This is a genomic window from Achromobacter sp. SIMBA_011 (assembly GCF_046535435.1).
Lineage (GTDB): Bacteria > Pseudomonadota > Gammaproteobacteria > Burkholderiales > Burkholderiaceae_B > Achromobacter > Achromobacter dolens.
In genome coordinates, this window is record NZ_JAWRWN010000011.1 from 1 (window position 1) to 113,808 (window position 113,808).

The 113,808-nt window shown below is 68.1% G+C and carries 108 protein-coding genes, 1 tRNA gene and 1 riboswitch (1 of these 110 only partly in view); of the genes, 45 read left to right on the forward strand and 64 right to left on the reverse strand.

Annotated features, from left to right (window positions below):
- The 6 genes from SB816_RS26590 to serA all read left to right on the forward strand — a co-directional run.
- A partial coding sequence (locus SB816_RS26590; RefSeq protein ID WP_410547760.1) for an ATP-binding protein occupies positions 1-634 on the forward strand: 634 nt, incomplete at its 5' end.
- Between the two features lie 74 nt (positions 635-708).
- Entirely contained in the window at positions 709-1,203 is a 495-nt protein-coding gene (locus SB816_RS26595) for a plastocyanin/azurin family copper-binding protein (RefSeq protein ID WP_054503326.1), read from the forward strand.
- 18 nt (positions 1,204-1,221) lie between these two features.
- Complete coding sequence (locus SB816_RS26600) at positions 1,222-3,018, forward strand: copper resistance system multicopper oxidase (protein WP_410547761.1); 1,797 nt, start codon at positions 1,222-1,224, stop codon at positions 3,016-3,018.
- Positions 3,019-3,036: 18 nt separating this feature from the next.
- Positions 3,037-4,050 (forward strand): copper resistance protein B, encoded by a 1,014-nt coding sequence (locus SB816_RS26605; RefSeq protein ID WP_410547762.1) that lies wholly within the window; start codon positions 3,037-3,039, stop codon positions 4,048-4,050.
- Between the two features lie 18 nt (positions 4,051-4,068).
- Positions 4,069-4,539 (forward strand): DUF411 domain-containing protein, encoded by a 471-nt coding sequence (locus tag SB816_RS26610; protein ID WP_410547763.1) that lies wholly within the window; start codon positions 4,069-4,071, stop codon positions 4,537-4,539.
- 135 nt (positions 4,540-4,674) lie between these two features.
- Positions 4,675-5,874: a phosphoglycerate dehydrogenase gene (gene serA, locus SB816_RS26615; RefSeq protein WP_054503557.1), complete on the forward strand. Its 1,200-nt coding sequence runs from the start codon at positions 4,675-4,677 to the stop codon at positions 5,872-5,874.
- A gap of 123 nt (positions 5,875-5,997) precedes the next feature.
- Here serA and SB816_RS26620 read toward each other — a convergent pair whose 3' ends face one another.
- Both SB816_RS26620 and SB816_RS26625 read right to left on the reverse strand, forming a co-directional pair.
- Entirely contained in the window at positions 5,998-6,582 is a 585-nt protein-coding gene (locus tag SB816_RS26620; protein ID WP_175143730.1) for an HD domain-containing protein, read from the reverse strand.
- A gap of 72 nt (positions 6,583-6,654) precedes the next feature.
- Positions 6,655-7,530, reverse strand: a complete 876-nt coding sequence (locus tag SB816_RS26625; RefSeq protein WP_054503768.1) for a LysR substrate-binding domain-containing protein — start codon at positions 7,528-7,530, stop codon at positions 6,655-6,657.
- A gap of 140 nt (positions 7,531-7,670) precedes the next feature.
- On the opposite strand from SB816_RS26625, the gene SB816_RS26630 reads away from it, so the two are divergent.
- Genes SB816_RS26630 through SB816_RS26645 form a run of 4 tightly spaced genes read left to right on the forward strand, consistent with a single transcriptional unit; the run spans position 7,671 to position 10,683 of the window.
- Positions 7,671-8,102 carry a VOC family protein gene (locus SB816_RS26630; RefSeq protein WP_054503561.1) on the forward strand — a complete coding sequence of 144 codons (432 nt, stop codon included), beginning with the start codon at positions 7,671-7,673 and terminating at the stop codon, positions 8,100-8,102.
- Between the two features lie 24 nt (positions 8,103-8,126).
- Positions 8,127-8,861 (forward strand): 5-oxoprolinase subunit PxpB, encoded by a 735-nt coding sequence (pxpB, locus tag SB816_RS26635; RefSeq protein WP_064524906.1) that lies wholly within the window; start codon positions 8,127-8,129, stop codon positions 8,859-8,861.
- Positions 8,858-9,859 carry a biotin-dependent carboxyltransferase family protein gene (locus tag SB816_RS26640; protein WP_410547764.1) on the forward strand — a complete coding sequence of 334 codons (1,002 nt, stop codon included), beginning with the start codon at positions 8,858-8,860 and terminating at the stop codon, positions 9,857-9,859. The genes pxpB and SB816_RS26640 overlap by 4 nt, the downstream gene beginning before the upstream one ends.
- Before the next feature lie 56 nt (positions 9,860-9,915).
- Positions 9,916-10,683, forward strand: a complete 768-nt coding sequence (locus tag SB816_RS26645; protein WP_064524919.1) for a LamB/YcsF family protein — start codon at positions 9,916-9,918, stop codon at positions 10,681-10,683.
- A 6-nt stretch (positions 10,684-10,689) separates the two neighbouring features.
- Here the strand turns inward: SB816_RS26645 and SB816_RS26650 are convergent, their stop codons facing one another.
- Both SB816_RS26650 and SB816_RS26655 read right to left on the reverse strand, forming a co-directional pair.
- Positions 10,690-11,391: a GntR family transcriptional regulator gene (locus SB816_RS26650; RefSeq protein WP_081273474.1), complete on the reverse strand. Its 702-nt coding sequence runs from the start codon at positions 11,389-11,391 to the stop codon at positions 10,690-10,692.
- 109 nt (positions 11,392-11,500) lie between these two features.
- The gene (locus tag SB816_RS26655) at positions 11,501-12,139 is read right to left on the reverse strand and encodes a trimeric intracellular cation channel family protein (RefSeq protein ID WP_054503565.1); all 639 of its coding nucleotides are present in this window, start codon (positions 12,137-12,139) and stop codon (positions 11,501-11,503) included.
- Between the two features lie 232 nt (positions 12,140-12,371).
- Here SB816_RS26655 and SB816_RS26660 point away from each other — a divergent pair, with 232 nt between their 5' ends.
- The gene (locus SB816_RS26660) at positions 12,372-13,241 is read left to right on the forward strand and encodes a universal stress protein (RefSeq protein ID WP_054503566.1); all 870 of its coding nucleotides are present in this window, start codon (positions 12,372-12,374) and stop codon (positions 13,239-13,241) included.
- Positions 13,242-13,277: 36 nt separating this feature from the next.
- On the opposite strand, the gene SB816_RS26665 is transcribed toward SB816_RS26660, so the two are convergent.
- From SB816_RS26665 to SB816_RS26680, 4 genes are all read right to left on the reverse strand, one after another.
- Positions 13,278-14,558 carry a muropeptide transporter gene (locus SB816_RS26665; protein ID WP_410547765.1) on the reverse strand — a complete coding sequence of 427 codons (1,281 nt, stop codon included), beginning with the start codon at positions 14,556-14,558 and terminating at the stop codon, positions 13,278-13,280.
- Between the two features lie 69 nt (positions 14,559-14,627).
- Positions 14,628-15,242: a methionine biosynthesis protein MetW gene (gene metW, locus SB816_RS26670; protein WP_054503567.1), complete on the reverse strand. Its 615-nt coding sequence runs from the start codon at positions 15,240-15,242 to the stop codon at positions 14,628-14,630.
- Complete coding sequence (locus SB816_RS26675) at positions 15,239-16,510, reverse strand: homoserine O-succinyltransferase MetX (protein ID WP_054503568.1); 1,272 nt, start codon at positions 16,508-16,510, stop codon at positions 15,239-15,241. Before SB816_RS26675 ends, metW begins: the two co-directional genes overlap by 4 nt.
- Positions 16,500-16,581, reverse strand: a riboswitch (SAM riboswitch). It overlaps the preceding gene by 11 nt.
- A gap of 148 nt (positions 16,582-16,729) precedes the next feature.
- Entirely contained in the window at positions 16,730-17,485 is a 756-nt protein-coding gene (locus tag SB816_RS26680) for a GntR family transcriptional regulator (RefSeq protein WP_054503569.1), read from the reverse strand.
- A 182-nt stretch (positions 17,486-17,667) separates the two neighbouring features.
- Between SB816_RS26680 and SB816_RS26685 the strand changes: the two genes are divergently transcribed.
- The 6 genes from SB816_RS26685 to SB816_RS26710 all read left to right on the forward strand — a co-directional run bounded on the left by SB816_RS26685 (position 17,668) and on the right by SB816_RS26710 (position 23,071).
- Positions 17,668-17,949: a UxaA family hydrolase gene (locus SB816_RS26685; RefSeq protein ID WP_026385179.1), complete on the forward strand. Its 282-nt coding sequence runs from the start codon at positions 17,668-17,670 to the stop codon at positions 17,947-17,949.
- A gap of 30 nt (positions 17,950-17,979) precedes the next feature.
- Complete coding sequence (locus SB816_RS26690; protein WP_006386837.1) at positions 17,980-19,155, forward strand: UxaA family hydrolase; 1,176 nt, start codon at positions 17,980-17,982, stop codon at positions 19,153-19,155.
- A 217-nt stretch (positions 19,156-19,372) separates the two neighbouring features.
- Positions 19,373-20,386 carry a Bug family tripartite tricarboxylate transporter substrate binding protein gene (locus SB816_RS26695; protein ID WP_054503570.1) on the forward strand — a complete coding sequence of 338 codons (1,014 nt, stop codon included), beginning with the start codon at positions 19,373-19,375 and terminating at the stop codon, positions 20,384-20,386.
- Positions 20,387-20,399: 13 nt separating this feature from the next.
- Positions 20,400-21,335, forward strand: a complete 936-nt coding sequence (locus SB816_RS26700; protein WP_410547766.1) for a hydroxyacid dehydrogenase — start codon at positions 20,400-20,402, stop codon at positions 21,333-21,335.
- 30 nt (positions 21,336-21,365) lie between these two features.
- Positions 21,366-22,373, forward strand: coding sequence for an Ldh family oxidoreductase (locus SB816_RS26705; RefSeq protein ID WP_144656801.1), 1,008 nt, complete (start codon positions 21,366-21,368; stop codon positions 22,371-22,373).
- Positions 22,374-22,459: 86 nt separating this feature from the next.
- Positions 22,460-23,071, forward strand: a complete 612-nt coding sequence (locus SB816_RS26710; RefSeq protein ID WP_410547767.1) for a hypothetical protein — start codon at positions 22,460-22,462, stop codon at positions 23,069-23,071.
- Positions 23,072-23,137: 66 nt separating this feature from the next.
- Here SB816_RS26710 and SB816_RS26715 read toward each other — a convergent pair whose 3' ends face one another.
- From SB816_RS26715 to SB816_RS26725, 3 genes are all read right to left on the reverse strand, one after another.
- Entirely contained in the window at positions 23,138-26,077 is a 2,940-nt protein-coding gene (locus SB816_RS26715) for a putative Ig domain-containing protein (RefSeq protein WP_410547768.1), read from the reverse strand.
- Entirely contained in the window at positions 26,074-27,537 is a 1,464-nt protein-coding gene (locus SB816_RS26720; protein WP_156330788.1) for a hypothetical protein, read from the reverse strand. Before SB816_RS26720 ends, SB816_RS26715 begins: the two co-directional genes overlap by 4 nt.
- A gap of 416 nt (positions 27,538-27,953) precedes the next feature.
- Positions 27,954-28,856 carry an AEC family transporter gene (locus SB816_RS26725; RefSeq protein WP_410547769.1) on the reverse strand — a complete coding sequence of 301 codons (903 nt, stop codon included), beginning with the start codon at positions 28,854-28,856 and terminating at the stop codon, positions 27,954-27,956.
- A 117-nt stretch (positions 28,857-28,973) separates the two neighbouring features.
- On the opposite strand from SB816_RS26725, the gene SB816_RS26730 reads away from it, so the two are divergent.
- Entirely contained in the window at positions 28,974-29,210 is a 237-nt protein-coding gene (locus SB816_RS26730) for a helix-turn-helix domain-containing protein (RefSeq protein WP_054503577.1), read from the forward strand.
- Between the two features lie 4 nt (positions 29,211-29,214).
- On the opposite strand, the gene SB816_RS26735 is transcribed toward SB816_RS26730, so the two are convergent.
- Positions 29,215-29,754, reverse strand: coding sequence for a hypothetical protein (locus SB816_RS26735; protein ID WP_054503578.1), 540 nt, complete (start codon positions 29,752-29,754; stop codon positions 29,215-29,217).
- 61 nt (positions 29,755-29,815) lie between these two features.
- Between SB816_RS26735 and SB816_RS26740 the strand changes: the two genes are divergently transcribed.
- From SB816_RS26740 to SB816_RS26750, 3 genes are read left to right on the forward strand one after another with little or no spacing between them, the layout of a single operon-like run.
- The gene (locus SB816_RS26740; protein ID WP_410547770.1) at positions 29,816-30,709 is read left to right on the forward strand and encodes an alpha/beta hydrolase; all 894 of its coding nucleotides are present in this window, start codon (positions 29,816-29,818) and stop codon (positions 30,707-30,709) included.
- A 32-nt stretch (positions 30,710-30,741) separates the two neighbouring features.
- Complete coding sequence (gshA, locus tag SB816_RS26745; RefSeq protein WP_175167206.1) at positions 30,742-32,313, forward strand: glutamate--cysteine ligase; 1,572 nt, start codon at positions 30,742-30,744, stop codon at positions 32,311-32,313.
- 37 nt (positions 32,314-32,350) lie between these two features.
- Complete coding sequence (locus SB816_RS26750) at positions 32,351-32,872, forward strand: lipocalin family protein (protein ID WP_054503581.1); 522 nt, start codon at positions 32,351-32,353, stop codon at positions 32,870-32,872.
- 99 nt (positions 32,873-32,971) lie between these two features.
- Here the strand turns inward: SB816_RS26750 and SB816_RS26755 are convergent, their stop codons facing one another.
- From SB816_RS26755 to SB816_RS26815, 13 genes are all read right to left on the reverse strand, one after another.
- On the reverse strand, positions 32,972-33,913 hold the full coding sequence (locus tag SB816_RS26755; RefSeq protein WP_064524946.1) for a succinylglutamate desuccinylase/aspartoacylase family protein: 942 nt from the start codon (positions 33,911-33,913) through the stop codon (positions 32,972-32,974).
- Positions 33,914-33,915: 2 nt separating this feature from the next.
- Positions 33,916-34,905, reverse strand: coding sequence for a tripartite tricarboxylate transporter substrate binding protein (locus SB816_RS26760; RefSeq protein WP_336236059.1), 990 nt, complete (start codon positions 34,903-34,905; stop codon positions 33,916-33,918).
- 161 nt (positions 34,906-35,066) lie between these two features.
- On the reverse strand, positions 35,067-35,981 hold the full coding sequence (locus SB816_RS26765) for a LysR family transcriptional regulator (RefSeq protein ID WP_054503584.1): 915 nt from the start codon (positions 35,979-35,981) through the stop codon (positions 35,067-35,069).
- A gap of 25 nt (positions 35,982-36,006) precedes the next feature.
- Positions 36,007-36,891, reverse strand: a complete 885-nt coding sequence (locus tag SB816_RS26770; protein ID WP_175167208.1) for an alpha/beta hydrolase — start codon at positions 36,889-36,891, stop codon at positions 36,007-36,009.
- Positions 36,884-37,645, reverse strand: coding sequence for a GntR family transcriptional regulator (locus tag SB816_RS26775; protein ID WP_049070888.1), 762 nt, complete (start codon positions 37,643-37,645; stop codon positions 36,884-36,886). Before SB816_RS26775 ends, SB816_RS26770 begins: the two co-directional genes overlap by 8 nt.
- A gap of 82 nt (positions 37,646-37,727) precedes the next feature.
- Positions 37,728-38,753, reverse strand: a complete 1,026-nt coding sequence (locus SB816_RS26780; RefSeq protein WP_410547771.1) for a carbon-nitrogen hydrolase family protein — start codon at positions 38,751-38,753, stop codon at positions 37,728-37,730.
- Between the two features lie 19 nt (positions 38,754-38,772).
- Positions 38,773-39,465 carry an ABC transporter ATP-binding protein gene (locus SB816_RS26785; protein ID WP_054503587.1) on the reverse strand — a complete coding sequence of 231 codons (693 nt, stop codon included), beginning with the start codon at positions 39,463-39,465 and terminating at the stop codon, positions 38,773-38,775.
- Positions 39,452-40,207, reverse strand: coding sequence for an ABC transporter ATP-binding protein (locus SB816_RS26790; RefSeq protein ID WP_049070886.1), 756 nt, complete (start codon positions 40,205-40,207; stop codon positions 39,452-39,454). The genes SB816_RS26785 and SB816_RS26790 overlap by 14 nt, the downstream gene beginning before the upstream one ends.
- Before the next feature lie 124 nt (positions 40,208-40,331).
- Complete coding sequence (locus SB816_RS26795; protein WP_410547772.1) at positions 40,332-41,318, reverse strand: branched-chain amino acid ABC transporter permease; 987 nt, start codon at positions 41,316-41,318, stop codon at positions 40,332-40,334.
- Entirely contained in the window at positions 41,315-42,229 is a 915-nt protein-coding gene (locus tag SB816_RS26800) for a branched-chain amino acid ABC transporter permease (RefSeq protein WP_410547773.1), read from the reverse strand. Before SB816_RS26800 ends, SB816_RS26795 begins: the two co-directional genes overlap by 4 nt.
- Positions 42,226-43,395, reverse strand: coding sequence for an ABC transporter substrate-binding protein (locus SB816_RS26805; RefSeq protein ID WP_059269127.1), 1,170 nt, complete (start codon positions 43,393-43,395; stop codon positions 42,226-42,228). Before SB816_RS26805 ends, SB816_RS26800 begins: the two co-directional genes overlap by 4 nt.
- Before the next feature lie 58 nt (positions 43,396-43,453).
- Positions 43,454-44,365 carry a fumarylacetoacetate hydrolase family protein gene (locus tag SB816_RS26810; protein WP_020925409.1) on the reverse strand — a complete coding sequence of 304 codons (912 nt, stop codon included), beginning with the start codon at positions 44,363-44,365 and terminating at the stop codon, positions 43,454-43,456.
- Positions 44,366-44,455: 90 nt separating this feature from the next.
- Positions 44,456-45,580, reverse strand: coding sequence for a cupin domain-containing protein (locus tag SB816_RS26815; RefSeq protein WP_410547774.1), 1,125 nt, complete (start codon positions 45,578-45,580; stop codon positions 44,456-44,458).
- Between the two features lie 208 nt (positions 45,581-45,788).
- Here SB816_RS26815 and SB816_RS26820 point away from each other — a divergent pair, with 208 nt between their 5' ends.
- Positions 45,789-46,049 carry a hypothetical protein gene (locus SB816_RS26820; protein ID WP_049070880.1) on the forward strand — a complete coding sequence of 87 codons (261 nt, stop codon included), beginning with the start codon at positions 45,789-45,791 and terminating at the stop codon, positions 46,047-46,049.
- A gap of 142 nt (positions 46,050-46,191) precedes the next feature.
- On the opposite strand, the gene SB816_RS26825 is transcribed toward SB816_RS26820, so the two are convergent.
- The 5 genes from SB816_RS26825 to SB816_RS26845 form a co-directional block, all read right to left on the reverse strand.
- Positions 46,192-47,349: a porin gene (locus tag SB816_RS26825; protein ID WP_410547775.1), complete on the reverse strand. Its 1,158-nt coding sequence runs from the start codon at positions 47,347-47,349 to the stop codon at positions 46,192-46,194.
- A 501-nt stretch (positions 47,350-47,850) separates the two neighbouring features.
- Complete coding sequence (locus SB816_RS26830) at positions 47,851-48,966, reverse strand: porin (protein WP_410547776.1); 1,116 nt, start codon at positions 48,964-48,966, stop codon at positions 47,851-47,853.
- Positions 48,967-49,200: 234 nt separating this feature from the next.
- On the reverse strand, positions 49,201-50,364 hold the full coding sequence (locus tag SB816_RS26835) for a hypothetical protein (RefSeq protein WP_410547777.1): 1,164 nt from the start codon (positions 50,362-50,364) through the stop codon (positions 49,201-49,203).
- A gap of 95 nt (positions 50,365-50,459) precedes the next feature.
- A complete protein-coding gene (locus SB816_RS26840) occupies positions 50,460-51,566 on the reverse strand; it encodes a helix-turn-helix transcriptional regulator (RefSeq protein WP_410547778.1) in 1,107 nt (368 codons plus the stop codon).
- A 285-nt stretch (positions 51,567-51,851) separates the two neighbouring features.
- Positions 51,852-51,926 (reverse strand) — tRNA-Arg (locus SB816_RS26845).
- A gap of 230 nt (positions 51,927-52,156) precedes the next feature.
- Between SB816_RS26845 and SB816_RS26850 the strand changes: the two genes are divergently transcribed.
- Positions 52,157-53,059, forward strand: a complete 903-nt coding sequence (locus SB816_RS26850; protein WP_410547779.1) for a c-type cytochrome — start codon at positions 52,157-52,159, stop codon at positions 53,057-53,059.
- 87 nt (positions 53,060-53,146) lie between these two features.
- On the opposite strand, the gene SB816_RS26855 is transcribed toward SB816_RS26850, so the two are convergent.
- From SB816_RS26855 to SB816_RS26870, 4 genes are all read right to left on the reverse strand, one after another.
- Positions 53,147-54,733, reverse strand: a complete 1,587-nt coding sequence (locus SB816_RS26855) for a 3-hydroxyacyl-CoA dehydrogenase (RefSeq protein ID WP_338075956.1) — start codon at positions 54,731-54,733, stop codon at positions 53,147-53,149.
- Positions 54,734-54,745: 12 nt separating this feature from the next.
- A complete protein-coding gene (locus SB816_RS26860) occupies positions 54,746-55,975 on the reverse strand; it encodes a CaiB/BaiF CoA transferase family protein (protein WP_116792592.1) in 1,230 nt (409 codons plus the stop codon).
- Positions 55,976-56,352: 377 nt separating this feature from the next.
- On the reverse strand, positions 56,353-57,501 hold the full coding sequence (locus tag SB816_RS26865; protein ID WP_006386797.1) for an acyl-CoA dehydrogenase family protein: 1,149 nt from the start codon (positions 57,499-57,501) through the stop codon (positions 56,353-56,355).
- Positions 57,502-57,537: 36 nt separating this feature from the next.
- Positions 57,538-58,161: a TetR/AcrR family transcriptional regulator gene (locus SB816_RS26870; RefSeq protein WP_020925435.1), complete on the reverse strand. Its 624-nt coding sequence runs from the start codon at positions 58,159-58,161 to the stop codon at positions 57,538-57,540.
- Between the two features lie 199 nt (positions 58,162-58,360).
- On the opposite strand from SB816_RS26870, the gene SB816_RS26875 reads away from it, so the two are divergent.
- Together SB816_RS26875 and SB816_RS26880 are read left to right on the forward strand one after the other, a co-directional pair.
- Complete coding sequence (locus tag SB816_RS26875) at positions 58,361-59,332, forward strand: NAD(P)H-dependent flavin oxidoreductase (RefSeq protein WP_054503596.1); 972 nt, start codon at positions 58,361-58,363, stop codon at positions 59,330-59,332.
- Positions 59,329-60,069, forward strand: a complete 741-nt coding sequence (locus SB816_RS26880; RefSeq protein WP_410547780.1) for an enoyl-CoA hydratase-related protein — start codon at positions 59,329-59,331, stop codon at positions 60,067-60,069. The genes SB816_RS26875 and SB816_RS26880 overlap by 4 nt, the downstream gene beginning before the upstream one ends.
- Before the next feature lie 115 nt (positions 60,070-60,184).
- Here the strand turns inward: SB816_RS26880 and SB816_RS26885 are convergent, their stop codons facing one another.
- Complete coding sequence (locus SB816_RS26885) at positions 60,185-61,018, reverse strand: enoyl-CoA hydratase/isomerase family protein (protein ID WP_006392559.1); 834 nt, start codon at positions 61,016-61,018, stop codon at positions 60,185-60,187.
- A 90-nt stretch (positions 61,019-61,108) separates the two neighbouring features.
- Between SB816_RS26885 and SB816_RS26890 the strand changes: the two genes are divergently transcribed.
- From SB816_RS26890 to SB816_RS26900, 3 genes are all read left to right on the forward strand, one after another.
- Positions 61,109-61,978: an NAD(P)H-hydrate dehydratase gene (locus SB816_RS26890; protein WP_410547781.1), complete on the forward strand. Its 870-nt coding sequence runs from the start codon at positions 61,109-61,111 to the stop codon at positions 61,976-61,978.
- A gap of 121 nt (positions 61,979-62,099) precedes the next feature.
- Positions 62,100-62,333, forward strand: a complete 234-nt coding sequence (locus SB816_RS26895; protein WP_049070864.1) for a hypothetical protein — start codon at positions 62,100-62,102, stop codon at positions 62,331-62,333.
- 481 nt (positions 62,334-62,814) lie between these two features.
- A complete protein-coding gene (locus tag SB816_RS26900) occupies positions 62,815-64,428 on the forward strand; it encodes an ABC transporter substrate-binding protein (RefSeq protein ID WP_054433099.1) in 1,614 nt (537 codons plus the stop codon).
- Positions 64,429-64,518: 90 nt separating this feature from the next.
- Here the strand turns inward: SB816_RS26900 and SB816_RS26905 are convergent, their stop codons facing one another.
- A complete protein-coding gene (locus SB816_RS26905) occupies positions 64,519-65,433 on the reverse strand; it encodes a LysR family transcriptional regulator (protein WP_049070861.1) in 915 nt (304 codons plus the stop codon).
- A 165-nt stretch (positions 65,434-65,598) separates the two neighbouring features.
- Here SB816_RS26905 and SB816_RS26910 point away from each other — a divergent pair, with 165 nt between their 5' ends.
- The 10 genes from SB816_RS26910 (at position 65,599) to dapD (ending at position 77,569) form a co-directional block, all read left to right on the forward strand.
- Entirely contained in the window at positions 65,599-67,035 is a 1,437-nt protein-coding gene (locus SB816_RS26910; RefSeq protein ID WP_410547782.1) for a M20 family metallopeptidase, read from the forward strand.
- 53 nt (positions 67,036-67,088) lie between these two features.
- Positions 67,089-68,060: a succinylglutamate desuccinylase/aspartoacylase family protein gene (locus tag SB816_RS26915; RefSeq protein ID WP_410547783.1), complete on the forward strand. Its 972-nt coding sequence runs from the start codon at positions 67,089-67,091 to the stop codon at positions 68,058-68,060.
- A gap of 65 nt (positions 68,061-68,125) precedes the next feature.
- A complete protein-coding gene (locus tag SB816_RS26920) occupies positions 68,126-69,766 on the forward strand; it encodes an ABC transporter substrate-binding protein (protein WP_064527949.1) in 1,641 nt (546 codons plus the stop codon).
- 50 nt (positions 69,767-69,816) lie between these two features.
- Complete coding sequence (locus SB816_RS26925) at positions 69,817-70,794, forward strand: ABC transporter permease (RefSeq protein ID WP_006392551.1); 978 nt, start codon at positions 69,817-69,819, stop codon at positions 70,792-70,794.
- 5 nt (positions 70,795-70,799) lie between these two features.
- The gene (locus SB816_RS26930) at positions 70,800-71,717 is read left to right on the forward strand and encodes an ABC transporter permease (protein ID WP_026385154.1); all 918 of its coding nucleotides are present in this window, start codon (positions 70,800-70,802) and stop codon (positions 71,715-71,717) included.
- A gap of 129 nt (positions 71,718-71,846) precedes the next feature.
- On the forward strand, positions 71,847-72,830 hold the full coding sequence (locus SB816_RS26935; protein WP_395757308.1) for an ABC transporter ATP-binding protein: 984 nt from the start codon (positions 71,847-71,849) through the stop codon (positions 72,828-72,830).
- The gene (locus tag SB816_RS26940; RefSeq protein WP_020925445.1) at positions 72,827-73,837 is read left to right on the forward strand and encodes an ABC transporter ATP-binding protein; all 1,011 of its coding nucleotides are present in this window, start codon (positions 72,827-72,829) and stop codon (positions 73,835-73,837) included. Before SB816_RS26935 ends, SB816_RS26940 begins: the two co-directional genes overlap by 4 nt.
- 5 nt (positions 73,838-73,842) lie before the next feature.
- Positions 73,843-74,748: a hydrolase gene (locus SB816_RS26945; RefSeq protein ID WP_035182640.1), complete on the forward strand. Its 906-nt coding sequence runs from the start codon at positions 73,843-73,845 to the stop codon at positions 74,746-74,748.
- A gap of 33 nt (positions 74,749-74,781) precedes the next feature.
- Complete coding sequence (locus tag SB816_RS26950; RefSeq protein WP_144656722.1) at positions 74,782-75,912, forward strand: M20 family metallopeptidase; 1,131 nt, start codon at positions 74,782-74,784, stop codon at positions 75,910-75,912.
- A 676-nt stretch (positions 75,913-76,588) separates the two neighbouring features.
- Entirely contained in the window at positions 76,589-77,569 is a 981-nt protein-coding gene (gene dapD, locus SB816_RS26955; RefSeq protein ID WP_054503605.1) for a 2,3,4,5-tetrahydropyridine-2,6-dicarboxylate N-succinyltransferase, read from the forward strand.
- A gap of 39 nt (positions 77,570-77,608) precedes the next feature.
- On the opposite strand, the gene SB816_RS26960 is transcribed toward dapD, so the two are convergent.
- Complete coding sequence (locus SB816_RS26960) at positions 77,609-78,541, reverse strand: GlxA family transcriptional regulator (RefSeq protein WP_054503606.1); 933 nt, start codon at positions 78,539-78,541, stop codon at positions 77,609-77,611.
- A gap of 125 nt (positions 78,542-78,666) precedes the next feature.
- Here SB816_RS26960 and SB816_RS26965 point away from each other — a divergent pair, with 125 nt between their 5' ends.
- Positions 78,667-79,503 (forward strand): SDR family NAD(P)-dependent oxidoreductase, encoded by an 837-nt coding sequence (locus SB816_RS26965; protein WP_410547784.1) that lies wholly within the window; start codon positions 78,667-78,669, stop codon positions 79,501-79,503.
- On the opposite strand, the gene SB816_RS26970 is transcribed toward SB816_RS26965, so the two are convergent.
- Positions 79,470-80,309 carry a class II glutamine amidotransferase gene (locus SB816_RS26970; RefSeq protein WP_054503608.1) on the reverse strand — a complete coding sequence of 280 codons (840 nt, stop codon included), beginning with the start codon at positions 80,307-80,309 and terminating at the stop codon, positions 79,470-79,472. The genes SB816_RS26965 and SB816_RS26970 overlap by 34 nt on opposite strands.
- A gap of 138 nt (positions 80,310-80,447) precedes the next feature.
- Between SB816_RS26970 and SB816_RS26975 the strand changes: the two genes are divergently transcribed.
- Entirely contained in the window at positions 80,448-81,503 is a 1,056-nt protein-coding gene (locus SB816_RS26975; protein WP_410547785.1) for a threonine aldolase family protein, read from the forward strand.
- Positions 81,504-81,567: 64 nt separating this feature from the next.
- On the opposite strand, the gene SB816_RS26980 is transcribed toward SB816_RS26975, so the two are convergent.
- From SB816_RS26980 to SB816_RS27055, 16 genes are all read right to left on the reverse strand, one after another.
- Positions 81,568-82,395 carry an AraC family transcriptional regulator gene (locus SB816_RS26980; protein WP_064528389.1) on the reverse strand — a complete coding sequence of 276 codons (828 nt, stop codon included), beginning with the start codon at positions 82,393-82,395 and terminating at the stop codon, positions 81,568-81,570.
- Positions 82,396-82,466: 71 nt separating this feature from the next.
- Positions 82,467-84,530 carry a UvrD-helicase domain-containing protein gene (locus SB816_RS26985; protein WP_059269091.1) on the reverse strand — a complete coding sequence of 688 codons (2,064 nt, stop codon included), beginning with the start codon at positions 84,528-84,530 and terminating at the stop codon, positions 82,467-82,469.
- A gap of 55 nt (positions 84,531-84,585) precedes the next feature.
- A complete protein-coding gene (locus SB816_RS26990; RefSeq protein WP_054503611.1) occupies positions 84,586-86,691 on the reverse strand; it encodes a primosomal protein N' in 2,106 nt (701 codons plus the stop codon).
- 369 nt (positions 86,692-87,060) lie between these two features.
- Positions 87,061-88,134, reverse strand: coding sequence for a uroporphyrinogen decarboxylase (gene hemE / locus SB816_RS26995; protein WP_410547786.1), 1,074 nt, complete (start codon positions 88,132-88,134; stop codon positions 87,061-87,063).
- Positions 88,135-88,234: 100 nt separating this feature from the next.
- A complete protein-coding gene (locus tag SB816_RS27000; protein WP_144656707.1) occupies positions 88,235-89,029 on the reverse strand; it encodes a hypothetical protein in 795 nt (264 codons plus the stop codon).
- A gap of 196 nt (positions 89,030-89,225) precedes the next feature.
- Positions 89,226-89,651, reverse strand: coding sequence for a F0F1 ATP synthase subunit epsilon (locus SB816_RS27005; protein ID WP_049070837.1), 426 nt, complete (start codon positions 89,649-89,651; stop codon positions 89,226-89,228).
- Positions 89,652-89,660: 9 nt separating this feature from the next.
- A complete protein-coding gene (gene atpD / locus SB816_RS27010) occupies positions 89,661-91,061 on the reverse strand; it encodes a F0F1 ATP synthase subunit beta (RefSeq protein WP_006386768.1) in 1,401 nt (466 codons plus the stop codon).
- Positions 91,062-91,104: 43 nt separating this feature from the next.
- Positions 91,105-92,010, reverse strand: a complete 906-nt coding sequence (atpG, locus tag SB816_RS27015; RefSeq protein WP_049070836.1) for a F0F1 ATP synthase subunit gamma — start codon at positions 92,008-92,010, stop codon at positions 91,105-91,107.
- Between the two features lie 98 nt (positions 92,011-92,108).
- A complete protein-coding gene (atpA, locus tag SB816_RS27020; protein ID WP_049070835.1) occupies positions 92,109-93,650 on the reverse strand; it encodes a F0F1 ATP synthase subunit alpha in 1,542 nt (513 codons plus the stop codon).
- A gap of 31 nt (positions 93,651-93,681) precedes the next feature.
- The gene (locus SB816_RS27025) at positions 93,682-94,221 is read right to left on the reverse strand and encodes a F0F1 ATP synthase subunit delta (RefSeq protein ID WP_049070834.1); all 540 of its coding nucleotides are present in this window, start codon (positions 94,219-94,221) and stop codon (positions 93,682-93,684) included.
- Positions 94,222-94,233: 12 nt separating this feature from the next.
- The gene (locus SB816_RS27030) at positions 94,234-94,704 is read right to left on the reverse strand and encodes a F0F1 ATP synthase subunit B (RefSeq protein ID WP_006227275.1); all 471 of its coding nucleotides are present in this window, start codon (positions 94,702-94,704) and stop codon (positions 94,234-94,236) included.
- Positions 94,705-94,846: 142 nt separating this feature from the next.
- A complete protein-coding gene (gene atpE, locus SB816_RS27035) occupies positions 94,847-95,089 on the reverse strand; it encodes a F0F1 ATP synthase subunit C (RefSeq protein WP_003815363.1) in 243 nt (80 codons plus the stop codon).
- Positions 95,090-95,207: 118 nt separating this feature from the next.
- On the reverse strand, positions 95,208-96,089 hold the full coding sequence (gene atpB / locus SB816_RS27040) for a F0F1 ATP synthase subunit A (RefSeq protein WP_006386764.1): 882 nt from the start codon (positions 96,087-96,089) through the stop codon (positions 95,208-95,210).
- A gap of 86 nt (positions 96,090-96,175) precedes the next feature.
- The gene (locus SB816_RS27045; RefSeq protein ID WP_054503772.1) at positions 96,176-96,589 is read right to left on the reverse strand and encodes an ATP synthase subunit I; all 414 of its coding nucleotides are present in this window, start codon (positions 96,587-96,589) and stop codon (positions 96,176-96,178) included.
- A gap of 460 nt (positions 96,590-97,049) precedes the next feature.
- Positions 97,050-98,612, reverse strand: a complete 1,563-nt coding sequence (locus tag SB816_RS27050) for a DUF1254 domain-containing protein (protein ID WP_054503613.1) — start codon at positions 98,610-98,612, stop codon at positions 97,050-97,052.
- A 292-nt stretch (positions 98,613-98,904) separates the two neighbouring features.
- Positions 98,905-99,681 carry an enoyl-CoA hydratase gene (locus tag SB816_RS27055; RefSeq protein WP_049070829.1) on the reverse strand — a complete coding sequence of 259 codons (777 nt, stop codon included), beginning with the start codon at positions 99,679-99,681 and terminating at the stop codon, positions 98,905-98,907.
- A 39-nt stretch (positions 99,682-99,720) separates the two neighbouring features.
- On the opposite strand from SB816_RS27055, the gene SB816_RS27060 reads away from it, so the two are divergent.
- Complete coding sequence (locus SB816_RS27060) at positions 99,721-101,496, forward strand: M61 family metallopeptidase (protein WP_144656704.1); 1,776 nt, start codon at positions 99,721-99,723, stop codon at positions 101,494-101,496.
- Positions 101,497-101,894: 398 nt separating this feature from the next.
- Here SB816_RS27060 and SB816_RS27065 read toward each other — a convergent pair whose 3' ends face one another.
- The 5 genes from SB816_RS27065 to SB816_RS27085 form a co-directional block, all read right to left on the reverse strand.
- The gene (locus SB816_RS27065) at positions 101,895-102,887 is read right to left on the reverse strand and encodes a tripartite tricarboxylate transporter substrate binding protein (protein ID WP_410547787.1); all 993 of its coding nucleotides are present in this window, start codon (positions 102,885-102,887) and stop codon (positions 101,895-101,897) included.
- Between the two features lie 37 nt (positions 102,888-102,924).
- On the reverse strand, positions 102,925-103,629 hold the full coding sequence (locus SB816_RS27070) for a 3-oxoacid CoA-transferase subunit B (protein WP_054503616.1): 705 nt from the start codon (positions 103,627-103,629) through the stop codon (positions 102,925-102,927).
- Between the two features lies 1 nt (position 103,630).
- On the reverse strand, positions 103,631-104,296 hold the full coding sequence (locus SB816_RS27075; protein ID WP_064525946.1) for a 3-oxoacid CoA-transferase subunit A: 666 nt from the start codon (positions 104,294-104,296) through the stop codon (positions 103,631-103,633).
- A complete protein-coding gene (locus SB816_RS27080; protein ID WP_410547788.1) occupies positions 104,297-105,265 on the reverse strand; it encodes a Bug family tripartite tricarboxylate transporter substrate binding protein in 969 nt (322 codons plus the stop codon).
- 123 nt (positions 105,266-105,388) lie between these two features.
- Positions 105,389-106,279: a LysR substrate-binding domain-containing protein gene (locus tag SB816_RS27085; RefSeq protein WP_116792731.1), complete on the reverse strand. Its 891-nt coding sequence runs from the start codon at positions 106,277-106,279 to the stop codon at positions 105,389-105,391.
- A gap of 126 nt (positions 106,280-106,405) precedes the next feature.
- On the opposite strand from SB816_RS27085, the gene SB816_RS27090 reads away from it, so the two are divergent.
- Positions 106,406-107,167, forward strand: coding sequence for an aspartate/glutamate racemase family protein (locus tag SB816_RS27090; protein WP_049070818.1), 762 nt, complete (start codon positions 106,406-106,408; stop codon positions 107,165-107,167).
- Positions 107,168-107,228: 61 nt separating this feature from the next.
- Here SB816_RS27090 and SB816_RS27095 read toward each other — a convergent pair whose 3' ends face one another.
- Complete coding sequence (locus SB816_RS27095) at positions 107,229-108,149, reverse strand: LysR family transcriptional regulator (protein ID WP_410547789.1); 921 nt, start codon at positions 108,147-108,149, stop codon at positions 107,229-107,231.
- 157 nt (positions 108,150-108,306) lie between these two features.
- Here SB816_RS27095 and pcaD point away from each other — a divergent pair, with 157 nt between their 5' ends.
- Positions 108,307-109,107, forward strand: coding sequence for a 3-oxoadipate enol-lactonase (gene pcaD, locus SB816_RS27100; RefSeq protein ID WP_054503774.1), 801 nt, complete (start codon positions 108,307-108,309; stop codon positions 109,105-109,107).
- A 109-nt stretch (positions 109,108-109,216) separates the two neighbouring features.
- Here the strand turns inward: pcaD and SB816_RS27105 are convergent, their stop codons facing one another.
- A complete protein-coding gene (locus tag SB816_RS27105) occupies positions 109,217-110,119 on the reverse strand; it encodes an NAD(P)/FAD-dependent oxidoreductase (protein WP_054503620.1) in 903 nt (300 codons plus the stop codon).
- A gap of 122 nt (positions 110,120-110,241) precedes the next feature.
- Here SB816_RS27105 and folB point away from each other — a divergent pair, with 122 nt between their 5' ends.
- Both folB and ttcA read left to right on the forward strand, forming a co-directional pair.
- A complete protein-coding gene (gene folB / locus SB816_RS27110; protein ID WP_006386740.1) occupies positions 110,242-110,601 on the forward strand; it encodes a dihydroneopterin aldolase in 360 nt (119 codons plus the stop codon).
- A gap of 2 nt (positions 110,602-110,603) precedes the next feature.
- Entirely contained in the window at positions 110,604-111,620 is a 1,017-nt protein-coding gene (ttcA, locus tag SB816_RS27115; protein WP_054503621.1) for a tRNA 2-thiocytidine(32) synthetase TtcA, read from the forward strand.
- Between the two features lie 94 nt (positions 111,621-111,714).
- Here the strand turns inward: ttcA and SB816_RS27120 are convergent, their stop codons facing one another.
- From SB816_RS27120 to SB816_RS27130, 3 genes are all read right to left on the reverse strand, one after another.
- The gene (locus SB816_RS27120) at positions 111,715-112,671 is read right to left on the reverse strand and encodes a D-2-hydroxyacid dehydrogenase family protein (RefSeq protein WP_054503622.1); all 957 of its coding nucleotides are present in this window, start codon (positions 112,669-112,671) and stop codon (positions 111,715-111,717) included.
- A 63-nt stretch (positions 112,672-112,734) separates the two neighbouring features.
- The gene (locus SB816_RS27125) at positions 112,735-113,538 is read right to left on the reverse strand and encodes a DsbC family protein (RefSeq protein ID WP_410547790.1); all 804 of its coding nucleotides are present in this window, start codon (positions 113,536-113,538) and stop codon (positions 112,735-112,737) included.
- Between the two features lie 133 nt (positions 113,539-113,671).
- On the reverse strand, positions 113,672-113,808 hold the 3' portion of the coding sequence (locus tag SB816_RS27130) for a UbiH/UbiF family hydroxylase (RefSeq protein ID WP_054503623.1). Its footprint extends 1,033 nt past the window's final position; 137 of the gene's 1,170 nt are visible here — the last part of the coding sequence; its start codon lies off the right edge, out of view; it ends in the stop codon at positions 113,672-113,674.

A 113,808-nucleotide genomic window follows, 5' to 3' on the forward strand; every position in this document is an offset into this window, starting at 1 on the left:
CGGCACCCAGGTAACCCTGTCCAGCGGCCGCGACGCGGCCGAGCTGCGCGATGCGCTGGAATCCAACCTGGAGACGCAGGAAGACCTGAAGACGCTGGTCAATGACATGCTGTTCCTGGCGCGCGCCGACCGCGGCGAACGCGCCGCCGACCTGGCGCCGGTGTCGCTGGCCGCCGAGGCCCGGCGCGTCGCCGACTTCTACGAGGCGGCGCTGGAAGACAGGGGCGTCACGTTGCGTTGCGACGGCGACGCCGTCGTCGCCGCCAATCCCGGGCTGGTGCGCCGCGCGCTGGCCAACCTGATCTCCAACGCCATCAAGGCCACGCCGCGCGGCGGCGAGATCGTGCTGGCCTGCCAGCCGCAGCCGGCCGGCGCGCGGGTCGAGGTGCGCAACCCCGGCGCGCCGATCCCCGAGGCCGACCTGCCGCGCATCTTCGACCGCTTCTTCCGCTCGGGCCAGGCGCGCGCGCCGCGCAGCGAGGGCCACGGCCTGGGGCTGGCGATCGTGCGCGCCATCGCCCGCATGCACGGCGGCGAGGTCGATGCGGCCTCCGGCCCCGAGGGCACGGTGGTCGGCATCACCCTGCGCGGGCCCGCGCCCACGACCGCCGGCGCCAACATTACAAAGAAGTAATCTTCGCGACAGAACCGGGTCCCCCCGGTTTTCCTAAAGTGCCTCTCATGGTCAACCCCCATCAAGGGAACAGCATGAACGGCACTTTGCTCCGCATCACCCAGATCACCGTCCTGGCCGCCCTGCTGGGCACCGGCACCGCCTTCGCGGCCGGCGCCCATGGCGAACACGCCGGCCACGCCATGCCGGCGGCCTCCGCCCCCATCGGCACGCCCGGCGACGCCGCCCGCGTCACCCGCAGCATCGACATCGACATGACCGACGCCATGCGCTTCACGCCGGCGCAGGTGCAGGTCAAGGCCGGCGAGACCGTGCGCTTCAACGTGCGCAACTCGGGCCGCATCCGCCATGAAATGGTGCTGGGCAGCGACGCCGACCTGCAGGCCCACTACGCCATGATGATGAAGGACCCCGGCATGCGCCACGAAGAGGCCAACGCCGTGTCGCTGGACGGCGGCAAGAGCGGCCAGATCGTCTGGAAGTTCGACCGCGCCGGCACCGTGTCCTTCGGCTGCCTGGAGCCCGGCCACTACGCCGCCGGCATGAAGGGCGCGGTGTCGGTCCAGTAATTCCGCCGCGGATCCGTCATGAAAGTCCTCCCCATTCCCGCCCGCCGCCGCTTCGTGCAGGGGCTGGCCGCCGGTGGCGCGCTCGCGGCGCTGGGCGGCTGGCGCGCCGCCGGCGCGGGCCAGCGCGCGGCGCGGGCCGCGGCCGCCGGGCCCGCCGAACTGCGCGGCACCGAATTCCACCTGGAGATCGGCGAGACGCCGGTCAACTACACCGGCGCGGCCCGCATCGCCACCACCGTCAATGGCCAGGTGCCGGCCCCGCTGCTGCGCTGGCGCGAGGGCGACACGGTCACGCTGCACGTCACCAACCGCCTGCGCGAACAGACCTCGATCCACTGGCACGGCATCCTGCTGCCCACGGAAATGGACGGCGTGCCGGGCCTGAGCTTCCCGGGCATCGATCCGGGCCAGACCTTCACCTACCGCTTCGACGTGCGCCAGAGCGGCACCTACTGGTATCACAGCCATTCGGGTTTCCAGGAGCAGACCGGCCTGTATGGCGCCATCGTTATCGACCCGAAGCGGCGCGACCCCATCGCCGCGGACCGCGACTACACCGTGCTGCTGTCGGACTGGACGGACGAAGACCCGATGCGGGTGTTCGACAAGCTCAAGGCCATGCCCGACTACTACAACCGCAACCAGCCCAGCGTCGAGAGCCTGATCCGCGAGGCCGGCGAGAAGGGGTGGCGGGCGGCGCTGTCCGAGCGCCTGATGTGGGAACAGATGCGCATGAACCCGTCCGACCTGGCGGACGTCTCCGGCGCCACGTACACCTTCCTGACCAACGGCGCGACGCCCGCCGGCAACTGGACCGGCCTGTTCAAGCCGGGTGAACGCGTGCGGCTGCGCTTCATCAACGGCTCGGCCATGACGTACTTCGACGTGCGCATCCCCGGCCTGAAGATGACGGTGGTGGCGGCCGACGGCCAGGACGTGCGGCCGGTCGACGTGGAGGAATTCCGCATCGCCGTGGCCGAGACCTACGACGTGATCGTCGAACCCGCCGAAGACCGCGCCTACACCATCTTCTCGCAGGCCATGGACCGTTCCGGCTACGCCCGCGCCACCCTGGCGCCGCGCCCCGGCATGCAGGCCGAGGTGCCGGCCGTCGATCGCGCGCAGTTGCTCGGCATGATGGACATGGGCATGAAGCACGACATGGGCGGCATGGATCATGGCGCCGCGCCGAAGGCGACCACCGGCGCGATGGCCGGCATGAACCATGGCGCCATGCCCGGCATGGACCACGGCAGGTCCCACGGCGGCGGCGCGGACCAGGGCGGCATCGTCGAGGTCAGGCACCCCTATCCCGAGGAACGCGGCCCCGGCAATTCGATGCTGCCCGAAGTGGTCTCCACCCGCCTGGACGACCCCGGCATCGGCCTGCGCGACAACGGCCGCCGCGTGCTGACCTACGCCGACCTGCGCTCGATCCGCGAACCCGACGACAACCGCGCGCCGACCCGCGAGATCGAGCTGCACCTGACCGGCAACATGGAACGCTACATGTGGTCGTTCAACGGCGTGAAGTTCTCCGACGCCAGGCCCATCGTGCTGCGCCATGGCGAGCGCGTGCGCTTCGTGCTGGTCAACGACACCATGATGACCCACCCCATCCACCTGCACGGCCTGTGGAGCGACCTGGAATCGCCCGACGGCGCCTTCCAGGTGCGCAAGCACACCCTGTCGCTCAATCCGGCGCAGCGCCTGAGCTACCGCGTCAGCGCCGATGCGCGCGGCAACTGGGCCTACCACTGCCACCTGCTGTACCACATGGAGGCCGGCATGTTCAGGGCGGTCGTGGTGGAGTAGGCGATGAGAAACCGGACTATGCGCACTTCCCTTCCCCCGTTCCGCCATGCCGTGCTGGCCATCGCCCTGCTGGCGGCCCTGGCCAGCCAGCCGGCCCTCGGCCAGGCCACGGGCGACCACGCCGGCATGGATCATGGCTCGATGCCGGACATGAACCACGGCGGCGCCACGCCCCAGCCCGCGATGCCACCCGGCATGGACCATTCCTCCATGCCAGGCATGAATCACGACGGCGCCAAGCCACAGCCCGCGATGCCGCCCGCCATGGATCATTCCGCCATGCCCGGCATGGACCACGGCGCGCCCGCCGCCGCCCCGCCGGTCGGCAGCCTGCCGTCCAGCGACGGCGCCGGTCCGCGCGGCTACGACAGCTACGGCATCCATCCGCACATGATGGACAAGGACGCTTCATCGCGGCTGCTGTTCGACAAGTTCGGCTGGTCGCGCAACCGCGACGGCCAGAACGCGCTGGAATGGGATGGCCGCTTCTGGTGGGGCACCGCCACCGACCGGCTGGTGATCAAGAGCGAAGGCGCGCGCGAAAGCGGCGGCGGCTCCGAAGCCAAGGTCGAAGCCTTCTGGAGCCACGCCATCTCGCCGTTCTGGGACCTGCAACTGGGCGCGCGGCGCGACTTCGGCACCGGCCCCAAGCGCAACTGGGCCGCGCTCGGGATCGAGGGCGTGATGCCCTACAACATCGAGTTCGAGACCACCGCCTACGCCGGGCCGTCCGGCCGCACCGCGCTGGGCATGAAGGCCGAGTATGACCTGCTGCTTACCCAACGTCTGATTTTCACGCCCGAAATCGAGGCCAGCGCCTACGGCCGCAACGATCCCGCGCGCGGCATCGGCGCGGGCCTGTCCAGCGGTTCGCTGTCGCTGCGGCTGCGCTACGAGGTCACGCGCCAGTTCGCGCCCTACGTCGGGGTATCCTTCGAACGTAAGTTCGGCCGCACCGCGGACTATGCCTCCGCCGCCGGCCAAGGTCGCTCGCAGGCCGCCGTGCTGGCGGGCGTGCGCTTCTGGTTCTGATCCTTCTCGCGGAGACCCATGAAAAAAATCCTCAACCCTGCCCGCCTGCTGCTGGCGGCCACGCTATCCCTGCCCCTGTACGCGCCGCTCCTCGCGCAGGCCCAGTCCGCGCCCAAGGTGCAGGTCTGGAAGACCCCCACCTGCGGCTGTTGCGAAGACTGGGTCAAGCACATGCGCGACAACGGCTTCGAGGTCACCACCCACAACGTGCAGGACACCGGCGCGGTGCGCCGCAACGCCGGCATGGCCGACTATGGCTCGTGCCACACGGCCGTGGTGGACGGCTATGCCATCGAGGGCCACGTGCCGGCCAGCGACGTGCGCCGCCTGCTGCTCGAAAAGCCCGATGCCGCCGGCCTGGCCGCCCCCGGCATGCCGCTGGGTTCGCCCGGCATGGACGGCCCCGAATACGGTGGCCGCAAGACGCCACATGATGTCCTGCTGGTGGACAAGCGCGGCGGCGCCAAGGTGTTCCAGGCGTATCGTTGAAGCACCGGGCCGGGGCAAGCCCCGGCCACCCGCCTGAAACAATTCATCCCCACCCGGGCAATGGGTACCTCTTGCACCGCAGCAAAAATGCGCCACAATAAATAAAACGCATTCTTCACCCGACCCCTGGCAGTCATGGCACACATCGTCCTGTTCGAGAACATCCACCCGAGCGCCCGCGCCGTCTTCGAAGCCGCCGGCTACACCGACATCGTCACGCATGCCGCGGCCCTGCCGCCGGCGCAGTTGCAGGACGCCCTGCGCGGCGCCCACGTCGCGGGCATCCGTTCTCGTACCCACCTGGATGCCGCCCTGCTGTCCGGCAGCCCCGACCTGCGCGTGGTCGGCTGCTTCTGCATCGGCACCAACCAGGTCGACCTCGACACCGCCATGCAGCGAGGCATCCCGGTGTTCAACGCGCCGTTCTCCAACACCCGCTCGGTCGCCGAGCTGGTGCTGGGCGAAGCCATCCTGCTGTTGCGCCGCATTCCCGAGAAGAACGCCCGCGTCCATCTCGGCCACTGGGACAAGAGCGCCGCCGGCGCCTTCGAGACCCGCGGCAAGACGCTCGGCATCGTCGGCTACGGCAACATCGGCTCGCAGATCAGCACCCTGGCCGAAAGCCTCGGCATGCGCGTCATCTACCACGACGTCGAAGCCAAGCTGCCGCTGGGCAACGCCCGCCCGGCCGGCTCCCTCAACGACCTGCTGGAACAGGCCGACGTGGTCACCCTCCACGTGCCCGGCGGCAAGTCGACCGAAAACATCATGAATGCGGAGACCATCGCGCGCATGCGCCGCGGCGCCATCCTCATCAACGCCTCGCGCGGCACCGTGGTCGACATCGACGCCTTGCACGCGGCGCTCAAGTCCGGCCACCTGGCGGGCGCCGCCCTCGATGTGTTCCCCACCGAACCCAAGGGCGCCGACGAACCCCTGGCCAGCCCGCTGATCGGCCTGCCCAACGTCATCCTGACTCCGCACATCGGCGGCAGCACGCAGGAATCGCAAGAGAACATCGGCCGCGAAGTGGCCGAGAAGCTGGTGCGCTTCCTGCAGGCCGGCACCACCAAGGGCGCGGTCAACTTCCCCGAGCTGCCCTACCTGGAGCCGGCCGGCGCCACCCGCATCCTGCACGTGCACCGCAACGCCCCCGGCGCGCTCGGCACGCTGGACAACCTGATGGCGCAGCACGGCCTGAACATCGTCAGCCAGACGCTGCAGACCAAGGGCCAGATCGGCTACGTGATCACCGACGTCGAAGGCCAGGTCGACGACCTGGTCATGACGACGCTGCGCGATCACCCGATCACGGTACGTTGCGACCGGCTGTAAAGGCGCTCTGGACAAAAACAGGCCCGCTCTCGCGGGCCTTTTTCATGCAGGCGAGGCGCCGACGGCACCGGCGCGCAATCACGCCGAAGTTTGCCCCCGGGACGACGACGCGTCCCCGCCGCCTTACGGCCGGTCCGCGAAATGCGCCGCCACCCATCGTTCACAGACGTCCCACAATTGCGGGGCGCCGCGCTGGATCACCGGACCGTAGCGGGCCAGCACCTGCTCGCGCGACACGCCGTTCTCGGTCCAGGTGCCGCCGCCCGTGAACACGTTGATCAGCAGCGGCTGGAAGCGGTCCAGCGCCTTGGCGAAGCGCGCGTCCTCGCTCTCGGCCTGCTCGAATTCGCGCCACAGCGCCAGGAACTCTTCGCCCTGCGGCGGAGGCAGCAAGCCGAACAGCCGTTCGGCCGCCTTGTCCTCCTGCTCGGCCTGCCACGCCGCCGACGAACCGCCATGGATCGGATGGTCGCCGACGTCGATCTCGACCACGTCGTGCAGCAGCAGCATCCGCATGACCCGCTGGGTATCCACCGGACCGCTGGCGTATTCGCTCAGCACCAGCGCGTACAGCGCCAGGTGCCAGGAGTGCTCGGCGGAATTCTCCTTGCGGCTGCGGTCCAGCAGCGGCGATTGCCGGACGACGGTCTTGAGCCGGTCGATTTCGCGGAGGAATTGCAGCTGTTTTTCCAGTGAGGTCGATGCCATGGTGTCCTGCGTGGGTGGCGGTCCTGGCGCGAATGCCGATCGCGTTCCCGACACTGTACCGCCCTGACTGGCTCAGGGCGCCAACGTGGCCCCCGCCGCCCGCGCCAGGCATTCCGCCATCTTGCCGCGGACGCTGCCGGCGTCGAACGGCAACCGCCCGATGAGGCCGATCTCGCGATGAAACGCCGCATCGCCCAGCGACACCAGCCGCAGGCCATCCGTATCCAGGCCGCGCAAGCGCGGCAGCAGCGCCACGCCCAGTCCGTGGCGCACCATGTTGGCGATGGCCTCGATCTCGTCCAGCTCCACGGCCTCGTGCACCGTGATGCGCTGCTTCTTCAGGAACAGGTCCACCACGCGCCCGCCGAACGACGCGCGGTCGTAGCGGATGAAGGGCTGCGACGCCAACACCTCGCGCCACGGCGCCAACGCCATCGCGGCCGGCATGGCCAGCACCACTTCCTCGCGCAGCAACGGCTGCCAGCCCAATTCCGGCGGCAGCGCGAACGGCGGCCGGATCAGCAGCGCCATGTCGACCTCGCCGGCGTCGACCTGCCCCAGCAGCGACAGCGACACCCCTGGCACGATGCGCACCCGCACGTCGGGATAGCCGGCGCGGAACTCGCCCAGCGCCCGCACCAGCAGGTCCTGCTGCACCGACGCGATGGCGCCGATGCGCAGCGAGCCGCTGACATGGCCGGCCCCGGCCGAAGATGCCATGCGCTCGGCCATGGCCACCAGTTCCTCGGCCTGCGGCAGCATCTCGCGGCCATGGTCGTTCAGCACGGCGGCGCGCGCGCTGCGGTCGAACAGCGCCACGCCCAGGTAGTCCTCCAGGCGCTTGATCTGGGCGCTGACCGCGGACTGGGTCAGGCCCAACTGAGCGCCCGCCCCGGTGAAGGTGCCGTCGCGCGCCACGGCGATGAAGGTCTTGAATTCTTTGATCACGATCAATATTTTCGATGCTAAGACACAAAAAATATCGTTTTTCAATCAAAAAAACAATTCATAAACTATCGACTCCGGACACGCCCCGATGGTGACGGTCCGCATTCTGAATTACTTTTCCGCCTTATCCGGAGCTTTTCATGACCGCTCAAACCAACCTGCCGCCGTTCCACCTGGCCTTCCCGGTCCGCGACCTGGCCGAAGCCCGCGCCTTCTACGGCGAAAAGCTGGGCTGTCCGGAGGGCCGCAGCTCGCCCGACTGGATCGACTTCAACTTCTACGGCCACCAGATCGTCGCCCACCTGGCCCCCAGCGAGTGCGGCCACAAGGCCACCAGCGCGGTCGATTCGCACAATGTGCCCGTGCGCCATTTCGGCGCGGTGCTTTCCATGGAACAATGGGAAGCCATGGCCAAGCGCCTGACCGATGCCGGCACCGAGTTCGTCATCGAGCCCTACATCCGCTTCAAGGGCGAAGTCGGCGAACAGGCCACCATGTTCTTCCTGGACCCGTCGGGCAACGCGCTGGAATTCAAGGCGTTCAAGAACCTGGATTCGTTGTTCGCCAAGTAATCCGTCTCTACAGGTTTCGTGCCGTTGAACGCTACATCAGACACTTCTTCTCCGGCCGAAACCGCCTGGCGCATCCAGCCCCAGGGCGACCGCTGCCTGATCGTCTCTTTCGGTGACCAGATCGACGCCGCCATCGGCCGCACCTGCCTGGCGGCGGCGCGCAAGCTGCGCGACGCCGGCCTGCCGGGCGTGACCGACGTGGTGCCATCGTTCGTGGCGGTGGCGGTGCATTACCGGCCCGACGGCCTGGGCAACGGTCCCACCTACGCCGACCTGGCCGCGCGCATTGAGGCGCTGCTGGGCGACGGCATCCAGGCCGACGCCGCCGCCGGCCGCGAGGTCGACGTGCCGGTCTGCTACGGCGGCGAGCACGGGCCCGACCTCGACGACGTCGCCCGCGCCGCCGGCCTGACCCCCGACGACGTCATCGCGCTGCACAGCGGGCCGCGCAGCATGGTGTTCATGCTGGGCTTCGCCCCCGGCCACGCCTACCTGGGCGTGCACGACGAAAAACTGAACCTGCCGCGGCGCGCCTCGCCGCGCACCGCCGTGCCGCCCGGCGCGGTGGCCATCGCCAACCGCCAGACCGTGATCTACCCCAACCGCCTGCCCGGCGGCTGGCACATCATTGGCGCCACCCCGCTGACCATGTTCGACCCCGCGCGCGACCCCGCCGCCTATTTGCAACCGGGCGACTCGGTGCGCTTCGTGCCCATCACCCCCGATGAATTCGAACGCCTGCGGGAGGGCCGGCCGTGAGCCTCACCGTCATCAAGCCGGGCATGCTGTCCAGCTTCCAGAACCGCGGCCGCGAGGGCTACCAGCACCAGGGCATCCCGGCCGCCGGCGCCATGGACGAACGCGCCCATCGCCTGGCCAACGCGCTCGCCGGCAACACCGGCGATCCCGCCACGCTGGAAATGACCCTGACCGGCCCGACGCTGCGCTTCGACGCGCCGGCCTGCTTCGCGCTGGCGGGCGCCGACCTGGGCGCCACGCTCAACGGTCAGGACATCCCCCAGCACCGGCCGCTGGTCGCCCGCGCCGGCGACACGCTGGCCTTTGGCGCGCGGCCAGCCAACGGCGTGCGCGCCTATCTGGCGGTGCACGGCGGCTTTGCGTTGGCGCCGGTGATGGGCAGCGAAACCACCTATCTGCGCAGCGGCTTCGGCGGCTTCGAAGGCCGCGCGCTGGCCAAGGGCGACCAGGTCGGCCTGCGCCACACGCTTGCCGGCCGCGACCTCGATGCGTTGCAAAAGGCCCTGTGGGACCTGCGCATCTACCTGCCCGGCGCGCTCGGCAACAAGCAACGCGACACCATCCGCTTCCTGCCCGGCATGCAGTGGCAGGAATTCTCCGAAGCCTCCCGCCACGCCTTCGGCGGCGCGGAATTCCGCATCAGCCCGCAGTCCGACCGCATGGGCTACCGCCTGCAGGGCCCGGCGCTGTCCATGAGCCAGCCGCGCCAGATGCTGTCGGAGGCCGCCAGTTTCGGCACCGTGCAGGTGCCCTCTGGCGGCGAGGCCATCATTCTCATGGCCGACCGTCAGACCACCGGGGGCTACCCCAAGATCGCGCAGATCGCCACCGTCGACCTGCCCTTGCTAGCGCAGTATGCGCCGGGAGGCGCGCTGCGGTTCGCCATGATCGAACTCGACGAGGCGCAACGCCTGGACGGCGAGCGCGAACGCGCCTTCGCCCAGTTGCTGGACGCGCTGGCGCCGCTGCGCGCGCTGCTGGGACCTGGCCACCCGTGAGGCCAGCTCGCACGCGCCCCCCGAATAACAGCCCGAAACTCCACAGGAACCTCATCATGAGCACAAGCATCGACCTGAACTGCGACATGGGCGAAAGCTATGGCGCCTGGAGCATGGGTAACGACGCCGCGGTGCTGGCCTTCGTCAGCTCGGCCAACATTGCCTGCGGCTTTCATGGCGGCGATCCCGCCACCATGCGCAAGACCGTGGCCGCCGCCCTCAAGCAAGGCGTGGCGCTGGGCGCGCACCCCAGCCTGCACGACCTGGTCGGCTTCGGCCGCCGCGCGATTCCGATCACGCCGGACGAGGCCTACGACATCACGGTCTACCAGATCGGTGCGCTGGCCGGCGTGGCCGCCTCGCAAGGCGCGCGGCTGCACCACGTCAAGGCGCATGGCGCGCTCTACAACATGGCCGCCAAGGACGAGGGCCTGGCGCGCGCCATCTGCCAGGCGGTCAAGGACGTCGACGCCTCGCTGCTCCTGTACGGGCTGGCCGGTAGCAAGCTGGTCGACGCCGCGCGCGCCATCGGGTTGGCGGCGGCCAACGAGGTCTTCGCCGACCGTTCCTACCAGGACGACGGCTCGCTCACGCCGCGCACCCGCGCCGGCGCCATGATCGAGGATGTCGACCAGGCGGTCGCGCAAGTGGTGCGCATGGTCCGGGAAGGCAAGGTGCGTTCGGTCGACGGCAAGGACGTGCCCGTGCAGGCCGACACGCTCTGTATCCACGGCGACCAGCCCAATGCGCTGGTGTTCGCCCGCGCCATCCGCGAAGCGCTAGAACGGGCCGGCATCGCCGTGCGCACGCCGGCGCGCGGCTAAGCCGCCCTAGCCGCGCCCGAAGCGCGGCGCCGACTCTTCCGCATCCTGCTGCGAGGCCTCGTGGTAGGCCCGCAGGATGCCTGGCAGCACATCGATCACGTAGTTGCGCGTCAGCTCGGCGGCGCGGTCGAAATCGCGCTTGTCCAGCGCCTGCGTGATGCCCTGGGTGTAGGTCTGCAGGTTGTTCGACGCCATCGTCTGCCGGGCCAGCAGGTAGCGCAGCGGCTCGACCTGCTCGTACAGCTTGGTCAGCACGTCCGCCAGCGGCGCATTGCCGGTGAAACGGGCGCCGGCCAGGTAGAACTCGCGCAGCGCGGCGATATAGGCGCGCACGTCGCGCTTGGCCATGGCGGCGGCGATCGCCTCGTCATAGCTGCGCAGCTCGGCCACCAGGGGCGAGATGTCGTCGATCTCGGCAACCTGGCGGATGCAATAGGCTTCCAGTTCCGCGCGCAACTTGTAGAGGTGGCGGATCTGGGTTTCGGAATACAGGGTGACCCGGAAGCCCTTGCGCTGGACATGCGTCACCAGGCCGCTCAGTTCCAGCAGACGCAGCGCTTCCCGGATGGGACTGCGGCTGGTGCCGAAACGCTGCTCCAGTTCCTGTTCCCGCAACGGCTGCCCGGGCCTGATAGTGCCATCCACTATCAACTCACGAATCTGTTCCTGTAGGAAGTACGGAATCGTGGCGGGCGCTTTGACGTCCAATCGGCTCCCCTTGTACTGCGTGATGCAAGTATTGCGACAGCGACAAGATACTAGAAATTTATTGAAACACAAATAGGAAAATTGTTGCAGGAAATCGCGCGCGGTCCGCTCAGTGCCAGTCGTCCCGATAGACAAACTTCGGCATCTGCCAATTGAAGCGCAGGGCCAGCAGGCGCAGCGCCAGACCGACCGCCAGCGCCACCGGCACTGCCGCGTTGGCCGGCATTCCCAGAGCCTGCGCGCCCAGGTAGAGCCCGCCGGTCACCACCGACACGCTGGCGTACAGTTCCTTGCGGAACAGCAGCGGCACCTCGTTGCAGAGCACGTCGCGCAATACCCCGCCGGCGCAGCCGGTGATCATGCCGCTGATCAGCACGACCGTGATCGGCAGTTGCATCAGTTGCGCCACCTGGCAGCCGATGACCGTGAACGCCACCAGGCCCAGCGCGTCCGCCAGCAGGAACACACTGCGCAGGCGCCGCATCACCGGCGCGATCAGGGCGGTCAGCAAGGCCGCGCCCGCCGTCATCCACAGGTATTCGGGGTGCACCACCCAGGTCAGCGGATAGTGGCCCAGCAGCACGTCGCGCAGCGAGCCTCCGCCCAGCGCGGTGACGCAGGCGATGATGCAGACGCCCATCCAGTCCATGTCGCGCCGGCCGGCCGATAGCGCCGCCGTCATCGCTTCGGCCACGATGGCGACCAGGTACAGGGTGTGCAGCAGGGCAGGAGAAAGGTCGTAGAACATGAAACAGGTGGGCGATGGACGAAGCCGCGGCGCGGCAGGCCCCATTGTATTGACAGCCCACGGCCCGGGCGATTGCTCCCCGCCGGATCCTCCCTTACCCTGAAAGCGCGTTGATATCGGTCAAGCCCCTGTCCATGCCCCGGCGGGACAATGGGGATGTGCCCGCAAGGGCGATTTCGGCCACCGGCGGGCTAGCGGGAGCCACCGGCGGGCCCCATATCGGGAGAAACGTATGTCGCAACAACCTGGCCCCATCCTACTGGCCACGGACCTCAGCGCGCGGGGCGATCGCGCCCTCGATCGCGCGCTGCAACTGGCCAAGGAACTCGATACCAAGCTGGTCGTGCTGCACGTGATGGAAAGTCACGGCGTGTCGCCGCGCCTGACCACGCCGGTCTGGCGCCGCCTGGCCGCCGACCACAAGGCGGTGGCCGAACGCGAGCTGGCCGAGGACCTCGCCAACGCCGGCGTCGCCACCGAAGTCGTGGTGGTCTCGGGTGATCCGCTGGTGCGCATCATGGAAACCGCCGACAGCTTCGGCTGCTCGCTGATCATCGCCGGCATCGCCCGCGACGAGACCCTCGGCCGTCTGCTGCTGGGCACCACGGTAGAGAAGCTGGCGCGCCAGGCGCGCCAGCCGGTGCTGGTGGTCAAGAACCGGCCGCGCAAGCCGTACCGCGACGTGCTGGTGGCTACCGACTTCTCGGCCGGCTCGCGCCGGGCGCTGCGCGCCGCGCTGCAACTGGTGCCCAACGCCGACCTGACGCTGTTCCATGCCTACGATGTGCCGTTCCAGGGCAAGAACGTGCCGGACGATGCGGTGACCCGCAGCTTTTATCACGCGGCCGAGCAGAGCTCGCGCGAATTCATCGCCGAAACGCCGGAACTGGCCAACGTGGCGCCGCCCAAGGTGGTGCTGGAATGCGGCCAGCCGGAGACGGTGCTGTCGGAATACTCGTTCAACCACCGTTCCGACCTGGTCGTCACGGGCACCCATGGCCGCACCGGCCTGCTGCGCACGGCCATCGGCAGCGTTGCCGAGCGCCTGCTGGAAGCCCTGCCGAGCGACGTGCTGATCGTGCGCCTGACCGAAGAGGCGTAACCCCCGCCCTGGCGCCGGGCCCCGGCGGGCCTGGCGTCAGGCGTCGCCGTCCTGCATCATGGCCTCGATGCGGCCGCGCAGCAGATACAGCAGCAACAGCCCCGGCAGCGCGATGACCACCGTCACCAGGAAGAACCCGGGCCAGCCCAGGTGCTCCACCAGTGGCGGCGTCAATGGCCCGGCCAGATAGGTCCGGCCCACGGCCGACAAGGCCGACAGCAGCGCGAACTGCGTGGCCGAGAAACGCTGACGGCACAGGGCCATCAGGAGCCCGACGAACGCCGCCGTGCCCAGGCCGCCGCACAGGTTTTCCAGCCCGACCGCCGCGCCCATCAGCCAGATGCTCTTGGGGCTGACCGCGATCAGCCAGTAGCCCAGGTTGGACACCGCCTGCAGCAGGCCGAACACCACCAGCGAGCGGTACAGCGTCCAGCGCGACATGATGAGTCCGCCGGCCAGCGCGCCGACCACGGTCGCGGCCATGCCCATGACCTTGTTGACCGCGCCGACCTCGGTGGGCGTGTAGCCGGCGCCGCGGATCAGGAAAGTGGTCGAGAGCGCGCCGGCAAAGGCGTCGCCCAGCTTGTACAGCACGATCAGCAGCAGCACCGCCAGGGCGCCGCGCCGGGTGAAGAATTCCTGCAAGGGCGCCGACACGGCCTCGCCCAGGCTGCGCGGCGGCTTGGCCACGTGCTCCGGCTCGGGCGCCCACAGCGTCGCCAGCGCGCACAGCAGCATCAGGCCGCCCATCACCACATAGGTATTGCCCCAGCCGATCCACTGGTCGGCCAGGATCAGCGCCAGACCACCCGAGACGATCATCGCCACCCGGTAGCCCATGACCTTGATGGCGGCGCCGGCGCCGCGCTCTTCCTTGCGCAGCACGTCGGTGCAATAGGCGTCGAAGGCGATGTCCTGGGTGGCCGACAGGAACGCCACCAGCACCGCCAGCAGGGCCAGCGTCTGCAGCGCCGAAGACGGCGACAGCGTGCCCATGACCATGATCGCCAGCGCCAGCAGCACCTGTGTCACCAGCATCCAGCCGCGGCGCCGGCCCAGCAGCGGCGGCGCATAGCGGTCCACCAGCGGCGCCCACAGGAACTTGAGCGTGTAGGCGGTGCCCACCAGGGTCAGGAAACCGATCTGCTGCAAGGGCACGCCGGCCACCGTGGCCCAGGCCTGCAGGGTGCCGCTGGTCAGGGCCAGCGGCAATCCGCTGGCGAACCCCAGGACCAGCAGGGGCGCGACGCGGGGACTGGTGTAGACGTTGGATACAGCGGTAATGACGGTCTCCTGAAACGGCCCGGCCGGGCGCACGGGCGGGCACGGCGGGCTTGCGGCATTTTAGGCGCTGGCGCCCGGGCCGTCAGCCTGCGTTTCAGAATGTCAGGGCGAAGCGAAGCGGTACACCGCCAGCGTGCTGCGCCAGCTCGGAAAGGCCTTGATCTCGCGCCCCTCGTTGAAGGTGGCGCGCTCCAGGATGCGCAGGCCGAGTTCGCCGGCCAACTGCTCGAAATCGCGCAGCGTGCACAGGTGGATGTTGGGCGTGTTGTACCACTGGTACGGCATCTGGCCCGTCACCGGCATGCGCCCGCGCAGGATGGCCCAGCCGTGCGGCCAGTAGCCGAAGTTGGGAAACGACACCACGCCGTAGCGCGCCACCCGCGCCATTTCGCGCAGGATGTGCTCGGTGCGATGCATCGACTGCAGCGTCTGCGACAGCACCACGGTATCGAATTGCTTGTCGTCGAACAGCGCCAGGCCGTCTTCCAGGTTCTGCTGGATCACCTCGACGCCGCGCCGCACGCAGGCGATGACGCAGGTGTCGTCCAGTTCGACGCCGGCGCCGCGCACCTGGCGATGGTCGCGCAGGTGCGCCAGCAGCGCGCCGTCGCCGCAGCCCAGGTCCAGCACCCGGCTGCCGGGTTCGATCCAACTGGCGATGCGCGCCAGGTCGGGACGCAGCGCAACGAGGGCCGGACGGGGAGTCACAGGAGTCATGCGGAGCGTCCTTCGGTCTGGGTGGCGCCGGTCAACGCCAGCTCGCGGGCGATGCGCTCGTAATAGCCGCGCACCACGGCATGGTAGCGCGCGTCGTCCAGCAGGAAGGCGTCATGCCCATGCGGCGCGTCGATCTCGGCATAGGTGACCGGGCTGCCGTTCTTGAGCAGGGCGCGCACGATCTCGCGCGAGCGCTCCGGCGGGAAACGCCAGTCGGTGCTGAACGACACCAGCAGGAAGTCGGCCTTGGCCGGCGCCAGCGCGCGCGCCAGGTCGCCGCCGGTCTTGCGCGCCGGATCGAAATAATCCAGCGCGCGGGTGATCAGCAGGTAGGTGTTGGCGTCGAAATAGCGGGTGAACTTCTCGCCCTGGTAACGCAGATACGACTCGACCTCGAACTCGACGTCGTAGCCGTAGCGGTAGGCGCCGTTGGCGGCGGGTTCGCGCTGGGCGCGGCCGAATTTCTCGGCCATGTCGTCGTCGGACAGGTAGGTGATGTGGCCGATCATGCGCGCCACCGACAGGCCGCGGCGCGGCACGGTTTCCTGCGCGTAATAGTCGCCGCCATGGAAATCCGGATCCGTGATGATGGCGCGCCGCGCCACTTCGTTAAAGCCGATGTTCTGCGCCGACAGGCGCGGCGTGCTGGCGATGACCACGCAATGGGCCACGCGCTCGGGCAGCGTGATGGCCCAGCTCAGCGCCTGCATGCCACCCAGCGACCCGCCCATCACGGCGGCGAAGCGTTCGATGCCGAAGTGGTCCGCGACCCGCGCCTGCGCCTGCACCCAGTCCTCCACCGTCAGCACCGGAAAGGCGGCGCCCCAGGGCTTGCCGGTCTCCGGATTGATGCTGGCCGGGCCGGTCGAGCCGAAGCACGAGCCCAGGTTGTTGACGCCGATGACGAAGAACACGTTGGTGTCGACCGGCTTGCCGGGACCCACCATGTTGTCCCACCAGCCGACGTCGCTGGGGCTGTCGGCGGCCTGGCCGGCCACGTGGTGCGAGGCGTTCAGGGCGTGGCAGATCAGCACCGCATTGCTGCGCGCGGCGTTGAGCGTGCCATAGGTCTCGACCGCCAGCTCGTAGCTGGCCAGCGACTGGCCGCTGAGCAACGGCAGCGGCTCGTCGAAACGCAGGAAGACGGGAGCGACCAGTCCGACGGAACCGGGATCAGCGGCATCGGACTGCGTGAGAGTGGCGGCGGGCAGGGTCGCGAGCGCGGCGCTGGCCGAATCACCGGCCAAATGTTGGGCAGGAGTGGTCATACGGACCTCTTTAGCTGGATTTATTGGAAGGCGCCCGCAAGCGGATCAGGCAAATCGGCGCCGAAAATTGGATAGTGCGGCAGGAATTCTAGCACTGCTGGCGGCGGGGACGGCAAGCGCGCGGCGCGGCGGCCGTCGGCGCCCCGATCGCATGGAGGCCGGCGCCGGCAAGCCAGCCCCTTGCCTGCCGCCCGGGCCGGCTCCGGAACGCGCTGGCCCTCAGGCCCCCGCCTCCCAGGGCTCATGGCCCAGGTATTCGTAGCGTTCGGTATTGACGCGCGAGATGCGCCATTCGACCGGCTGGCGGTTGTACGAATAAGCCACGCGCCGGATCTCCAGCAGCGCCGCGCCCTCGGCCACGCCCAGCCAGCGCGCATGGGCGCGGTCCGCCAGGCAGGTGCGCAGGCGTTCGTCGGTGGCGATGACGTTGACGCCGAACACATCCTGGTACAGCGCATACAGCGTGCTGGCGCGCTCGCGCAGGTGCGCCTCGGTCATGCCGGGAAAGCGCGATTCCGGCAGGCAGATGTCATCGACCATGACCACGTCGCCGTTCAGCGACAGCATGTTGAGGAACTCGAACACGTAGGCGCCGGCCGGCAGCCCCAGCTTGTCGCGCGCCTCGGCCGAGGCCTTGACGCGACGAAAGCGCAGCAGCTCGGTGGTCGGGTACGACTTGTGGCCGTCCTGGCGCAGGATGCGGAAGAACTTGAAGAAGTGGTGGTTGCGGGTGTGCACCGCCACATAGGTGCCGCGGCCCTGGTGGCGCACCAGGATGTTCTCGGCGGCCAGTTCGTCGATCGCCTTGCGCAGCGTGCCGATCGACACGCCGAAACGCTCGGCCAGGTTCTTTTCCGGCGGAATCGCCTCGCCCTGCTTCCATTCGCCTTGGGCCAGCGCGGCAAGCACGGCCTGCTTGACCTGCTCGTACAAGGGACTGCCCAAAGGCACAGTCGATGACAGGCTGGTGTTCATGGGTGCATCGCAATAAATCCGGGCCTCCAGTGTAGCGGCGCGAGCGGGCCTCGCTCAAGTCATACAATTCATATATATGATTTAGTTGACATGCAAAAAAGCCCGCCCTAAGATTTGCCGGACGTTGTGATCCGAAGCGCCCGCGGCACTCCGCCGCGGCGCTCACCCAGGAGAGGAAGACGATGATTCACGCCGTATTGCACGATGCCAAGGACACGGTGGCGGTCGCCGTGGTGGAAGGCCTGACCGCCGGAACGGAGCTCAATGCCTGGATCATGGACGAGGACAAGATCATCCATGTGCGGGCCTCGCAGGACATCCCCATCGGCCACAAGGTCGCGATGAAGGACATGGCCGTGGGCGACACGGTCTACAAGTACGGCGTGGACATCGGCCGCGTGGTCGCGCCGATCCAGGCCGGCCAGCACGCCCACGTGCACAACATCAAGACCAAGCGCTGGTAAGCCGATCCTTCGCCCACACAGGAAACCATCATGTCCGTCATCAATGCTCAGACCACCTTCCAGGGCTACCGCCGCGACAACGGCCGGGTCGGCGTGCGCAACCACGTCATCGTGCTGCCCGTGGACGACATCTCCAACGCCGCGGCCGAGGCCGTCGCCAACAACATCAAGGGCACGCTGGCCCTGCCCCACCCCTACGGCCGCCTGCAATTCGGCGAAGACCTGGAACTGCACTTCCGCACCCTCATCGGCACCGGCTGCAACCCCAACGTCGCGGCGGTGGTGGTGATCGGCATCGAGGAAGGCTGGACCAAGCGCGTGGTCGATGGCATTGCCGCCACCGGCAAGCCGGTCATGGGCTTCAGCATCGAACTGCACGGCGACCACGACACCATCATGCGCGCCTCGCGCTGCGCCAAGGAATTCGTGCACTACGCCACCGCCCTGACCCGCAGCACGTGTCCGATTTCGGACCTTTGGGTCTCGACCAAGTGCGGCGAGTCCGACACCACCTCGGGCTGTGGCGCCAACCCCACCGTGGGCAACGCCTTCGACAAACTCTACGCGCTGGGCTCGACGCTGGTGTTCGGCGAAACCTCGGAGCTGACCGGCGGCGAGCATATCGTGGCCGAGCGCTGCGCCAACGACGCCGTGCGCGAACGCTTCATGTTCATGTTCGACCGCTACCAGGCCATGATCGACCGCTGGAAGACCAGCGACCTGTCCGAATCGCAGCCGACCAAGGGCAACATCGCCGGCGGCCTGACCACCATCGAGGAAAAGGCGCTGGGCAACATCCAGAAGATCGGCAAGCAGTGCCGGGTCGACGGCGTGATCGACAAGGCCGAGATTCCCGACGGCCCGGGCCTGTGGTTCATGGACTCGTCCTCGGCCGCGGCAGAGATGGTGACGCTGTGCGCGGCCTCGGGCTACGCCGTGCACTTCTTCCCCACCGGCCAGGGCAACGTCATCGGCAACCCGATCCTGCCGGTCATCAAGATCTGCGCCAATCCGCGCACGGTGCGGACCATGTCGGAACACATCGACGTCGACACCAGCGGCCTGCTGCAGCGCGAGATCGACCTGAACCAGGCCGGCGACAAGCTGCTCGAATGCATGCTGGCCACCGCCAACGGCCGCTGGACCGCGGCCGAGGCCCTGGGACACCGCGAGTTCGTCCTGACCCGTATCTTCGAAAGCGCCTGACGGCGCCGGCGCGGCGCGCTCCGCAATGCGCGCCTGCCGCAGCGGTTTCATCGCGGCGCGCGCCGACCGTGCGCGCCGCGGCAGCACACGGCGCCCGCGCCGTGCCGCAGTTCCCTCGCAGCACACGCACAAAAGCATGCAGACCCGGGCGCAAGCCGCCACGGCAGCACAGGCGTAAGCATTCCTACCCGGGCGCCACCCCCAAGGAGGAAGACAGATGAATCGCGAGCAACACCCCCCGATCGACGACGCGCAGCGCCGCCGCGCGCTGGCCGCCCTGGGCGCGGCCGGCCTCTGTGCGCTGGCCCCTTGGCGCCAGGCCCTGGCGCAGAAAGGCGCCTGGCCGGAACGGCCCATCAATTACGTCGTGCCGTTTCCCCCGGGAGGCCTGACCGACGTGGCAGCGCGCCAGGTCGGCAAGGCGCTGAACGATGCCGAACGCTGGAACATCGTGGTCGAGAACCGCCCGGGCGGCAGCGCCAACATTGGCGCTGCCCACGTCTCGCACGCCGCGCCCGACGGCTACACCTGGCTGGCCATCACCCTGTCGCACGCCGCCAACGCCACGCTGTTCGCCGGCAAGGCCGGCTACGACCTGACCCGCGACCTGGCGCCGGTGGCCGGCCTGGCTTCGTCGCCCATCATGGTGGTGGTCAACGCCAAGAGCCCGATCAAAACCATGGACGACCTGGCCCGCGCGGCTGCCGCCAAGCCGCTGGCCGCCGGCTCCAGCGGCAATGGCACGCCGCCGCACCTGACGCTGGCGCTGTACCAGAAGCTGACCGGCGCGCCGCTGATGCACGTGCCCTACAAGGGCGGCGCGCCGTCGCTGACCGACCTCATCGGCGGCCACCTGGACGTGGTGTTTTCCAATTACCCCGAATCGCTCGCGCATGTGAAGAACGGCTCGCTGCGCGCCCTGGCCATCACCACCCGCGCGCGCAGCGCCGACCTGCCCGACGTGCCCACGGTGGCGCAGGCCGGACTGCCGGACTTGATCGTGGAGAACTTCACCGGCGTGATGGCGCCGGCCAGCACGCCGCCGGAGCTGGTGCAGCGCATCGGCGAAGCCATCGTCAAGCAGGTGTCGCAGCCCGCGATGCAGCAGGCGCTGCTGCAGTTGGGATTCGTGCCGCAGCCGCGCGGACCGGCCGAGTTCGGCAGCTACCTGCGGTCCGAGGTCGACCGCTGGGCCAGGATCATCCGCGACGCCAACATCCAGATCGCCTGACGCCGGAGCCGCCATGCACGTGCTTATCTCGGAATTCATGGACGCGCCCGCGGTCGACGCGCTGCGCCAGCGCTTCGACGTGCGCTACGCCCCCGACCTGGTGGACCAGCGCGACGCCCTGCTGCGCGCCGCCGGCCAGGCCGACGCCCTCATCGTGCGCAACCGCAGCCAGGTGGACGCGGCCTTGTTGGCGGCCGCGCCGCGGCTGCGGGCAGTCGGCCGGCTGGGCGTGGGGCTGGACAACATCGACCTGCCCGGCTGCGCGGCGCGCGGCATCCAGGTGGTGCCGGCCACCGGCGCCAACGCGCGCGCGGTGGCCGAGTACGTCATCGGCACGTTGCTGGCGCTGCTGCGCGGCGCCTACGGCGCCAGCGCCGCCGTGGCCGACGGCCAATGGCCCCGCGCCGCCCTGTCGCAGGGGCTGGAGGCGCACGGGCGCACCCTGGGCGTGGTGGGTTTCGGCGGCATCGGCCAGTTGACCGCGCGGCTGGCGGCCGGCCTGGGCATGCGCGTCGTCGCCTGCGACGCCGCCCTGCCGGCGACCCATCCCGCCTGGGCCGAAACCTGCGCCACGCGGCTGGAACTGGACGACCTGCTGGCCCAGGCCGACGCCGTCACCCTGCACGTGCCCCTGACCGCAGGCACCCGCCATCTGCTGGACGCGGCCCGCATCGCTCGCATGCGGCCGGGCGCGGTGCTGATCAACACGTCGCGCGGCGGCATCGTCGACGAGGCCGCGCTGGCGGCGGCCTTGCGCGGCGGCCGCCTGGGCGGCGCGGCCCTGGACGTGTTCGAACAGGAGCCGCTGCCGGCCGGCGGCCCGCTGGCCGGAGCGCCCAAGCTGATCCTGACCCCGCATATTGCCGGCTTGACGCAGGAAGCCAACACCCGCGTTTCCGACATGGTGGCCGCCGGTGTGACAATAGCGCTTACCGGCGGCGCCCAATGAAACGCGGCGCGCCTCGCTGACAGGAAGGATATGGCTCACATCTATCTGGACGAACTTCAACACCTGGCCGCGGCCAGCCTGGCCGCCGCGGGCGCCAACCCGGCCATGGCCGACAGCACCGCCCGCGCGCTGGTCTTCGCCGAAAGCCAGGGGCTCAGTTCCCACGGCCTGTCGCGCGTGCCGTTCTACGCCGGCCACCTGCGCACCGGCCGCGCCATCGGCAACGCCGTGCCGCGCATCGTGCACGAGCGCGGCGGCGCGGCGCTGATCGACGCCGGCTCGGGCCTGGCGTTCCCGGCATGCGCGCTGGCGGTGGCCGAAGCCGGCCGCCGCGCGCGCGAACACGGCGTGGCCTTCATCGGCGTGGCCAACAGCCACCATTTCGGCGAGGCCGGCTATCACCTGGAAGCGCTGGCCGATGCCGGCCTGGTGGCGCTGGCGCTGAGCAACTCGCCCGCCGCCATGCCGGCCTGGGGCGGAAAGCGTCCGCTATTTGGCACCAACCCCATCGCCGCCGTCTTTCCGCGTCGCGGCGGCGGCCGCATCGTCATCGACCTGTCCTTGTCGCAGGTGGCGCGCGGCAAGCTCATGATCGCCGCGCGCGACAACCAGCCGATCCCGCTGGGCTGGGCGCTGGACGCCGACGGCCAGCCCACCACCGATCCCAAGGCCGGCCTGGCGGGCAGCATGCTGCCCGCCGGCGGCGTCAAGGGCGCGATGCTGGCGCTGATCATCGAGCTGCTGGCCTGCGCCCTGACCGGCTCGCACTTCGGTTTCGAGACCGAGTCGTTCTTCGTCGACGCGGGCGGCCCCGCGCGGCTTGGGCAGGCCTTCATGGCCATCGACCCGGGCGCGCTGGCGGGCAACGAGGCCTACCTCGAACGCGTCGAGACGCTGGTGGCAGCCATGCTGGAAGACGACGGCGTGCGCCTGCCCGGCGACCGCCGCCGCAAGCTGCGCGACGAGGCGCTCAAGCATGGCGTGGAAATCCCCGAAGCGCTGATGGCACAGTTGCGCGCCATGTCGGGCGTGGCCTGAATATTCCCCGGCGGTGGCTTGCCCGGCGGCCGGACGGGCCCCGCCCACTGCCGACCCGACGCACTTCGACCTGCTCGCCCTTCGCTATGACCGATGACGATCTGGCCGGCCTATATGCCGGCGGCGCCACCCACCTGGACGCGGCCACGCTGGCGACAGCGGGCCTCGATCCCTCCAGCCGCGCCTGGCTCGCCGACCACGGCCTGCCGTTGCGGCCCGAGCCCGCCATCCCCCTGCTGGAGTTCGTGCCGCCCCGCATGCACGCCGGCGGCAACGCCGCCGTCCTCTTGATCGCGCGCGAACCGTGGGCCGACGCGCTGTGGATAGGAATCGCGGCGGATGGCCGCGTGGTGACGGCAGGCGCGGACGGGCCACCGATCCTCATCAACAGCCGCATCACGCATTTCCTGCATTTCCTGGCCGCGTTCCAACGCTTCCAACGCGCGGCCAGCCGTGACGATGCGGGGCCCCGCGTGTACACCCAGGCCGAGATGCAGGCCCGACTCGACGCGTTGCGCCAGGGCCAGGGCCGGCGCGCGAGCCCGCCCGCCTCACGAGCACCCGCCACGCCGGCCCTTGACCGCCCTGCCGCGCTGCGCCGGCTCGAGCAGGCCTGGCGCGACTGTGACGCCACCGCCCTGGCCCGCGGCGGTTGGTGGCTCCGTATCCGGGAACAACTGCGCGACGGCCTGCTGTAGCCTGCCGCACCCGGCCGCCGGCCGAACTCCCGGGGCGAATGGCCCTACCTCTACGGAGTCAACCGCTCAAGGCCAGGTGACCGTGAAACTCTTGTTCACCGCATGCCCGGCCGCATCGGTCACGGTCACTTTTATCGCCGACGACATGCCCGGCGCAGCGCCGGGTCGGACCCGCAGGTTCCGCGGAGCGCGGCTGTCCGTTCCGGCTTTCGTGAATTCCAGCAGGTCGGCAACGCCCAATGCTGCCGTCATGGCGACATCGCCGACCCCGCCAGATACCGTCACGAAAGAATCGAGCGTCACGTCGGGCTCTCCCACGGCAGGTCCAGCCAGGGCGTCCGAGGTGAGTTGCACGGCCAGCGCCGGCGCGATCTCCAGGTTGAAGAAGGCCGAGGTCGGCACCGCCTCCACCAAGGGGTCCGAGATCGCGACGGCAAAGGTATTGGAGGGCGACACTTCGAGCGCCGTACCGGTTATCTCGCCGGTCGTGGAATCCATCGTCAAGCCGGCCGGCAAGCCGCCATGGAGCATGCGGTACTCAAGCTTCCGTCCGCCCGCGCCCCCTCCCTGCACAGGGCTATAGCTGACGGCGTCGCCAATCATGTAAGCCTTGACAGGCACCCGCACGTTCGCGGTGGGCCGCTCGAACGCCAGCAGGCCGAAGCGCTCCTGCACCGTGTGCGCCGGCGAGGCGGTATCGCTGATAGTGACGGTGTAGCGCGCAATGTTGGTGTCCAACTGCTCGACCGTCGGGGTGCCCGAAATGACGCCGGTCGCGCGATCCATCGTCAAGCCATCCGGCAGGGGCGGCGCCACGTCGTACGATAGCGGCCCGACGCCGCCCGACGCCGTCACGGGCGCATAGGCCGTCAGCGGTTCGTTCAAGGCCTGCGTGGTGTACGGCTGGTTGAGCGCGGCCGCCAGGTTGCCATGCACCGCGAGCGTGAAGGTGGCGGTGACGGTCTGCAAGGGATCGGCGCTGTCGGTCACCGTGACCGTGTATTCCGTGGCAGGCGACACCGCGATCGGCGTTCCGGGGACATTCTTGATCTTGCCGTTCCGCTCCTCCATTTGCAGCCCGTCCGGCAAAGGGGGCTGCACGCTGAAGTGGAGCAGGCCCAGGCCGCCCACGGCATTGACCGGGGCCTCGTCGACGATTTCGGCGTCGACCATGATGGAAACGGCCGGCTTCACCGTGGCCGCCGTCAGCGCCGGTACGACCAGCAGGGAAAAGGTGCCCTTCGCCGAATGCTCCGGCATGGCGCTGTCCGTCACGGTGTAGGTATATGTGGCGAGCAAAGACGGCGTGGTCGTGACCCCGGTGATCGCGCCGGTTCCCGCGTTCAGGGCCAGGCCCGCCGGCAGTGCCGGCGTCACGCTGTAGCGATACGGAGGCACGCCGCCCCAGGTGAGGGCCGGCGTATAGGAAACCGTGTCATGTACCCGATGTACTTCGCCGGCGTTGGGTACATTGGTCTGGAGGATCGGAAAAACCCGGAGCGAGAAGGCCGAGCTGGCCCTCTGCCCAACGCTGTCGCTGACAGTGACGGTGTAGACGGTCTCGGCAGACTCGCCCACGGCGGAACCCGAGATGCCGCCGTCGCTTGCATCCAGGGCCAAGCCTGCCGGCAAGGCAGGTGAAATCTCGAAATGGCGCGCGCCGACACCCCCGGAGGCCTCGACGGGAGCCGCGACCGTCACGGGGTCCCCCGCCGTCACGGAGATCGCATCGACCCGGCTCGTCACCGAGATCGTCTCACCAACCTCCATCATGAAAGAGGCCGTGACCGTATGCGCCGGCGAATCGCTATCGGTGACCGTGACCGCGTACGTAGTCAGAGGCGCTACCGCGACGGCGGACCCCGTCAGCATGCCAGTCGCCTCGTCCAGCGCCAGCCCTGCCGGCAATGCGGGGGAAACGGAATAATGAAGCGCTCCCACGCCGCCCGCGGCGGTCACCGGCTGATAGCTGAGCTCGCGGCCGACGACGGCGTCCGTCGTCCCCGAGGGAGTGGCGACCGCTGTCAGCAAGCCCCTGATCTCCAGCGTGAAATTGGCGCTGACCTCATGCGAGGGCGAGGCCCCGTCAGTGACCGTCACGGTGTACTCGGTCCGGGGCGATGCCATCGCGGCGGATCCCGTGATGGCGCCGGTCGACGCATCCATTGTCAATCCGGCCGGCAGCGCCGGGGCGACCGCATACCCGAGCGTACCGATTCCCCCCACGGCCGACACCGGCGTGTCATTGAGCGGATCACCCGCCTGCGCCACCCAGGTGGCACGATTGACGGTGGAGAGCAAGGCTGCCCCGATCGCCAGGCTGAACCGGGCCGTGGCGGCCCCCGGCGGCGTGCCGCTGTCGGTCACTGTCACCGTATAGTCGGTCAGTGGCGACGGGACGAGGGCGCTACCCGTCACGGCGCCGGTTTCCACGGAAAATTCCAACCCCGCGGGCAAGGCGGGAGTGACGGCGTAGTGCAACTTGCCAATACCTCCGCCGCCGCTCACCGGAACCACATCGGCGCCGACCGCTACGCCGACCAGCCAGCTTCGCGACGTGAAATTGGCGCTGGCCGACAGCGGCCCGGCCACCGTCACCTGATAGCTGCCGGCGCCTGCCTCGAACCCGGGCAGGTCGGCCGCCTGCGTGGCGGAGATGGTGGCGGAGCCCGCCGCCACCGCGGTGACCGTGCCATCGGCGGCAACGCGCGCGATGGCGTCGTCGCTCGAACGATAGGTGATGGCGCCTTTGCTGGCCGGCTGGTCGCTGAGTGCCGGGTTGCCGACGGCATCCCCGACCGTCAGCGTGACGGACGCCTGCGCGAAGCCCAGCCGCGGCGTGACGGAGACCTTTTGCACGACCACGCTGATCACGCTCAACCGCGACTGCGCGACGGCGAGGTCGACCCAGGCCAGGGCGAGGACCAGGCAGGCCCCCGTCAGGGTGTAGAGCGCCAGGTAGAACGGCGTCTTGAGAAATTGGACGATCTTCTTGCGGCTTGTCATTTCCGGCCCACCGTGATCTTGACGTTGTAGGCGGACGTGGTGGCGTCGGTAACGCGCACCAGGTATTCATCCGTTGCCGTGGGAACCGGCAGCCTGGGCAGGTCCACCACGAGCTGCTCGGGCGCCACCGAAAACTGCGGCGAAATGCCGATGTCGGCGCCGTTCTTCTGCACCGACGCCAGGACCAGCGCGCCGCTGCCGACGGCGATGGTGAGTCGTTGGCCATCGGCGCTGACCTCGGCGCCGGGCGGCAAGCCGGCCTTTTCGACGAAGACTTCCCGCACCCCGGTACGGTCGACCTTGGCCAGGAAGGTCTGTGGAATGCGGTCCGGACGCGTGATGGCCTTGTCGAGCAAACGGGCGCCGGTGTATTGCTGCATCGACTCGCGCAGCGCCAGCGAGGTATCGTCGGCCGTATGGCGTGACGGCGAAATCAGTTTCATCAGGTCGACGTAAACCATGACCGTCTTGCTGTTGAGCGCGCCATCGCGGCCGCGCGACATGCCGAACGACAGGCGCGCCTTGTCGCCCGACAAGCTGGCGATCAGATCGCGCGACACGCCGGTGGATACGCGCATGTCGAACAGGTAGTCCTTGTAGAGAGCGAACTTCACGCCGCCGGAAAGATAGGGACGATGGCGGCTCTCGACCGAGCCGTCGCCCATCGGGTAGCGTTCGTGTTCCAGGCCGAGCGACGAGCTGAGCACCAGCGAGGAGGACGGCGCGTATTGCAGGTCCACGCTGGCGCCGTACAGCCGGCCGGTGGAGATGCGGCGCGGGTCGTAGAGCACGCGGGTGTAGTTGGCGTAGTCCTCGAGCACCGTGCGGCTCGACAGGTCGTTCCGGCTGTGCGCCCGCGCGCCCCAAGCGGACGCGCCCAACGCATGCAGGCCAAGGCCAGACTCGGGCGTGAACAGGCGGCGCGCCGACAGCACGCCCGCCAGTTGCGTGACCGGCACGCGCGCGCTGCCGGAATCGAAATCGAACGACGGCCGGCCTTTCATCAGCGACACCGCGGCGTCGAATTCGTATTGCTTGCTGGCGTCGACGAAAATGCCGCGGCCAATCAGTTCGCGCTGGTATTCACCGAGCTGCATGCTCGCACCGAGGGCGAAACGATCGGTGATGAGCCGGGCGTATTCGATGCGGCCGATCGGCGCGTTGTCCATGGCGCCGCCGCCGACCCGGAACCGCGAATCGGGCGTGGACAGCGCGAAGGAATCCCGCCCCAGCGACACGGTGCCGTCGCCCACGGGCACGGTCAGGTTTGGATTCGACGCGCCCATGCGCGTGCCGGTCGCCGCGGCCATCATGGGATTGCCCCGGGCATCGCGCCGCGCCTGCTCGGCCCGCGCGGATTCCTGCAGGAACGACGCGAAGGCCCGTTCGAGTTCGCGCTTGTCGCCGGCTTGCGGCGCCGGCAGGTCGGGCAACCCGCCCGCCGCGGCAGGCGTGGTCAAGGCGAAGGCCGCGGCCAACGCCAAGAGGACCCGCACGTAGTGGCGGGACCGAAGCCCGCCACAGTCGACGGAGATCTTGCGAGGAGACGATTCCGTATTGGGATGGGGCGCCCGAGGGGCGATGGGCTTCCGCAAGGAAACGGACTGAGGCATCTTGATATTTCCAACATCGGCCGTGGCGATGTCGCCGGAACCTGAATCACGAGGAATGCGTTGATTCTAGGTATCTGGAAGGGGCGAAATGACCGCGCGGCCGACACACAAAATTAATTGAGTGAATCGACCATCACGGTCAATTGGACTAGCAAAATATCCGAATGCCTGCGGCGAAAGAAGCGCGCGCCCTCTAGAATCGGACGGCCAGAATGCGCAATCGTCAAAGGGCGAAAATCAGCGCCGGAAAATGACACCAGGGGTCACATTCCGGCGGCGCGGCTGAACCAGAGCATCAGCGGCGCCAACAGCAGGAACACCACAGTGGACACCAGCACCGCGCCGGCGGCGGTGTCGCCCATGTCCGTGTAGCGCTTGGCGTACATGTAGCTGACCACCGCGCACGGCATGGCCATCTGCAGCGTCAGCGCGCCGGCCAGCACCGGCTCCAGATCGAGGATCCACACGATCGCCAGGCCCGCGCCCAACCCGGTCACCAGCCGCATCGCCGCCACCTTGGCGCCGTCGCGCACGCCGTTGGCGGGGATCAGCGCCAGCGCGTGGCCCAGGCTCAGCAGCATCAGCGGCACCGTCACCGCGCCCAGCATGCGGGCGGTCTCGATCAGCCAGGCCGGCACCGGGATGTGCAGCATGCGCATGGCGACAGCCACCACCGAGGCCAGCAGGATCGGACTTTTCCAACTGCCCTTGGTGTTGACGCCAGGCAGCAGCCGCACCGCGATGGTGTGCATGACGAAGGAATTGACGGCGAAGAACGCCACCGCCACCGACAGGCCGGCATCGCCGAACGCCAGTTGCGAGATCGGCAGGCCCAGGTTGCCGGCATTGGGCAGGAACGCCGTCGGCAACAGGGTGCGCACCGGCAGGCGGCCCAGCTTGAGGAGCAGGGAGCAAACCAGCGCGCACAGCAGCAGCGCCAGCAGCGTGGCGGCCGCCACGTCGGCCAGCGCGCGGTCGTCCAGGTGGGTCGTGACGAAGGTGTGGAACACCAGCGCCGGCGTGGTGACGGACGTGACCAGCGTGGTGATGAAAGCGCCGCCGAACGGCAGGTCGCGCTTGCCCCAGAAGACGCCGATGCCGACGCACGACAGGAGCGGCAACATCAGCACGATGGCCGACAAATAGAACTGCGCGATGGCCAGCATCCGTTTATTCCGTCAGAGATTCAAAGGGCGATACGCAATGGCATCATCGCTTGTCCACGGCCGATGGCCAGCCGGAACATGGGTTGTCTTTTGCCAGGAACCCGCGTCCCCGCCGCCATGTCCGCCGACCCCATTCTCGTCGCCCCGCTTGCACCGCTCAGCGTCCGGCTGTCGCCGCGCGAATCGGCTTCGCTGCTCTGGAGCGCCGCCGGCAAGACCAGTTGGGAAACCGCCCGCATCCTGGACATCAGCGAAAGCACCGTCAATTTCCATTTGCGCAACGCCTGCCGCAAGCTGCAGGTGCGCGGCCGCCGCGCCGCGGTGGCGGCGGCGATCCGGCGGGGATTGGTGTGAGCCGTCACGGCTTGACCACGACCGACCTCAGGAATTCACGCGCCCGCTCCTGCGGCAGGCTGGCCTCGGTGCCCGCCGCCACCGCCTCGATCAGCATGGTGTCGGTCACCCACACCCGCGCCCGCAGCCAGCCGGGCTTGCCCATGGCCTTGCCCTGCACGTCGATGTCCTGCCCGTAGGGCGGCCACTCGGTGGGCGGCGGCGCCTGCATGTTGACGTACAGCGAACGCATCAGGGCCATGCCCAGCGCCTGCCTGGCCACGGGATCCGCCGCGATCTCCGGCGGCAGGGGCGCCGATCCGATCGCGAACACCGCCTCGCCAACGGTGGCCGTGGCCAGCGTGAATGACAGCGTATGAGTGTCCAGCCGCAACTGGCGGGTCTCGGTCTGCACCCGGTTCGGGAACGCCGCCCGCACCCGGCCGTCCGCCACGTCCACTTCGCGCCAGTTGTAACGGGGCGAGCAGGCGCTGACCAGCAGGGCCAACACAACAATCGGCCCGGCTTTCTTGAACATGAAACGAAACAGCGATGAAATCGTCATTACCGTAAAGACCCCACGGTCTTTTCATTTCGAGGACAGCCCCAAATTGTCGCCGATTTCGATGACCCCAGCGCCCGACGGCACGCCCCTGGCCAATTACGAGTGGTCCGCCGCCCCGAATGTGCCCTCGCCCGTGATCGGCGCGGGCACGCCCGGCATCTACCTGCTGCATGGCCTGAGCGAGCATGCCGGGCGCTATGACCGGCTGGCGCGCTGGCTGGCCGCCCGCGGCTGGACCGTGGGCGCCCATGACCATCGCGGCCATGGCCGCTCCGGCGGCCGGCCCGCCACGCTGGCGCGCCAGGAGGACCTGGTGACCGACGCCGTCGCACGCCTGGCCGACTGGACCGCCGCCCACGGTCGCCCGCCGATCCTCCTGGGCCACAGCCTGGGCGCCCTGGTGGCGGTCCGGATCGCGCTGCAGCGGCTGGCGCCGATCGACGCCCTGGTGCTCAGTTCGCCGCCGTTCGTGGTCAACGTGCCGCTGTGGGTGCGCCGCACCCTGACCTGGATGTCCCTGCACGCGCCCGACCTGCGCGTGCCCCACGGCCTGGCGCCCGCCCGGATTTCGCACGACCGGGCGGTGGTCAAGGCCTACCGGTCCGATCCGCTGGTGCGGCGCAGCATGACCGGCCGGCTGGCCCGCTTCGTCGATGACGGCGGCCGCGATTCCCTGCGGGAAGCCCACCTGCTGGCCTGCCGCACCCTGCTGATGGTGGCCGGCGACGACTCCATCGTGGCGGCCGAGGGCAGCCGCCAGTTCGCCCAGCGCGCGCCCGCCGAATTGCTGACATTGCGCTGGTACGACACCGCCTGGCACGAGATTTTCAACGAAACCGCCCCTATTGCCGACCCGGTCTACGCCGACCTGGACGAGTGGCTGGCGCGCACCGCCGCGCAATTGTCCCTGTCCCCAGTACTGGCTCCCTCGGCAGAGGAGGCCAGCACCCCGTAAAATCCGGCGACAGACCCCATCGAGAAGATTCCGTGACTGATACCGCCGCCCAACGCCTCTCCCGCCTGGAGGCCAACCGCTCGCTCCTGACCCAGACCCTGAGGGGCATCGAGAAAGAAGGCCTGCGCGTCGACGAGCAAGGCATCCTGGCCCGCACGCCGCACCCGGCCGGGCTCGGTTCCGCGCTGACCAACGAACACGTCACCACCGACTATTCGGAATCGCTGCTCGAACTGATCACCGGCACCCACGACAACGTCGACGCCCTGCTGGCCGAGCTGACCGCCACGCATCGTCACGTCTACAGCGTGCTCGACCACGAGCTGATCTGGAACCAGTCGATGCCGGCCACCCTGCCGGCCGAGGCCGACATTCCCATCGCCTGGTATGGCACGTCCAACACCGGCATGCTCAAGCACGTCTACCGCCGCGGCCTGGCCGAGCGCTACGGCAAGACCATGCAATGCATCGCCGGCGTCCACTACAACTTCTCGCTGCCCGAAACGCTGTGGTCCGTGCTGGACACGCAGCCCGGCACCGACCAGGACCGTCGCTCGCGCGGCTACATCGGCCTGATCCGCAATTTCACGCGCTACTCCTGGCTGCTGATGTACCTGTTCGGCGCGGCGCCGGCGCTGGCGCGTGATTTCCTGCGCGATGGCGAACACGGCCTGCAGCGCCTGGGCGACCACACCCTGTACCTGCCCTACGCCACCAGCCTGCGCATGAGCGACCTGGGCTACCAGAACAAGGCGCAGTCGCAGCTCAAGCTCTGCTACAACGATCTCGATACCTTCCTGGGCCGCCTGTACGACGCGGTCACCCAGCCCTGGCCCGACTACCAGAAGCTCGGCACGCATCGCAACGGCGAATGGATCCAGCTCAACACCAATGTGCTGCAGATCGAAAACGAGTACTACTCCAGCATCCGCCCCAAGCGCGCCACCGGCCGCTGCGAGCGCCCCATCACCGCGCTGGCCGAACGCGGCGTGCAGTACGTGGAAGTGCGCTGCCTGGACATCAACCCCGAATCGCCGGTGGGCATCGACGCCGACACCAGCCGCTTCGTGGATGCCTTCCTGCTGTTCTGCGCCGCCTCCGACAGCCCGTTCTTCCCCGCCAACGGCTACTGTCAGCGCAGCGCCGACAACTTCGCCACCGTGGTCAAGGAAGGCCGCAAGCCCGGCCTGCAACTGGACCGCGACGGCAAGGCCATCGGCCTGGCGCAATGGGGCCAGGAACTGCTGGACCAGATCGCGCCGTACGCGGCCCTGTACGACTCGGCCCTGGGCGGCAGCGCCTATGCCGACAGCCTGGCCGCGCAGCGCGCCAAGCTGGGCCAGCCCGACGCCACGCCGTCCGCGCGCCTGCTGGCCGCGCTGACCGACAGCGGCGAATCGTTCCACGACTATTCGCTGCGCCAGAGCCGCGCGCATGCGCAGGCGCTGCGCGCCCAGCCGCTGCCGGCGGACGTGGCGGCCGAATACCGCCAGGCCGCGCTCGACTCCAGCGCCGAACAGCGGCGCATCGAGCAAGCCGACGACGTCGATTTCGACACCTACGTGGCGCGCTATCACGCCGCGCTCAAGGCGCCGCGCAAATAAGGCGTATCGTTAGGGTTTTGGATCAGGAGGCTTTCCCATGCGCCGCATTGCAACATTACTGTTGGCCGTCGCCGCCAGCGCGGCCGGAATCGCCCACGCCGCGCCGCCGCCCATGCAGACCGTGGAGTCGGTCGACCTGAAGCGCTATGCCGGCATGTGGTACGAGATCGCCAACTTCCCGATGTTCTTCCAGCGCAACTGCGTGGGCGACACCACCGCGGAATACACGCTGCATCCGGACGGCACCGTGGGAGTCAACAACCGCTGCCGCACCAAGGACGGCGACATCGACTCGGCCACGGGCACCGCCACGGTGGTCGAAGGCAGTAACAACGCCAAGCTCGAAGTCTCGTTCTTCAAGCCGTTCAAGGGCGACTATTGGGTCATCGGGCTGGACCCGGACTACCGCTGGGCAGTGGTCGGCACGCCCGACCGCAAATACCTGTGGATCCTGTCGCGCTCGCCGCAACTGCCCAAGGAAGACCTGGATCGCGCACTGGCCGCCGCCACCGCGCAGGGCTACCAGCTCGACGAATTGCGCTACACGCCGCAGAAGTAGTGCGCGGCCGGCCCGGCGGCGATACGGCCAGGGCCCGGCCACGCGGTCCGCGACCGCGCGATACGCGCGGCGTTCAGACCGCGCCCACCGCTCGCGTGGTCAGCCCGCGTAGTCGCGCGCCAATCGCACCACCGTCACGCCCGGCTTGAGCTGACGCAGCGACGGCATCACCAGCGTGCAGCGGTCATAAGGCGAAACGATCGCCCGGCCGTCGGCCCAGCCGATCACCGATCCCGCCTTTTCCAGCGTCTCCAGGCCCTGCCAGGGCTGCGCGAAGCTCACGTCCATCGACGGCGCCACCACCGCGTCGGTCACTTCCAGCACCCGCTGCGCGGCGTCGGGCTGCCGCCAGCCGGCCGGGATGTCGGCGGCATCCACCACATCCGCCGCGACCAGCATGCGCGCCACCATGTCGCGCGCCACGTCGCGGGCCGCCGGATCGCCGTGAAAGCCGCATTCGATCAACAGCGCGCAGGCGTCGCCGCGCGCCGGATCCCCGAACTGCGCGAAGTCGCGCATGCGCACGCCGTCCTTGTGGCCGGCGTCCACGATGACGTGCCGCGGCGCCTTCAGGCGCCGCGCCAGCGCGATATTGCGCGGCAGGACGCCCGTCAACAAGAGCGGCGCGCCCGGCTCGTGCATGGAATGCAGGTCCAGCAGCCAATCGGCGCGCTCGACCCACGGCTGCAATTGCGCCGCTCGCTGGCGGTCGCGGGTCGTGGGGTTGTCCAGGCGCTCGGCGCTCCAGACCCGGTTCATGTCCTCGTCGACGAAACGCGAGGCGTCATGGCGCGCCAGATCGAAACGGTCGAAGGCTGGCAGGTTGCAGAACGCCAGCGTCAGGCGGCCGCGGCGCGGCCGCAGGCCCGCGGCCAGCAGGTCCTTCAGCGCCCAGGCGCCGCACAGCTCGTTGCCGTGCACCAGCGCGGACAGCATCAGCGCGCGGCCGGGCAGGCCCGAGTCGAAGTGCCAGACGCCCGGCGTATCGGTATTGCCCAGCCGCTCGGCGGCGAGATCGGGAACGGGCAGCGTGAAATCCATGATTACTGCGCCTCGATCTTGGCCGCCTTGACCAGCGCCCCGTATTTGCGCGCCTCGGCGGCCTGCGAGGCCACCGGATCCAGATCCGGCTGCGCCAGCACGCCGCCGGCCTCCAGCATCTTGGCGCGGAATTGTTCCGACTTGAGCGTATCGGCCAGGGCCTCGCGCAGCTTGGCGGCCACCGGCTCGGGCAGGCCGGCCGGGCCGTACAGCGAGAACGTGATGCTGAGGTCGACCGCCTCGAACCCCGGGGTCTCGGCCAGCGCCGGAATGTCAGGCGCCACCGCCGAACGCTTGGGCTGCGTCACGCCCAGCGCCACGATCTTGTCGGCACGCACTTGCGGCAGGCCCGAGGACAGCACCAGCACGCCGAAATCCAGTTGGCCGCTCATCAGGTCGGTCACCAGCGGCGACACGCCCCGGTAAGGAACATGTTCAGCGCGCGTATTGGTTTCCTGGTTGATCATCTCGCCGGCCAGGTGCAGCGTGGTGCCGACGCCGGACGAGCCGTAGTTGAAGCTGCCCGGCGCGGCGGCGCGCAGCTTCTGCAGGTATTCGGCGGCGGTCTTCACGCCGGAATTCTTGCTGGCCGCCAGCATCATGGGCTGCGTGGCGATCACGCCCAGGGCGGTGAAGTCCTTGGCGCCGTCGTACTTGACGGCGCTGTTGATCATGCGGGCGACCACCATTTCATTGGTCGAGCCCAGCAACAGCGTGTAGCCGTCCGGCGTGGCGCGGGCCACGCGCTGCGCGCCGATGGTGCCGCCGGCCCCGCCGGCGTTCTCGACCACCACGCTCTGGCCGATGCGCTTGGCCAGCTCCTCGCCGAACAGACGCGCGGTCAGGTCGACGCTGCCGCCTGCCGGATAGCCGACGATCAACGAGACCGGGTGGTCGGGGTAACCGGCGGCGATGGCCGGCGAGGCGATCAACGAAACGGCGGCACAGAGCGTGACCGACGCGCCGCGCAAGGCGTGCGGAACGAATTTCATGAATTTCTCCCTGGGGTGCTGAGGTGGACGGCGGCGCCGTCTCGTTCGAGTTTCGGGAGACATTCTGCGCGTGGGCCGGCGGCATGATGTGCCAAGTCGGCACATTTCCGTGCTAATTCAGATTGCCGCCGGCCTGCCCCTGCGAGCAATGACGCGCCGCTTCAGGCCTTGCGATTGGCGGTGGCTTCCCAAGCCGCCTCGGCGAGGTCGGCCAGGCGCGCCCGCGAGCGGTACAGCCGCACCTCGAAGGCGATCTCGTCGCTGCGGCCGCCCAGCGACACCAGGACGCCGCGGCGACAGTCGGCCGCCACCATCGACCAGGGCAGCCAGGCCACGCCCAATCCCTTGAGCGCCGCGCCATGCGCGGCATCGAGCGAATCGATGCGCACGAACGGCGTCAGCGCATAGGGCGTGGATTCGAGCCTGTCGCCCAGGATGCGCTCCATCGACAGGCCGCCGGCGTAGGTAATCAGCGGCGCCGGCTGACCGCCCTCGCTCAGCACATAGCGGGCGCGGCCGCGGCCATCGGCCTGGCTGACCGGCACCAGCTTGTCGGTGCCCAGCGTCATGTAGCGATAGCGCACCGGGTTGAGCTGCATGGACAGGGCTGGATGCTCGTAGCAGCACAGCAGGTCGACCTTGCCCTGCTCCAGACGCATCGCCATGTCTTCCATCTTGCCGGTGGAAATCTCCAGTTGCGTGCCTTCGGTCAGCACCTTGGGCGCGCGATGGCGCAGCCGCGCGATCCAGTCGCCCACCACGGTACGCGACAGGCTGCGGCCGGTGGCGATGCGCAGCACCGCCTCGCCGCCCGCGCCGGAACTGCGGATGCGATGGCGCACCAGGCCCATCTGCTCGACCACCTGGGTGGCGGTCTTGAGCAGCGCCTCGCCCTCGGCGGTCAGCGTCACCGGCACGCGCTGGCGCTCCACCAGCGGCGCGCCGGCCCAGGCCTCCAGCGCGCGGATCCGGCGCCCGAAGGCCGGATGCGTGACGTGCCGCGCCTCGGCGGCGCGCACGAAGCTGCCGCTCTGCGCCAGCGCAATCAGGTCTTCGAGCAGTTTCAGGTCGGCCATGGCGCGCCCGTGTCCGTGAACGCGCTCAGGCTTGCGCCAGGCCCATCATCGCCAGGGTGGCGCGGGTCAGATCGCTGGCCGGGTCCTCCAGTTCGTTCACCAGGTCGAAGTGGTTGCAATGCGGCGTCGGGATGCGCGTGGCCTGCAGGCCGGCGCCGGTCCAGGCGCGCTCGAAGGCTTCGGTCTGGTTCTTGAACCCTTGCGTCTCCAGGCCGCCGACGGCCAGCAACATGGGGCCGGCGCGTTCGGGCAGGTTGAAGATCGGGCTGTGGCGCGCGGCCTGCTCCGGCGTCAACTGCAACCAGGTATTGGGCAGCACGTCGCACAGCGGTCGCAAGTCGAACAGGCCGCTGAGCGCCAGCGTGCCCTTGACCACGTCATCCGGCACGCCGTAGCGCGCCGGCCAGGCGGGCGCGGCCAGCATCGCCGCCAGATGCCCCCCGGCCGAACTGCCGCCGACGTAGATACGCTCGGGATCGACGCCGTACGTCGCCGCGTTGTGGTACAGCCAGGCCAGCGCCGAGCGCATCTCGCGCACGATTTCCGGCAGCGTCGCTTCGGGCGCCAGGGTGTATTCCGGCACCGCCACCGCCGCGCCGGCCGCGTTGAAGGCCTCTGCCATCACAGGCGCGTCTTCCTTGCGCTGCGCGCGCCAGTAGCCGCCGTGGATGAACACGAACAGCGGCGCCGGGCCGCGGTTCGCCGCCGGCAGGAACAGGTCCAGCCGCTCGTCCTGACCCATGCCGTAACGCAGGTTCAGCAGGCCGGGGCGGCGCGATTTCACCGCGGCGGCCGACTCGGCGTAACGGCGCACGCAGGCGTCGAAGTCCGCCACCGACTCGCGGGCGTTGTATTGCACCTCGCGCTCGGCGATGGTGGGGAAAAAGAGATCGATGTCCGCGTCACGCATGAATGGCCTGCCTGTCGTCCTGGGAAATGATGTGTTCGATGAATTGCGCCGTCTTGCGGTAATGCGCCGCCAGCATCGCCACCGAGCCTTCGACGTCGCGCGAGAGCGCGGCATCGAGCAACTGGCGATGCTCGTCGTCGACATTGCGTTCGGGGCCGTAGGCGGTGGCGCCGGCGCGCGCCGGGCGCCGGTAGCGTTCGGTCTGCGCATACAGTTGTGTGGACAGGTCCAGCAGCCAGTGCGAGCGGCAGGCGCCGATCAGCGCGTGGTGGAAGTCCAGGTGGCGCGCCTCGAGCGATTCCTCCAGCTCCTGGCTGGGCGGCACGGCCTCGCCGGCGCGCTGCGCGGCCAGCGTCAGCGCGTGGTAGGCGCCGACCAGCCGCGCCTCCCAGGCGTCATCGGCGTTGGCCAGCGAGCGCCGCAGAGCGTCGCAATCGATCAGGATGCGGGTCTCGCAGGCGTCCCACATTTCCTCGACCGACAGCGGCGCGATGCGAAAACCGCGCGAGGTGGTGGTGATCACCATGCGTTCGCTGCGCAGCCGGTTCAGGGCTTCGCGGATCGGGGAAAAGCTGCTGCCGTAGCGTTGCTTGAGCAATTCCAGGCGCAGCGACTGGCCAGGCGCGAACGCCCCGCTCATGATGTCGCGCCGGAGCAGGCGGTAGACCTGCTCGGACAGCGTGATTTCCTCTACCTCGGCGTTCCCGTCGGCGCCGGGCTCGTCCTGGCGGGAAGCTTTGATTCTTGGCTTCAACGTGCTCTCCAGATGTCAGCGGCCTTGAGGCCGGGGCCGGCGGGCGCTCAGGCGGCCCATTCTACCCGCGGCCCGGTCGCCCCTAGCCGCGCGCCTCGGGCAACGGCTCGAAGTCTCCGTCCAGGTCGGCGGCGCCCGATTCGGCCAGGTCGTCATAGCGCGCCGCCTGCAGCGGCCGCCGGTTCACGCGCAGGTCGAACACGTCGAAGCGGTTGTAGTGGCCGACGATGTCGTGCATCTGGCGCGGCTGGATGCAGCGCGACAGGTCGATCTCGGCGTAGACGATGCCTTCGTCGTCGATCAGCGGTTCGCCGATGACGCGGCCGTCCGGCCCCAATATTCCCGAAAACGCGCTGTTGCGGCGCGCCAGAATCTCGCGCGCTTCCGGATGGCTGGCGCTGATGGCGTCCTGGATCTCGGTGGAAATGGTCGAGCACGACACCACCGTGAACACCTTGCCCTCGAATGAATGCGCCGCCGCCCGCAGGCGGATGGCCTCGGCCATGTCGTAGTCGGGCGGCGCCACCGGCAGCGAGATATAGCTGGCGACGTGCACCATCTCGCCCTGCGCCAGCAGCGAGAAGCGCGCCAGCGTGTTGGTGTTCTCGCCGCAGGCCAGGCCGCCGAGCTTGCCGACGGACGTGTCATACACGCGCAGCGACTCGCCGTCGCCGTGGGCCCAGGTCAGCTTCTCGGCCCAGGTCGGCACCAGCTTGCGGTGGCGGCCCAGGACGCGGCCCTCTTCGTTGATGAAGACCATGGTGTTGTAGATCGTGCCGACGCCATGCCGGCTGCGCTCGTTCACCCCCACCACCACGTTGACGCGGTGCTGGCGCGCGGCCTGGGCGATGCGGCGGATCTCCGGCCCCGGCAGCTCGATGGCGCTCTTGCAGAGCTTTTCGAACCACGGGCTGCCCTGCACCGGGTTCATCACCCAGCTCCAGTAGGGATAGGCCGAGACGAACACTTCGGGAAAGGCCACCAGGCTGGCGCCGTTGCCGGCGGCCTCGGCGATCAGCGCGCAGGTCTTGTCGACGGTGGCGTCGGTGTCCAGGAACACCGGGGCGGCCTGGACGGCGGCGGCCTTGAAAACGGGCAGGTTCAACATGCGTGTGCTCCTATTGCGGTCAGATGCCGAGATAACGTTGCGCCAGGTCGGGCTGCGCGGACAGTTCCGCTGGCGCGCCCGACCAGGCCACGCGGCCCTTGTCGACGATGTAGTGACGGTCCACCAGCGTCGCCATCTCGGGCAGGTTCTTGTCGATCACCAGGATGGTCTGGCCCTCGGCCTTCAGCGCCCGCAGGCAACGCCAGATTTCCTGGCGGATCAGCGGGGCAAGCCCTTCGGTGGCCTCGTCCAGGATCAGCAGCTTGGGATTGGTCATGAGCGCGCGGCCGACCACCAGCATCTGCTGCTCGCCGCCCGACAGCGTGCGCGACGACTGCGCGCGGCGCTCCTTCAGGCGCGGGAACAGCGCGTAGACCCGCGCCAGGTCCCAGCCACCAGGCGCGGCGCGCGAGGTCGCCACCAGGTTCTCTTCCACCGACAGCGAGCCGAACACGCGCCGCCCTTCCGGCACCAGCCCCACGCCCAGCCGCGCCACCGCGCTCGGCGCGGGCCGCGCCAGCGTCTGGCCGCGGAACTGGACCTGTCCGCCGGTGGCCGGCAGCATGCCCATCAGCGTCTTGATGGTGGTGGTCTTGCCCATGCCGTTGCGGCCGATCAACGAGATCACCTCGCCCTCGGCGGCCTCGAAGGCCATGCCGAACAGCACCTTGCTCGATCCGTAGCCGCCGGTCAGGCCCTCAACCTTCAACATGTTCTTCTCCCAGGTAGGCGGCGCGCACTTCCGGATGGCGCCGCACCTCGTCGGGCGCGCCGCTGAACACCACCTTGCCGTAGACCAGCACGCTGATGCGGTCGGCCAGCGCGAACACGGCGTCCATGTCGTGCTCCACCAGCAGGATGCCGTAGTCGCCCTTCATGCCCAGCAGCAGGCGCGTCATGCGCGCGGATTCCTCCGGCCCCATGCCGGCCATGGGCTCGTCCAGCAGCAACAGGCGCGGCGAGCGCGCCAGGGCCACCGCCAGTTCCAGTTGGCGCTTCTCGCCGTGCGCCAGATCGGCAGTGCGCACGTGGCGCCGGTCCGCCAGGCCGACATGGGTCAGCCATTGCATCGCCTGCGCCTTCAGGCCGGCGTCGCGGCGCGGATCGGACCAGGCGCCAAAGGCGCGGCCGCCCTTGAGCATGCTGGACAGGATGACGTTTTCCAGCGCGGTGTATTCCTGGCACAGCTCGGTGATCTGGAACGAGCGGCCCAGTCCCAGGCGGGCCCGCTCGAAGGCGCGCAGCGCCGTCACGTCGCGTCCGTCCAGTTCGATGGTGCCCGAGTCGGGCCGGATCTCGCCGCAGATCTGCGCGATCAGCGTCGACTTGCCGGCGCCATTCGGGCCGATGATGGCGTGGATCTCGCCGGCGCGCACGTCCAGGTCGACGCCGTTGGTGGCCACCACCGCGTCGAAGGCCTTGCGCAGCCCGGATAAACGCAACAGCGTCTGCATATCAGTCGTCCCCACTGTCGATGCCTCATCGGAATGCCGCGGATCCGGCTCCGCCGGTCCGCCGGCATGCCCCCTTGAGGGGGGCCCGCCAGAGGGGGAAGCGCGCAGCGCTCCGGGGGTGGTCTCAATCCGCATGGCGCGTCTCCAGGAGGCGGCCGAACAGGCCCTTCTGTCCCCACAGCACCACCAGCACCAGCACCGGCCCCATGTACAGCAGCCAATGCTCGGTCAGCGACGACAACATCTGCTCCAGCCCCAGGAACACCGCCGCCCCCGCGATCGGGCCCAGCAGCGTGCCGACGCCGCCGAGGATGACGATGGCCATCAGCTCGCCAGACTTGGTCCAGGCCGCCATGTCCGGCGTCACCAGCCCGGCATAGTTGGCCCACAGCACGCCGGCCAGCCCGGTGCCCATCGCCGACAGCACGAAGGCGCTCAGGCGGTACGGCGTGGGCGCCACGCCCAGGTTGATGGCGCGCCGCTCGCTCTGGCGCAGCGCCTGCAGCACCATGCCGAAGCGCGAGTTGGTAACTCGGATGCACAGCAGCGTCCAGAGGGTCAGCAGCGCCAGGCAGACGTAGTAGAACGTCAGCGGGTTCTCCAGGTTCAGGCCCGGCAGCACGTTGCGCTGCGAGATCATCAGCCCGTCGTCGCCGCCATAGAACTGCAGCGACACCAGGATGAAGTACACCATCTGCCCGAACGCCAGTGTGATCATGATGAACTGCACACCGCGCGTGCGCAGCGCCAGGTAGCCGAACAGCCAGCCTGCCAGCGCGCAAACCGCCAGCGCGATCGGCCACACCACCAACGCGGCGTTGCTGCCGGCCCAGCCGAACAGCGGCCCGGCTTCGGTGGTGTGGAAGGCGATGATGCCCACCGCATAGCCGCCCAGCCCGAAGAACATCGCGTGGCCGAAGCTGACCATGGCGCCGTAGCCGATCACCAGGTCCAGGCTGACCGCGGCCAGGCCGTAGATCAGGAAGCGCGTCACCACGCCGATCAGGAACGGCGTGTCGGTGGCCGCCGCCGCGCCCGGCAGCGCCAGCAGCAGGATCAGCCCGGCCAGCCCCCAGCGCGCGCGATTCGAAAGTGTCTTTGCCATCATCATCCTCGCGCCGGGAACAGCCCGCCCGGCTTGGCGATCAGCACGATCGCCATCAACACATAGATACTGGCCGAAGCCAGGCCCGCCGCCAGCGGATCCGCCGTGGCCGGCGAGAACACCGCGCCCAGCAGCTGCGGCAGGAAAGCCCGCCCCATGCTGTCGACCATGCCGACCAGCAGCGCCCCCGCCAGCGCGCCGCGCACCGAGCCCACGCCGCCGATCACGATGACCACGAAGGTGGTGATCAGGATGCGCTCGCCCATGCCGATCTCGACGGCCAGCAGCGGCGCCGCCATCACGCCCGCCAGCCCGCACAGCAGCGTGCCCAGGCCGAACACCAGGGTGTAGAGCTTCTTGATATCCACGCCCAGCGCATCGACCATTTCACGGTCGTCGGCGCCGGCGCGGATCAGCATGCCGATGCGGGTGCGGTTCACCAGCCACCACAGCCCCACCGCCACCAGCGCGCCGACCGCGATGAACGACAGCCGGATCAGCGGATACTGGAACCCCGGGGCCAGCGTCACCGCGCCTTCCAGAAACGACGGGATGCCGACCAGCGGCGGCCGCCGGCCGAAGATCAGGCTGACCGCCTCGTTCGAGAACAGCAGCAGGCCGAAGGTGGCCAGCACCTGGTAGAGGTGGTCGCGCTTGTACAGCTTGCGGATCACCAGCACCTCCACCGACAGGCCGTACAGCCCCGCCCCCAGCAGCGCCGCCAGCACGCCCGCCAGGAACGAGCCGGTGGTGCCGATGGCATAGGCCGCGCAATACGCGCCCACCATGTAGAAGGAGCCGTGGGTCAGGTTCACCACGCCCATGATCCCGAAGATCAGGGTCAGCCCGGCGGCGAGCAGGAACAGCATCGCGCCGAACTGCAGCCCGTTGAGCAACTGTTCGAAGAGCAATGTCATGACGGCATCTTGCAGAATTGGGCGTAGGCGTCCTTGTCATCGGACACCAGCTTGCGCACCAGGCGCGGCGACAGGCCGCCGTCGGCGTCCTTCTCGATGCGCATCAGGTACAGGTCCTGCACCGGATGCTGGTTGGTGTTCATGCTGAACTTGCCGCGCAGCGAGGCGAACTCGGGCTTGCGCAGCGCGGCGCGGAACTCGGCCTGGCGCGACAGGTCGCCGCCGGTGGCCTTCAGGCCGACGCCGATCAGCTGCGCCGTGTCATAGGCCTGCATCGCGTAATCGGTGGGCACGCGGCCATAGGCTTCCTTGAACGCCTGCACGAAGGCTTTGGACTGCGGATTGTCGAAGTCCTGCGACCAGATGCCGGTGATGTAGGCGCCCTGCGCCGCGTCGCCGGTGGCCTTGATCATGCGCGCATCCATGGAGAAGCTCGGCATCAGCATCGGCACGGTCTTGTTCAGGCCGGCCGCGGCATATTGCTTGACGAAGTTGATGCCGGTGCCGCCCGGATGGAACTGGTAGACGGCATCGGGCGCCAGCGACCGCACCCGCGCCAGCTCGACCGAGAAGTCCGACTGATCCAGCTTGGTGTAGATCTCGGCCACCACCTCGCCCTTGTAGGTGCGCTTGAAACCCTCGATGGCGTCGCGCCCGGCCTGGTAGTTCGGCGCCAGCAGCGCCACGCGCTTGTAGCCCAGCTCGTTGGCGGCCACGCCGCCCGCGGTGTGGAAGGCATCGTTCTGGTACGAGGCCACGAAATAGTTCGGGTCGCACTTCTCGCCGGCGAAGCTCGACGGGCCGGGGTTCAGGCTGACGTAGAACGCGCCCGACTTGACCACGCCCGGCGCCACCGCCGCCAGCACATTCGAAAAGTTCACGCCCGTGAACAGCTTGATGCCCGACTGCAGCATGCGGTCGGCCGCCTGCTTGGCGTTGGCGGGCTTGAGGCCATCGTCCTCGATCACCAGCTGCACCGGCACGCCGCCCAGCTTGCCGCCGCCCTGCTTGATCGCCAGATTGAAGGCGTCGCGCTCGTCCTCGCCGATGTAGCCGGCCGGCGTCGACAGCGTGGCGATGAAGCCGATCTTGACTGGCTCCGCGGCGTGCGCGATGCCCCCCAGCGTCCAGGCCAGGCCCGCCGCCAACATGGTTTGCTTGATCATTGTTTTCCCCTTGGAGACCGCCGCGCCCGCCGTTTCGTGGCGGGCGCTGGAATTTCGCCTAGACCGCCACCACCGGATGCCGCAGCGTGCCGATGCCTTCGACGCACGCCACCACCACGTCGCCCGGCCACAGCCACTCCTGCGGCTTGCGGCCCGCGCCCACGCCCTCGGGCGTGCCGGTGGCAATGATGTCGCCCGGCTCCAGCGTGATGCCGGCGCTGATGTCCGAGATCAGGAACGGCACCTTGAACAGCATGTGGCGCGTGTTCGAGCCCTGCTTCTTCTCGCCGTTGACCGTCAGCCACAGGTCCAGCACCTGCGGATCGGGAATCTCGTCGGCCGTGACGATGCAGGGGCCGAACGGCGCGTAGGTATCCTGGCCCTTGGAATAGATCCACTGGCCGGCGCGGCGGCAGTCGCGCGCGCTCATGTCCAGCATCACGCTGTAGCCGAACACGTACGACAGCGCGTCGGCCTCGGCCACGCGCGTGGCGCGGCGGCCCATGATCACCGCCAGTTCGACTTCCCAGTCCAGTTGCTGCGTGATCTTGGCGTTGTGCTCGATGGCGTCGCCCGGGCCGATCACGGTGGTGGGCGGCTTGGAGAAGATCACCGGCTGCTTGGGCAGGTCGGCCGAGGTATCGAGCGTGCGGCTCGACTCGGCCACGTGCTCGACGTAGTTCAGGCCGATGCCGAAGATGTTCTTGCGCGGACGCGGAATCGGCGCCAGCAGCTTGACGTTCTCCTGCGGCAGCGCGGTGCCCACGGGCCAGGCGCCGCGGTACGACTCCATCAGCTTCGAGGCCTGCGCCACCGCCACCGGGCCTAGGTCGATGAAGGCCAGCATGTCGTCCGGCAGCGCGACGCCGCCGGCCTGCCCCAGCAGGGCCAGGTCGATCACATAGCCTTCGGCCAGCGCGCCCAGGCGGGCGGCGGCGGTGGGATGGGCGCGAAAAGTTACCAAGCGCATAGGAACTCCAGGAAATTCAAGACGAGTTGAGACAGGCGCCCGGCCTGCGCCGGGCGGCGGATGAAAATTCGATGGGATTGGCGCCGGCCGCTAGATCAGTTTCTGGTGACCGTCGTTGTCCTTGACCGCTTCCTCGCGGTAGAGCGCCAGCGATCGCATCACCGGCAAGTCGTTGAAGCAGAACAGGCAGGCGTCGTCGCTGGACGACAGGTTGGCGTGCTCGTGCACGGCCCACGACGGCACACAGAAGATGTCGCGCTCGGTCCAGTCGTAGCGTTTGCCGTCGATGACCGAAAAGCCGCTGCCCTTGGCCACCTGGTAAAGGAAGCTGCCGGTGTGGCGATGGGCCCTGGTGTGCTCGCCCGGGCGCAGCAACTGCATGCTGGCGCCGATGGTCGGCATGACCGGGCCGCCGGTGGCCGGGTTGACGTACTCCATCAGGATGCCGTCATAGGGGCTGCCCGCCGACACCCGCGCGTGGCGGCGCAGCGCCTCGTAGGTGGGCTCCCATTCGTACTTGAACAGCGGCGAATACGGCTTGGTCCAGCCCGTCGTCTGCGGCCGCAGCGCCGCGCTGCCCCACAGCGCGCTGGTGTCGTCCACCGGGTGCGTCACGGTCTGGTTCAGGTCGGGATGCACGGCGTAGAAGCCGGCCTCGAAGGCGTTGACCAGCGGAATGTCCAGGCCGTCCTGCCAGATGCAGGTGGTGCCATCCTCGGCCACGCCGTGCTCGTGCCAGGTGCCGTTGGGCGTGAGCACGAAGTCGTTCGCGCCCAGCGTCATCTTGTGGCCGTCCACCACCGTGAACGCGCCCTTGCCTTCCATGATGAAGCGCAGCGCCGAATGCGAATGCTTGTGCGCCGACGCCAGCTCGCCCGGCCGCATCACCTGCAGGCCCGAATACAGCCAGCCGACCGCGGCGGCGACGTCGCGCCGGCCCGGGTTGTTCAGGTAGATCACGCGGCGGCCCGCTTCCTCGGGCGACACCAGCTCGGCCGAACGCAACACATGGCCGCGCAGTTCCTGGTAGCGCCAGACCACCGGCACCGACGCCGAACGCGGCGCCCAGGGCTCGATCTTGTTGGCCACCGTCCAGAGCGCGCCCGTCTCGAGCCGGGCCAGATCCTGGTAATAGGCGATGCGCTCCGGTGAATCCGCCACATTGGCGCGACCGGCGGTGTCTTCCCGATAGGCGTCGTACCTGTTCGCTTCCATCCCTTGCCTCTTTTTTATAAAAATCAAAAGATTTTCGAAAATATTAGAGGTGGCGGCCGGATCGGGCAATGATTGCGCGCTAGGGGTTTTCCTGGGGCCCGTCATCCGCCTGGAAAAAAACCAGCGACGAATCCGAAAATACTGTACAAAAACACAGTTCGACGTGCTACATTGCGCTCGCCCGAAAAACGTCTTCCAGGAGACTCCTGTGTCCGAAGCCGCTCAAATCGCCCAGACCCACGTCGTCCAATACATCGTCGTTCCCTACCGTGCCGCCGCCAATGGCGTGGCCCCCGGCGAAATCCGGCCCGCCAGCAGCGAGTTCGGCGCCATCCGCATCGCCAACTCCATGGCCGGCAAGTTCGCCGGCGTCGCCGCCTACGAGGTCATGATCGACAAGGAAACCGGCGACATGGAATCGCCGCGCATCCTGGCGCAGATCGGCACCGTGCCGTCGTTGGACGACTGACCTGGCCGCAACTGCCGCGCCAATGCAAACGCCGCCAGCGCCGCATCGCGGTGCCGGCGGCGCATGAACCGCTGAGCATGTGCCCATCCCGCCGAAGTTGGGGTGAGCGGACTGAGAGTGGAGCTAGGGAGGTGACCGCCGCTTAGAAGCGGTGACGCACGCCCACCATGCCGACGGTGCTCTTCACGCCATCGATGAACGCGAAGTTCGTGGCGTACGAACCCAGCGCGTACAGGTTGGTGCGCTTGGACAGGTTGTAGGTGTAGCCCAGGCTGTAGATGTTCATGGTCGCGTCGTCGCCGGTCAGCTTGGGGTTGTTGGCGTCGGCACGCTGCCACGAGGCCAGGATGCTGCCAGCGCCACCAACGGTGGCCGACAGGCCGAGCAGGTACGAGTTCGACTTGAAGTCCTTGGCAACGACGTTGCTGCCGAAACTCTTGGCTGCCGGGCTGCCGCCGCCGAAGGCATTGAGCGACCGCCCGGAGAACCAGCCGTCGCGCGTCTGTCCATAGGCCACCGCCAGCTTGATCACTTCGAAGTTGTACGACCCGCCGATGATCCACTGCTTCGGCTTCTCGTCGGTGCCGAGCTGGTTGGCCCTGTTCAGTTGGTCATACGTCAGTGCCAGGATCATTGGGCCGTTGACGTAGCGCAGGCCTGCCGTGATGGCACGGGTGTTGTCTGCGGTACGGAACCCGGTCTGCGACGGGTTGCTCTTGCGCGTGCCATCGGCATTGAACCGGGCTGCGCCGTCTTTGGTATCGTCGACGCTGAACGAATAACCCAAGCCAACCTGGAAGCCGCTGAACGATGGGGTCTGGTACATGACCATGTTGTCGTGGCGGACTGTGTTGGCGGCACTGAAGGCGGTGCCGACGCTGGCCTGGCCGTAGCTGGTGCCGAACGGATTGATCGAGGCAAAGTACTTCGAAGCGATGTTGGTCTGGCGCCCGAATTCCAACAGGCCCAAAGAATCCCCCTTCAGACCGACAGTGGCTTGGCGGCCGAACAGGCGGCCGCTCTGGCCCGACCGGCCGTTGGCCGAGTTGAAGCCGCTTTCCAGCGTGAACACGGCGCTCAGCCCGTCGCCCAGGTCTTCGGCGCCACGCAGGCCCCAGCGCGAACCGCTGGACACGCCGTTGGCCATGCCAACCTTCGATTCCTTGTAGCCGTCGTTGCCCTTGATGCGCTGGAAGCCCACGCCGGTGTCGATCAGGCCGTATAGCGTCACCGAGGTTCCCGCCTGCGCCACGCCGGAAAACGCGACGCAGAGAGCGGTGAGGAGCAGAGCTTTTTTCATTGCAGATTCCCGTGGGTTGACAAGGCATGCGTATGCGGATCGACACGCCACCAGGCGGCAATTTCCGCGCATGACTGGAACGATTCTAGGAACGCTGCAACTCAGCCATTTTGAGCGCTATCAGCATCGACTCGGCGCTTGACCGAAATCAGACGTGTCCGAGTCAGGGAACCGACAACCGCCTGGACATCGTCCTCGCGACACGGCCAGCCATCGCAATATGCCTGGAACGGCGACGCCGTTGCTGGCCGCCCGACCGACCAAGGAAAACGGCCGACGCGCAACAAACAAAACGCCGCCGGCATCTGCATGCCGGCGGCGCGCATGCCGCTTCGGGGAGCTCATCCCACACAGGGTTGGGGTGAGCGGACTGAGAGTGGAGCTAGGGAGGTGGCCGCTTTTTTCGCGTCTGTGGCCGGGTAAGACGCCCAGTCCGCTCAATGCAACCGCGGCGTCCGGCGACGCGCAACCCGCGCACGCCGCCGGATCGCTGGCCGCCGCTTAGAAGCGGTGACGCACGCCCACCATGCCGACGGTGCTCTTCAGGCCGTCGACGAACGCGAAGTTCGTGGCGTACGAACCCAGCGCGTACAGGTTGGTACGCTTGGACAGGTTGTAGGTGTAGCCCAGGCTGTAGATGTTCATGGTCGCATCGTCGCCGGTCAACGTGGTGTTGTTGGCGTCAGCACGCTGCCACGAGGCCATGATGCTGCCCGCGCCACCGACGGGAGCCGACAGGCCGACCAGGTACGAATTCGACTTGAAGTCCTTGGCCACGACGTTGGAGCCGAAGCTCTTGCCCGACGGGTTGGCGGCGCTGCCGAAGTTGTTGAGCGACTGGCCGGTGAACCAGCCGTCACGCGTCTGGCCGTAGGCCAGCGCCAGCTTGACCACTTCGAAGTCGTACGAACCGCCGATGATCCACTGCTTCGGCTTCTCGTCGGAACCGAGCTGGTTGGCCATATTCAGTTGGTCGAACGTCAGGGCCACGTTCAACGGACCGTTGGCGTAGCGAATACCGGTGGTGATAGCGCGGGTGTTGTCGGCGGTCTTGAACCCGGTCTGCGCGGCGGTCGTGTCGGCCACGTTGAACGAGTAGCCCAAGCCGAATTGGAAGCCGCTGAACGACGGGGTCTGGTACATGACCATGTTGTCATGGCGGACCGTGTTGGCGGCGCCGAAAGCCGCGCCGACGTTGGCCTGGCCGTAGCTGGCGCCGAAGGGATCGATCGCGGCAATGTACTTCGACGCGATGTTGGTCTGGCGGCCGAATTCCAGCAGGCCCCACGAATCAGCCTTCAGGCCGACGGTGGCTTGGCGGCCGAACAGGCGGCTGCTCTGGCCCGACAGACCGTTGGCCGAGTTGAAGCCACTTTCCAGCGTGAACACGGCGCTCAGGCCGTCGCCCAGGTCTTCGGCGCCACGCAGGCCCCAGCGCGAACCGCTGGACAGGCCGTTGGACATGCCAACCTTCGATTCCTTGTAGCCGTCGTTGCCCTTGATGCGCTGGAAACCGATGCCGGTATCGATCAGGCCGTACAGCGTCACCGAGGTCTCAGCATGTGCAACACCGGACAGCGCGGCGAACAGAGCGGTGACGAACAGAGTCTTTTTCATTACAGATTCCCGTTGATTGAACAGACATGCGGAGCGGGTCGGCAAGCAGTGCGAGCCACGACACCGCGCATGACGGGACGAAGTCTAAAAACGCTGTATGTCAGTTTTTGGGACGCAGCCACAACTCGAACACAATCGGTGCCAAATCCGCATCGATCTGTCGTGCAACCACGACACACGACGTTATCCACGGCACGCGCCTATGCGTGTCACACAAGTGCGGTAACAAGGCAATTACCTGCCGCGGGATGCAAAGCGCCAGCAGGCGGTCTGCGCCTTGCTACCCGCGGAGATCTGGCTCGAATCGAACGATTCGATCAACGGCTGCCCATCGATGCAGGCCACGATGAACGTGGACTGCGTCGCGTAGCGGTACGCCAGCCGATGCGTGGCGCCCGGCTCAAGGCCGAGGCCTTGCGTGACGTATGTGCGCTTCGTGCGCGAGAACTCGCTGCCGCGCGATTGGCAGACCGTGCCATCGCGCTGCCCATTGGCGGCATAGACGTTGCAATAGCCGACCGCCACGGGCACCTTGCAGATATTGGTGTAGGTGATGTAGCCATCGGATGTCTGCCCGCGCTTCAGGCAATCACTGCGATTGGGACCGTATGCGAGCGCCTGGGTGCCTTGACCTGACTTGGCCGCGCTTGCATCCGCGCCCTGCGTTGGGGTCCTGCGGTCGGCCTGGCGCGCCGACGACCTGCTCAACTGCGCCACCTTCTGCGCCCAGGCCGTTTTCAAACAGCCCACCATGGGCGCCTCCGCTCCCTGCCGGCCAGCCTGCAGCGCCTCATACTTGCGCAGCGCCTCCTGCGCCTCGGCCAGCGTCGCGCCATTCAATTGCTTGTTGTGCCGATTTATCGCGCTCGCAGCGCCCGCGGCATTATTCGGTCCATAGATTTGCCGTATCTCCGCCTCGCAGACGGGTTTTGCAGGGGAGGCCGGCGGCGGATTGCCGGACGCTGCCCGCAGCGACTTCGGCGCCCACGGGACGATCTGCGGCGGAAAACCGTTTTTCCTCAGATTGCCAAGGCGATACTCATATTCCGAACGCAATGCATTGTCGTCCTTGTCCTCGCCCAGGCCCGCGATGGCGCAGTGATAGTAATGGGGGCTGCCGTAGCGTTCGCCGTTATCCTCGCGGTACTTGCCTATCCCCTTGAGATAATCGATCCATTGGACCCTGAGCGCTTTCCATGTTGCCTCATCGGCCCTTTCAACCTGGAATATCTCCGTTCGATAAAACTGGTCGGCGCCGATGCCCTCGCCAACGCGTGACAACAGGATCCCCGCCTCGCAATAGGCGGACGCGGCCACGGCGGCGTGCGCGGCCAGCATTCCGAACAGGAAGAAAAGCGGACGAACCACAATACCAATACGGAAGGAAAGCGCGCGCATAAAGCCCTCCAAGCGCAGTAAGCGGATTGGGACGATATTCCCAATCCGGCCGCCCCCGCATCTCCAGGATTGGGGATACGGCGGGGCTGCCATCCCTACGCCTGCAACACCAACGCGCTCAACTGCGCGGACCGCCTGATTCCCGTTTTGGCATAGATGGCTTTCAGTTGGAATCGCACGGTTCCCAGCGATACGCCGCGCACCTCGGCACACTCCCGCGGCGACAAGCCATCGCAGCAAAGCAGCATCGCCAGTTCGGCCTCGGCCCGGGTCAATCCATGGAACAAGCGCAGGCGTTCCGTCTTGGCCTTTGGCGCGGCCAAGGCCACGCCGCTCATCAGCGTCAGGCGGCCTTGCGCCGCCCGTGCAAGGCGCGACCGCTCGGGAACCGGCGTCAACGCCAGCGGCAACGGCGCACCGGAGCGCTTGCGCAACTGGATGCCGCCGGCCGCGCAGGCGGCTCGCCACTCGGCCTCGCTGGCGCCATGCGCGCTCACGAAGCGGCCGTCAACGAAACGCACCGCGGGTTCGCTCGCCATCAGCGCCTCGGCTGCCCGATTCGCGCGGATCAGCCGACGTTGTTCGTCCAGGATGAAAAGCGGCGTATCGATCCCGTCGAGCATGGATTCGGCGATGGCGAGCCGGGCTTCCAGAACCCCGACACGCGCCTGCAAGCGCAGGGCCCGGCTGACGTGCGGATAGAGGATATTGACGGCGTCGCGCTGGCCGTCGGACAAGCCGCGCGAATCCGCGGCGCCGCTCAGGCTCAGATAGGCGCTATCGAACGCGCCCCGGTGCAGGAATAACCCCGACAGGCTGCCCAGGCCGTGCGGCCGCAGGAAATCCTGGTAATAAGGATGGGACAGGCGCTCACGTTGTGAAAAGGCCCGCGTGTCCTCGAACCAGCATCCGGCCTGCCAGGTGGACGCCACCGGCACGACCGGGTCGTCTTTGAAGAACGCGGCGTCATAGGCTTGCTGGAAGGTGGCCGTCCAGGCCTCATCGTCTCCGGCCGCGACGTTGACCGAAGGCCGCAACGAGGAGGAATCCAGCGCCATCAGTACCACCAGACGCCGGTCCACCAGTTGCCGGATCCGCTGCAACGGCACGTCCCAGCCGTGCCCGCCCAGTCCCGCTGCGTAAATGTCTTCGATCACGGCATCCAATGCCGCGCTGCGGATGCTCTCTGCTCTGGAATCCATGCTTGCGACGTTTCGCCTCGTGTGGATGAAGCAGGCGACCGCGGACAAATGCGGCGGAGCCGGTGGTGCGGGCAGGATAAGGAACGCGCTGGCGCCGCGTCAATCGGGAAAGACCGGGCAACGAGACGCCCGCATGGCAGGAAAGCGGGACGCGGCCAGGCGATGGTGTGGATACGAGGAAAGAGGGGAGTTCGGCGCCGGCCAGTCAGCATGATGGCGCTGGCATTTTCTGGCGGCCCGCCGATGCGGCATGGGCGTGGGCGCAAAGCGCCGCAACGTTGCTAATGGCGCGCCCGACAGGAATCGAACCTGTATCAAGAGCTTCGGAAACTCTCATTCTATCCATTGAACTACGGGCGCAGCGCAAGGAGGCGGTATTGTACCTAGTTTTGCGCAATCTGCATGAAGTGGATCGATTCGCCGGGCAAACTGCGTGAAAACCCCGTCCGTCCGTTGGACGCGCGTCCCTGACACCGTTATATAATCCAGCGTTTGCTTGCAAGGCGGTCTGCTTTTTGCCGCCCTTTGTGCAGTACTGATTTTCTGTTGCCGCCGCCAGGCGCCCCGGTACCCGTTAGCAGGATTTGGTCATGAGCAACGAGCAGGAACACATAGAAGAGCACTCCTCCCCCATCAAGACCCCGAAGCAACTGATCGTCACGGTCATACTGGCCTTCGTGGTGCCTATCGCCATCATCATCCTACTGGTGAACATGGTCGCCTCGGGCGCCAAGGTCGGCGCCGGCTCCGATACCCTGTCCACGGAAGCCGTCACGAAACGCATCGCCCCCGTCGCGGGATTCGAACTGGTCGACGCCAACGCGCCCAAGGTCTTCAAGACTGGCGAACAGGTCTTCCAGGCCGTCTGTACGGCCTGTCATACCGCCGGCGTGGCGGGCGCGCCCAAGGTCGGTGACAACGCCGCTTGGGCCCCCTTCATCAAGTCCGGCTTCGACGCGATGATGAACGTCGCCCTGCATGGCAAGGGCGGCATGCCCGCCAAGGGCGGCAACCCGACTCTGTCCGATTTCGAGGTTGCGCGCGCCGTGGTGTACATGGCCAACAAATCCGGCGGCTCGCTGCCGGAGCCGGCCGCCCCCGCTGAAGAAGGCGCCAAGAAGGAAGCCGACGCCGCGCCGGCCGCGCCCGCGGCTGCCGCACCGGCTGCCGCGGCTCCTGCTGCTGCCGCGCCCGCTGCCGCTGCGCCGGCTCCCGCCGCCGCGCCCGCGCCGCAACAGGCCGCCGCGGTCAACCCCGCTGGCGAGAAGCTCTACAAGAGCGTCTGTTTCGCCTGCCACGCCACCGGCGTGGCCAACGCTCCCAAGTTCGGCGACAAGGCCGCCTGGGAGCCGTACATCAAGACCGGCATGGACGCCATGGTCAAGGTCGCGATGCAGGGCAAGCCGCCGATGCCGCCCAAGGGCGGCGCGGCCAACGCCTCGGAAGACGACATCCGCGCGGCCGTGCAATACATGGTGGACGCGGCCAAGTAAGCCGCACATAACCCGGACGCGACGCCGCGCCAGTCGAAAAAAAGCCCCTCGATGCATTCGAGGGGCTTTTTGTTTCGGGCCGCGCCGTCAGTCGGCGGCCGAGGTCTTGAGCAGCGACATGCCCAACTGCACGCGGCGTTGCAGCCACAGGCTGGGACGATAGCGCGGATCGCCGGTGACGCGCTGGATGTTCTTCAGGATCTCCAGGATGCGCTCCGCGCCCAGCGCGTCGCCCAGGGCCAACGGCCCCACCGGATAACCCAGCCCCAGCGTCACGGCGCGGTCGATGTCCTCGGGGGTGGCGATCTGCTGTTGCGCGATATCGGCGGCGATGTTGACGATCATGGCCACGATGCGCTGCGCGACGAAGCCCGGAGAATCCTCGACCACCGACACCGGCACGCCGTCGCCGGCCAGCACCGCGTGCGCGGCATCGCGCCATTTGGCGTCGGTTCCCGGCGACACCATCAGGGTGCGGCGCTTGGCCTTGTCGAACGCGTGCAGCGTATCGAGGCCGACGCAGCGCGCAGGATCCAGCCCTTGCGCCGACACCGTGGTGGATACGTCTTCACCGAACGGCGTGACGATGATGAGCGCATCGGCCGCCGGCGTGGAGCCGGACACCAGCGGCGCGCCCAGCTTTTCCAGCAGCGCGGTGGCGCGTGCGTAGCCTTCCGGATGGCGCGGACTGACCCAGACCTTCAGGCCCTGCGGCAGCGCTGGCACGGGCGGCTCGGCCGGCACCTGCTTCTGTCCATCCACATACTTGTAGAAGCCCTCGCCGGCCTTGCGGCCGATCAGGCCGCCGGCCAGGCGCACGGTGGTGATGGGCGACGGACGGAAGCGCGGTTCGTCGAAGAACTGGCGGTAGATGGATTCCATCACCGGATGCGAGACGTCCAGCGCGGTCAGGTCCAGCAGCTCGAACGGGCCCATGCGGAAACCGGCCTGCTCGCGCATGATGGCATCCACCTGCGCGAAGCTCGCCACCGATTCCTGCGCCACGCGCAGGCCTTCGGTGTTCATGCCGCGACCGGCGTGGTTGACGATGAAGCCGGGCATGTCCTTGGCGCGCACCGGCGTGTGGCCCATGCGGCGCGCCAGTTCGGCCAGCGCGTCGCCGGTCTCGGGCGCGCTGCGCAGGCCGTCGATGACCTCGACCACCTTCATCAGCGCCACCGGGTTGAAGAAGTGATAGCCCGCGACGCGCTGCGGCAGCTTGCAAGCCGCGGCGATGGCGGTGATCGACAGCGACGAGGTGTTCGAGGCCAGGATGCAGTCGTCGGCCACCACGCCCTCCAGGGCGGCGAACAGGTCGCGCTTGACGTCCAGGCGCTCGACAATGGCTTCGACCACCAACTGGCATTGCGACATGTCGGTCAGCGCCGTGGCGGACTCGACGCGCGCCAGCGCGGCCTGCGCGTCGGCGGCGGTCAGCTTGCCCTTCTCGGCCAGCTTGTCCCAGGTCTGGCGCAGCGACTCGCGCGCGGCGGCCACGGCGTCGGCGCTGGTGTCGTACAGGCGCACGCGCAGGCCGGCCTGTGCCGCGATCTGGGCGATGCCCCGCCCCATGGCCCCGGCGCCCACGACGCCGATGGTTTGAATCTCCGTCATCAACTTCTCCTGCCTGTCATTGGAATGGTGTGTGCGCCGCGCCCAGCGCGGCGACGGGATGGCGCGGGCGGATCAGGACGGGCTTTGCGCCAGCGCCTGGATTTCCGCGGCCGACAGCCCGAGCTTTTCGGCCAGCACCTGCGCGGTGTGTTCGCCCAGCATGGGCGGCGCGCGGCGGTATTCGACCGGGCTGCCCGAGAACTTCAGCGGACTGGCGGCCATGGGCACGGTGCCCGCGGTCGGATGCGGCAATTCGCGCTTCATGCCGCGCGCCAGCACCTGCGGGTCTTCGTAGACCTGGTCGAGCGTATTGATCGGGCCGGCCGGCACGCCCACGGCCTCGAGCGAGGCGAGCCAGTGATCGCGCGCGCCGGTGGCCATGCGTTCGGCCAGCAGCGGCACCAGCGCCTCGCGGTTCTTGACGCGCTGCGGGTTGGTGGAAAAACGCGGGTCGGCCGAGAGTTCGGGCAGGCCGATGGCGCCGCAGTAGTTGCGGAACTGGCTGTCGTTGCCCACGGCGACGATCAGGTGACCGTCGCTGGCGGCGAATACCTGGTACGGCACCAGGTTCTGGTGCGCGTTGCCGGCCCGGCGCGGCGCGTTGCCGGAGGTCATGAAGTTCAGGTTCTGGTTCGCCAGCATGGCGACCTGGCAATCCAGCAGCGCCATGTCGATGTGCTGGCCCAGGCCGCTGACCGAGCGCTCGTGCAGCGCGGCCAGGATGCCGACGGTGGAGTACATGCCGGTCATCAGGTCGGCCACGGCCACGCCCGCCTTCTGCGGACCGCCGCCGGGCAGGTCGTCGCGCTCGCCGGTGATGCTCATCAGGCCGCCCATGCCCTGGATCATGAAGTCATAACCCGGGCGGCTGGCGTACGGACCGGTCTGGCCGAAGCCGGTGATCGAGCAGTAGATCAGGCGCGGGTTCACTTCCTTGAGGCTGGCGTAGTCCAGGCCGTACTTGGCCAGGCCGCCGACCTTGAAGTTCTCGACCAGGATGTCGCTCTGCAGGGCCAGTTCGCGCACCAGCTCGGCGCCGCGCGGCGAGGCGATGTCGAGGGCGACGGAGAACTTGTTGCGGTTGGCAGAGAGGTAGTAGGCGGCTTCGGTGGTGTCGTTGCCGGCCGCGTCCTTCAGGTACGGAGGGCCCCAGGCGCGGGTGTCGTCACCGGCGCCGGGGCGCTCGATCTTGATGACTTCGGCGCCGAGGTCGGCCAGGTTCTGGGTGCACCAGGGGCCGGCGAGAACGCGGGTCAGGTCCAGGACGCGGATGCCTGTCAGGGGAGCGGGACGTTGCGACATCTTTTATCTTTTCGCCAAAGAGTATTAGGTCAGTGGGGATATTAGCCGGTGGGGGCTTGGGTGTGTTGGGGTGGTCGTTTTGGGGGGACGCGGGTGGGTTCTTTAGACGCCCTTTGCGGTGTGGCGTGGGGAATGGGGGGCTACGATTGCGGTCCGGAGCGTTCGCTCCGGACTGCCCCTTACTCATCCTCGTCCTCGCCTGCGGCGACTCCTTCGGATTCCGTCGGGCGCATCTACACGCCCCCCCATTCCCCACGCCACACCGCAAAGGGCTGCATTTAGGGCTCATGACGGGCGCTGGGACGGACGGTGTGCTTGGCATTCTGGTGACGACCATCGGGCGTGGCGGGTGGATGCCCGCCACGCCTTCGCACGGCTTAGCTGTTGGCCTTGATGACCTCGCGGGCGATGACCAGTTGCTGGATTTGCGAGGTGCCTTCGAAGATGCGGAAGAGGCGCACGTCGCGGTAGAAGCGTTCGACGGCGTATTCGGACATGTAGCCGGCGCCGCCGTGGATCTGGACGGCGCGGTCGGCGACGCGGCCGACCATTTCGGTGGCGTAGAGTTTGCAGCAGGCGGCCTGCATGGTGGTGTTCTCGCCGCGATCGCGCAGGCGGGCGGCGTCCAGGACCATGCAGCGGGCGGCGTAGAGTTCGGCCTGGCTGTCGGCGATCATGGCCTGGATCAACTGGAACTCGGCGATGGGCTGGCCGAACTGCTTGCGTTCGGTGGCGTATTTGACAGCGTCGCGCAGCAGGCGGTCGGCGATGCCGACGCACAGGGCCGAGATGTGCAGGCGGCCCTTGTCGAGCACGCGCATCGAGGTGCGGAAACCGTTGCCTTCCTCGCCGCCCAGCAGGGCCGAGGCGGGGACGCGGCAGTTGTCGAACACCACGTCGCTGGTGAGCGCGCCGGCCTGGCCCATTTTCTTGTCGGGCTTGCCGATGATGAGGCCGGGCGTGCCGGCTTCGACCAGGAAGCACGAAATGGAATTGGCGCGGCGTTCGGGCGCGGTGCGCGCCATCACCGAGAACAGGCCGGCGATGGGCGCGTTGGTGATGTAGCGCTTGGTGCCGTTGAGCACGTAGTGGTCGCCGTCGCGTTCGGCCGACAGCCGCAGCGCCATGGCGTCGGAGCCGGCGTCGGGTTCGGTCAGCGCGAACGAACCGATCAGTTCGCCACTGGCCAGGCGCGGCAGATAGCGGGCGCGCTGTTCGTCGGTGCCTGCCAGCACGATGGCCTGCGAGCCGATGCCGATGTTGGTGCCGGCCAGCGAACGGAACGCGGGCGAGGTCTGGCCCAGTTCGAACACCACCTTCACTTCTTCTTCCATCGTCAGGCCCAGGCCGCCGTGGTCGGGCGAGATCGACAGGCCGAACAGGCCCAGCTCGCGCATTTCGGCGACGATGTCCGGCGGCACCTGGCCGCTGGCGGCCAGTTCATCCTCGGCGGGAATCAGGCGTTCGTGCACGAAGCGGCGCACGGCGTCCAGCAACAGGGTCAGGGTTTCGGTATCCAGGGCCATGATCTGAGTCTCTCGGGAGTGCGGGACGGCCGGCGCTCAGGGGCGCATGCCGCCAACCAGTAAATCGAAATAGCCGGCGGCGATGGTCTCGGCGCTGTCGCCCTGGCCTGGCTTGTACCAGCGCACCATCCAGTTCAGCATCGACAGCACGGCGCGGCCGGTGGCGGGCACGTCCAGCGGCCGGAACGCGCCTTCGGCCACGCCCTGCGCGATCAGGTCGCGCAGGCGCTTCTCGTAGCCGTCGCGCAGCCGGGCGGCGTCCTCGCGCTCGGGCAGCGCCATGCCGGAATAGCCGATCAGCATGGTGACGAACTCGGCGTGGTGCTGCTCGAAGTAGCGGGCGTGGCCGACCATGAAGGCGCGCAGGCGGGCGGCGCCGCCCTCGGCGCGCGCCACGTCCTGGCCGACGCTCTGGTTCAGGCCATTGAGCACCGCCAGGATGATGGCGTCGTAGATGTCCTGCTTGGTGGTGAAGTAGTGATAGATGGCGGCCTTGGACACGCCAATGGCGGCGGCCAGGTCCGACACCGAACTGCCGTCGTAGCCGCTGCGCGCGAACAGCTTGGCGGCTTCGGCCAGGATGCGTTCGCGCGGCGCCGCCAGCGTTGGCGGGCGGCCGGCGCGGGCGCGTTTGGTGGCGGGGGCTGCGGAAGTCGCCATGAGGGAACCTGGTGAGGCGGCGTCGAGGCAGGCAATGCCGGACCGCGGGCGGTTCCGTTCCATTGACAGCGGTTCGGCGCTTGCCGTTAAATAAAGATTAATTAATTACCGGACGGTCGGTAGGTAATTGTAGACACATCCCTTTCCGCCACGCAAGCGCGGCTTGGGCGCTCAACCCGAAACCACACGTGACGCCGTTATGCCCCACTCCCTCGTGACAGATCTGTATGGCCAGATGTCCTTGCCGGTCATCAGCGCCCCCATGTTCATCGTGTCCAACCCGAAGCTGGTCGTCGCGCAATGCACGAGCGGCATCGTCGGTTCGTTTCCGGCGCTGAACGCGCGTCCGCAGAGCCTGCTGACCGACTGGCTGGACGAGATCCAGGCCGGCCTGGCCTCGTACCGCGAGGCCAATCCGGGCGCCGCGGTCGCGCCCTACGCCGTCAACCAGATCATCCACCAGTCCAACGACCGGCTCGAACAGGACCTGGCGGTGTGCGCCAGCCACCGCGTGCCGCTGATCATCACCAGTCTGCGCGCGCCCGGCGACCTGGTCAAAGGCATCCACGACTGGGGTGGCAAGGTGTTCCACGACGTCACCACCATCCGCCACGCCGAAAAGGCGCTGGAAGCGGGCGTAGACGGGCTGATCCTGGTGTGCGCGGGCGCGGGCGGCCATGCCGGCACGCTCAGCCCGTTCGCGCTGGTGTCCGAAGTGCGCCGCTTCTATGACGGCCCGCTGATCCTGTCGGGCGCCATCACCTCCGGCGCCCAGGTGCTGGCCGCGCTCGCCATGGGCGTGGACTTCGCCTACATGGGCACGCGCTTCATCGCCAGCGAGGAAGCCAACGCCAGCGAGGGCTACAAGTCCGCCATCGTCGAGGCCAGCGCGGCCGACATCCTCTACACCCCGTTCTTCACCGGCATCCCCGGCAACTACCTGAAGGCCAGCATCAGCGCCGCCGGCCTCGATCCGGCCAACCTGCCGCAGCCGGACAGCGGCGCCTCCAATTTCGGCTCCAGCCGCGTCAAGCCGTGGAAGGACATCTGGGGCGCGGGCCAGGGCGTGGGCAACATCGGCAGCGTGCAACCGACCCGCCAGATCGTCGAGACACTACGCCGCGAGTACGCCGAGGCCAAGACGCAACTGGCCGCCAGGACCTTCGCATGAGCGCCGGGCTGCGGGTCACGCGCGACGGCGCGGTGCTGACGCTGGTGATCGACCGTCAGGACCGCCGCAACGCCCTCGACACAGCCACCTACACGGCGCTGACCGAACAGCTCGCGCTGGCCAGCGCCGACACCGGCGTGTCGGCGGTGATCCTGGCCGGGGCCGGCGAACACTTCACCGCCGGCAACGACCTGCGTGACTTCCAGGCCGAGCGCGGCGCCGGCGACAGCGCCGGGCTGACCTTCCTGCGCGCTTTGACGCAGGCCGACGTGCCGGTCATCGCCGCCGTCGAGGGCTACGCCATCGGCATCGGCGTGACGCTGCTGCAGCATTGCGACTTCGTCTACATCGGCGAGGGCGCCACGCTGCGCATGCCGTTCGTGGCGCTGGGCCTGTGCCCCGAGGGCGCGTCCAGCCTGCTGATGCCGCGCCTGGCCGGCGCCCGCCGGGCCGCCGAATGGCTGTTGCAGGGCAAGGCGTTCTCGGCGCGGGAAGCGTGCGAGGCCGGCCTGGCCACCGCGGTCACCGCCAAGGGCGGCGCCCTGGCGGCCGCGCAGGCCACCGCCGCCAGCCTGGCGAAACAACCGCCGACCGCGCTGCGGCTGACCAAGGCCATGCTCAAGCGCCCGGACCGGCAGGCGATCCAGGACACGCTCGATTACGAGGCGCAGCAGTTCCGCGCCCGTTTGCAAACGGAAGAGGCGCAGGCCGCCTTCGCGGCGTTCTTCAAGAAGTGAATCCGGCACGGCCGGGCGCCTTGCGCGCCCGCGCCGCCGTATGCGACGCCTGGGCCGGCTCGCTTGGCCAGATCCCGCCCGGCGCGAGGCCGGACGCGGCCGGCAACCGTCCTTGTCAGAACGGCGAATCGGGCCTGAAGTTCGGCGCGCGCCGTTCCCGCAACGACTGCACGCCTTCGCGCACGTCCGGGCCGCCGAACCCCATGAACTCCAGCGCCAGCGACGTATCGAAGGTCGGGCCGGCCATGCGCAGCCAGTTGTTCAGCGAATACTTGGTCCAGCGGATCGCGGTCTGCGAGCCGGCCGCCAGGCGGTTGGCGACCTCGAAGGCGCGGCCGATCAACTCGGCCTCGTCCACGCACAGCGACACCAAACCGATGCGCTCGGCCTCTTCGCCGCTCACGGTTTCGCACAGCATCAGGTAGTACTTGGCGCGCGCCATGCCGCACAGCAGCGGCCAGACGATGGCGGCATGGTCGCCGGCGGTGACGCCCAGGCGGGTGTGGCCGTCGATGATGCGGGCGTCGCGCGCGGCGATCGAGATGTCGGCCAGCAGGCCGGCCACCAGCCCCGCGCCCACGGCGGCGCCGTGCATCGCCGAGACGATCGGCTTGCTGCAATTGATGATGTTGTAGACCAGGTCGCGCGCCTCGCGCCAGACGCGGGTGCGCACGTCGAAGTCGTCCGCCATCTGCTGCACCAGGTCCAGGTCGCCGCCGCCCGAGAAACCCTTGCCCTCGCCGCGGATCACCACCACGCGGGTATCGGGGTCGGTGTCGATATCGCGCCAGATGTCGGCCAGCTCGCGGTGCATGCGGTCGTCGGCGGTGGACAGCTTGCCCGGCTTGCCGTCCTTGGACCCCATGATCAGCTCCAGCACGCCATTGGGATGGCGGCGCAGCTTGAGGGACTCGTAGGCGGAATAGTGTTCCAGCGTGATATCGGTCATCGTCGTCTCCGGTGGCGCGGGCGGAAGGCCGCGCGTTTTGGGGCACTATAGTGGATAGCCCCTGCCCCGACGATCCCGGAGCCTCAGCCCATGAACACCCCCGACTCCTCCTTTGTCGGCGAGATCCGCCGCGACGATCTGCCCGCCCTGTTCGCCGCGCGCGGCCCAGACACGCACAAAGGCAGTTTCGGCACCGTTGGCGTCGTGGGCGGCGGGCGCGGCATGGAAGGCGCGGCGCTGCTGGCCGCGCGCGCCGCGCTCAAGACCGGCGCCGGCAAGGTGCTGGTGGGCTTCGCCCAGGAGGCGGCGCCGCTGCCCTGCGACCCGCTGCAACCGGAACTGATGCTGCGCGACGCGCGCTCGCTGCTCGACACGGACTGGGGCGTGACCGCCTGGGTCGCCGGGTGCGGCATCAGCGCCGGCCCGAGCGCGGCCAACGCCCTGTCCGAGCTGTTCGTTCTGCGCCATGGCGCGCCGCTGGTGCTGGATGCCGACGGCCTGAACCTGCTGGCCAACGGCGGCATCCGGCCCAACTGGGGCGACGGACCGGTGGTGCTGACCCCGCATCCGGCCGAGGCGGGCCGACTGCTCGGCCTGGACACCGCCCGCATCCAGGCCGACCGCCCGGTCGCCGCCCAGGCGCTGGCGCGGCGCTTCGGCGCCTGGGTGGTCCTGAAGGGGGCCGGCACGCTGGTCTGCGCCCCCGACGGCACCTGGCGCCGCAACACCAGCGGCAACCCGGGGCTGGCCACGGCCGGAACCGGGGACGTATTGGCCGGCATGCTGGGCTCGTTATTGGCCCAGCGCCTGCCCCTCGAGCAGGCCGTGGCCGGCGCGGTCTGGCTGCATGGCGCGGCCGCCGACGCCCTGGTGGCCCGGGGCATCGGGCCGATCGGGCTGACCGCGGGCGAACTGGCGGACGCCGCCCGGCGACTGCGCAACGGCGGGCCGACCGCCTAAGTCCCTGGGGGCAAAAACATTTTTACAACATACTAGGGTTTTCCCCTAAAAACGCGTTGCTTTTGATTTAGGGTTATCCCTATAATGGTTTACCCCAAGACGAAACGGACTGGAGAAAACCATGAGCGAACTGACCCTGAACCACACTGCCCGCCTGACCGACGCGCTGGAGCGCGACCTGCTCCGCGGCGCCCTCGAGAACCAACCGAATTCCCACCCGCTGACCAACCTGAAGAAGGCTGGCAAGGCGATCGCCGCCGCTGTCGCTGGCGTGTTCGCCTTCATCGACGAAGTCAACGAGTCGATGAACAAGGCCCGCGCCGCCAGCTCGCGCTTCTCCGGTTCGCAGTGGTAAAACCAGCCGTGCCGGCCTGAGTCGCGACCGATCTCCCGCGATTCAGCCTGGCGCGCTGCCGGTGCGACGCCCGCCGCCGATGCGGCGCCCGTTGCATCGGACCCGGCGCCCGGGTCTTCATTACCGGGCGCCATCGCGCCGCGCCGGCCCCCCTTGCGGGGCCCCCGCGACGCCCTCCACGATGCCATTCCCGATCGCCCCAGTGCGAAGCCGTCCCGAAGCGGGACCGCCTCGAACTGGGGCGATCGGCATTTTTCGCGCGGCTTCGCCCGCTATTCCCCCTCTCGGCGTTTACCCTGACGCCGGCCCGGCGCGCATTGACAGCGCGCGAAGCCCCTACCGATAATCGGCCCCTTGCCGTCGTGCCTGGCGCCAAAAACACCGCAAGCCCCCCGGCCGACGTTGCGTTCCCCCGGTTGGCCCCGCCGCTGTTTCCCCCCGCCAGCACGATCCGGTTCGTTCCCCATCCGGAGTTGTCACCATGAAGTTGCGCACCACCCTGGCCCTTGTGGCCGCCGCCATTCCCTTGGCCGCTGCCCAGGCCCAGACGCTGAAGATCGGCCTGTCCGCCGAACCCACCTCGGCCGACCCCCACTACCACAAGATGACGCAGAACGACGCGTTCTCCGCGCACGTCTACAGTTCGCTGGTGGGCCGCAGTGCCGACATGAAGCTGGTGCCCGCGCTGGCCACGTCCTGGAAGAACCTGGACGATCTGACCTGGGAATTCAAGCTGCGCGACGACGTCAAGTTCTCCAACGGCAAGCCGTTCACGTCCGAAGACGTGCTGTTCACGATCTGCCGCACGCTGAACAACGAGACCAACGTGTCGCAGTCCTACATGGACACGACCAAGCTGATCACCGACGTGCAGACGCCGGATGCGCACACCGTCATCATCAAGACCGGCGCCCCCTTCCCGCTGATGCCCGCCGAAATGGCGCGCTCACTGCCGATCATCTGGAACGGCATCGTCGAGCACGGCAAGCTGACGTTCGACCCGAAGAAGGGTTGCGGCGTGACCGGCGCCTGGCCGACGGTGGCCGACTTCAATAACGGCAAGGACGCCATCGGCACCGGCCCGTACACCCTGAAGTCGTACGTCAAGGGCACCGGCATCGAACTGGTGCGCAACGAGAACTACTGGGGTCCGAAGCCCTACTGGAAGGAAGTGAAGTTCGTGCCGGTGCCGGCCGCCGGCCCGCGCCTGACCGGCCTGCTGTCGGGCGACTTCGACATGATCGAGAACCCCGCCGCGCGTGACCTGCAGCGTCTGAAGGACAACCCCAAGTTCGGTTTCGTGGCCACGCCCTCGACCCGCCTGGTGTTCTTCCAGCCCGACGTGGCGCGCAACCCGAGCCCGTTCGTCAAGAGCGCCGACGGCAAGAACCCGCTGCAGGACCTGCGCGTGCGCCGCGCGATTTCGATGGCCATCGACCGCAAGACCATCACCGCCCGCATCATGGACGGCATGGCCACCCCGGCCTACCAGTACATGCCCGACGGCATGTTCGGCGCGCTGCCCAAGGCCCCGGAAATCAAGTACGACCCGGAAGGCGCCAAGAAGCTGCTGGCCGAAGCCGGCTACCCCAACGGCTTCGAGCTGACGCTGTCGTCGACCAACGACCGCTACGTCAATGACGGCCAGGTGGCGCAGGCCGTGGCCCAGTACCTGGCCCGCGTCGGCATCAAGACCAACGTCGACGCCATGACCGCCTCGATCTACTTCCCCAAGCGCGCCAAGCGCGAGTTCAGCTTCTCGATGGGCGGCTGGCCGGCGGAAACGGGCGAAGCCTCGGCGCTGTTCCAGCTGTGGGTCGCCTCGCTCGACTCGCCCAACAGCCTGGGCACCAGCAACTACGGCGGCTTCACCAACGCCGACTTCGACAAGGTCTACAAGCAGGCCATCGTCACCGTCGACGCGCCCAAGCGCGAGAAGCTGCTGCAGGAAGCCACCCAGATCGCGCTGGACAACGTGCCGCTGATTCCGCTGCACTTCGAAAGCAGCATCTGGGCCTTCCGCAAGGGCATCTCCTATGAAGGCCGCCGCGACCAGTTCACGCTGGCCACCTCGGTCAAGCCCGACGCCAAGTAATCCGGCGCGCGCGACATGAAAACGGCTGCCTTCGGGCAGCCGTTTTTCTTTGGATGCGCGTCGTGTCCTCACCGGACGGCCGTGGCGGTCTCAGGCGCCCGGCCCTTGCGCCAGCAGCACGTCCAGCTCGCGCGACAACAGGTCGATGAAGGCTTCCGTCTTGGGCGGCAATTGGCGCCCCTGCATGACGTGCAGTTGCAAGGTGCGCGACTGCAACTGGGCGTTGGAGATCGGCACCGCCACCAGCTCGTCGCGCTTGAGGCTCCAGGCCACCGAGATGTAGCCGCTGAGCATGATGGCGTCGGAACCGAACACGAAGCCATGCAGCGGCGAGGAATCATTGCAGGTAAAGGTCGGTTCGAGCTGCACCGATTCCAGCAGGCAGCCCATCTCGAACAGATGGCGGGTGGTGGTGCCAGGGCCGGTCAGCGCCAGCGGGTAGCGGCCCAGGTCCTGCAGGCTGACGCTCTTGCGGCCGGCCAGCGGGTGGCCCGCGGCCATGACGGCGTGCACCGGCGCGCGCCGCGAATAGCGCACGCTGACGCCGCTGAGCCGTTCGACGTTGAAGGTCATGCCCAGTTCGACGCTGCCTTCGGCGACGCGGCGGGCGACATCGGCCGGCGTGCCCACATGCAGGTCGAAGCGCGCCTCGGGCCAGTCGCGGCGAAAGCGCGCCATGGCCGACGGCAGGAAGATGCGCGCCACGCCCTCGACCGCCGCCATGCGGATCTCGTTGCGCGCCATGCCCTTGAGCGCGGCGATCTCCTGCAGCACCGAATCCGATTCCAGCAGCGTGCGCCGCGCGTGGGCCAGCAGCAGCCGGCCCGCCTCGCTCAGCACCATGCCGCGCGCGGCGCGCTCGAACAGCGGCGCGCCCGCTTCTTCCTCCAGCTTGGCGATCTGGCGGCTGATGGCGGACACCGCCACGTGCAGGCGTTCGGACGCCCCGCTCAGGCTGCCCGCCTGGGCGACCTCGACAAAGTAACGCAGGGCGATGCCGTGCATGTTTCCCCCTCGCTGGGGCCTGACGCCGATGAAAAATAGCTTTGCCTTTTTTGCAAAGCTTCCGATAAATATTCTAATTGTAGAGAAAGCTTCCCTGATCCTAGAATTTGCGCAACGATTCAGCAGGGTGCGCAATGACGCGCCCTGCCAGACAAGGGGAAGTCCGTGCCAGCAGCAGTCACGAGCGCCAGCCGCGCCGCCGCCATCGGCCGCGCGGTCGCATATGCCGATAGCGGCGCCTTGCAACGCGATCTGGCGGAGCTGGTCGCGCACCGCACCGAAAGCCAGAACCCGGACCAGCGCGCCGCGCTCCACGACTACCTGCGCACGGCGGTCGCGCCGCGCCTGGAAGCGCTGGGCTGTTCCTGGCGCGTGCAGGACAACCCCGTGGCCGGCGGTCCGCCGTTCCTGCTGGCCGAGCGCATCGAGGACCCGGCCCTGCCCACCGTGCTGATGTACGCCCACGGCGACGTGGTGCGCGGCTATGACGAGCAATGGCGCGCCGGCCTGGCGCCGTGGCGCCTGACGGCCGAGGGCGATCGCTGGTACGGCCGCGGCGCCGCCGACAACAAGGGACAGTACTGCGTCAACATGACCGCGCTGGAACAGGTGCGGGCCGAACGCGGCGGGCGCCTGGGCTTCAACCTGCGCATGCTGGTGGAATGCGGCGAGGAAGTCGGCTCGCCCGGCCTGCACCAGGCCTGCGCCGCGTGGCGCGAGTCGCTGGCGGCGGACGTCTTCATCGCCTCCGACGGGCCGCGGCTGGCGGCCGACCTGCCGACGCTGTTCCTGGGCTCGCGCGGCACGCTGCTGTTCGACCTGACGGTGGACCTGCGCGGCCACGCCCACCACTCGGGCAACTGGGGCGGCGTGCTGCCCAATCCCGGCATCATCCTGGCAAACGCGCTGGCCAGCCTGGTGGATGCGCGCGGCCGATTGCTGGTCGACGGCCTGCGTCCGCCGGCGATTCCGCCCGCAGTGCGCCAGGCGCTGGCGGACATCCAGGTCGGCCAGGACGACGACGCACCCGAGATCGACCCGGACTGGGGCGAGCCCGGCCTGTCGCTGGCGGAGCGCCTGTTTGGCTGGAACACGCTGGAAGTGCTGGCCTACAAGACCGGCAATCCCGACAACCCGGTAGGCGCGATTCCGCCGCGCGCCAGCGCCACCTGCAACCTGCGTTTCGTGGTCGGCACCGACTGGCGCCAGGCCGAGGGCATCCTGCGCCGGCACCTGGACGCGCGGGGCCTGCGGCAGGTCCAGGTCCGCGTGCGGCGCGGCACGCCGGCCACCCGGCTGGACCCGGACGATCCGTGGGCGCGCTGGGCCGTGGCCTCGCTGGCCGCCACCACCGGCAAGACGCCCGCGCTGCTGCCGAACCTGGGCGGCACCGTGCCCAACGACGCTTTCTCGGAAGTGTTGGGGCTGCCCACCATCTGGGTGCCGCATTCCTATCCCGCCTGTTGCCAGCATGGCCCCGACGAACACCTGCTCGCCTCGGTGGCGCGCGAAGGCGCGGCGGTGATGGCCGGCCTGTTCTGGGACCTGGGCGAACAGGGCGCGGCCGTGGCCGCGCAACGCGAGCGCCTGACCGCCACCTGACCGCCTTCGGGCGTCATCCCTTATACAATCCCCCTCGCTTGATCGGAGTTCCCATGTCCTCGTCCCCTACCGCGTCCCGTCCGCGTCCCTTTTTGCTCGCCTGTCCGGATCTGGCGGCCGAGCGCGTGGGCAACACGGATACCCCCGGCGTCTGGCATTTCGACTCCGGCGCGCCGGGCAAGCGCGTGATGCTCAGCGCCCTGGTCCACGGCAACGAGCTGTGCGGCGCCTGGGCCCTGAAGGACGCGCTGGCGGCCGGCCTGCGCCCGCGCCGCGGTTCGCTGACGCTGGCGTTCTGCAACCTGGCCGCGTTCGACCGCTTCGATCCGGCCAACTACGCGCCGGCGCGCTTCGTCGACGAAGACATGAACCGCGTCTGGAGCGACGACAAGCTGGCCCAGCCCATCAGCCAGGAACGCCGCCGCGCCGCCGCCCTGCGCCCGTGGGTGGCGCAGGCCGACTGGCTGCTGGACTTCCACTCGATGAGCAATTCCGACGTGCCGCTGCAGCTGACCGGCATGGAACAGCGCAACATCGACCTGGCCCTGTCGCTGGGCAACCCCGCCACGATCATCGCCGACGCCGGCCATGCCGCCGGCGTGCGCATGCGCGACTACGGCCGTTTCGGCGAGGCCGGCGACAACGGCACCCGCTCGCTGCTGATCGAATGCGGCTTCCATGGCGCGCCCGAGGCGCGCGGCGTGGCGGTCGATCAGATGGCGCGCTTCCTGGTGGCGGCCGGCACCGTGGACGAGGCCGACCTGCCCGCCGCCTGGTTCGCCCCCCAGGCCAGCGCCCAGCGCGCGCTGCGCGTGACCCACGCGATCGCCGCCAAGAGCGCCGACTTCCGTTTCGCCGAGCCCTGGAAGGGCCTGGAGACGCTGGCGCGCGCCGGCACCGTCATCGGCTGGTCCGAGGGCGAGGCCGTGACCACGCCGTACGACAACTGCGTCCTGATCATGCCGTCGACCGCCAACCTGCGGGCCGGGGTGACGGTGGTGCGGCTGGCGCAACCGATCGTCTGATGCATCGCGCGACGCGCCCTCGATGGCGCGCCGCCTCATATAAAAAAACCACCAAGGGAAGCAGCATGTCCGCAAACGTTTTCATCCGCAGCGCGTTATCGACCTGTACGCTGGCGGCCGCCCTGGCCGCTGGCGCCATGGCCCAGGCCCAGCCGGCCCCGCAGACGCTGCGGATCGGCCTGTCGTCCGAACCCACGGCGATGGACCCGCACTACCACCAGGTCACGCCCAATGATGCGATGACCTCGCACATCTTCGAGACGCTCGTCGGCCAGGACGCCAAGATGAATCTGGTGCCGCGGCTGGCGACCGCCTGGAAGGCGGTGGACGACACCACCTGGGAATTCACGCTGCGCGACGGCGTGAAGTTCTCCAATGGCCAGCCGTTCACGCCCCAGGACGTGATCTTCACGCTGTGCCGCGCGTTCCACAACGAGCAGTCGATCGGCGGCTCGTACCTGAGCGTGGTGCAGAAGCTGGCCAGCATCGACGTGCGCGACGGCAACGTGCTGGTCATCAAGACCCACCTGCCCTACCCGCTGCTGCCCAACGACCTGACCCGCAACGCCATGCTGTGGAGCGGCATCGTCGAGCATGGCCCGATCCGCTTCGATCCCAAGAATGGTTGCGGCGTGACCGGCCCCTGGCCCACCATCAGCGACTTCAACAGCGGCAAGTCCGCCATCGGCACCGGCCCGTACACGCTCAAGTCGTACGTCAAGGGCAGCGCCATCGAGCTGGCGCGCAACGACGCCTACTGGGGCGACAAGCCGGCCTGGCCGAACGTGCGCCTGATTCCGGTGCCGGCCGCCGGCCCGCGCCTGACCGGCCTCCTGGCCGGCGACTTCGACCTGATCGAGAATCCCGCCGCGCGCGACGTCAAGCGCATCTCGGAAACGCCGGGCTTCGGCTACGTCATCACGCCGTCCGTGCGGGTGGTGTACTTCCAGTTCGACGTGGCGCGCAGCCCCAGCCCGATGGTGCGCGCAGCCGACGGCAAGAACCCTCTGCAGGACGTGCGCGTGCGCCGCGCCATCTCGATGGCGATCGACCGCAAGGCCATTACCGCCCGCATCATGGACGGCGCCGCCACCCCGGCCAACCAGTTCCTGCCCGACGGCATGTTCGGCACGCTGCAGCCGCCGCCAGAACTGAAGTACGATCCGGCCGCCGCCAAGAAGCTGCTGGCCGAGGCCGGCTACCCGGACGGCTTCGAGCTGACCATCTCGTCGACCAACGACCGCTACATCAACGACGCGCAGATCTCGCAGGCCGTGGCCCAATATCTGTCGCGCGTGGGCATCAAGACGACCGTGGACGCGATGACGCGCTCGGTCTACTTTCCCAAGCGCGCCAAGCGCGAGTTCAGCTTCGCCATGGGCGGCTGGTCGTCGGAAACCGGCGAAGCCTCGTCGTTCCTGCAGTACTGGGTCAGCGCCTTCGACAAGGAACACGGCCTGGGCACCAGCAACTACGGCGGCTATGACAATCCGGCCTTCGACAAGGTCTTCAAGCGCGCCCTGACCACCGTCGATCCGGCGGTGCGTGAGAAGCTGCTGCAGGAGTCCCTGACCCTGGCGCTGGCCGACCTGCCCAGCATTCCGCTGCATTTCGAAAGCAGCATCTGGGCGTTCCGCAAGGGCCTGACGTACGAAGGCCGCGCCGACCAATACACCCTGGCCATGTCGGCCAAGCCCGCCAATTAAGATCGCCGTTTCCGGCGCCTGCAACCCCGAGCCCACCAAGGAAATATCACGTGGCCCTTTTCATCCTACGCAGACTGATCCAGAGTCTGTTCGTGCTGCTGGCCGTCTCGGTCGTGGTCTTCTTCGCGGTGTATGCCGTGGGCGACCCGATCGAACTGCTGGTCAGCCCCGAAGCCAGCCAGGCGGCGCGCGAGGCGATGATCGCCCGCCTCGGCCTGGACCTGCCCGTGTGGCAGCAATACACAGGGTTCCTGTGGCGCGCGCTGCACGGCGACCTGGGCACCTCGTTCGTGCACGGCATCCCGGCCATCGAGCTGATCGTGCAGCGCATCCCCGCCACCTTCGAACTGGTGATCGTGGCCATCGGCCTGACCTGTGTGATTGGCATTCCGCTGGGCCTGGTGGCCGGCCTGTACCGCGATGAACCCCTGGGCCGCGGCATCATGGCGTCGTCGGTGCTGGGCTTCTCGCTGCCCAACTTCTGGCAGGGCATGATGCTGATCCTGCTGTTCGCGGTGTGGCTCGGCTGGCTGCCCGCCACCGGCCGCGGCGACACCGTGACGGTGCTGGGCGTGCGCCTGTCGATCCTGACGGCCGACGGCTGGTCGCACCTGATCATGCCGGCCATCAACCTGGCGCTGGCCAACATCGCGCTGGTGCTGCGCCTGACCGCCTCCGGCGTGGTCGAGGCCCGCAGCCAGGACTACGTGAAGTTCGCGCGCGCCAAGGGCATCAAGCCCGGCCGCATCGTGCGCCGCCACATCCTGCGCAACATCCTGATCCCGGTGGTCACCGTCATCGGCATGGAATTCGGCAGCCTGATCGCCTATTCCACCATCACCGAGACCGTGTTCGCGTGGCCCGGCATGGGCAAGCTGCTCATCGACAGCGTCTACCAGCTCGACCGGCCCGTGGTGGTCGCGTACGTGATGCTGGTCACCCTGATCTTCGTGGTCATCAACCTGGTTGTGGACATCCTGTACGCCGCGCTCGACCCGCGCGTGCAGCTCGTGACCCCCGCTCAATAATCGCCATGGCTCAATCTCCCAATACCGGCCGCACCCGTACCGTCCAGCCCCTGGCCGATACGCCCAAGCGCGCCTCGATCCTGAAGAAACTGCGGGCCCGCCCGACCGTGCGCGGCTCGGTCATCGCGCTGGCCATCCTGGTGCTGCTGGTGGTGTTCGCGCCCTACTTCGCGCCGCAGAACCCCTATGACCTGGCCAACCTGTCGCTGATGGACGGCCGCCTGGCGCCGCGCCAGGCGCTGATGGACGGCAGCATCGCCTGGCTCGGCACCGACGACCAGGGCCGCGACATGCTCAGCGCCATCCTGTACGGCCTGCGCATCAGCCTGATGGTGGGCCTGTCGGCGGTGGTGCTGGCCACCGCCGTGGGCGGCGCGGTCGGCCTGGTGGCCGCCTACGTCGGCGGCCTGGTCGATACCGTGCTGATGCGCATCGTCGACTTCATCCTGGGTTTCCCGACCATCCTGGTGGCGCTGGTGCTGCTGGTGGTGCTGGGGCGCGGGGTCGACAAGGTGATCCTGGCGCTGGTGCTGGTGCAGTGGGGCCACTATGCCCGCATCATGCGCAGCCGCGCGCTGCAGGAACGGCGCAAGGAATACGTCGAGGCCGCCGCCAACCTGGGCTTCCCGGCCTGGCGCATCATGGTGTTCCACCTGCTGCCCAACTGCCTGGGCCCCGTCATGGTGTTCGCGACCATCCAGATCGCCACCGCCATCGCGCTGGAAGCGACGCTGTCGTTCCTGGGCGTCGGCGTGCCGATCACCGAACCCTCGCTGGGCCTGCTGATCTCCAACGGCTTCCAGTACCTGCTGTCGGGTGACTATTGGATCAGCCTGTTCCCGGGCATTGCGCTGCTGTTGCTGATTCTCTCCATCAACATCGTGGGCGACCGCCTGCGCGAAAGCCTGGACCCGAGGAAATGACCCACCCCCGAAGCGCTGCGCGCTTCCCCCTCAAGGGGGCATGCCAGCGGACCGGCGGAGCCGGCTCCGCGGCATCCCGATTGGGCAAGGCCTCCGCATGCTTGGCGGCTGGCGCAATGGACAAATGATATGAATGACACGCTTCTAGAAGTGCGCGGCCTGCGCACCGCATTCCATACCGAGGCCGGCGCCTGGCTGGCGGTCGACGGCGTCGACCTGACCGTGCGCCGCGGCGAGATCGTGGGCCTGGTCGGCGAGTCCGGCTCCGGCAAGTCGGTCACCGGCTTCTCGCTGCTGGGGCTGATCGATCCGCCCGGGGAAGTCGTCGACGGCGAAGTGAAGTTCAAGGGCAACGACCTGCGCAAGCTCTCCGAAGAGCAAATGCGCCAGTTGCGCGGCAACCGCATCGCCATGATCTTCCAGGACCCGCTGATGACGCTCAACCCGGTGCTGCGCATCGGCGAGCAGATGATGGAGGCCATCCTGACGCACGAGGACGTGCCGCGCGCCGAAGCGCTGGAGCGCTGCCGCGAGGCACTGGCCATGGTCGGCATCCCGTCGCCGGAGAAGCGCCTGAAGAGCTACCCGCACGAGTTCTCGGGTGGCATGCGCCAGCGCGTGGCGATCGCCATCGCCATGATCAACAAGCCCGACCTGATCATCTGCGACGAGCCGACCACGGCGCTGGACGTGACCATCCAGGGCCAGATCCTGTACCGCATGCAGGAGATCTGCCGCGAGCACAACACGGCGCTGATCTGGATCACCCACGACCTGGGCGTGGTGGCCGAGCTGGCCGACCGCGTCGCGGTCATGTACGCCGGCCGCATCGTCGAGAGCGGCCCGGTCGAACAGGTGCTGGACGCGCCGCGCCATCCCTACACCCGTGGCCTGCTGGACTCGATGCCCGGCGCCACCACGCCGGGCGCGCGCCTGCACCAGATCAACGGCATGGCGCCCAGCCTGGCCGGCCGCCCGTCGGGCTGTGCCTTCCGGCCGCGCTGCACCCACGCGGTCACGCGCTGCACCGAGCAAGCCCCCACCGTTACCACCGAAGGTCCGCGCAGCTATCGCTGTTACGTCCCGATCGCCCGCGAGGCCGAGCAAGCATGAGTCAAGCCGATACCCCCGTCATCGAGCTCAGGAACGTCCACAAGCGCTTCGAACAGCGTCCCGACCTGGCCCAGCGCATCCTGGCCCTGGGTGGCCGCCCGATCGACCGCCGCACCGTGTACGCCGTCAACGGCGTTGACCTGCGCATCGGCCGCGGCGAAGTCGTCGGCCTGGTGGGCGAGTCCGGCTGCGGCAAGTCCACCCTGGGCCGCGTCGTTGCCGGCCTGCACCGCCAGACCGAAGGCGACCTGCTCTACCAGGGCCAGGATGCGCGTCGACTGCGCGGCGCCGACAAGCTGGCCTACACGCTGGGCGTGCAGATGATCTTCCAGGATCCGCAGGCCTCGCTCAACCCGCGCCAGCGCCTGCGCCAGATCCTGGGCGAATCGCTCAAGGTGCACAAGCTGGCGCCGCCGGCCGAGATTCCCGCGCGCATCGACCAGGCCCTGAAGGAAGTGGGCCTGGACACCGAGTACCGCGACCGCTTTCCGCACCAGATTTCGGGCGGCCAGCGCCAGCGCATCGGCATCGCCCGCGCGCTGATGGTGGCGCCCAAGTTCCTGGTGTGCGACGAACCGGTGGCGGCGCTGGATGTTTCGATCCAGGCGCAGGTGATCAACCTGTTCATGGACCTGCGCGAGCAGCACGGTTTCACGTACCTCTTCATCAGCCACGACCTGGGCGTGGTGCGCCACATCTCGGATCGCGTGGCTATCATGTACCTGGGCAAGATCGTCGAGATCTCGACCTCGGCCGAGATCTTCGCGCGCGCCAACCATCCGTACACCCAGGCCCTGATGGCCGAGGTGCCGGACGTGGCGCGCCGCGGCCGCAAGTTCACGCCGATCAAGGGCGAGATCCCGTCGCCGCTGAATCCGCCGTCGGGCTGTACCTTCAACCCGCGCTGCCCGCACGCCATGCCGCGCTGCCGCGAGCAGGCGCCGACGCTGAAGGAAATCTCTCCGGGCCACTGGTCGGCCTGCCACCTGAACGAAGCCACCGCCTGAACGCCATGAAACCCTCTGACATGTCCAACGTGGACCGCATCGCCATCGAAATGGGCCATGCCGGCCGCAACGCCATCACCTATATCGACGAGGATCGCAATTCCGATCGCCCGTTCAAGCTGCAGACCTACCGCCCCTACGGCTACACCCCGGACCGCCCGGTGGTGATCGTGCAGCACGGCGTGCTGCGCAACGGCGACGAATACCGCGACTTCTGGGTCGAGGCCGCCGACAAGCACAAGCTGCTGATCGTGGCGCTGACCTTCTCCAACGAGATCTGGCCGGGCGTGGAAAGCTACAACAATGGCCGCGTGTTCTCGGCCGGCGGCAATCCGCGCCACATCGACGGCTGGACCTACGCGCTGGTCGGCAACGTGATCCGCGACATGATCGACGCCGAGATCACCGATGGCCAGAATGTCTACCTGTTCGGCCACTCGGCCGGCGGCCAGTTCGTGCACCGCCTGATGAGCAGCCAGTCGCACGCGCCGTTCAAGGCCGTGGCGGCCGGCAACCCCGGCTGGTACACCCTGCCGACCTTCGACTACCCCTTCCCCGAAGGCATGGACGGCGTCGGCCTGACCGAGGACCACCTGGTCAAGCTGCTGGCGTACCCGATGACGATCCTGGCCGGCGACCAGGACATCGCCACCGACGACCCCAACCTGCCGTCGGAACCGGCCGCCATGCGCCAGGGGCCGCACCGCTTCGCCCGCGCCCACAACTACTTCGAGGCCGGCCGCAAGGAAGCCGAGCGCCGCGGCGTGCCGTTCAACTGGACGCTGCAGGTAGTGCCCGGCATCGGCCACGACGGCCGCGCCATGTCCGCGGTCTGCGCCAGCCTGTGGTTCGAGGGCGGCATGCCGAGCGACGCCGAACTGGCCCGCCTGGCCGGCCAGCAGGTCGCCTGAACGTTCCCTTTCATTCCCGCTAGCAGAATCGCCATGTCCTCCACTTCCCGCACTGAACAACTCGTCGCCGGCATCCAGAGCTGGCTGCAATGCGAATCGCCTTCGAACTTCCCCGACGGCATCGCCGCGATGGCCCGCATCATCGCCGACTACGCCGCCGCGGCCGGCCTGACGGTGGAACTGTCGTCGCTCGGCCCCGCCACCGGCCCGCTGCTGTACGCCACCAACCGCGCCGCTGGCGACACCCGCCCCGGCATCCTGATCCTGGCGCACATGGACACGGTGCACCCGGTCGGCACGCTGCTGGAGAACCCGGTGCGCATCGACGGCGACCGCCTCTACGGCCCCGGCAGCTACGACATGAAGGCCGGCATCTACCTGGCGCTGACGGCGCTGGCCAGCGTGGCCCGCCCGGGCGCGACGCAACTGCCGGTGGATTTCCTGGTGGTGCCCGACGAGGAAACCGGCAGCCATGCCTCGCGCGCGCACATCGAACGCTTCGCCGCCAATGCCAAGTACGCCCTGGTGTGCGAACCGGCCCGCCCCAACGGCGGCAAGTGCGTGACGGCGCGCAAGGGCACCGGCATGCTGAACCTGAACGTCAAGGGCCGCCCCGCCCACGCCGGCATGCAGCACGAGAAAGGCCGCAGCGCGATCCGCGAAATGGCGCACCAGGTGCTGGCGCTGGAAGCGATGACGGACTACGAGCGCGGCATCACCGTGAGCGTGGGCACGATCGCCGGCGGCACCGTCACCAACACCGTGCCGGCGCTGTGCCGCTGCGTGGTGGACTTCCGCGTGCCCGACATGGGCGCGGCCGAAGACGTGCTGCGCCGCATGCGCGAGCTGTGCGCGGTGGGCCCGGACGTGGAACTGGACATCGACGTGGAACTGAACCGCCCGCCGATGGTGAAGACCGAGGAAGCCGCCGCGCTGCTGGCGCTGGTGCAAGGCTACGCGGAACGCGCCGGCTTCCTGCTGGAAGACGCGCCGATGACCGGCGGCGGCAGCGACGCCAACTTCACCTCGGCCATGGGGATTCCGACGCTGGATGGTCTTGGGGCGGATGGGGACGGGGCGCATACGCTGAATGAGTACATCTTGGTTTCTACGTTGGAGCAGCGGTTGAAGTTCTGGGAGTTGTTGTTGAAGGAACTTGCTTAGAGTTCTTTTTGCGGCGGGTTGGGTTCTTTAGCCGCGGGTGTCGGGGCAGGCGGAGGATGGCGGGGCTACGATTGCGGTCCGGAGCCTTCGCTCCGGCCTGCCCCGTCGTCATCCTCGTCCTCGCCTTCGGCGACTCCTTCGGATTCCCTCGGGCGCATCTACACGCCCCGCCATCCTCCGCCTGCCCCGACACCCGCTCACGATGAGACTTAGTGACGGGCTCTGGGGCGAATGGGGTGCTTGGCATGCTATTGCCCATCAGGGGTGGGGAGAGGATCTTGCGGGGCCCGCCTCAAGCCGGCCGCGCGGGCGGCCTTTTGAGGCTTACGCGGCGTCTTGCGTCGTCGCGTTGATGCTGGCGCGCGTGGATGCGGCGCTGTCGAGCACGACTGAGAGATTGCGCGCACCACACTTGTTTGTGGGCGGCGCGGCAGACTCGTGACGCGCAACATGACATCCATCGCGCCGCCCACCACCGCCCCTCCCCCTGATGCGCGGCCCAAATAGAAAACCCCTCAACACCAGCGCACAGCGCACCCGTCTCGCCTTCAAATGCGCAGACGCCCCTTGCGGCCGCCTGCCCGAGGGGCGGCCTACGAAGCGCCCCGCCGCCCCCGAATAGAAAGCCCCGCCCCCATCGCCTAGAATATTCCCAAGAAAATCCCAAAAAGAGCCCATGCAAGAACACCCCCAAAACAGCGCCATCGCCTACGGCCTGGCCACGATCGCCGCCGACGGCACCGTCCTCGATACCTGGTATCCGCGCCCGTCCCTGACCGACAAGACGCCCGCGGGCGGCACCCGGCACCTCACGCCTGAAGAAGCGCGTGCCGCGCTCGGCGAGCACGTGCCCACCTCGCTGGGGCGCGACACCCGGCGCAAAGTCGACATCGTCGCCGTGCGCACCGCCATCGCCTCGCTCGACCAGCCGCCCGCCGACGCGCACGACGCCTACCTGCGCCTGCACCTGCTCAGCCACCGACTCATCCGGCCGCATGGCGCCAACCTCGACGGGTTGTTCAACGTGCTCGCAAATGTGGCCTGGACCTCCGCCGGCCCCTGCGCCGTCGACCAGGTCGACGCGCTGCGCTGGCAACTGCGCGCCACCGGGCAGATCCTTGAAATCCGCGGCGTCGACAAGATCCCGCGCATGACCGACTACGTCGTGCCCGCCGGCGTGCGCATCGCCGACACCGCCCGCGTGCGGCTCGGCGCGCACCTGGCCGCCGGCACCACCGTGCTGCACGAAGGCTTCTGCAACTTCAACGCCGGCACCCTCGGCGCCTCCATGGTCGAAGGCCGCATCAGCGCCGGCGTCATCGTCGATGACGGCACCGACATCGGCGGCGGCGCTTCCATCATGGGCACCATGTCGGGCGGCGGCAAACAGGTCGTGGCGATTGGCAAGCGCTGCCTGCTTGGCGCCAACTCCGGCATCGGCATCTCGCTGGGCGACGACTGCGTGGTCGAAGCGGGCTGCTACGTCACCGCCGGCACCCGCGTGCTGACGCCGGAAGGCGCGGTGGTCAAGGCGGTGGAGCTGGCCGGCCAGCACGGACTGCTGTTCCGCCGCAACTCGCAGACCGGCGCGGTCGAAACGCTGGTGCGCACGGCCGCCTGGGGCACCTTGAACCCGGCGCTGCACACCGGGCACTGATCGGGCGGCCCGTCACGGGCCGTCCGCGCGACGCCGTCGTCAAGCGTGCAGCAACCGCCGCATCGCCTGCGGCGACTGGCCGAACGCGCGCAGGAACGCCTTGCGCATGCGGTCGCGATCGCCAAAGCCGGTTTCGCGCGCCACCACCTCGGCCGCATGACGGCCGGACTGCATCATGTCCTGCGCCGCCTCCAACCGCAGATGCTCCACCGCCTTGGCCGGAGACTGGCCCGTTTCCTGGCGGAACACGCGGCTGAACTGGCGCGGGCTCAAGTGCGCGGCGCGCGCCAGCTCGTCCACCGACAATTCGGCCTTCAGGTTGGCCTTGGCGTAGGCCAGCGCCGTCTGCACCCGATCGGACTTCGCATCCAGCTCCAGCAACGCCGAATACTGCGACTGTCCGCCCGCCCGGCGTTGTGTCAGCACCAGCTTGCGCGCGACCGCGCGCGCCATGTCCGCCCCCAGGTCCGCCTCCACCATGGCCAGCGCCAGATCAATGCCGGCGCTCATGCCCGCCGAGGTCCAGATCGGGCCGTCAGCCACGAAGATGCGGTCCTCGTCCACCTTGACCCGCGGATACTCGCGCTGCAGGCGCCGCGCATAGAACCAGTGGGTGGTGGCGCGGCGGCCGTCGAGCAGGCCGGCCTGCGCCAGCACGAACGCGCCGGTGCACATCGAGGCGCAACGGCGCACCCGTTCGCTGGCGCCGCGCAGCGCGCGCAACAGGCTCTCGGACGCGCCCTCGCCGGTGTTGTCGCCGGCGACGATCAAAGTGTCGAACGCGCGCCGCCCCAGCTTCTGCGTGTCCTGCGCAAACCCCAGCGAACTGGCCACCGGGCCGCCGTGCTCGGACACCAGGACGACGCGATAGGCCGGTTCGCCGCTCTGGCGGTTGGCCATCTCGAAGACCGCGCTGGCCGCCAGGCTCATGAGCTGGAAGCCCGGGTGCAACAGGATCGCGATGGTTTTCATGGCTGGACCGTCTGCTTTCATCGTATGTCCTGAAAAGACGTTTCTATGTCATTGAGGATATTCCATCCCGGTTCTACTCTGCAAGGGTACCGGCACTACCCGCCGTCCCCATTTCGGAGTCTTTCATGAGCAACACCCCGTCTGGCAAATCCCCCGGCCGCGCCCTGGTCACCGGCGCCTCGTCCGGCATCGGCGCGCGCTACGCCCACCACCTGGCCCATCGCGGCCACGACCTGACGCTGGTGGCGCGCAATGTCGAACGCCTGGAAACCCTGGCCGCGCGACTGCGCGCCGAGATCGGCCGTGACGTGCGCGTGCTGCCAGCCGACCTGTCGCGGACCGACGGTGTGCAACGCGTGGCGCAAGCGCTGCGCGAGGACGACTCGCTGACCCTGCTGGTGAACAACGCCGGCATCGGCGCGGTGGCGCCGCTGCTGCAATCCGATGCCGCCCAGATGCAGGCCATGATCGACCTGAACATCAGCGCCCTCACCCACCTGACCATGGCGGCCGCGCCCGCCTTCGTGGCGCGCGGCGGCGGCACCATCATCAATATCGCGTCGATCGTCGGCCTGCACCCCGAGCTGCTCAACGGCGTCTACGGCGCCAGCAAGGCCTATGTGCTGGCCTACTCGCAGTCGCTGCGCCACGAACTGGCGGACAAGGGCCTGCGCGTCCAGGCGGTGCTGCCCGGCGCCACCGGCACCGAGTTCTGGGACCTGGCCGGCAAGCCGGCCAGCGAGCTGCCGTCCGCCATCGTGATGAGCGCGGACGACATGGTGCGCAGCGCGCTGGCGGGCCTGGACCAGGGCGAGTTCGTCACCATCCCGTCGCTGACCGACCCGGCGCTGCTGGAACGCCTGGAAGCGGCGCGCCAGGCCCTGGGGCCGGAACTGTCGCGCAATACGCCGGCGGCGCGCTATGGCATTCAGGCGCCCGGCGGCACCGGCACGAACGGATAGTGCTCGACGCGGCCCCGGCCCGCGATGATGGCGGTGGATTCGGGCACCTCTTCCCAGGCGCCCGGCATCTCGCTCAGCGGCTCGGACAGCAACAGGAATGCGTCATCGTCCAGCGCCGCGACCTTCGGGTCGTCGGGATAAAGCTCGCGCAGATGCCGCACGCAGGTGTTGTGGAACAGCGTGCGCGAATCGCGCTCGCTGGAATAGCGCACCGCGATCAGGCGCTCGCCATCCAGCGCGCACACGGTCATGTTGATGGGCCGGGCCACCCCGTGGCGCCGGCCGGTCTCCTCGACCGCGCCGACCATGCGCGCCAGCGCCTGCAGCGCGTCTTCCTCCAGGCCGAAAGTCAGCGCCAGCAGGAACATCACCTCGGAATCGGTCGACCCTTCCAGTGAACCGAAGTAGGCCGGCGCGATCATCAGCATCAGGTCGCGCCGCAGCAGCGGATAGTCGCGGATCACGCCGTTGTGCACGAACAGCCAGTTGCCATGGCGGAACGGATGGCAGTTGGTTTCCTGGGCCGGCGTGTCGGTGGCGGCGCGGATGTGCGCCACGAACAGCGGCGAATGGATGGCGCGCGCGGCCTCGCGCAGGTTGCGGTCGTTCCAGGCAGGATGCACGCTGCGGTAGCGGAACGGCGGCTCGGGCGGTCGGCCGTACCAGCCCAGGCCGAAGCCGTCGCCATTGGTGGTGGTGGCGCCCATGCGCGCATGCAGGCTCTGGTCGATCAGCGAGTGCGTGGCCTTGAACAGCACGCTCTCCATTTGCAGGGGACTCCCGGTGTAAGCCAGCCAGCGGCACATGATGCGCTCCTTGAAAACCGGCCCGGCGCGGGCTCGCCGGGTCCGCCCCAGTGTAGGAGCGAGGCGCAATTTTCTACAAGCCCGGCCCGGCGCCGGCGGGCATAGTGAGGACCTGTCTGTCTTCACCGGAGCCCCGTATTGGACACCCCCGCCGCCTCGCCCCAACAGGGTTTCGCCAGCGACAACACCGCCGGCGCCAGCCCCCAGATCCTGGCCGCGCTGCTGCGCGCCAATGAGGGACAGGCCCCCGCCTATGGCGCCGACGACATCACCGTGCGCGTCGAACGGCGCCTGGCCGAGATCTTCGAACGCGAGGTCGACGTGCTGCTGGTGCCCACCGGCACCGCCGCCAATTCGCTGGCGCTGGCGGCGCTGACGCCGCCCTGGGGCAGCGTGCTGTGCCATGCGCACAGCCACATCGCCAACGACGAATGCGGCGCGCCGCAGTTCTACAGCGGCGGCGCGCGCCTGGCGCTGCTGGAGGGCGCGGCCTCCAAGCTCGACCCTGCCCGCCTCGCCGTGGAAGCGCGCCGCAAGGCCGGCGACGTGCACTCGATGCCGCCTGCCTGCGTCAGCATTACCCAGGCCACTGAAACCGGCAGCGTCTACACGCGCGACGAGATCACGGCCATCGGCGACGTCTGCCGCGAGGCCGGATTGCCCCTGCACATGGACGGCGCGCGTTTCGCCAACGCCCTGGTCAGCCTGGGCTGCACGCCCGCGGAAATGACCTGGAAGGCCGGCGTCGCGGCACTGTCGTTCGGCGCCACCAAGAACGGCGTGCTCGGCACCGAGGCCATCGTGCTGTTCGAACCCGGCCGCGCCACCGAGCTGGCCTACCGGCGCAAGCGCGGCGGCCACCTGTTTTCGAAGATGCGGCTGCTGTCGGCGCAGATGGAAGCCTATCTGGCGGACGACCTGTGGCTGCGCAACGCGCGCCAGGCCAACGCCATGGCGGCGCGGCTGGCGGCGGGCATGGCGAACCTGCCGGGCGTTGAACTCCAGGGGCCGGTCGAAGCCAACATCCTGTTCTGCCGGCTGCCGATCGCCGCCATTGACGGCTTGCTGGCGCAGGGCTTTCGCTTCTACCACGACCGCTGGGGCCCGGGCGTGGCGCGGCTGGTGACGTCGTTCACCACGCACGAGCAGGACGTCGATCACTTCCTGGCGGCGTTGCGCGCGCTGGTGCGATAACGACCCGCGCCGTTCCTCCGGCGCGCCGCGCGCCAGCGCCAGGACGACGCGGGAATCGGCGCGCTCAGGCCGCGCGCCGGTAGGCCGAGGGCGGCACCCCATAGGCCGTGCGGAACGCGCGGTTGAAATGGCTCTGGTCGTAAAAGCCGACATCGGCCGCCACCTGCGCGATCGGAGCGCGCGCTCGCGCCAACGCGGCGCAGGCCCGCTCCAGGCGCAGCCGCGTCAGCCAGGCGTGCGGCGTCAGCCCCACCGACAGCGCGAAGCGGCGCAGGAACTGGTAGCGGCTCAGGCCGCAGAGCCGCGCCAGGTCTTCCAGACCGATCTTGTCGCCCAGGTGGGCCTGGCAATAATCCCGCACGACCCGCTGGTGCGCGAGCGACAGGCCGCCGCGCACCGCCTGGGGCGTCACCGCCCCCGTGCGCGCGAACAGCGTCCCCATCAGGGCCAGCGAGGCGGACTCGTGCGCCAGCGGCCCGGCGGCCGCATCCGCCATCCAGGAAGCGTGCAACGCCTTGAAGCGGGCCGCCAGCGCGGGTTCCTCGATCAAGGTGCCCAGGAACCGCTCGTCGGATGCGCCGCCCGAGACTTCGGCGATGAAATCGCGCATCAGGTCGGGCGACAGACGGAAGGTCTTCAGGGTGTAGGACTGGCCATAGTCGGCCACGCCGGCGCCGTCATGGACCTCGCCGGGCGGCATCAGGGCGATGCCCCCGGGCCCCAGCAGCGTGCTGCGGCCACGGAAGGTCTGGCGCTGCACGCCCTGGGTCACCAGGCCGATGTGGTAATCGACGTGGTAGTGCCGGTCGAACTGGAAGTCGACCAGCCGCGCCACGCCCAGCACCAGGCCCGGCGTGCCGGGCACCGGTTGGTAACGCACGTCATCCTTCATCGTCAGCGCCATGATGCAAAGCGGCAGGTATAGATCCTGGACGCTCCCCCGTCATGTAATTTATTGCGGGGCTATTTCTTCAGCAAGGCCTTGAGCATGGCCATGCGTTCCTTGGGATTCATGGCGGCGGTGGTCTCGTCTTCCTGGATGCCCGGCGCATCCAGGCCCATTTCCTCGATGAAGCGCGACGGTTCGCGCACCAGGTCCTCGCGCGCCCGGCGCCGGCGCTTGCACCAGCTCAGGTTGAGGCTGCGCTGGGCTCGCGTGATGCCCACGTACATCAGCCGCCGCTCTTCCTGGATACGGGTGGCCAGGTTCTCCGCGGCGCGCGCCGGATCGCCCACCTCGTCGTCCTTGCCCAGGTGCGGCAGCAGGCCTTCTTCGACGCCCGCCAGGTACACGTGCGGATACTCCAGGCCCTTGGAGGCATGCAGGGTCGACATCTTGACCGCGTCCGGCTCCTCTTCCTCGCCCCGTTCGAGCATGGTCACCAGCGCAACGTGCTGCACCAGTTCGAACAGCGACATGTTGTCCTCTTCGGCCTTGCGCTTGAGCCAGCCGGTCAGCTCCAGCACGTTCTGCCAGCGGGTCTGCGCCGGGCGTTCGTCGAACAGCTCGAACAGATGGCGTTCGTACTGGATCGCCTGCACCAGGTCGTCCAGGATCACGCCGGCGGGTTCGGCGGGCGCGCCATCGGTGCCGGCGGTGGCGCCACGGCCGGCGCGCCACTGCATGCGGCGGATGAATTCGGTGAAGGTGCGCAGCGGTTCGAGCTGGCGCGGCGCCAGCAGGCTTTCCAGCCCGGTCTCATCGACCGCCGCCAGCAGCGACAGCTCGCGAGTGGCGGCATACTGGCCCAGCGTCTGCAAAGTGGCCTGGCCGATGCCGCGCTTGGGCGTGGTGGCGGCGCGGATAAAGGCCGGATCGTCCTCGTCGTTGGCCAGCAGCCGCAGGTAGGCCAGGATGTCGCGCACCTCGGCCTTGTCGAAGAAACTCTGCCCGCCCGCGATCGTGTACGGGATCTTCAGGTTGCGCAGCGCCTGCTCCAGGATGCGCGACTGGTGATTGCCGCGATACAGGATGGCGAAATCCTTCCACTGCGCCTGGCGCTCGAAGCGCGAGGCCGAGATCTTCATGGCGATGGACTCGGCCTCGTGCTCCTCGCCGTCCATCGCCGAAACGACGATCGGCTCGCCCACGCCCAGGTCCGACCACAGCTTCTTTTCGAACAGCTTGGGGTTCTTCTCGATCACCTGGTTGGCCGCCGCCAGGATGCGCTGCACCGAGCGGTAGTTCTGCTCCAGCTTGATGAGCTTGAGATTGGGATAGTCGGTGGTCAGCTTGGCCAGGTTCTCGATGGTGGCGCCGCGCCAGGCGTAGATGGCCTGATCGTCGTCGCCCACCGCCGTGAACATGGCGCGCGGGCCGGTCAGCAACTGCACCAGGCGGTACTGGCAGACGTTGGTGTCCTGGTATTCATCGACTAGCAGGTAGCGCACGCGGTTCTGCCAGCGCGTGCGCACCTCTTCGTTGTTGGCCAGCAGGATGGCCGGGATGCGGATCAGGTCGTCGAAATCCACGGCCTGGTAGGCGGCCAGCGTGGCGGCGTAGCTGCGATAGACGTTGGCGGCCTCGACGTCGCCCGGCGTGATGGCTTCGCGCGCGGCGTCGTCGGGTTCCATCAGCGCGTTCTTCCACAGCGAGATGATGCCCTGCACGTGGCGCAAGCGGCCCTTGTCGGTGGTGGCCAGCAGCTCCTGGATGATCGCCATGGCGTCATCGGCGTCCAGGATCGAGAAGGTCGGCTTGAGACCCGCGTTGCGCGCCTCTTCGCGCAAGAGCTTCACGCCCAGCGAGTGGAAGGTGCTGATGGTCAGGCCCTTGCCCAGCTTGCGGTCCACCAGCGTCTTGACGCGCTCATCCATCTCGCGCGCGGCCTTGTTGGTGAAGGTCAGTGCCACCACATTGCGGCCCATGTAGCCGCATTCGCGCAGCAGGTAGGCGATCTTCTGCGTGATGACGCGCGTCTTGCCGCTGCCGGCGCCGGCCAGCACCAGGCAGGGGCCGTCCAGGTACAGCACCGCCTCTTTCTGCGCGGGGTTCAGGCCGTGGCCGATGGGTTCGTGTGCGGACATGGGAGTCGGGGAAAGGGGAACGACATAGAGTAAACGGACGAATGCGCGGCGCCTGTCAGATTTCCAGCGGGTCAACCTCCAGCTGCCAGCGCACCCGGGCCTCGTTGGCCAGGTACGGCAGGTGGTGCGACCACGACGCCAGGAAAGCCTGCAACGCCGGACGGCTGGTGCTTTCCACCAGCAACTGGGCGCGCTCGATGTTGGCCACCCGCACCACGCGCAGCGGCACCGGGTCGTACAGCATGATCGCGTCCAGCCCCGGGAAGTCGGCGGCCCACTCGCCTTCGGGCAGCGCGCGCGCCTGTTGCAGGAACGCCTGCGCCACCGCCAGCTCGCGCGCCTCGGCCGTCAACAGCGCCTGGTAGGCGAACGGCGGCAGGCCGGTGCTTTCGCGTTCCTGCAGCGCATGGCGCGCGAAGCCCGCGTAGTCATGGCGCAGCAGCGCCTGGTACACCGGCTGCTCGGGGTAGCCGGTCTGGATGATGACCTGGCCGTTGCCCTGGTGGCGGCCGGCGCGGCCGGCCACCTGCATCAATTGGGCGAACAGCCGTTCGGGCGCGCGGAAGTCATGCGCGAACAAGGCGGAATCGGGATTGAGCACGCCGACCAGTCCGAGCCGCGCGAAGTCGTGGCCCTTGGACACCATCTGCGTGCCGACCAGGATGTCGACCTCGCCCGCGTGCACCGACGCGAACAGGGCCTCGGCGCTGCCCTTCTTGCGGGTGCTGTCGGCGTCGATGCGCAGGATGCGCGCCTCGGGGAACAGTTCGGCCAGGTGTTCCTCGACCCGCTGCGTGCCACGGCCCATCGGCGCCAGGTCCTGGTCGCCGCACTCCGGGCACGCGTGCGGCACCGGCGCCTGGTAGCCGCAGTGGTGGCATTGCAGGCGATGGCCGCGGCCGGCGGCGCGGTGCAGCACCGTGAACGCGGTGCAGCGCGGGCAGTTGCTGACCCAGCCGCAGGACTGGCAATGCAGCACCGGCGCGTAGCCGCGGCGGTTCAGGAAGATCAGCGACTGTTCCTTGCGTGCCAGCCGTTCGCCAAGGGCCTCCAGCAACTGTGGCGACATGCCGTGCTTCATCTGCAGGCGGCGCGTGTCCACCAGCTTCATGGCCGGCAGCGAACTGGCGCGGGCGCGCGCCGGCAGCGCCAGCCGCAGGTAGCGGCCACGCTCGGCATGCTGCCAGGTCTCCAGCGACGGCGTGGCCGAGCCCAGCACCACCGGGATGTCCAGGTCGTGCGCGCGCCACACCGCCAGATCGCGCGCGGAATAGCGCAGGCCGTCCTGCTGCTTGTACGAGGCGTCGTGTTCTTCGTCCACCACGATGAGGCCCAGCTCGCTCATGGGCGCGAAGATCGCCATGCGCGTGCCCAGCAGCATGCGCGCCTGGCCACGCTGCGCCCGTGCCCAGGCCTGCAAGCGCTCGCCATCGGACAGGCCGCTGTGCAGCACCGCCAGGCCGTCCGGCCCGACCAGGCCTTCCAGGCGGGCGCGCAACGCGCCCTCCAGTTGCGGCGTCAGGTTGATTTCCGGCACCAGCAGCAGCACCTGGCGGCCGGCGGCCAGCACTTTCTCGGCGGCGCGCAGGTAGACCTCGGTCTTGCCGCTACCGGTCACGCCGTACAGCAGCACCGGCTTGAACTTGGTGAGTCCGGCGATGGTGTCCACGGCCTCGCGTTGCGCATCGTTCAGTTCGGGTGGCTGGTCGGCCTCGGCCGGGTTGCGGACCGCCTTGCGCTTGCGTCCGTCCAGCCGCGCCACCGGACCACCGGCCGAGCGCTTGCCCTGATAGGCGGTCGGCTTGCGCAGCGGCGGCGGCAACGTCGGCAGCATCACCTCGCCCAGCGGCCGCTGGTAATACTCGGCGGCGAAACGCGCCAGGCGCAGCCAGGCCTCGTCGAAGGGCGGCAGGTCGCGCAGCACTTCCTCGATCGGCTTGATCTGCTTCGGCTCATAGGACGGCTCTGCCGGGTTGTCCACCACCACGCCGATCAACTTGCGGCGCCCGAACGGCACGATCACCCGCAGGCCCGCCCCCACGGGTTCGTGGTGCCGGTAGTCGAACGGGCCGGGCAGCGGCACGTCGAGCGCAACGCGCACCCAGCAGACCACCGCAGGCGCGGCCGGCATGGATTCGACCAGCGCGAAGTCTTCAGACATGGAGAAGGGAACGGAACATGAACGGAACTGGCCCGAAAGGCGCGATGACGGTGGCTGGAAGAGCGGACCGGGCCGGCGCCCGGACCAGAGAGGATTGTCGCCGCAATCCCTGCCGGGATTCCAGCCCCGCCTGTGGATAACTTTGGGGAAAAGGCGAGAGCAACGTCAGAAATTGGAATAAGGCAAGATTGCATCAACTCTTGCAACCCTGTTGAAAACCCATTTTATTCCATTAAAAACATCGACTTAAGCAAACTTCCAAGATTGTAAAATAGCTTCCAAAGGGTTTTCCCCGAGTCTGATCTTGCTGTGCACAACTGCGCTCGGGGGCCTCGATGTCCGGCCCTGCGGGCCGAAGCGTTCACTCACTTACCCTCTGAGCGAACGGCTGTGACGGTGGACTTCGTCGACCAATTCGGCTACCGCTTCGGGCGGCGTGAAGCGCGAAATGCCATGGCCGAGATTGAAGACATGGCCGCCCTTGCCCACCGGGCCGAAGGCGTCGAGCACGCGGCGCGCTTCGGCGCGGATGGCCTCGGCGCCGCCAAACAGCGCCATGGGATCGAGGTTGCCCTGGAACGCGACCGAATCGCCGGTGCGGCGCCGCGCCGCGGCCAGGTCCACCGTCCAGTCCAGGCCGACGGCGTCGCAGCCGCAAGCGGCGATGTCCTCGAGCCACTGGCCGCCGCCCTTGGTGAAAACGATGGCGGGCACGCGGCGGCCTTCGTGTTCACGGGTCAGGCCGGCCACGACCTTGCGGGTGTAGGCCAGCGAAAATTGCTGGAACAGGCCGTCGGCCAGCACGCCGCCCCAACTGTCGAACAACATCACGGCCTGCGCGCCCGCGGCGATCTGTGCGTTCAGGTACTGAAGCGTCGCCTCGGCGTTGATTTCCAGGATTCGATGCAGCAGGTCGGGCCGCGCATACAGCATGGTCTTGATCAGGCGATAGTCATCGCTGCCCTGCCCTTCGACCATGTAGCAGGCGATGGTCCAGGGGCTGCCCGCAAAGCCGATCAGTGGCACCTTGCCGCCCAGGTCGCGGCGGATCGTAGTGACGGCATCGAACACATAGCGCAGCCTGTCCATGTCGGGCACGGCCAGGCGCGCCACGTCTTCCTCGGTGCGCACCGGCCGGGCGAAGCGCGGGCCCTCGCCTTCGGCAAAGTCCAGGCCCAGGCCCATGGCGTGTGGCACGGTCAGGATGTCCGAGAACAGGATGGCCGCGTCCAGATCGAAACGCTCCAGCGGCTGCAGCGTGACTTCCGAGGCGTAGTCCGGGTTCTGAGCCAGGCCCATGAAGGAACCGGCCCGGGCCCGCGTCTGGCGGTATTCGGGCAGGTAGCGGCCCGCCTGGCGCATCAGCCAGATCGGGGTGTAGGGCACGGGCTCGCGCAACAGCGCGCGCAAGAACACATCGTTCTTCAAGACGGAAGCAGACACGACTATCCTCGATGATAGGAAGCCGTGATTTTACTGCCCCAAGCTGACAGGGCATGGCGGCGGCGCGGACGGCATTTGCCGGCGCGCAAACCGGGCAAATTCAGCCGGCGTCGCCAACCCCTTCGGCCTGCATCGCGGCCTGGCGCCGATACGGCGCGGCATCGATGCCGTGCTTGCGCATCAGCGCCCAGAACGCCCGCCGATGCTTGCTGGAAGCGCGCGCGGCGCGCGCCACGTTGCCATGATGACGCGACAGCGCCAGGCGGATGTAGTCGGACTCGAACCCATCAACCACCCGCGCCTTGGCCTGCCGGAAGGCCTCCTGGGTGTCGCGGCGGGGTTGGTAACGCAACCCCGCCAGCCCCTGCTGCAACACCTGCCGCGGCACTGGCGGCCGGGTGCATGGCTTGCCGGCCGACAGCGCACCGCCCGCGGCATACGCCGCCTCGGGTTCCCGCAAGCCCTCGGCCAACAGGGGCGAGCGCCGGGCCAGCCGCCCCAACCGCACGCGCAGGCTTTCGAGGCAATATGGCGCGGCCAGGAAATCCGATGCGCCCAGCCGCAGCAGATCCTCGATGGCGGGCGCGGTCATGTCGTGCACGAACAGCAGGATGGGCGTGGCCAGCGCGCCGGCGGCCTGCTGCAGCGACATGCGGGTCCAGGCCAGCGATGCCGGCGCGACCGGCAGGATGCAGTGATCGTAGCGCCGCAGGCCGACGGCCAGCCCCGCCAGCGCATGGATGTCGGGGCCGCCCGACGCGCCACCGGACGTGCGCAATGGCACCAGGTGCAGGCGCACCCGCGCCAGCCGGGGCTGGTCGCGCGCGACCCAGTGGCCCATGGTGATTTCGTGGCCCGGGGCGAGCAGCACCCCGCAATCCATGGCTTCTCGCATGCAATCCCTCCTGGCTTGTGTTCCAAAGATTGCAGGCTACCGTTGCAGAACACGCCCGGCCATTCGTAGTGAGCGCAAGCGGGACTGCGGTCGACCGAGGGAAGCCGCCGCCGAACGAGCACGAAAGGCGGGCATGAAAAAAGCGGCCCAGGGCCGCTTTTTCCGGATCCGGGGCGAACCCCGGCAGGTCGTGCGCTCAGTGCGAGCGACCGCCTTGACGCAGCTTGCGCGCGGCGACGGCTTGCGCCGCCAGCATCGCCAGCTCGGCTTCGACAACCGCGATGTCGGCCTTGTCCTTGGCGTTGGCCAGGGCCTCTTCGGCGCGCTTGCGCGCTTCCAGGGCACGGGCCTCGTCCAGGTCGGCGGCACGGATGGCCGTGTCGGCCAGGACCGTCACGCTGCCCGGCTGCACTTCCAGGATGCCCCCGGCGACGAAGATGTTTTCCTCGCCTTGGTCGGCACGAACGATCTTGACCGTCCCGGGGCGTATGCGCGAAATCAGCGGGGTGTGACCGGGCAGGATGCCCAGCTCACCCGCCTCGCCAGGCAGCACCACGAACTTCGCCTCACCGGAGAAGATCGCTTCCTCTGCGCTGACGACATCCACATGCAGGGTAGCCATATCGGTTCCTTATTGCAGTTTCTTGGCCTTCTCGAAGGCCTCGTCGATCGAGCCGACCATGTAGAAGGCCTGTTCCGGCAGCGCATCGCACTCGCCGTTCACGATCATCTTGAAACCACGGATGGTTTCGGCCAGCGGCACGTACTTGCCGGGCGAACCGGTGAACACTTCGGCCACGTGGAACGGCTGCGACAGGAAACGCTGGATCTTACGGGCGCGGGCCACGGCCTGCTTGTCTTCCGGCGACAGTTCGTCCATGCCCAGAATCGCGATGATGTCGCGCAGTTCCTTGTAGCGCTGCAGCGTCTGCTGCACGCCACGGGCCACGGCGTAGTGCTCTTCGCCGACGACTTGCGGGTCGAGCTGGCGGCTGGACGAATCCAGCGGATCCACGGCCGGGTAGATACCCAGGGCGGCGATGTCACGCGACAGCACGACGGTCGAGTCCAAGTGCTGGAAGGTGGTAGCGGGCGACGGGTCGGTCAAGTCGTCAGCGGGCACGTACACGGCCTGGATCGAGGTGATCGAGCCGGTCTTGGTGGACGTGATGCGCTCTTGCAGCTTGCCCATTTCTTCGGCCAGCGTGGGCTGGTAGCCCACCGCCGACGGCATACGGCCCAGCAGTGCCGACACTTCGGTACCGGCCAGGGTGTAGCGGTAGATGTTGTCCACGAAGAACAGGATGTCGCGGCCTTCGTCGCGGAACTTCTCGGCCATCGTCAGGCCGGTCAGCGCCACGCGCAGACGGTTGCCCGGGGGTTCGTTCATTTGACCGAACACCATGGCGACCTTGTCCAGAACGTTCGACTCTTCCATTTCGTGGTAGAAGTCGTTGCCTTCACGGGTACGCTCACCCACGCCGGCGAACACCGACAAGCCGCTGTGCTGCTTGGCGATGTTGTTGATCAGTTCCATCATGTTGACGGTCTTGCCCACGCCGGCGCCGCCGAACAGGCCGACCTTGCCGCCCTTGGCGAACGGGCACACCAGGTCAATAACCTTGATGCCGGTTTCCAGCAGTTCCACCGACGGCGACAGCTCGTCGAAACGGGGAGCCGGTTGGTGGATGCCACGCTTTTCGTCGTGCTGGATTTCGCCAGCTTCGTCGATCGGGCGGCCCAGCACGTCCATGATGCGGCCGAGCGTGCCGGTGCCGACCGGCACCGAGATCGGGGCGCCGGTGCCGGCGACCTTCATGCCGCGGCGCAGGCCGTCGCTGGAGCCCAGGGCGATGGTACGCACCACGCCGTCACCCAGCTGTTGCTGCACTTCCAGCGTCAGACCCTTTTCGGCGAACGAGGAACCCTCGTCGACCAGAGTAAGCGCTTCGTAGATCTTGGGCATGTGATCGCGGGGGAACTGAATATCCACCACGGCGCCGATGCACTGAACGATGGTTCCGTTGCTCATGTCGATTCCTTGCTTGATAGCTTTTGACGGGATGCTGCCTGCCTCAGACGGCGGCAGCGCCCCCTACGATTTCCGAAATTTCCTTGGTGATCGCGGCCTGGCGGGTCTTGTTGTAGACCAGTTGCAGATCGCCGATGACCTTCTTGGCGTTGTCCGACGCCGCCTTCATGGCGACCATCCGGGCCGACTGCTCCGAAGCCATGTTCTCGGCCACGGCTTGGTACAGCAGGCCTTCCACGTAACGCTGCAGCAGGTCGTCGATCACGCTACGAGCGTCGGGTTCGTAGATGTAATCCCAGCTGTAATCCGATTTCACTTCCGAAGTCTTGGCCAGGCTTTCGGCGCCCGTCTGGTACGGATCTTCCAAACCGCTGGCCAGGGGCAGCAGACGCAGGAACAGCGGCTCCTGCTTCATCGTGTTGACGAAGCGGGTCGAAGCCACGTACAGCGCGTCGATGCGGCCTTCCAGGTAGGCGTCGAGCTGCACCTTGATCGCGCCCAGCAGGCGATCCAGTTGCGGCTTGTCGCCCAGTTGCACTTCCTGGGAAACCAGCTTGGCGCCGATACGGGACAGCACGCCCACGCCCTTGTTGCCGAAAGCGGTCGCCTGAACGGCGATGCCGTTCTTCTCGAACTCTTTCAGCTTCGTCAACACCACGCGGGTGATGTTGGTGTTCAAGCCGCCGCACAGACCCTTGTCCGTCGTCACCATGACCACGCCGACCGCCTTGATTTCGCGCTCGACCAGGTACGGGTGGCTGTACTCGGGATTGGCCTGCATCAGGTGCGCGGCGATCTCGCGCACCTTGGTGGCGTACGGACGGCCCGCGCGCATCCGCTCCTGCGCCTTGCGCATCTTGGATGCGGCGACCATTTCCATCGCCTTGGTGATCTTGCGCGTGTTTTGCACGCTCTTGATCTTGGTTCGGATTTCCTTAATTCCGGGCATTGCGCTTTCCTGTGAAGACTGGCCGATGGGTTGTCGCTTGCGCCTCAACCATCCGATAAGGATGGGTGAGGCGCTAGCGCGCCTAACCCATCACTTTCTTAAAAAGCACCGTGCTTCTTGAATTCCTGGATGGCGGCGGCGAGTTCGCTTTCGTCATCCTTGGACAGTTCCTTGGTGTCTTCGACGCGCTGGATCAGGGCCGCGTGCTTGGCCTTGAGCTGGTCCTTCAGCGCCTTCTCGAACGACAGCACCTGGGCCACGTCCACGTCATCCAGGTAGCCGTTGTTGACCGTGTACAGCGTGACGGCCAGTTCCCACACTTGCAGCGGCTGGTATTGCGGCTGCTTGAGCAGTTCGACCACGCGCTTGCCGCGCTCGAGCTGGCGACGGGTGGCGTCGTCCAGGTCCGAGGCGAACTGCGCGAAGGCGGCCAGTTCACGGTACTGCGCCAGGTCGGTACGGATACCGCCGGACAGCTTCTTGACGACCTTGGTCTGGGCGGCACCGCCCACGCGCGACACCGAGATACCGGCGTTGATGGCGGGACGCACACCGGCGTTGAACAGGTCGGTTTCCAGGAAGATCTGGCCGTCGGTGATCGAGATCACGTTGGTCGGAACGAAGGCCGACACGTCGCCCGCCTGGGTTTCGATGATCGGCAGCGCGGTCAGCGAGCCGGTCTTGCCCTTGACGGCGCCACCGGTGAACTTCTCGACGTAGTCTTCGTTCACGCGAGCGGCACGCTCGAGCAGGCGCGAGTGCAGGTAGAACACGTCGCCCGGGTAGGCTTCGCGGCCCGGCGGACGGCGCAGCAGCAGCGAGACCTGGCGGTAGGCCCAGGCTTGCTTGGTCAGGTCGTCATAGACGATCAGGGCGTCTTCGCCGCGATCTCGGAAGTATTCGCCCATCGTGCAGCCGGCGTAGGCGGCCAGGTACTGCATGGCGGCGGAGTCCGAAGCCGAGGCGGCCACGACGATGGTGTATTCCATCGCGCCGTGCTCTTCCAGCTTGCGCACCACGTTGTTGATCGTCGAAGCCTTCTGGCCGATGGCGACGTACACGCAGGTGACGCCCTTGCCCTTCTGGCTGATGATGGTGTCGACGGCCACGGCGGTCTTGCCGGTCTGGCGGTCGCCAATGATCAGTTCGCGCTGGCCGCGGCCGATGGGAACCATCGAGTCGATAGCCTTGATGCCGGTTTGCAGCGGCTGCGACACCGAGCGGCGGGCGATAACGCCGGGGGCCACTTTTTCGATGATGTCGGTGGCCTTGGCGTTCACGGGGCCCTTGCCGTCGATCGGCTCGCCCAGCGTGTTGACCACGCGGCCTTTCAGCTCGGGGCCGACCGGCACTTCCAGAATGCGGCCGGTCGTCTTGACCGCGTCGCCTTCGGACACGCCGGTGTAGTCACCGAGAATAACGGCGCCGACGGAATCACGCTCGAGGTTGAGCGCCAGACCGAAGACGTTGTTGGGGAATTCGAGCATTTCGCCCTGCATCACGTCGGACAGGCCGTGGATGCGGGTAATACCGTCGGTCACGGACACGACGGTGCCCTGAGTACGGACATCAGCCGAAGCGCCCAGGCCCTCGATGCGGCTCTTGAGCAGTTCGCTGATCTCGGAGGGATTGAGTTGCATATTGACTCCTGGAATCCTGTTAGTGCTGCCTTTAAGCGGCGAGCGTATCGCGCATGCGGGCCAATTGGGCTTGTACGGAAGTATCGAGCACCTGGTCCCCGACGGCCACGCGCACGCCGCCGATCAACGACTGGTCGACGGTGACGACGGGCTTGAGCTTCAGGCCGAATTTCTTCTCGAGGGCAACGACCAGTTCTTGGACCTGGGCGTCGCTCAGCTCGAACGCGCTGGTGATTTCCGCCTGCGCCGTGCCGTCGTGACGGTTCCGCAGCACCACGAATTGCGTGGCGATCTCGGGCAGCAGCAGCAACCGGTCGTTTTCGACCAGCAGCTCGATGAAATTGCGGGCGGCCTGGGGCAGTTCGGCCTTCACCAGGCCGGTAAACAGCTCGACGCGCTGCTTGTCGCCCAGACGCGGATCGGCCATGGCCTCGCGCACGTCGGGGTTGGAGGCGACCTGCGACAGCTCGCTGACCAGGTCGGCCCAAGCCTGCAGGCCGGCCTTGTCGTCGCGCGCGGCGGCGAACAAGGCTTCGGCGTAGGGCCTGGCAACAGTGGAAAGTTCAGCCATGACGGTCCCGGATTAAAGCTGCGCGCGGAGCTGGTTCAGCAGCTCGGCGTGGGCGCGGGCGTCAACCTCGCGCTTGAGGATCTGTTCAGCACCCTTGACGGCCAGCGCGGCGACGTCGTCGCGCAGCGAATCACGGGCGCGCTGGACTTCCTGCGCGGCATCCTGTGCAGCTTGCGCCACGATGCGGGCACGCTCGGCTTCCGCTTCACGGCGGGCCTGCTCGATCAGGGAGGCGGCTTGCTTCTCGGCCTCGATGATGCGGGCGTGGTTTTCGGACTTGGCAGAAGCCTCGATCAGACTGACACGCGCCTGGGCCTGGGCCAGATCGGCCTTGCCCTTCTCCGCGGCGGCAAGGCCGTCGGCGATTTTTTGGCGGCGCTCGTCCATCGCCTTCGTCAGAGGAGGCCACACGAATTTCATCGTGAACCAGCCCAGAACGAAGAACACGAGCATCTGGAAAATGATCGTCGCGTTCAGATTCACGGTCGTTCCTTTAACACCTTGCGGCTCCGACGACACCCGGGGCGGGCAACGCGGAGCACTCGATACTTTGCCGGTCGGCGACGGGGCTCAGGCCCGCATCGCCGCCAGCGTCATGACCCGCCTTTTCGCCGGCGGGCGTGCCTTAGCCGACGAACGGGTTGGCGAAGGCGAACAGCATGGCGATACCCACGCCGATCAGGAATGCCGCGTCGATCAGGCCAGCCAGCAGGAACATCTTGGTTTGCAGAGCATTCATCAGTTCAGGCTGACGAGCCGAAGCTTCCAGGTATTTGCCGCCCATCAGTGCGATGCCGATGCAAGCGCCGATAGCGCCCAGACCGATGATAAGACCGCAAGCGAGAGCAACGAAAGCGACGTTGGTCATGACAACTCCTTGGTTAGAAATCTGAAGTCAAAAAAATAAAAGATTGGGGTACTGCTCAATGCAAGAGGATCTTGCTATCCAGCGCCGGCCCGGAGGCCGACGCCGGAAATTCGGGGGATCAGTGGCCTTCGTGCGCCTGGCCGAGGTACACCAGGGTCAGCATCATGAAGATGAAGGCCTGGAGCAACACGATCAGGATGTGGAAGATGGCCCAGATCGAGCCGGCCAGCACGTGGCCGATTCCCAAGCCGATGCTGGCGCCGTTGAAACCGGTCCAGGCACCGCCCAAGAGGGCGATCAGCATGAAAATCAATTCGCCGGCGAACATGTTGCCGAACAACCGCATGCCCAGCGACACGGACTTGGCGGCGTATTCGATCAGGTTCAGCAGCAGGTTGAACGGCGCCAGGACGAGCGCGCCCAGGCCATGCGCATGGAACGGCGCGGTGAACAGTTCCTTGACGAAGCCGCCCGGGTGCTTGATCTTGATGCCGTAGTAGAACATCAGCAGCAGCACGCCCAGCGACATGCCCATCGGCACGTTCAGGTCGGCCGTCGGCAGCACGCGGTGGTAGTAGAGGGGGTCGCCGTGGTGCGCGCCCAGGCCGGTCAGGCGCCAGATCGACGGCATCAGGTCGACGGGCAGCAGGTCCAGCGCGTTCATCAGGATGATCCAGAGGAACACGGTGAGGGCGAGCGGAGCGATGAAGAGGCGGCTCTTGGCATTGTGGACGATGCCCTTGGCCTGGTCGTCGACCATGTCGACGATCATTTCCACGAAGGCCTGGAAGCGGCCCGGAACGCCGGCGGTCGCACGGCGGGCGGCGCGCCACAGGAAGAAGATGACGATCAGGCCCGTCAGGCCGGACCAGAACAACGAGTCGTAGTTGATGATGTCAAACTGAGCAATTGCAGTCTGTTTTTCGCCCGTATTGTTCAGGTGCACCAGGTGGTGCTGAATATAAGCGGACTGAGGCGACACGTCGCTGGCAGCAGCCATTTGAATCCTACCCTATTTGCTGTATGCCCGAGCCCTTGCGAGCCGGACGATTCCACGATTCCGTTTGCCGTTACCTACCCGGCGCGCTATGACAACTTGCGGAACATCAAAAGCAGGAGATATCCCTTCAGCGTGAGTATCAAGCCCAGCAGCGCGGCGGGCCAGACGAGACTGTCCTGCGCCACACGCGAAAGCAGCCACAACAGCAACGCCGTTGCGAACAACTTGATCAACTCACCAGAGAGAAAGGTAAAGGGACTGGCCTTACCGGCCCGAACACTGACAGCCAGGCGCAATGCGAACAACGCATTGGGTATGAAATACGCTCCTGCCCCCGCCAGCGCCGACCAACCTGCCGCCGCCCCTCCGACAAACCCCGCTATTACTGCTGCTGCGAGCCCCATGGCGCCTTGCGCCGCCAGTGCCAACAAGAGTCCGCGGCCAGCCTGCGCATTCAGCGCCGCGCGGTCCGCGTCGCTGAGAACCAGCACCCGGTCCACCGGATCCTGATCCGCCAGAACCTGGCGTGCCTCGCCCTGTTGCGCAAGGGGCTGATTCAACCCACAGGATGCATCCCGGGTTTTCTCATCCCAACCGCGCGCAGGTTCGTGCCGCACTGTGTTCTGCTGCATCAAACTTCCCCGCTTAAAGCCTCATACCGCAAGCCTTGCCCCTGTCAGAACCCTGGCGAAATCCCTGCCATGTGTTCTTATCCCGCAAGCGTCAAACCCGCAGAGTATAGCGTGATTCTTTTTACCCGAGCAAATGAACTTTCGGCGGTTTGTAAGGCGGCAACAGCATCCGCCGAGCCGCCCGCGGCGTGAAAAATTGGGGACGCGAAATCGGAGCGCCCTTGCATGCGCCAAGGGTCGCGCGGACCTCGGGCGGGCAAATAAAAACGGCCCCTCGCGGGGCCGTTGTTCGCGTCTCGGCGGCGAAAGCCGCGCCGCGTCGGATCGGTCAGTCGCGCTTGACCGGCGGCGGCGCCCACTGCCCGTCGAGCGCGACATCCTGCGGCCAGTACAGGCGCATGCTCAGCAGGAACTGGCCGTCGGCGGCGGGCGTCGCCAACCAGTTGGCGCGCTTGCGCTCGCCCGGATCGCGGCGCTGGATGTAGATGTCCAGGGAGCCATCGGCGTTGTACTTCAGGCCGTCGGTGCTGCGCAGCGCATAGCGGTTGGCCGGGTTGTCGGCGAAGCCGTGCTTGTCGTTATAGACATGCAGCGACCAGAAGGCGTTGGCCGGCGGCAACTGGCCCTTCTCGAAATGCAGCACGTAGTCCTCGTTCGAGTTGAGCGGGCGACCCTTGCTGTCGGCCACCGTGACCGGATAAAGCACGTCCTCGGCGGTCGGCGCGCCCAGGCCGGCATAGGCGATGGCGGCGCGGCGCGTGTAGTCGGTGCCATAGGTGCCGATGCCGGTGAGCACGGTGTTCCAGCCGTTCATCGGCGTGGCCAGGCGCGACACGCCATCGGCGATGCGGCGGCCGGCCAGCGGCTGCGCCTCGGTCAGCGCCTGTTGCACCGCAGGACTCAAGCGGCCATACGAGAACGGTTGGCGGGCGTCCAGACCGATGCGGCGCATGCGGTCCAGAATCGGCGTGTCGTTGGCATGCGGCGGATTGTTGCGCATGACGTCGAAGAACAGCGTGAAGAACGACGCCGCATCCAGGCCCGCGGCCTGCTCGGCCGGCGTGCCCTCGCCCACCGTCACCGGGGTGGACATTGGCATCGGCACGTCGCTGCCGATCGGGGCCGTGCCTACGCCCGGACCTGTCTGCGGATACGGCGTGGCGCTGCCAGGACCGCGATGGCGGCCGGGCGCCGGCGCCACCGGCGTCACCATGGGGCTGGCCGACATGTTGGCCTGGATCTGGTTGACCGCGGCGTAGTCCTGCGGACCGCCGGTCTGGGTCCAGCCGATCAGCCAGCCGGTCGAGGTGGGGCTGCGGATCACGTCCACGCCCGGCGGCGGCACACCGTCCCAATGGGGACCGACGATGGCGAACGATTGCGCGCCCTGGCCATTGGTGCGCGTGCCGCGCGAGGCGAACACGTCGCTCCACATATCCAGCGCCGAGAGCACGGTGTAGCGGTTGCCGGTGTCGGGCAGGCGCACGATCAGCGGTGCGCGCGAGACATCGAACCACAGGCTCGAATACAGCGCGTCGGCGCTGGGCCAGGGCGTGTCGGCGGCGCGCGGATCGGGGAAGGCGGCCTTGTGGCCGAACTGGTTGACGGGCGCCTTGCCTTCGAGCGGCGACTGCACCGCGGTGGCCTTGCGGCGCGCCAGCTCCATCACCACCATCGGATAGGCGTAGACATAGGCGTCGATCGCGATGTCGCGCAGTTCCTGCGCGCTCATCTGCGGCGCGGGCGCGTTGGCGGCGGGATACGGCGTTTCCGATACCAGCCGCAGCGTCGGCTGCGGCGATTGCGCTTGCGTAGCGGTCATGAAGCAGGCGCTGAGGGCGCCCGCGAGCACGGCGGCTGACCACCGGCGGTTGAAGGGGGAAGTACGCATGCAAGGCTCCTTGTTGCTATTGTTTGCAGACGAGCCGCCGCGCTTGGGGCTTACCAGTTCGGGCAAGCCTCTCTGGCGCGACATCTCGTTTTCAGAGTGACGCGTTTTCAGGATAGGGCCGATCACTGCAACAAGGTGCTGTCCAAAAGTTTCAAGGCGCAACGCACCAACCCGACCGCGCAGGCATGAAAAACGCGCCCGGAAAGGGCGCGCACGGGAAAACAGGGCCGGACGTCGGGGCCACGCGCCCGGGATACCCGGCCCCGGCGCAGCCGGGCCGGCGTAACAAGGCTTAACGGTGTTTGAAGTCCGGTTTGCGCTTTTCGGTGAAGGCGGCCATGCCTTCCTTCTGGTCCTCGGTCGCGAACAGCGAATGGAAGACGCGGCGCTCGAACAGCAAGCCTTCGTTGAGCGAACCTTCGAAGGCGCGGTTGACGCATTCCTTGGCCATCATGACCGAGGGCAGCGACATCGAGGCGATCACGGTGGCGGCCTCCAGGGCTTCGTCCATCAGCTTGTCGGCCGGCACCACGCGCGACACCAAGCCGGCGCGCTCGGCTTCCTCGGCGCCCATCATGCGGGCGGTCAGGGCCATGTCCATGGCCTTGGCCTTGCCCACCGCACGCGGCAGGCGCTGGGTGCCGCCGGCGCCGGGAATGACGCCCAGCTTGATCTCGGGCTGGCCGAACTTGGCCGTGTCGGCGGCGATGATGATGTCGCACATCATGGCCAGTTCGCAGCCGCCGCCGAGCGCGTAGCCGGCGACCGCGGCGATCACGGGCTTGCGGATGCGCTTGAGGGTTTCCCAGTTGCGGGTGATGTATTCGCTGCCGTACACATCCATGTACGACCAGTCTTTCATGGCGCCGATGTCGGCGCCCGCGGCAAAGGCCTTTTCGCTGCCGGTGATGACGACCGCGCCGATGTCCGCATCCGCCTCGAAAGCCAGCAGCGCCGCCCCGAGCTCGTTCATCAGTTGATCGTTGAGCGCGTTGAGCGCCTTGGGGCGGTTCAGCGTCAGCAGACCGACGCGGCCGCGGGTTTCGACCAGCACAAACGACTCGCTCATTACCTGTCTCCAGAGGATGGGATGAAATAAGATATACGCATGGAAAAAACCGATGCTTTCCCCATACTTTACCGCCTCGCGCCCCACGACCCCGCGGGGCACCGCTACCGGATAACCCTAACCATCCAGGCGCCCTCGCCGGACGGCCAGCGCCTGTCGCTGCCGGCCTGGATTCCGGGCAGCTACCTGATCCGCGATTTTTCGCGCCAGATCGAGTCGCTGACGGCCCATTGCGGCAATCGCCGCGTGGCTGTCGACAAAATAGACAATCACACCTGGCAGGCCGCGCCCTGCGACGGCCCGCTGCGGGTCGAGTACACGGTTTACGCCTGGGACCTGTCGGTGCGCGGCGCGCACCTGGACGAAACCCACGGTTTCTTCAACGGCACCAGCGTGTTCCTGCGCGTGCATGGACAGGACCACCTGCCCTGCCTGGTGGACCTGGCGCCGCCGCGCGGCATCGACGGCTGGAAGGTCTACACCAGCCTGCCCGAGGCCCGCGGCCACACGGGCGCGGCGCGCCGCCATGGCTTCGGCCTGTACCTGGCGCCGGACTACGACGCGCTGATCGATCATCCCGTTGAAATGGGCACGCCGCAGGTGGCGAGCTTCACGGCGCATGGCGCCGAGCACGAACTGGTGTTCACAGGCGTGGCGCCCAACCTGGACCTGGCCCGCATCACCGACGACGTACGCAGGATCTGCGAAACCCAGATCGCCTTTTTCGAACCGCGCGGCAAGCGCGCGCCCTTCCTGGACAGCAGCGACCGCTATGTCTTCATGACGATGGTGACGGGCGACGGCTACGGCGGCCTGGAACACCGCGCCAGCACGGCGTTGATGACGGCGCGCAAGGACCTGCCGGTGCTGGGCCAGCAGGGCCAGGGCGAAGGCTATCGCGGCTTCCTGGGGCTGGTCAGCCACGAGTATTTCCATACCTGGAACGTCAAGCGCATCAAGCCGCAGGCGTTCGTGCCGTACGACCTGGCGCAGCCGGACCTGACGCGGCTGTTGTGGGTGTTCGAGGGGTTCACGTCCTACTACGACGATCTGCTGCTGCTGCGCTCCAACGTCATCACGCAGAACGATTACCTGCGCCTGCTGGCCAAGACCATCACCAGCGTGGCGCGCACGCCGGGGCGGCACAAGCAGTCGGTGGCGGAAAGTTCGTTCGACGCGTGGACGCGCTATTACAAGCAGGACGAGAATTCGCCCAATGCGCTGGTGAGTTATTACACCAAGGGCGCGCTGGTGGCGCTGGGGCTGGATCTGCTGATCCGCCAGGAGTCTGCGGGCGCGCATTCGCTGGACGATGTGATGCGGCTGTTGTGGCAGCGGTATGGGCGCGATTTCTATCGCGGCAAGGCGCAGGGGTTGGCGGAGGATGGCCTGCCGGCGCTGATCAAGGAGGCGACCGGGGTGGATGCGCGGCGCTTCATCGCGCGGCATGCCTACGGGACGGCGGATGTGCCGCTGGCGGAGCTGCTGGCCGCTCAAGGCGTCAAGCTGCAATGGAAAGCCTCGGTCAATATTCCTTCGCTGGATGTGCGCACGCGCAAGCAGGGGGATTCACTGGTGCTGGCGACGGTGCTGGAGGGCGGCGCGGGACATAAGGGCGGGTTGTCTGCCGGGGATGTGCTGGTGGCGATCGATGGCTTGAAGGTCGAAGGGGCCGCGGGCGTCGAAGTGTTGCTGGGGCAGTATCGGGTGGGGGATCGCGTGAGCGTGCATGTGTTCAGGCGGGATGAGTTGAGGGTGTTTCAGGTTCGTTTGAATGGGCCTGAGGCGCTGGATTGTGTGTTGTCGGTTGGGTGAGTATTTTTTTGAGGGCCTTCTTTATTGGAAGGCTCTTTTTGCATTGGGGCGGTGGGGTTCTTTAGGCGCGTGTGGCGGGGCAGGCGGGGGAGGACGGGGCTACGATTGCGGTCCGGAGCCTTCGCTCCGGACTGCCCCTGCGTCAACCTCGTACGCCTTCGGCTCCCTTCGGTTTCCCTTGGGCGCATCTACACGCCCCGCCCTCCCCCGCCTGCCCCGCCACACGCTCGCGTTGAGACTTAACGGCCGTTGCTGGGGTGGGCTGTTTGCTTGGCGTTTTTGCCGTCTAGGTGTGGGGTGGGAGGGTCTTGCGGGGCCCGCCGCAAAGCGGCCGCGCGGGCGGCCTTTTGCGGCTTACGTTGTGTCTTGCGATTTGTGATGACGCTCTCGCGTGTGCTTCAGTTCAACTTCGCGCCGGAGACTTCGACGGCTTGTTTCCAGGTGTCGAGTTCCTTGTTGATGTGGTCGGCGAAGGCGGCGGGGGTTGAGCCTACGGTTTCGTAGCCGTAGCTGTTTAGCTGGGCCTTCAGGTCGGGGGTGTTGATGGCGGCGGCGATGGCGCTGCTGAGGGTGTCGAGGATGGCGGGTGGCGTGTTGGCGGGGGCCAGGATGCCGTACCAGCCGTTGACGACGAAGCCGGGGACGGCTTCGGCGACGGTGGGGACGTTGGGCAGCAAGGGGGAGCGGTGTTCGCCGGTGACGGCCAGGGCCTTGAGCTTGCCGGACTGGACCTGGGGCAGCGAGGTGGAGATGCTGTCGAACATCAGGGAGACCTCGCCGCCCAACAGGGCGACGACGGCGGGGCCGCTGCCTTTGTAGGGGACGTGCAGCATGTCGGCGCCGGTGCGGTGCTTGAAGATCTCGGCGGCCAGGTGGCTGGTGTTGCCGTTGCCGGCGGAGGCGAAGCTGAGCTTGCCGGGATGCTGCCTGGCGTAGGCGATGAGTTCAGGGATGTTGTTCGCTGGCGTGGACAGCGGGGCCGAGACCAGCATGGGCAGGGTCGCGACCAGCGAGACCGGGGCGAAGTCGCGCCGGGTGTCGTAGGGCAGCGAGGGGTAGAGGCTGGGATTGATGGCGTGGGCGGCCAGGACCATCAGCAGGGTGTAGCCGTCCGGTTTGGCACGCGCCAGTTGCGAAGAGGCGATGGCGCCGCCGGCGCCCGGCTTGTACTCCAGCACCACGGGCTGGTTCCACTTCTTCTGCAAGGCCGCGCCGAGCGGGCGGGCCAGCATGTCGGCGCTGCCGCCGGGCGGATACGGGATCAGCAGCGTAATCGGCTTGTCGGGATAGGCGCCGGCGGGTGCTGCCGCCGCGGGCTGTGCGCGGACGGTGGTCGCCGCGGCAAACAACAGGCTGGCGGTTGCCAGGACGGCTAGGACGGGACGGTGCATGGCGGACTCCGGGATGGCTCGGACAGGGCGGGTTGCCTCAGCCCCTGACGTAGCGCGGCGCGCCGGCGGCATCGAGCGCGATGACCGATGGCGTGTCGGTAAACCGCAAGGGCGCTTCGGTGGCGGCCTGCAGATCGTCGGCGCTGACGCCCCGCAGCATGGCGTGCACGCGCAGGCCGTCGGGCGTAACGTCGATCACGGCCAGGTCGGTGTAGATACGTGTGACGACGCGCGCGCCGGTCAGTGGGTAGCGGCATTGGCGCAGAATCTTGGGCGCGCCGTCGCGGCCGCGGTGTTCCATCATGGCCAGCACCTGGCGCGCGCCGACCGCCAGGTCCATGGCGCCGCCGACGGCCGGAATGGCGTCGGCGGCGTCGGTCTTCCAGTTGGCCAGGTCGCCGCGTTCCGAGACCTGGAAGGCGCCGAGCACGGCGTAGTCGAGATGGCCGCCGCGCATCATGGCGAACGACACGGTGTGTTCGGTGATGGAGGCGCCCGGCAGCAGCGTGATGGGCTGGCGGCTGGCGTTGATGAGGTCCGGATCGATGGCGTCTCCAGCCGCGGCCGGCCCCATGCCGGTGATGCCGTTCTCGCTGTGCAAGAGGATGTCCTTGTCGGGCGGCAGGTAGTCGCCCACCAGGGTCGGCATGCCGATGCCGAGGTTGACGACCGAGCCGTCGGGGATATCGCCGGCCAGCAGTTGCGCGACCTGCTGGCGGGTCATGGGGGTGATCGTCGGCATGTCAGGTCTCCACCCGCACCACGGTTTTCACGAACAGGCCGGGCGTCATGATGTGCTCGGGCGCGAAGGCGCCCAGCGGCACGACCTCGTCGACCTGGGCGATGGCGTGGCCGGCGGCCATGCACATCACGGGATTGAAATTGCGCGCGGCGTGGCGGTACATCAGGTTGCCCCAGCGGTCGCCCTGGTGCGCGCGGATCAGTGCGTAGTCGCCGCGCAGCGGCTGCTCCAGCACGTAGCCGACGCCGTCGATCACCTCCTGGCGGCGGCCTTGCGCCAGCTCGGTGCCGTAGCCGGTGGGCGTGTAGAACGGCCCCAGGCCCGCGCCGGCCGCGCGCAGGCGTTCGGCCAGGGTGCCCTGCGGCACGCATTCCAGCTCCACCTCGCCGGCGCGGAAGGCGCGGGCGAACGCTTCTGAATTGGGCGGGCGCGGATGCGAGCAGATGATCTTGCGCACCTGGCGGCGATTGAGCAGCGCGGCGATGCCGCGGTCGTGGGTGCCGGCGTTGTTCGCGATGAGGGTCAGGTCGCGCCGGCCCAGCTCGGCCAGGCAGTGCAGCAATTCGTACGGCACGCCGGCCTCGCCGAAGCCCCCCACCAGCACGCTGGCGCCGTCGGGAATGACGGCCACGGCATCCCTCATGCAAGCCTGAATCTTGTCGATCACTTATTGCTCCTGCGCGATGCCCGCGGCGTCCACGATCTGTTTCCAGCGCGTGCGTTCCTGGTCGATGAAGGCGGCGAACTCGGCTGGCGTGTTGCCGCCGGCCTGCCCGCCCATGGCACGAAAGCGCTCGGCGATGTCGGGGCTGCGCACCACGTCGCGGGTGGCGGCATAAAGCGTGTCGATGACGGTGGCGGGCGTGCCGACCGGCGCCACCAGGCCGAACCAGGCGGTGACCACCATGTCGGACACGCCGGCCTCGGCCATCGTCGGCACGTCGGGCAATTCCGCCAGGCGCCGCGCGCTGGTGACGGCCAGCGCGCGCAGCTTGCCCGACTGGATGTAGGGCATGGAGCTGGGCAGGTTGTCGATCATGAAGGTGAACTGCTGGCCCAGCAGCGCCGCCACCGCGGGGCCCGCGCCCTTGTAGGGCACGTGCGTGCCACCGATGCCGGCGCGCTGCTTGAACAGCTCGGCCGACAGGTGCGGCGACTGGCCGCTGCCCGAACTGCCGAACGACACCTTGCCCGGGTCCTTGCGAGCCAGCGCCAGCAGGTCGGCCACGCTGTGCGCGGGCGAGGCCTCGTTGACCACCAGCACGTTGGGCACGGAAATCACCAGCGTCACCGGCGCGAAGTCGGCCGGCTTGTAGGGCAGCGTCTTGTAGAGCGCGTAGTTGATGGCGTTGGGGCCGATGTTGCCCATCAGCACCGTGTAGCCGTCAGGCTTGGCGCGCGCCAGGGTCTGCGCGCCGATGATGCCGGCGGCGCCGGCGCGGTTCTCCACGATAACCTGCTGGCCCAGCTTCGTGGCCAGCTTGTCGGCGATCAGGCGCGCCGCGATGTCGGTGGTGCCGCCGGGCGAAGCCGGCACGATAAGGGTGATGGGCCGTTCGGGCCACGCCGCCAGGGCGGGACCCGCCATGGCGAGCGACAGCGCGCTGGCGGCCAGCCAGCGTTGCGGGTGCAGCATGCTTGTCTCCCTGCGTGATCCTGGTGCGAATCAACTTGTGCGGGAGAGTGTGGCCGCGATGCCGCGAAATGCCTATTCCGGAATCTGGAGGAGCGGCTTCGCCTGCGCAAAAGAGCGCGCGTCTCAGCGCGGCGGGCGCGCCGCGATCTGTCCCGCCGTGCGCAGGAACGCCTGCAGCGCGCGGTTGCCGTCGTCGCGCCGCGTGACTGCGTAGACCGTGCCGCTGCCGACCGCGGCCGGCAGCGCGCACACCGCGATGCGCGCGCCGAAATGGCCGCACGCAGAGCCCGGCACCAGGGCCACGCCCAGCCCGGCCGCCACCAGCGCCAGTTGCGCCGGCACTTCGGCCACGCGCTGCGCCACCGACTGCGCCAGGCCGGCGCGGGCGCAGGTATCGGCCAGCTCGCGGGCGAAGGCCGAGGTCTCGGTGCGCAGCATCACGAAAGCGTCCTGCCTGAGGTCGGCCAACGCCAGGCGCTTGCGCCCGGCCAGGCGGTGCCCGGGCGGCAGGGCCGCCACCACGGGATCGGGCCACAGCGCCAGCGATTGCAGTTCGTCGTCGTCCACGGCGGTGCGCGAGATGCTGACGTCGATCCGGTGGCCGCGCACCGCGTCCAACTGCGCGGCGGGATTCATTTCATTGAGCAGCACCGACACCTGCGGGTGGGTCTGCGCATGACGCGCGATCAGCGCCGGCACCGCCCCCAGGAAGTGCGAGCCGGACAGGCCGATCTCGACCCGCCCCGCCCTGCCCTGGTCGACGGCGCGCGCCCGCACCGTGGCGTCCTTGAGGCCGGCGAGCGTGGCGCGCACGTCGTTCAGGAACGCGGCGCCGGCCTCGGTCAGCGTCACCCGCCGGTTGGTGCGGTCGAACAGCCTGACCTCCAGCTCGCGCTCGAGCTGGGCGATCTGCAGGCTCAGCGGCGGCTGCGAAATGTGCAGCCGGGCGGCGGCGCGGGTGAAGTTGAGTTCTTCGGCCAGCACGGCGAAATAACGGAGTTGGCGGATTTCCATGGCGGCCAATGATTTGCGAAATATATGAAACCAGACAAAAACTATATTGGAAACTATCGTTCGCGGCGAGCAGAATCGGCTTCTCGCGCCCTCCCGGGCGCTGACAACGCTTACCGGAGACCCGCCATGACCCAGTCGCCCCGCGTCCTGCGCATCGGCCAGATCGTTCCCAGTTCCAACACCACCATGGAAACGGAGATCCCCGCCATGCTGCGCCGGCGCGAGACCATCGCGCCCGAACGCTTCACCTTCCATTCCAGCCGCATGCGCATGAAGCAAGTGACGGCGGCCGAGCTGGCCTCGATGGACCGCGAGTCCGACCGCTGCGCGCAGGAACTGTCGGACGCGCGCGTCGACGTGCTGGGCTACGCCTGCCTGGTGGCCATCATGGCGCAGGGCCTGGGCTACCACCGCGCCTCGCAGGAACGGCTGCACCAGGCCACCGTGGACAACGGCGCGCCCGCGCCCATCGTCTCCAGCGCCGGCGCGCTGGTCGAGGGCCTGCACGCCATCGGCGCGCGCAAGGTCGCCATCCTGACGCCCTACATGAAGCCGCTGACCAAGCTGGTGGTGGACTACATCGAACACGAAGGCATCGAGGTGCACGACAGCCTGTCGCTGGAGATCGCCGACAACCTGAAGGTGGGCGCGCAGGACCCGCTGGCGCCCGCCAGCCATGTCGAACGCCTGGATACGCGCGGCGTCGACGCGGTGGTGCTGTCGGCCTGCGTGCAGATGCCGTCGCTGGCGTCGATCCAGCCGGTGCAGGACCGCCTGGGCCTGCCGGTGGTGACGGCCGCCGCGGCCACGGTCTATCGCATGCTCAAGGTGCTGGACCTGGAAACGCGCGTGCCCGACGCCGGCGAACTGCTGACCGGCAAGTACTGAGCGGCGTGGCCGCCACCTGCGCGAAAGGCAGGGCAAGCGGCTTTCGGATGCGGGATCAGGGCTAGCGCTTTTTTACCGGCGACACAGCCTGTCGAATGGCGGGCGCGTGCGCGCGCAACGTGTCCCACAAGCGCGTCATGACCGGCCCCTGCGGCCGGTCGGCGCGGCGCGCGGCCGCCAACGTCTCGGTGCTGCCCGGCAGGTGACGATTGGCCAGCGACCACAGGCGGCCATCGCGCAACTCGTCTTCCACCAGGAAGCGCGGCATGTGGCCCCAGCCCAGGCCCTGCAGGATGATCTCCTTCTTCATCAGTTGGTCGGCCACGGTGCACTGACGCGCCCCCTCCACCATGAAGTAATCGCGCGCCGGCGTGTGGCGGGCGGTGTCGCGCATGACGCATTGGGTGTAGTCGCGCAGGTGCTCGGGCCGCAACGCGCGCGGGGCCGACGGCAGATAGCCGGGTGCGGCCACCGGCACGAATGGCACGCTGCCCAGTTCCAGGCATTCGACGCGCGCCTCGCCCGGCTCCACGCGGTGCAGGATCAGGTCGGCATCGCCGTCCAGCAGCCGTTCCCACGGCCCGGTCACGGCCTCGAAGTGCAGGTTCAGGCGCGTGGCCGGCCACTGCGCGAAGAACTGGCCCAACAGTCCCAGCAGCAGCGGGCGTGGACAGAAGTCGCCAATCACCACGTTCAACTCGCTTTCCTGGCCCATCGCCAGTTGTTCGGCGTGGGCGCGCAGGCCGGCCAGTTCGCGCAGCAGGCCCTGCGCGCGCAGATGGAACGAATGCCCCGCGGCGGTGGGCCGCACCCGGTAGCCGCTGCGGTCCAGCAGCGCCAGGTCCAATTGGCGCTCCAGCTTGGCCACGGCGGCGAATACCGCCGGGTGCGAGCGGTGCAGGGTCTCGGCGGCGGCCTGGAAGCCGCCGGCCCGCACCACCGCGTCAAAGCACTGCAGGTCGTGCAGGGTGAACTCGCTCATGTCAGGTTTTCCTACAGTGACTGTGCGGTCTTTGTAATTTCTTTCAGGCCGGGCGGCAACTACGATGTCTTCAACGACTACCCCGTTGCCCGGCCCGGCAGATGAGCGCGACATCCGCTCCAGGCCTCGCATCTCCTTCATGAACAGGACGCTCATCATGCCTGCCGACACGACTTTCATCACCACGGGCGACGGCGCCCGCATCGCCTACCGCTGGGACGGCGATGCCGGCCTGCCGCTGCTGGCCTTGTCCAACTCCATCGGCACCACGCTGCACATGTGGGACGACCTGGTGCCGGCGCTGGCGCGGCATTTCCGCGTGCTCCGCTTCGATACCCGCGGGCATGGCAATTCCAGCGTGCCTGCCGGCGCCTACTCGCTGGACCGGCTCGGCCGCGACGTGCTGGAGCTGTTCGATGCGCTGGACGTGACGCGCGCCCACTTCCTCGGCCTGTCGCTGGGCGGCATCATCGGGCAATGGCTGGGCGTGCATGCGCCCGAGCGCATCGACCGCCTGATCCTGGCCAACACCTCGCCCTATCTCGGCCCCGCGCCGCAGTGGGATGAACGCATCGCCACCACGCTGCGGGCGCCGGACATGACACAGGCCGCCGAGACGTTCCTGGCGAACTGGTTCCCGGCGTCGATGCTGCGCGCCGGCGGGCCGGTCATCGACACCTTCCGCGACATGCTGCTGAACACCGATCCGCAAGGCCTGGCGGGCGCGTTCGCCGCGGTGCGCGACGCCGACCTGCGCCGCACCATCGCGCTGATTCCGCGGCCGACGCTGGTGATCGCGGGCCGCGACGACACCGTCACGGCCGCCAGCCATGGCGAACAGATCGCCGCGACCGTGCCGGGCGCGCAGTGGCTGCTGTTGGAGGCGGTGCACCTGTCCAACATCGAGCGGCCGGATGAATTCCGCGACGCGGTGCTGGGATTCCTGCTGGCGCGCTGAGGCCCGGGCGCGTCGCCCGATGCCGGCCGTTTGCAGGGTCGGACATTCGGCGACGCGATGGCGGCGTCGACGGGCGTGATGTCAGCGGCGCCGCACAACGGCCCCGGCGTTATTCCCCGGCGCGTTCCCAGCGCCGCTGGATCGCCTTGGCCGCCACCACGCCGTCCGCCATCGACGTGACCACGCAGGGATGCATGCGGTGAGCCACCTCGCCGATGGCGTAGATGTCCGGCACGCTGGTCTCGGCGGTGGCGAAATCGGTGCGGATGTAGCCACGCTCGTCGCGCGCCAGTTGCAGGCCGTCGGCGAACGCGGCCTGCGGCTCCCAGCCGTAGAACACCAGGATCAGGTCGTAGCGCTGGCCGTCGACGCTGCGGGTGGCCGGATCGACCTGGTACGGACCGATGCGCACGCCTTCCTTGCCGGCGCGCAGCACCCACTGCTGCTGGGCGCGCACGCTGCGGGCGTACAGGTGCACGGCGCGTGCGCCGCGGTTGCGCACATAGACGTAATTCTCGAAGGCGTTGTCGCCGCCCCCCAGCACCGCCACCGACAGGCCGGAGTAATCCTGCGCCACGATCGGCGAACCCGGCCCGATCAGCACCCCCGGCCACTGCGAGCCCGGCGGATGTTCCGGAAAGCCCTTGGCGCGCACGCCCGAGGCGATCACCAGGGTGCGGCCGCGCGCCAGCGATACGTCCCCATTGGCGTCGGAAAGGGTCGCCTCGATGCCGCCCTTGCAGGGCCGCACCGCCGTCACCCGGGTGTCCAGGCGCAGCGGAACGCCAGCGGCGCGCACGCTGGTATCGATATTGGCGGCCACCTGCTGGCCGGTCATGCCGGGCAGCACCGCGATCCAGTCGTCGGCGAAGGGGTTGTCCACGGCCAGGCCGCCCAGGCGGCCGCTTGCCTCGACCAGCAACGGCGCCAGGCCCAGCCGGGCCAGCCAGAGGGCGCAGGAGGCGCCGGCCGGGCCGCCGCCTACAATGACCGCATCGTGCATCTGTTGCATTTCATCCCTTGTTTGCCGTCGCCGCCCCCACGCGGGCGTCCGGCCATGGCCGAATTGTAGCCAGCGCGCCGGCCCGGTCCGCCGCCGCCTTACAATTCCGGGATTCCACCCAGGTTTTCATCATGCCCACTCGCCGCATCATCCTATCCGGGCTCGCGCTCGACGCCCGCATCGGCATCCTCGAACATGAACGCCGCGCCACCCAGCCGCTGCACGTCGATGCCGAGTTCGACGTCGACATCCAGCGCGCGGTCGACGACCACGATATCCACAGCGTGCTGGACTATCGCCGCCTGCGCGAGGCCATCGTCGAGGAGTGCACCCAGGCGCACGTGAACCTGATCGAAACCCTGGTGGAACAAGTCGCCGCGCGCCTGTTGGCCGACTTCCATGAAATCCGCTCGCTGCGCCTGCGCATCAGCAAGCCCATGGCCTTCTCCGACTGTGCGGCGGTGGGCGTGGAAATCCAGATCTCGCGTTGACCATGAACGATATCGCCTCCCCCGACATCCGCGCCGTGGCGGACTCTCCTGACGCGGCGGCGCCGACCCGCGCCGTCTCCGTGGCCGGCCCCGACGACAAGAAGGCCCGCCACGAAGGCAACAAGCTCACCAAGCGCCTGGCGCGCGAGACCACCCGCGCCCTCTCCGACTACAACATGATCGAGGCGGGCGACCGCGTCATGGTGTGCCTGTCGGGCGGCAAGGACTCCTACGCCATGCTGGACATCCTGCTCCAGTTGCAAAAGCGCGCGCCGTTCCGGTTCGAACTGATCGCGGTCAACCTGGACCAGAAGCAACCCGGCTTTCCGGCCGACATCCTGCCGCGCTACCTGACCGAACTGGGCGTGCCGTTCCACATCGAGACGCAGGATACCTATTCCATCGTCACGCGCGTGCTCGAAGAAGGCAAGACGATGTGCTCGCTCTGTTCGCGCCTGCGCCGCGGCATCCTGTACCGCGTGGCCTCGGAACTGGGCGCCACCAAGATCGCGCTCGGCCACCACCGCGACGACATCCTGGGCACGTTCTTCCTGAACCTGTTCTACGGCGGCAAGGCCAAGGGCATGCCGCCCAAGCTGGTGTCCGACGACGGTCGCCACACCGTCATCCGCCCGCTCGCCTACGTGCCGGAAACCGACCTGATCGCCTACGCCGAACTCAAGCAGTTCCCGATCATCCCCTGCAACCTGTGCGGCTCCCAGGAAAACCTGAAGCGCAAGGAAGTCGGCCGCATGATCAAGCAATGGGACAAGGAGCACCCGGGCCGCTCGTGGAACGTCTTCAACGCGCTGTCACGCGTGGTGCCGTCGCACCTGATGGACCGCGACCTGTTCGACTTCGTCGGCCTCAAGCCGACCGGCGTGCCGGACGCCAACGGCGACACCGCGTTCGACACGGTCGATCCGTCGGATGAGGCGGACGAAGCCTGTGGCGATACGCCCGCCACGCCCGACGCCGCTGGCATCGTCGAAAAGAAAGTGACCTTCACGCGCGGCTGAACGCCGCCCTGTCCGCGCGCGGCGTGGATAGCAAAAGGCCCCGATGTTCCGACCCACGAGGGGCGAAATACCGGGGCCTTTTCCATAGTGGCGCTCAGGCGTTCAGCACCCTCACCGGCTGGCCGGCGCGCCAGGCCTTCACGGCCTCCAGCGCATTGCGGTAGAAGGCCTCGAAGTTCTCGCGGCTGACGTAGCCCAGGTGCGGCGTCAGGATGACGTTGTCCAGGTCGCGCACGCTGTCGGTGGGCGATAGCGGCTCTTCCGGATACACGTCCAGGCCGGCGCCGGCGATGCGGAACTTCACCAGCGCGTCCATCAGGGCTTCCTGGTCCACCAGCCCGGCGCGCGAGGTGTTCACCAGGTAGGCCGTCGGCTTCATCGCGGCCAGCGCCGCGGCGTCGACGATGTGGCGGCTGCGGTCGGACAGGATCAGGTGCAGGCTGACCACGTCGGAGGTGGCGAACAGTTCGTGCTTGTCCACCCGCGTGACGCCCGCCTCGGCGGCGCGCTCGTCGGTCAGGTTGGGGCTCCAGGCCACCACGTCCATGCCGAACGCAAGGCCCACCTTGGCCACCGCCGCGCCCAACTTGCCCAGTCCCAGCACGCCCAGGCGCTTGCCGGCCAGCGGCTCGGGCATGCCGGTCTGCCACATGCCGCGGCGCATGGCGGCGTCTTCGGCGGGCAGGTGCTTGAACAGGCCCAGGATGTGGGCCCACGCCAGTTCGGCGGTGGCGGTGTTGGCGTCGGCGCTGCCAGGCGCGCCACTGACCACGATGCCCTGCGCGGCGCAGGCCGGCATGTCGATGGCGTTGTTGCGCATGCCGGTGGTGACCAGCAGGCGCAGGTTGGGCAGCGCGCGGATGCGGTCGGCCGGGAACGGCGTGCGCTCGCGCATGGCCACGATCACGTCGAAGGGTTCGAGCGTGGCCTCGACCTGCTCGTCGGGGATGAAGTTGTTGAAGATCCGCACTTCGGCGTCGCCGCCCAGGGAACCCCAGTCCGCGTAGCGTTTGGCAACGTCGTGGTAATCGTCGAGTATTGCGATTTTCAAGTCTGTCTCCGGGTGGCGTGGCGCTCGCCGCGCCAGCCGCCCGGCCGACGCGACCCGCGCCGGTCAGTTCAGTCGTGCCTTGAGCTGGTCCAGCGGCAGCGCGCCGCTGATGCGCGTGCCGTCGGCGAAGAACAAGGTGGGGGTGCCGCGCACCATCAGTTGCTTGCCCAGCGCCAGCAGCTTGTCCTCGGGCACGCTGCAATTGGCGGTGGCCGGCTTCTGGCCGCGCAGCATCCAGTCGTCCCAGGCCTTGCCCGGGTCCGGCGCGCACCAGACATCGCGCACCTTGGTGTTCGAGTCCGGCGACAGGATCGGGTACAGGAAGGTATAGACGGTGAGGTTGTCGACGTCCTCGAGCGTCTTGCGCAACTGCTTGCAGTAGCCGCAGTTGGGGTCTTCGAAAATGGCGACCTTGCGCGAGCCGTCGCCCTTGACCTGCTTGATGGCCAGGTCCAGCGGCAATTGGTCGAACGGGATGGAGCCGAGCTTTTCCTGCGCCTCGCGGGTGACGTCGCGGCGCGTCATGGCGTCGATCAACGGCCCTTCCATGACCCAGGTCACCTTTTCATCGGTGTACAGCAGATCCATGCCCAACTGCACCTCGAACAGGCCGTAGGGCGTGCGGCGCACGGCGGTCACGTCCATGCCGGTGAAGCGCTGCTTGAAACGTTCCTTGACCGCGTCCGCCACGGGGTCCGCCGGCGCCACCTGGGTGGTGGAATAGCTCTTGCCGCCCTTGTCCGCCTTGCCGACCGAATTGGTGGAGACGGACTTGTCGCCGCTGGCCTGCGCCTGGGCGCCGGCCGACAGGCCCAGCCCGGCGGCCATGAAGCAGGCCGCCAGCACGGCGGGAAAACGGAAATTCATGGGGACTCCTGTATTTGTGACGTCTCGCCTTCGATGGCCGAAAGCGTAACCGATCCGGCGCCCGGCCCGGGCCGGCCTTCAGGGAATCAGACACGCCCGCCGCGGGCGGGTTCCGCCCCCCGGGGACCGGTCCCTAATTCGTCGATGCGCCGGCGATCAGGCGCCGCTTGACCAGCGGCGCGCGCTCGACCCAGTGCATGCCGGCATTGCGCAGCCACACCAGCGGCGTGGCGCGCGAGCCGAACAGCTTGTGCAAGCCGTCGGTGGCCA

Bases quoted from the DNA above. Each gene is read 5' to 3' on its own strand.
- SB816_RS26595 (WP_054503326.1), top strand. From the start codon at position 709: ATGAACGGCACTTTGCTCCGCATCACCCAGATCACCGTCCTGGCCGCC.
- SB816_RS26600 (WP_410547761.1), top strand. From the start codon at position 1,222: ATGAAAGTCCTCCCCATTCCCGCCCGCCGCCGCTTCGTGCAGGGGCTG.
- SB816_RS26605 (WP_410547762.1), top strand. From the start codon at position 3,037: ATGCGCACTTCCCTTCCCCCGTTCCGCCATGCCGTGCTGGCCATCGCC.
- SB816_RS26610 (WP_410547763.1), top strand. From the start codon at position 4,069: ATGAAAAAAATCCTCAACCCTGCCCGCCTGCTGCTGGCGGCCACGCTA.
- serA (WP_054503557.1), top strand. From the start codon at position 4,675: ATGGCACACATCGTCCTGTTCGAGAACATCCACCCGAGCGCCCGCGCC.
- SB816_RS26620 (WP_175143730.1), bottom strand. From the start codon at position 6,582: ATGGCATCGACCTCACTGGAAAAACAGCTGCAATTCCTCCGCGAAATC.
- SB816_RS26630 (WP_054503561.1), top strand. From the start codon at position 7,671: ATGACCGCTCAAACCAACCTGCCGCCGTTCCACCTGGCCTTCCCGGTC.
- SB816_RS26645 (WP_064524919.1), top strand. From the start codon at position 9,916: ATGAGCACAAGCATCGACCTGAACTGCGACATGGGCGAAAGCTATGGC.
- SB816_RS26655 (WP_054503565.1), bottom strand. From the start codon at position 12,139: ATGTTCTACGACCTTTCTCCTGCCCTGCTGCACACCCTGTACCTGGTC.
- SB816_RS26660 (WP_054503566.1), top strand. From the start codon at position 12,372: ATGTCGCAACAACCTGGCCCCATCCTACTGGCCACGGACCTCAGCGCG.
- metW (WP_054503567.1), bottom strand. From the start codon at position 15,242: ATGACTCCTGTGACTCCCCGTCCGGCCCTCGTTGCGCTGCGTCCCGAC.
- SB816_RS26675 (WP_054503568.1), bottom strand. From the start codon at position 16,510: ATGACCACTCCTGCCCAACATTTGGCCGGTGATTCGGCCAGCGCCGCG.
- SB816_RS26680 (WP_054503569.1), bottom strand. From the start codon at position 17,485: ATGAACACCAGCCTGTCATCGACTGTGCCTTTGGGCAGTCCCTTGTAC.
- SB816_RS26685 (WP_026385179.1), top strand. From the start codon at position 17,668: ATGATTCACGCCGTATTGCACGATGCCAAGGACACGGTGGCGGTCGCC.
- SB816_RS26690 (WP_006386837.1), top strand. From the start codon at position 17,980: ATGTCCGTCATCAATGCTCAGACCACCTTCCAGGGCTACCGCCGCGAC.
- SB816_RS26695 (WP_054503570.1), top strand. From the start codon at position 19,373: ATGAATCGCGAGCAACACCCCCCGATCGACGACGCGCAGCGCCGCCGC.
- SB816_RS26700 (WP_410547766.1), top strand. From the start codon at position 20,400: ATGCACGTGCTTATCTCGGAATTCATGGACGCGCCCGCGGTCGACGCG.
- SB816_RS26705 (WP_144656801.1), top strand. From the start codon at position 21,366: ATGGCTCACATCTATCTGGACGAACTTCAACACCTGGCCGCGGCCAGC.
- SB816_RS26710 (WP_410547767.1), top strand. From the start codon at position 22,460: ATGACCGATGACGATCTGGCCGGCCTATATGCCGGCGGCGCCACCCAC.
- SB816_RS26715 (WP_410547768.1), bottom strand. From the start codon at position 26,077: ATGACAAGCCGCAAGAAGATCGTCCAATTTCTCAAGACGCCGTTCTAC.
- SB816_RS26725 (WP_410547769.1), bottom strand. From the start codon at position 28,856: ATGCTGGCCATCGCGCAGTTCTATTTGTCGGCCATCGTGCTGATGTTG.
- SB816_RS26730 (WP_054503577.1), top strand. From the start codon at position 28,974: ATGTCCGCCGACCCCATTCTCGTCGCCCCGCTTGCACCGCTCAGCGTC.
- SB816_RS26735 (WP_054503578.1), bottom strand. From the start codon at position 29,754: ATGACGATTTCATCGCTGTTTCGTTTCATGTTCAAGAAAGCCGGGCCG.
- SB816_RS26740 (WP_410547770.1), top strand. From the start codon at position 29,816: ATGACCCCAGCGCCCGACGGCACGCCCCTGGCCAATTACGAGTGGTCC.
- SB816_RS26750 (WP_054503581.1), top strand. From the start codon at position 32,351: ATGCGCCGCATTGCAACATTACTGTTGGCCGTCGCCGCCAGCGCGGCC.
- SB816_RS26755 (WP_064524946.1), bottom strand. From the start codon at position 33,913: ATGGATTTCACGCTGCCCGTTCCCGATCTCGCCGCCGAGCGGCTGGGC.
- SB816_RS26760 (WP_336236059.1), bottom strand. From the start codon at position 34,905: ATGAAATTCGTTCCGCACGCCTTGCGCGGCGCGTCGGTCACGCTCTGT.
- SB816_RS26765 (WP_054503584.1), bottom strand. From the start codon at position 35,981: ATGGCCGACCTGAAACTGCTCGAAGACCTGATTGCGCTGGCGCAGAGC.
- SB816_RS26770 (WP_175167208.1), bottom strand. From the start codon at position 36,891: ATGCGTGACGCGGACATCGATCTCTTTTTCCCCACCATCGCCGAGCGC.
- SB816_RS26780 (WP_410547771.1), bottom strand. From the start codon at position 38,753: ATGTTGAACCTGCCCGTTTTCAAGGCCGCCGCCGTCCAGGCCGCCCCG.
- SB816_RS26785 (WP_054503587.1), bottom strand. From the start codon at position 39,465: ATGTTGAAGGTTGAGGGCCTGACCGGCGGCTACGGATCGAGCAAGGTG.
- SB816_RS26790 (WP_049070886.1), bottom strand. From the start codon at position 40,207: ATGCAGACGCTGTTGCGTTTATCCGGGCTGCGCAAGGCCTTCGACGCG.
- SB816_RS26795 (WP_410547772.1), bottom strand. From the start codon at position 41,318: ATGATGATGGCAAAGACACTTTCGAATCGCGCGCGCTGGGGGCTGGCC.
- SB816_RS26800 (WP_410547773.1), bottom strand. From the start codon at position 42,229: ATGACATTGCTCTTCGAACAGTTGCTCAACGGGCTGCAGTTCGGCGCG.
- SB816_RS26805 (WP_059269127.1), bottom strand. From the start codon at position 43,395: ATGATCAAGCAAACCATGTTGGCGGCGGGCCTGGCCTGGACGCTGGGG.
- SB816_RS26810 (WP_020925409.1), bottom strand. From the start codon at position 44,365: ATGCGCTTGGTAACTTTTCGCGCCCATCCCACCGCCGCCGCCCGCCTG.
- SB816_RS26815 (WP_410547774.1), bottom strand. From the start codon at position 45,580: ATGGAAGCGAACAGGTACGACGCCTATCGGGAAGACACCGCCGGTCGC.
- SB816_RS26825 (WP_410547775.1), bottom strand. From the start codon at position 47,349: ATGAAAAAAGCTCTGCTCCTCACCGCTCTCTGCGTCGCGTTTTCCGGC.
- SB816_RS26830 (WP_410547776.1), bottom strand. From the start codon at position 48,966: ATGAAAAAGACTCTGTTCGTCACCGCTCTGTTCGCCGCGCTGTCCGGT.
- SB816_RS26835 (WP_410547777.1), bottom strand. From the start codon at position 50,364: ATGCGCGCGCTTTCCTTCCGTATTGGTATTGTGGTTCGTCCGCTTTTC.
- SB816_RS26840 (WP_410547778.1), bottom strand. From the start codon at position 51,566: ATGGATTCCAGAGCAGAGAGCATCCGCAGCGCGGCATTGGATGCCGTG.
- SB816_RS26850 (WP_410547779.1), top strand. From the start codon at position 52,157: ATGAGCAACGAGCAGGAACACATAGAAGAGCACTCCTCCCCCATCAAG.
- SB816_RS26860 (WP_116792592.1), bottom strand. From the start codon at position 55,975: ATGTCGCAACGTCCCGCTCCCCTGACAGGCATCCGCGTCCTGGACCTG.
- SB816_RS26865 (WP_006386797.1), bottom strand. From the start codon at position 57,501: ATGGCCCTGGATACCGAAACCCTGACCCTGTTGCTGGACGCCGTGCGC.
- SB816_RS26870 (WP_020925435.1), bottom strand. From the start codon at position 58,161: ATGGCGACTTCCGCAGCCCCCGCCACCAAACGCGCCCGCGCCGGCCGC.
- SB816_RS26875 (WP_054503596.1), top strand. From the start codon at position 58,361: ATGCCCCACTCCCTCGTGACAGATCTGTATGGCCAGATGTCCTTGCCG.
- SB816_RS26880 (WP_410547780.1), top strand. From the start codon at position 59,329: ATGAGCGCCGGGCTGCGGGTCACGCGCGACGGCGCGGTGCTGACGCTG.
- SB816_RS26885 (WP_006392559.1), bottom strand. From the start codon at position 61,018: ATGACCGATATCACGCTGGAACACTATTCCGCCTACGAGTCCCTCAAG.
- SB816_RS26890 (WP_410547781.1), top strand. From the start codon at position 61,109: ATGAACACCCCCGACTCCTCCTTTGTCGGCGAGATCCGCCGCGACGAT.
- SB816_RS26895 (WP_049070864.1), top strand. From the start codon at position 62,100: ATGAGCGAACTGACCCTGAACCACACTGCCCGCCTGACCGACGCGCTG.
- SB816_RS26900 (WP_054433099.1), top strand. From the start codon at position 62,815: ATGAAGTTGCGCACCACCCTGGCCCTTGTGGCCGCCGCCATTCCCTTG.
- SB816_RS26905 (WP_049070861.1), bottom strand. From the start codon at position 65,433: ATGCACGGCATCGCCCTGCGTTACTTTGTCGAGGTCGCCCAGGCGGGC.
- SB816_RS26915 (WP_410547783.1), top strand. From the start codon at position 67,089: ATGTCCTCGTCCCCTACCGCGTCCCGTCCGCGTCCCTTTTTGCTCGCC.
- SB816_RS26920 (WP_064527949.1), top strand. From the start codon at position 68,126: ATGTCCGCAAACGTTTTCATCCGCAGCGCGTTATCGACCTGTACGCTG.
- SB816_RS26930 (WP_026385154.1), top strand. From the start codon at position 70,800: ATGGCTCAATCTCCCAATACCGGCCGCACCCGTACCGTCCAGCCCCTG.
- SB816_RS26935 (WP_395757308.1), top strand. From the start codon at position 71,847: ATGAATGACACGCTTCTAGAAGTGCGCGGCCTGCGCACCGCATTCCAT.
- SB816_RS26940 (WP_020925445.1), top strand. From the start codon at position 72,827: ATGAGTCAAGCCGATACCCCCGTCATCGAGCTCAGGAACGTCCACAAG.
- SB816_RS26945 (WP_035182640.1), top strand. From the start codon at position 73,843: ATGAAACCCTCTGACATGTCCAACGTGGACCGCATCGCCATCGAAATG.
- SB816_RS26950 (WP_144656722.1), top strand. From the start codon at position 74,782: ATGTCCTCCACTTCCCGCACTGAACAACTCGTCGCCGGCATCCAGAGC.
- dapD (WP_054503605.1), top strand. From the start codon at position 76,589: ATGCAAGAACACCCCCAAAACAGCGCCATCGCCTACGGCCTGGCCACG.
- SB816_RS26960 (WP_054503606.1), bottom strand. From the start codon at position 78,541: ATGAAAACCATCGCGATCCTGTTGCACCCGGGCTTCCAGCTCATGAGC.
- SB816_RS26965 (WP_410547784.1), top strand. From the start codon at position 78,667: ATGAGCAACACCCCGTCTGGCAAATCCCCCGGCCGCGCCCTGGTCACC.
- SB816_RS26970 (WP_054503608.1), bottom strand. From the start codon at position 80,309: ATGTGCCGCTGGCTGGCTTACACCGGGAGTCCCCTGCAAATGGAGAGC.
- SB816_RS26980 (WP_064528389.1), bottom strand. From the start codon at position 82,395: ATGAAGGATGACGTGCGTTACCAACCGGTGCCCGGCACGCCGGGCCTG.
- SB816_RS26985 (WP_059269091.1), bottom strand. From the start codon at position 84,530: ATGTCCGCACACGAACCCATCGGCCACGGCCTGAACCCCGCGCAGAAA.
- SB816_RS26990 (WP_054503611.1), bottom strand. From the start codon at position 86,691: ATGTCTGAAGACTTCGCGCTGGTCGAATCCATGCCGGCCGCGCCTGCG.
- SB816_RS27000 (WP_144656707.1), bottom strand. From the start codon at position 89,029: ATGCGAGAAGCCATGGATTGCGGGGTGCTGCTCGCCCCGGGCCACGAA.
- SB816_RS27005 (WP_049070837.1), bottom strand. From the start codon at position 89,651: ATGGCTACCCTGCATGTGGATGTCGTCAGCGCAGAGGAAGCGATCTTC.
- atpD (WP_006386768.1), bottom strand. From the start codon at position 91,061: ATGAGCAACGGAACCATCGTTCAGTGCATCGGCGCCGTGGTGGATATT.
- atpG (WP_049070836.1), bottom strand. From the start codon at position 92,010: ATGCCCGGAATTAAGGAAATCCGAACCAAGATCAAGAGCGTGCAAAAC.
- atpA (WP_049070835.1), bottom strand. From the start codon at position 93,650: ATGCAACTCAATCCCTCCGAGATCAGCGAACTGCTCAAGAGCCGCATC.
- SB816_RS27025 (WP_049070834.1), bottom strand. From the start codon at position 94,221: ATGGCTGAACTTTCCACTGTTGCCAGGCCCTACGCCGAAGCCTTGTTC.
- atpE (WP_003815363.1), bottom strand. From the start codon at position 95,089: ATGACCAACGTCGCTTTCGTTGCTCTCGCTTGCGGTCTTATCATCGGT.
- atpB (WP_006386764.1), bottom strand. From the start codon at position 96,089: ATGGCTGCTGCCAGCGACGTGTCGCCTCAGTCCGCTTATATTCAGCAC.
- SB816_RS27050 (WP_054503613.1), bottom strand. From the start codon at position 98,612: ATGCGTACTTCCCCCTTCAACCGCCGGTGGTCAGCCGCCGTGCTCGCG.
- SB816_RS27055 (WP_049070829.1), bottom strand. From the start codon at position 99,681: ATGAGCGAGTCGTTTGTGCTGGTCGAAACCCGCGGCCGCGTCGGTCTG.
- SB816_RS27060 (WP_144656704.1), top strand. From the start codon at position 99,721: ATGGAAAAAACCGATGCTTTCCCCATACTTTACCGCCTCGCGCCCCAC.
- SB816_RS27065 (WP_410547787.1), bottom strand. From the start codon at position 102,887: ATGCACCGTCCCGTCCTAGCCGTCCTGGCAACCGCCAGCCTGTTGTTT.
- SB816_RS27070 (WP_054503616.1), bottom strand. From the start codon at position 103,629: ATGCCGACGATCACCCCCATGACCCGCCAGCAGGTCGCGCAACTGCTG.
- SB816_RS27080 (WP_410547788.1), bottom strand. From the start codon at position 105,265: ATGCTGCACCCGCAACGCTGGCTGGCCGCCAGCGCGCTGTCGCTCGCC.
- SB816_RS27085 (WP_116792731.1), bottom strand. From the start codon at position 106,279: ATGGAAATCCGCCAACTCCGTTATTTCGCCGTGCTGGCCGAAGAACTC.
- SB816_RS27090 (WP_049070818.1), top strand. From the start codon at position 106,406: ATGACCCAGTCGCCCCGCGTCCTGCGCATCGGCCAGATCGTTCCCAGT.
- SB816_RS27095 (WP_410547789.1), bottom strand. From the start codon at position 108,149: ATGAGCGAGTTCACCCTGCACGACCTGCAGTGCTTTGACGCGGTGGTG.
- pcaD (WP_054503774.1), top strand. From the start codon at position 108,307: ATGCCTGCCGACACGACTTTCATCACCACGGGCGACGGCGCCCGCATC.
- SB816_RS27105 (WP_054503620.1), bottom strand. From the start codon at position 110,119: ATGCAACAGATGCACGATGCGGTCATTGTAGGCGGCGGCCCGGCCGGC.
- folB (WP_006386740.1), top strand. From the start codon at position 110,242: ATGCCCACTCGCCGCATCATCCTATCCGGGCTCGCGCTCGACGCCCGC.
- ttcA (WP_054503621.1), top strand. From the start codon at position 110,604: ATGAACGATATCGCCTCCCCCGACATCCGCGCCGTGGCGGACTCTCCT.
- SB816_RS27125 (WP_410547790.1), bottom strand. From the start codon at position 113,538: ATGAATTTCCGTTTTCCCGCCGTGCTGGCGGCCTGCTTCATGGCCGCC.